This window comes from Fulvivirga lutea (genome assembly GCF_017068455.1).
Taxonomy (GTDB): Bacteria; Bacteroidota; Bacteroidia; order Cytophagales; family Cyclobacteriaceae; genus Fulvivirga; species Fulvivirga lutea.
The window spans coordinates 3,020,041-3,135,383 of sequence record NZ_CP070608.1 but is presented as its reverse complement, the minus strand read 5'-3'; the positions used below and the strand labels follow the sequence as shown (position 1 = coordinate 3,135,383).

General features: G+C 37.4%; 110 protein-coding genes and 1 riboswitch (1 of these 111 running past the window's edge). Of the genes, 55 read left to right on the top strand and 55 right to left on the bottom strand.

The window, feature by feature from the left end:
• The 7 genes from JR347_RS14070 to metF all read left to right on the top strand — a co-directional run.
• Positions 1-582, top strand: partial view of a MotA/TolQ/ExbB proton channel family protein gene (locus tag JR347_RS14070; protein ID WP_205721227.1) — the 3' portion only. It extends 102 nt beyond the left edge of the window; only the last 582 of its 684 coding nucleotides appear in the window; its start codon lies off the left edge, out of view; it ends in the stop codon at positions 580-582.
• Positions 583-585: 3 nt separating this feature from the next.
• The gene (locus JR347_RS14065; RefSeq protein WP_205721226.1) at positions 586-975 is read left to right on the top strand and encodes an ExbD/TolR family protein; all 390 of its coding nucleotides are present in this window, start codon (positions 586-588) and stop codon (positions 973-975) included.
• The gene (locus JR347_RS14060; protein WP_205721225.1) at positions 975-1,853 is read left to right on the top strand and encodes a hypothetical protein; all 879 of its coding nucleotides are present in this window, start codon (positions 975-977) and stop codon (positions 1,851-1,853) included. The genes JR347_RS14065 and JR347_RS14060 overlap by 1 nt, the downstream gene beginning before the upstream one ends.
• Before the next feature lie 9 nt (positions 1,854-1,862).
• Positions 1,863-3,140 carry a bifunctional folylpolyglutamate synthase/dihydrofolate synthase gene (locus JR347_RS14055; protein ID WP_235689682.1) on the top strand — a complete coding sequence of 426 codons (1,278 nt, stop codon included), beginning with the start codon at positions 1,863-1,865 and terminating at the stop codon, positions 3,138-3,140.
• A gap of 22 nt (positions 3,141-3,162) precedes the next feature.
• A complete protein-coding gene (trmB, locus tag JR347_RS14050) occupies positions 3,163-3,825 on the top strand; it encodes a tRNA (guanosine(46)-N7)-methyltransferase TrmB (RefSeq protein ID WP_205721224.1) in 663 nt (220 codons plus the stop codon).
• Between the two features lie 326 nt (positions 3,826-4,151).
• Positions 4,152-4,268, top strand: a riboswitch (SAM riboswitch).
• 75 nt (positions 4,269-4,343) lie between these two features.
• Positions 4,344-7,013, top strand: a complete 2,670-nt coding sequence (metH, locus tag JR347_RS14045) for a methionine synthase (protein WP_205721223.1) — start codon at positions 4,344-4,346, stop codon at positions 7,011-7,013.
• 15 nt (positions 7,014-7,028) lie between these two features.
• The gene (metF, locus tag JR347_RS14040) at positions 7,029-7,982 is read left to right on the top strand and encodes a methylenetetrahydrofolate reductase [NAD(P)H] (RefSeq protein WP_205721222.1); all 954 of its coding nucleotides are present in this window, start codon (positions 7,029-7,031) and stop codon (positions 7,980-7,982) included.
• On the opposite strand, the gene JR347_RS14035 is transcribed toward metF, so the two are convergent.
• The 4 genes from JR347_RS14035 to JR347_RS14020 are packed head-to-tail and all read right to left on the bottom strand — an operon-like array spanning position 7,979 to position 13,575.
• Positions 7,979-9,172: a hypothetical protein gene (locus JR347_RS14035; RefSeq protein WP_205721221.1), complete on the bottom strand. Its 1,194-nt coding sequence runs from the start codon at positions 9,170-9,172 to the stop codon at positions 7,979-7,981. The two genes, metF and JR347_RS14035, sit on opposite strands and share 4 nt — an antisense overlap.
• Position 9,173: 1 nt before the next feature.
• A complete protein-coding gene (locus JR347_RS14030; protein WP_205721220.1) occupies positions 9,174-10,052 on the bottom strand; it encodes an outer membrane beta-barrel protein in 879 nt (292 codons plus the stop codon).
• A gap of 1 nt (position 10,053) precedes the next feature.
• On the bottom strand, positions 10,054-11,781 hold the full coding sequence (locus JR347_RS14025; RefSeq protein ID WP_205721219.1) for a DUF1501 domain-containing protein: 1,728 nt from the start codon (positions 11,779-11,781) through the stop codon (positions 10,054-10,056).
• A gap of 3 nt (positions 11,782-11,784) precedes the next feature.
• Positions 11,785-13,575 carry a DUF1800 family protein gene (locus tag JR347_RS14020; RefSeq protein WP_205721218.1) on the bottom strand — a complete coding sequence of 597 codons (1,791 nt, stop codon included), beginning with the start codon at positions 13,573-13,575 and terminating at the stop codon, positions 11,785-11,787.
• Positions 13,576-13,703: 128 nt separating this feature from the next.
• On the opposite strand from JR347_RS14020, the gene JR347_RS14015 reads away from it, so the two are divergent.
• Entirely contained in the window at positions 13,704-14,558 is an 855-nt protein-coding gene (locus JR347_RS14015; protein WP_205721217.1) for a hydroxymethylglutaryl-CoA lyase, read from the top strand.
• A gap of 63 nt (positions 14,559-14,621) precedes the next feature.
• The gene (locus tag JR347_RS14010) at positions 14,622-15,260 is read left to right on the top strand and encodes a tetratricopeptide repeat protein (protein WP_205721216.1); all 639 of its coding nucleotides are present in this window, start codon (positions 14,622-14,624) and stop codon (positions 15,258-15,260) included.
• Here JR347_RS14010 and JR347_RS18440 read toward each other — a convergent pair.
• From JR347_RS18440 to JR347_RS13980, 6 genes are all read right to left on the bottom strand, one after another.
• Positions 15,254-16,315 carry a tetratricopeptide repeat protein gene (locus tag JR347_RS18440; RefSeq protein WP_205721215.1) on the bottom strand — a complete coding sequence of 354 codons (1,062 nt, stop codon included), beginning with the start codon at positions 16,313-16,315 and terminating at the stop codon, positions 15,254-15,256. The two genes, JR347_RS14010 and JR347_RS18440, sit on opposite strands and share 7 nt — an antisense overlap.
• Entirely contained in the window at positions 16,312-17,421 is a 1,110-nt protein-coding gene (gene dprA, locus JR347_RS14000) for a DNA-processing protein DprA (protein WP_205721214.1), read from the bottom strand. The genes JR347_RS18440 and dprA overlap by 4 nt, the downstream gene beginning before the upstream one ends.
• A gap of 16 nt (positions 17,422-17,437) precedes the next feature.
• Positions 17,438-17,776: a MerR family transcriptional regulator gene (locus tag JR347_RS13995; RefSeq protein WP_205721213.1), complete on the bottom strand. Its 339-nt coding sequence runs from the start codon at positions 17,774-17,776 to the stop codon at positions 17,438-17,440.
• Between the two features lie 2 nt (positions 17,777-17,778).
• Positions 17,779-18,897: a CapA family protein gene (locus JR347_RS13990; RefSeq protein WP_205721212.1), complete on the bottom strand. Its 1,119-nt coding sequence runs from the start codon at positions 18,895-18,897 to the stop codon at positions 17,779-17,781.
• An 81-nt stretch (positions 18,898-18,978) separates the two neighbouring features.
• A complete protein-coding gene (locus JR347_RS13985; RefSeq protein ID WP_205721211.1) occupies positions 18,979-19,953 on the bottom strand; it encodes a M23 family metallopeptidase in 975 nt (324 codons plus the stop codon).
• A gap of 29 nt (positions 19,954-19,982) precedes the next feature.
• On the bottom strand, positions 19,983-20,969 hold the full coding sequence (locus tag JR347_RS13980) for a M23 family metallopeptidase (RefSeq protein ID WP_205721210.1): 987 nt from the start codon (positions 20,967-20,969) through the stop codon (positions 19,983-19,985).
• Between the two features lie 161 nt (positions 20,970-21,130).
• On the opposite strand from JR347_RS13980, the gene alaS reads away from it, so the two are divergent.
• The 4 genes from alaS to JR347_RS13960 all read left to right on the top strand — a co-directional run bounded on the left by alaS (position 21,131) and on the right by JR347_RS13960 (position 27,263).
• The gene (gene alaS / locus JR347_RS13975; protein WP_205721209.1) at positions 21,131-23,737 is read left to right on the top strand and encodes an alanine--tRNA ligase; all 2,607 of its coding nucleotides are present in this window, start codon (positions 21,131-21,133) and stop codon (positions 23,735-23,737) included.
• 4 nt (positions 23,738-23,741) lie between these two features.
• Complete coding sequence (gene gatB / locus JR347_RS13970; protein ID WP_205721208.1) at positions 23,742-25,196, top strand: Asp-tRNA(Asn)/Glu-tRNA(Gln) amidotransferase subunit GatB; 1,455 nt, start codon at positions 23,742-23,744, stop codon at positions 25,194-25,196.
• 6 nt (positions 25,197-25,202) lie between these two features.
• Positions 25,203-26,369 (top strand): TlpA disulfide reductase family protein, encoded by a 1,167-nt coding sequence (locus JR347_RS13965; protein WP_205721207.1) that lies wholly within the window; start codon positions 25,203-25,205, stop codon positions 26,367-26,369.
• Positions 26,370-26,456: 87 nt separating this feature from the next.
• Positions 26,457-27,263 carry an SOS response-associated peptidase gene (locus tag JR347_RS13960; protein WP_205721206.1) on the top strand — a complete coding sequence of 269 codons (807 nt, stop codon included), beginning with the start codon at positions 26,457-26,459 and terminating at the stop codon, positions 27,261-27,263.
• A 23-nt stretch (positions 27,264-27,286) separates the two neighbouring features.
• Here the strand turns inward: JR347_RS13960 and JR347_RS13955 are convergent, their stop codons facing one another.
• From JR347_RS13955 to JR347_RS13935, 5 genes are all read right to left on the bottom strand, one after another.
• On the bottom strand, positions 27,287-27,574 hold the full coding sequence (locus tag JR347_RS13955) for a hypothetical protein (protein ID WP_205721205.1): 288 nt from the start codon (positions 27,572-27,574) through the stop codon (positions 27,287-27,289).
• Between the two features lie 62 nt (positions 27,575-27,636).
• Positions 27,637-28,191, bottom strand: coding sequence for a hypothetical protein (locus tag JR347_RS13950; protein ID WP_205721204.1), 555 nt, complete (start codon positions 28,189-28,191; stop codon positions 27,637-27,639).
• Positions 28,191-28,559, bottom strand: coding sequence for a hypothetical protein (locus tag JR347_RS13945; RefSeq protein ID WP_205721203.1), 369 nt, complete (start codon positions 28,557-28,559; stop codon positions 28,191-28,193). The genes JR347_RS13950 and JR347_RS13945 overlap by 1 nt, the downstream gene beginning before the upstream one ends.
• A 49-nt stretch (positions 28,560-28,608) precedes the next feature.
• The gene (locus JR347_RS13940; RefSeq protein ID WP_205721202.1) at positions 28,609-29,343 is read right to left on the bottom strand and encodes a hypothetical protein; all 735 of its coding nucleotides are present in this window, start codon (positions 29,341-29,343) and stop codon (positions 28,609-28,611) included.
• 11 nt (positions 29,344-29,354) lie between these two features.
• Positions 29,355-29,597 (bottom strand): SEC-C metal-binding domain-containing protein, encoded by a 243-nt coding sequence (locus JR347_RS13935; RefSeq protein WP_205721201.1) that lies wholly within the window; start codon positions 29,595-29,597, stop codon positions 29,355-29,357.
• Positions 29,598-29,722: 125 nt separating this feature from the next.
• Between JR347_RS13935 and JR347_RS13930 the strand changes: the two genes are divergently transcribed.
• Entirely contained in the window at positions 29,723-30,142 is a 420-nt protein-coding gene (locus JR347_RS13930; protein ID WP_205721200.1) for a hypothetical protein, read from the top strand.
• Positions 30,143-30,392: 250 nt separating this feature from the next.
• Positions 30,393-31,463, top strand: coding sequence for a ribosome small subunit-dependent GTPase A (rsgA, locus tag JR347_RS13925; protein ID WP_205721199.1), 1,071 nt, complete (start codon positions 30,393-30,395; stop codon positions 31,461-31,463).
• 22 nt (positions 31,464-31,485) lie between these two features.
• On the opposite strand, the gene JR347_RS13920 is transcribed toward rsgA, so the two are convergent.
• The 6 genes from JR347_RS13920 to JR347_RS13895 all read right to left on the bottom strand — a co-directional run bounded on the left by JR347_RS13920 (position 31,486) and on the right by JR347_RS13895 (position 34,870).
• Entirely contained in the window at positions 31,486-31,794 is a 309-nt protein-coding gene (locus tag JR347_RS13920; protein ID WP_205721198.1) for a DUF3817 domain-containing protein, read from the bottom strand.
• 5 nt (positions 31,795-31,799) lie between these two features.
• Positions 31,800-32,198: a PIN domain-containing protein gene (locus tag JR347_RS13915; RefSeq protein ID WP_205721197.1), complete on the bottom strand. Its 399-nt coding sequence runs from the start codon at positions 32,196-32,198 to the stop codon at positions 31,800-31,802.
• Positions 32,198-32,434: a ribbon-helix-helix domain-containing protein gene (locus JR347_RS13910; protein ID WP_205721196.1), complete on the bottom strand. Its 237-nt coding sequence runs from the start codon at positions 32,432-32,434 to the stop codon at positions 32,198-32,200. Before JR347_RS13910 ends, JR347_RS13915 begins: the two co-directional genes overlap by 1 nt.
• Positions 32,435-32,490: 56 nt before the next feature.
• Positions 32,491-33,519: a nucleoid-associated protein gene (locus JR347_RS13905; protein ID WP_205721195.1), complete on the bottom strand. Its 1,029-nt coding sequence runs from the start codon at positions 33,517-33,519 to the stop codon at positions 32,491-32,493.
• 241 nt (positions 33,520-33,760) lie between these two features.
• The gene (locus tag JR347_RS13900) at positions 33,761-34,048 is read right to left on the bottom strand and encodes a GIY-YIG nuclease family protein (RefSeq protein WP_205721194.1); all 288 of its coding nucleotides are present in this window, start codon (positions 34,046-34,048) and stop codon (positions 33,761-33,763) included.
• A 339-nt stretch (positions 34,049-34,387) separates the two neighbouring features.
• Positions 34,388-34,870, bottom strand: coding sequence for a hypothetical protein (locus JR347_RS13895; protein ID WP_205721193.1), 483 nt, complete (start codon positions 34,868-34,870; stop codon positions 34,388-34,390).
• Positions 34,871-35,257: 387 nt separating this feature from the next.
• Here JR347_RS13895 and JR347_RS13890 point away from each other — a divergent pair, with 387 nt between their 5' ends.
• A complete protein-coding gene (locus JR347_RS13890; protein WP_205721192.1) occupies positions 35,258-35,965 on the top strand; it encodes a hypothetical protein in 708 nt (235 codons plus the stop codon).
• Between the two features lie 216 nt (positions 35,966-36,181).
• Here JR347_RS13890 and mnmE read toward each other — a convergent pair whose 3' ends face one another.
• Positions 36,182-37,552, bottom strand: coding sequence for a tRNA uridine-5-carboxymethylaminomethyl(34) synthesis GTPase MnmE (gene mnmE, locus JR347_RS13885; RefSeq protein WP_205721191.1), 1,371 nt, complete (start codon positions 37,550-37,552; stop codon positions 36,182-36,184).
• A gap of 79 nt (positions 37,553-37,631) precedes the next feature.
• On the opposite strand from mnmE, the gene JR347_RS13880 reads away from it, so the two are divergent.
• Both JR347_RS13880 and JR347_RS13875 read left to right on the top strand, forming a co-directional pair.
• Positions 37,632-38,507 carry a LytR/AlgR family response regulator transcription factor gene (locus tag JR347_RS13880; protein ID WP_205721190.1) on the top strand — a complete coding sequence of 292 codons (876 nt, stop codon included), beginning with the start codon at positions 37,632-37,634 and terminating at the stop codon, positions 38,505-38,507.
• Positions 38,508-38,605: 98 nt separating this feature from the next.
• Positions 38,606-39,268, top strand: coding sequence for a DUF2306 domain-containing protein (locus JR347_RS13875; RefSeq protein WP_205721189.1), 663 nt, complete (start codon positions 38,606-38,608; stop codon positions 39,266-39,268).
• Here JR347_RS13875 and JR347_RS13870 read toward each other — a convergent pair.
• On the bottom strand, positions 39,258-40,721 hold the full coding sequence (locus JR347_RS13870; protein WP_205721188.1) for a GAF domain-containing protein: 1,464 nt from the start codon (positions 40,719-40,721) through the stop codon (positions 39,258-39,260). The two genes, JR347_RS13875 and JR347_RS13870, sit on opposite strands and share 11 nt — an antisense overlap.
• Positions 40,722-40,856: 135 nt before the next feature.
• Here JR347_RS13870 and JR347_RS13865 point away from each other — a divergent pair, with 135 nt between their 5' ends.
• Positions 40,857-42,647 carry an OmpA family protein gene (locus JR347_RS13865; protein WP_205721187.1) on the top strand — a complete coding sequence of 597 codons (1,791 nt, stop codon included), beginning with the start codon at positions 40,857-40,859 and terminating at the stop codon, positions 42,645-42,647.
• Here the strand turns inward: JR347_RS13865 and JR347_RS13860 are convergent.
• The 7 genes from JR347_RS13860 to JR347_RS13830 form a co-directional block, all read right to left on the bottom strand.
• Positions 42,644-43,534 carry a metal ABC transporter permease gene (locus JR347_RS13860; RefSeq protein WP_205721186.1) on the bottom strand — a complete coding sequence of 297 codons (891 nt, stop codon included), beginning with the start codon at positions 43,532-43,534 and terminating at the stop codon, positions 42,644-42,646. The two genes, JR347_RS13865 and JR347_RS13860, sit on opposite strands and share 4 nt — an antisense overlap.
• 25 nt (positions 43,535-43,559) lie before the next feature.
• Positions 43,560-43,928: a four helix bundle protein gene (locus JR347_RS13855; protein ID WP_235689681.1), complete on the bottom strand. Its 369-nt coding sequence runs from the start codon at positions 43,926-43,928 to the stop codon at positions 43,560-43,562.
• A 70-nt stretch (positions 43,929-43,998) separates the two neighbouring features.
• Positions 43,999-45,288, bottom strand: a complete 1,290-nt coding sequence (locus JR347_RS13850; RefSeq protein ID WP_205721185.1) for a metal ABC transporter permease — start codon at positions 45,286-45,288, stop codon at positions 43,999-44,001.
• A 5-nt stretch (positions 45,289-45,293) separates the two neighbouring features.
• Positions 45,294-46,085, bottom strand: a complete 792-nt coding sequence (locus JR347_RS13845) for a metal ABC transporter ATP-binding protein (protein ID WP_205721184.1) — start codon at positions 46,083-46,085, stop codon at positions 45,294-45,296.
• Entirely contained in the window at positions 46,085-46,990 is a 906-nt protein-coding gene (locus tag JR347_RS13840; protein ID WP_205721183.1) for a metal ABC transporter solute-binding protein, Zn/Mn family, read from the bottom strand. The genes JR347_RS13845 and JR347_RS13840 overlap by 1 nt, the downstream gene beginning before the upstream one ends.
• A complete protein-coding gene (locus JR347_RS13835; RefSeq protein WP_205721182.1) occupies positions 46,975-47,631 on the bottom strand; it encodes a metal-dependent transcriptional regulator in 657 nt (218 codons plus the stop codon). Before JR347_RS13835 ends, JR347_RS13840 begins: the two co-directional genes overlap by 16 nt.
• A 270-nt stretch (positions 47,632-47,901) precedes the next feature.
• Positions 47,902-49,011 carry a glycosyltransferase family protein gene (locus JR347_RS13830; RefSeq protein ID WP_205721181.1) on the bottom strand — a complete coding sequence of 370 codons (1,110 nt, stop codon included), beginning with the start codon at positions 49,009-49,011 and terminating at the stop codon, positions 47,902-47,904.
• Between the two features lie 27 nt (positions 49,012-49,038).
• Between JR347_RS13830 and JR347_RS13825 the strand changes: the two genes are divergently transcribed.
• The 4 genes from JR347_RS13825 (at position 49,039) to JR347_RS13810 (ending at position 52,198) form a co-directional block, all read left to right on the top strand.
• On the top strand, positions 49,039-49,851 hold the full coding sequence (locus JR347_RS13825) for a 2,3,4,5-tetrahydropyridine-2,6-dicarboxylate N-succinyltransferase (RefSeq protein WP_205721180.1): 813 nt from the start codon (positions 49,039-49,041) through the stop codon (positions 49,849-49,851).
• A 54-nt stretch (positions 49,852-49,905) separates the two neighbouring features.
• On the top strand, positions 49,906-50,724 hold the full coding sequence (locus tag JR347_RS13820) for a DUF3108 domain-containing protein (protein WP_205721179.1): 819 nt from the start codon (positions 49,906-49,908) through the stop codon (positions 50,722-50,724).
• A gap of 61 nt (positions 50,725-50,785) precedes the next feature.
• Positions 50,786-51,529, top strand: coding sequence for an alpha/beta hydrolase (locus JR347_RS13815; RefSeq protein ID WP_205721178.1), 744 nt, complete (start codon positions 50,786-50,788; stop codon positions 51,527-51,529).
• A gap of 75 nt (positions 51,530-51,604) precedes the next feature.
• Complete coding sequence (locus JR347_RS13810) at positions 51,605-52,198, top strand: tetratricopeptide repeat protein (protein WP_205721177.1); 594 nt, start codon at positions 51,605-51,607, stop codon at positions 52,196-52,198.
• Between the two features lie 71 nt (positions 52,199-52,269).
• Here the strand turns inward: JR347_RS13810 and JR347_RS13805 are convergent, their stop codons facing one another.
• Complete coding sequence (locus JR347_RS13805) at positions 52,270-53,160, bottom strand: 3-hydroxybutyryl-CoA dehydrogenase (RefSeq protein WP_205721176.1); 891 nt, start codon at positions 53,158-53,160, stop codon at positions 52,270-52,272.
• An 88-nt stretch (positions 53,161-53,248) separates the two neighbouring features.
• On the opposite strand from JR347_RS13805, the gene JR347_RS13800 reads away from it, so the two are divergent.
• Entirely contained in the window at positions 53,249-54,076 is an 828-nt protein-coding gene (locus JR347_RS13800) for a CvfB family protein (RefSeq protein ID WP_205721175.1), read from the top strand.
• Here the strand turns inward: JR347_RS13800 and JR347_RS13795 are convergent.
• Genes JR347_RS13795 through JR347_RS13785 form a run of 3 tightly spaced genes read right to left on the bottom strand, consistent with a single transcriptional unit; the run spans position 54,073 to position 56,133 of the window.
• The gene (locus JR347_RS13795; RefSeq protein ID WP_205721174.1) at positions 54,073-54,492 is read right to left on the bottom strand and encodes an arsenate reductase family protein; all 420 of its coding nucleotides are present in this window, start codon (positions 54,490-54,492) and stop codon (positions 54,073-54,075) included. The genes JR347_RS13800 and JR347_RS13795 overlap by 4 nt on opposite strands.
• Before the next feature lie 58 nt (positions 54,493-54,550).
• Complete coding sequence (locus JR347_RS13790; RefSeq protein WP_205721173.1) at positions 54,551-54,916, bottom strand: hypothetical protein; 366 nt, start codon at positions 54,914-54,916, stop codon at positions 54,551-54,553.
• Positions 54,913-56,133 (bottom strand): sterol desaturase family protein, encoded by a 1,221-nt coding sequence (locus JR347_RS13785; protein WP_205721172.1) that lies wholly within the window; start codon positions 56,131-56,133, stop codon positions 54,913-54,915. Before JR347_RS13785 ends, JR347_RS13790 begins: the two co-directional genes overlap by 4 nt.
• 116 nt (positions 56,134-56,249) lie before the next feature.
• Here JR347_RS13785 and JR347_RS13780 point away from each other — a divergent pair, with 116 nt between their 5' ends.
• The 11 genes from JR347_RS13780 to JR347_RS13730 all read left to right on the top strand — a co-directional run bounded on the left by JR347_RS13780 (position 56,250) and on the right by JR347_RS13730 (position 69,898).
• Positions 56,250-56,687, top strand: coding sequence for a hypothetical protein (locus JR347_RS13780; protein ID WP_205721171.1), 438 nt, complete (start codon positions 56,250-56,252; stop codon positions 56,685-56,687).
• A gap of 170 nt (positions 56,688-56,857) precedes the next feature.
• Entirely contained in the window at positions 56,858-58,720 is a 1,863-nt protein-coding gene (locus tag JR347_RS13775) for a DNA topoisomerase IV subunit B (protein ID WP_205721170.1), read from the top strand.
• A 10-nt stretch (positions 58,721-58,730) separates the two neighbouring features.
• Positions 58,731-61,418 (top strand): DNA gyrase/topoisomerase IV subunit A, encoded by a 2,688-nt coding sequence (locus JR347_RS13770; RefSeq protein ID WP_205721169.1) that lies wholly within the window; start codon positions 58,731-58,733, stop codon positions 61,416-61,418.
• A gap of 96 nt (positions 61,419-61,514) precedes the next feature.
• On the top strand, positions 61,515-64,013 hold the full coding sequence (locus JR347_RS13765; RefSeq protein ID WP_205721168.1) for a DUF5686 and carboxypeptidase-like regulatory domain-containing protein: 2,499 nt from the start codon (positions 61,515-61,517) through the stop codon (positions 64,011-64,013).
• Between the two features lies 1 nt (position 64,014).
• Entirely contained in the window at positions 64,015-65,112 is a 1,098-nt protein-coding gene (locus JR347_RS13760) for a tetratricopeptide repeat protein (RefSeq protein ID WP_205721167.1), read from the top strand.
• A gap of 10 nt (positions 65,113-65,122) precedes the next feature.
• Entirely contained in the window at positions 65,123-67,048 is a 1,926-nt protein-coding gene (gene thrS / locus JR347_RS13755) for a threonine--tRNA ligase (RefSeq protein ID WP_394369425.1), read from the top strand.
• Positions 67,049-67,161: 113 nt separating this feature from the next.
• The gene (gene infC, locus JR347_RS13750) at positions 67,162-67,722 is read left to right on the top strand and encodes a translation initiation factor IF-3 (RefSeq protein ID WP_205723918.1); all 561 of its coding nucleotides are present in this window, start codon (positions 67,162-67,164) and stop codon (positions 67,720-67,722) included.
• Between the two features lie 28 nt (positions 67,723-67,750).
• Positions 67,751-67,945 (top strand): 50S ribosomal protein L35, encoded by a 195-nt coding sequence (rpmI, locus tag JR347_RS13745; protein WP_205721165.1) that lies wholly within the window; start codon positions 67,751-67,753, stop codon positions 67,943-67,945.
• A 102-nt stretch (positions 67,946-68,047) separates the two neighbouring features.
• Positions 68,048-68,395, top strand: coding sequence for a 50S ribosomal protein L20 (rplT, locus tag JR347_RS13740; protein ID WP_205721164.1), 348 nt, complete (start codon positions 68,048-68,050; stop codon positions 68,393-68,395).
• Between the two features lie 177 nt (positions 68,396-68,572).
• The gene (locus JR347_RS13735; protein WP_205721163.1) at positions 68,573-69,208 is read left to right on the top strand and encodes a peroxiredoxin; all 636 of its coding nucleotides are present in this window, start codon (positions 68,573-68,575) and stop codon (positions 69,206-69,208) included.
• Positions 69,209-69,319: 111 nt separating this feature from the next.
• The gene (locus JR347_RS13730; protein ID WP_205721162.1) at positions 69,320-69,898 is read left to right on the top strand and encodes a peroxiredoxin-like family protein; all 579 of its coding nucleotides are present in this window, start codon (positions 69,320-69,322) and stop codon (positions 69,896-69,898) included.
• Positions 69,899-69,908: 10 nt separating this feature from the next.
• On the opposite strand, the gene JR347_RS13725 is transcribed toward JR347_RS13730, so the two are convergent.
• From JR347_RS13725 to JR347_RS13710, 4 genes are read right to left on the bottom strand one after another with little or no spacing between them, the layout of a single operon-like run.
• Positions 69,909-70,721 carry a transglutaminase family protein gene (locus tag JR347_RS13725; RefSeq protein ID WP_205721161.1) on the bottom strand — a complete coding sequence of 271 codons (813 nt, stop codon included), beginning with the start codon at positions 70,719-70,721 and terminating at the stop codon, positions 69,909-69,911.
• A complete protein-coding gene (locus JR347_RS13720; protein WP_205721160.1) occupies positions 70,711-71,466 on the bottom strand; it encodes a peptidase in 756 nt (251 codons plus the stop codon). Before JR347_RS13720 ends, JR347_RS13725 begins: the two co-directional genes overlap by 11 nt.
• Positions 71,463-72,443: an alpha-E domain-containing protein gene (locus JR347_RS13715; RefSeq protein WP_205721159.1), complete on the bottom strand. Its 981-nt coding sequence runs from the start codon at positions 72,441-72,443 to the stop codon at positions 71,463-71,465. Before JR347_RS13715 ends, JR347_RS13720 begins: the two co-directional genes overlap by 4 nt.
• An 18-nt stretch (positions 72,444-72,461) precedes the next feature.
• Complete coding sequence (locus JR347_RS13710) at positions 72,462-73,847, bottom strand: circularly permuted type 2 ATP-grasp protein (RefSeq protein WP_205723917.1); 1,386 nt, start codon at positions 73,845-73,847, stop codon at positions 72,462-72,464.
• 243 nt (positions 73,848-74,090) lie between these two features.
• Here JR347_RS13710 and JR347_RS13705 point away from each other — a divergent pair, with 243 nt between their 5' ends.
• A complete protein-coding gene (locus tag JR347_RS13705; RefSeq protein ID WP_205721158.1) occupies positions 74,091-74,780 on the top strand; it encodes an alpha/beta fold hydrolase in 690 nt (229 codons plus the stop codon).
• Position 74,781: 1 nt separating this feature from the next.
• Here JR347_RS13705 and JR347_RS13700 read toward each other — a convergent pair whose 3' ends face one another.
• From JR347_RS13700 to JR347_RS13685, 4 genes are all read right to left on the bottom strand, one after another.
• Positions 74,782-76,044: a TolC family protein gene (locus JR347_RS13700; RefSeq protein ID WP_205721157.1), complete on the bottom strand. Its 1,263-nt coding sequence runs from the start codon at positions 76,042-76,044 to the stop codon at positions 74,782-74,784.
• A gap of 26 nt (positions 76,045-76,070) precedes the next feature.
• Positions 76,071-79,130: an efflux RND transporter permease subunit gene (locus tag JR347_RS13695; RefSeq protein WP_205721156.1), complete on the bottom strand. Its 3,060-nt coding sequence runs from the start codon at positions 79,128-79,130 to the stop codon at positions 76,071-76,073.
• Entirely contained in the window at positions 79,123-80,202 is a 1,080-nt protein-coding gene (locus tag JR347_RS13690) for an efflux RND transporter periplasmic adaptor subunit (RefSeq protein ID WP_205721155.1), read from the bottom strand. Before JR347_RS13690 ends, JR347_RS13695 begins: the two co-directional genes overlap by 8 nt.
• A gap of 140 nt (positions 80,203-80,342) precedes the next feature.
• Positions 80,343-80,774 (bottom strand): peptidylprolyl isomerase, encoded by a 432-nt coding sequence (locus tag JR347_RS13685; RefSeq protein WP_205721154.1) that lies wholly within the window; start codon positions 80,772-80,774, stop codon positions 80,343-80,345.
• A gap of 75 nt (positions 80,775-80,849) precedes the next feature.
• Between JR347_RS13685 and JR347_RS13680 the strand changes: the two genes are divergently transcribed.
• The 6 genes from JR347_RS13680 to JR347_RS13655 all read left to right on the top strand — a co-directional run bounded on the left by JR347_RS13680 (position 80,850) and on the right by JR347_RS13655 (position 88,031).
• Positions 80,850-81,314 (top strand): YiiD C-terminal domain-containing protein, encoded by a 465-nt coding sequence (locus tag JR347_RS13680; RefSeq protein WP_235689680.1) that lies wholly within the window; start codon positions 80,850-80,852, stop codon positions 81,312-81,314.
• 151 nt (positions 81,315-81,465) lie between these two features.
• The gene (locus tag JR347_RS13675) at positions 81,466-83,847 is read left to right on the top strand and encodes an FG-GAP-like repeat-containing protein (protein WP_205721153.1); all 2,382 of its coding nucleotides are present in this window, start codon (positions 81,466-81,468) and stop codon (positions 83,845-83,847) included.
• A gap of 1 nt (position 83,848) precedes the next feature.
• Entirely contained in the window at positions 83,849-84,580 is a 732-nt protein-coding gene (locus tag JR347_RS13670) for a class I SAM-dependent methyltransferase (protein WP_205721152.1), read from the top strand.
• Between the two features lie 99 nt (positions 84,581-84,679).
• Entirely contained in the window at positions 84,680-85,969 is a 1,290-nt protein-coding gene (locus JR347_RS13665) for an oxygenase MpaB family protein (protein ID WP_205721151.1), read from the top strand.
• The gene (locus JR347_RS13660) at positions 85,970-86,647 is read left to right on the top strand and encodes a DUF6989 domain-containing protein (RefSeq protein ID WP_205721150.1); all 678 of its coding nucleotides are present in this window, start codon (positions 85,970-85,972) and stop codon (positions 86,645-86,647) included.
• A 49-nt stretch (positions 86,648-86,696) separates the two neighbouring features.
• Positions 86,697-88,031, top strand: a complete 1,335-nt coding sequence (locus JR347_RS13655) for a sensor histidine kinase (RefSeq protein WP_205721149.1) — start codon at positions 86,697-86,699, stop codon at positions 88,029-88,031.
• 1 nt (position 88,032) lies between these two features.
• Here the strand turns inward: JR347_RS13655 and dinB are convergent, their stop codons facing one another.
• The gene (gene dinB / locus JR347_RS13650; RefSeq protein WP_205721148.1) at positions 88,033-89,109 is read right to left on the bottom strand and encodes a DNA polymerase IV; all 1,077 of its coding nucleotides are present in this window, start codon (positions 89,107-89,109) and stop codon (positions 88,033-88,035) included.
• 133 nt (positions 89,110-89,242) lie between these two features.
• Between dinB and JR347_RS13645 the strand changes: the two genes are divergently transcribed.
• Together JR347_RS13645 and JR347_RS13640 are read left to right on the top strand one after the other, a co-directional pair.
• Positions 89,243-90,886: a TldD/PmbA family protein gene (locus JR347_RS13645; protein ID WP_205721147.1), complete on the top strand. Its 1,644-nt coding sequence runs from the start codon at positions 89,243-89,245 to the stop codon at positions 90,884-90,886.
• Between the two features lie 29 nt (positions 90,887-90,915).
• A complete protein-coding gene (locus JR347_RS13640; RefSeq protein WP_205721146.1) occupies positions 90,916-92,232 on the top strand; it encodes a TldD/PmbA family protein in 1,317 nt (438 codons plus the stop codon).
• 173 nt (positions 92,233-92,405) lie between these two features.
• Here the strand turns inward: JR347_RS13640 and JR347_RS13635 are convergent, their stop codons facing one another.
• Genes JR347_RS13635 through JR347_RS13625 form a run of 3 tightly spaced genes read right to left on the bottom strand, consistent with a single transcriptional unit; the run spans position 92,406 to position 94,318 of the window.
• Positions 92,406-93,002: a hypothetical protein gene (locus tag JR347_RS13635; protein ID WP_205721145.1), complete on the bottom strand. Its 597-nt coding sequence runs from the start codon at positions 93,000-93,002 to the stop codon at positions 92,406-92,408.
• Positions 92,995-93,486, bottom strand: coding sequence for an RNA polymerase sigma factor (locus JR347_RS13630; protein ID WP_205721144.1), 492 nt, complete (start codon positions 93,484-93,486; stop codon positions 92,995-92,997). Before JR347_RS13630 ends, JR347_RS13635 begins: the two co-directional genes overlap by 8 nt.
• Positions 93,476-94,318, bottom strand: a complete 843-nt coding sequence (locus tag JR347_RS13625) for an alpha/beta fold hydrolase (protein WP_205721143.1) — start codon at positions 94,316-94,318, stop codon at positions 93,476-93,478. Before JR347_RS13625 ends, JR347_RS13630 begins: the two co-directional genes overlap by 11 nt.
• 274 nt (positions 94,319-94,592) lie before the next feature.
• Here JR347_RS13625 and JR347_RS13620 point away from each other — a divergent pair, with 274 nt between their 5' ends.
• The 7 genes from JR347_RS13620 to JR347_RS13590 are packed head-to-tail and all read left to right on the top strand — an operon-like array spanning position 94,593 to position 102,414.
• Positions 94,593-95,243: a DUF4159 domain-containing protein gene (locus JR347_RS13620; RefSeq protein WP_205721142.1), complete on the top strand. Its 651-nt coding sequence runs from the start codon at positions 94,593-94,595 to the stop codon at positions 95,241-95,243.
• A gap of 9 nt (positions 95,244-95,252) precedes the next feature.
• On the top strand, positions 95,253-96,266 hold the full coding sequence (locus tag JR347_RS13615) for an AAA family ATPase (RefSeq protein ID WP_205721141.1): 1,014 nt from the start codon (positions 95,253-95,255) through the stop codon (positions 96,264-96,266).
• A complete protein-coding gene (locus JR347_RS13610) occupies positions 96,266-97,156 on the top strand; it encodes a DUF58 domain-containing protein (protein ID WP_205721140.1) in 891 nt (296 codons plus the stop codon). The genes JR347_RS13615 and JR347_RS13610 overlap by 1 nt, the downstream gene beginning before the upstream one ends.
• Positions 97,156-98,334, top strand: coding sequence for a BatA domain-containing protein (locus JR347_RS13605; RefSeq protein WP_205721139.1), 1,179 nt, complete (start codon positions 97,156-97,158; stop codon positions 98,332-98,334). Before JR347_RS13610 ends, JR347_RS13605 begins: the two co-directional genes overlap by 1 nt.
• The gene (locus JR347_RS13600; RefSeq protein WP_205721138.1) at positions 98,331-100,535 is read left to right on the top strand and encodes a DUF4175 family protein; all 2,205 of its coding nucleotides are present in this window, start codon (positions 98,331-98,333) and stop codon (positions 100,533-100,535) included. Before JR347_RS13605 ends, JR347_RS13600 begins: the two co-directional genes overlap by 4 nt.
• On the top strand, positions 100,535-102,229 hold the full coding sequence (locus JR347_RS13595) for a hypothetical protein (RefSeq protein ID WP_205721137.1): 1,695 nt from the start codon (positions 100,535-100,537) through the stop codon (positions 102,227-102,229). Before JR347_RS13600 ends, JR347_RS13595 begins: the two co-directional genes overlap by 1 nt.
• The gene (locus tag JR347_RS13590; RefSeq protein ID WP_205721136.1) at positions 102,226-102,414 is read left to right on the top strand and encodes a hypothetical protein; all 189 of its coding nucleotides are present in this window, start codon (positions 102,226-102,228) and stop codon (positions 102,412-102,414) included. Before JR347_RS13595 ends, JR347_RS13590 begins: the two co-directional genes overlap by 4 nt.
• Before the next feature lie 172 nt (positions 102,415-102,586).
• On the opposite strand, the gene JR347_RS13585 is transcribed toward JR347_RS13590, so the two are convergent.
• Positions 102,587-103,987, bottom strand: coding sequence for an MBL fold metallo-hydrolase RNA specificity domain-containing protein (locus tag JR347_RS13585; protein WP_205721135.1), 1,401 nt, complete (start codon positions 103,985-103,987; stop codon positions 102,587-102,589).
• Positions 103,988-103,990: 3 nt separating this feature from the next.
• The gene (locus JR347_RS13580; RefSeq protein WP_205721134.1) at positions 103,991-104,752 is read right to left on the bottom strand and encodes a universal stress protein; all 762 of its coding nucleotides are present in this window, start codon (positions 104,750-104,752) and stop codon (positions 103,991-103,993) included.
• A 126-nt stretch (positions 104,753-104,878) separates the two neighbouring features.
• Here JR347_RS13580 and JR347_RS13575 point away from each other — a divergent pair, with 126 nt between their 5' ends.
• The gene (locus JR347_RS13575) at positions 104,879-105,670 is read left to right on the top strand and encodes a hypothetical protein (RefSeq protein WP_205721133.1); all 792 of its coding nucleotides are present in this window, start codon (positions 104,879-104,881) and stop codon (positions 105,668-105,670) included.
• Here the strand turns inward: JR347_RS13575 and JR347_RS13570 are convergent.
• The 3 genes from JR347_RS13570 to JR347_RS13560 all read right to left on the bottom strand — a co-directional run bounded on the left by JR347_RS13570 (position 105,667) and on the right by JR347_RS13560 (position 109,619).
• A complete protein-coding gene (locus JR347_RS13570) occupies positions 105,667-106,284 on the bottom strand; it encodes a deoxynucleoside kinase (RefSeq protein WP_235689805.1) in 618 nt (205 codons plus the stop codon). The genes JR347_RS13575 and JR347_RS13570 overlap by 4 nt on opposite strands.
• A 348-nt stretch (positions 106,285-106,632) precedes the next feature.
• Positions 106,633-109,038 carry a TonB-dependent receptor gene (locus JR347_RS13565; RefSeq protein ID WP_205721131.1) on the bottom strand — a complete coding sequence of 802 codons (2,406 nt, stop codon included), beginning with the start codon at positions 109,036-109,038 and terminating at the stop codon, positions 106,633-106,635.
• A 62-nt stretch (positions 109,039-109,100) separates the two neighbouring features.
• Complete coding sequence (locus JR347_RS13560) at positions 109,101-109,619, bottom strand: hypothetical protein (protein WP_205721130.1); 519 nt, start codon at positions 109,617-109,619, stop codon at positions 109,101-109,103.
• A gap of 101 nt (positions 109,620-109,720) precedes the next feature.
• On the opposite strand from JR347_RS13560, the gene JR347_RS13555 reads away from it, so the two are divergent.
• Positions 109,721-110,680: a YheT family hydrolase gene (locus JR347_RS13555; RefSeq protein WP_205721129.1), complete on the top strand. Its 960-nt coding sequence runs from the start codon at positions 109,721-109,723 to the stop codon at positions 110,678-110,680.
• Here JR347_RS13555 and JR347_RS13550 read toward each other — a convergent pair.
• Positions 110,677-110,874 carry a YwbE family protein gene (locus JR347_RS13550; RefSeq protein WP_205721128.1) on the bottom strand — a complete coding sequence of 66 codons (198 nt, stop codon included), beginning with the start codon at positions 110,872-110,874 and terminating at the stop codon, positions 110,677-110,679. The two genes, JR347_RS13555 and JR347_RS13550, sit on opposite strands and share 4 nt — an antisense overlap.
• Positions 110,875-110,916: 42 nt before the next feature.
• Between JR347_RS13550 and JR347_RS13545 the strand changes: the two genes are divergently transcribed.
• Positions 110,917-111,405, top strand: coding sequence for a hypothetical protein (locus JR347_RS13545; protein ID WP_205721127.1), 489 nt, complete (start codon positions 110,917-110,919; stop codon positions 111,403-111,405).
• Positions 111,402-112,781, top strand: a complete 1,380-nt coding sequence (locus tag JR347_RS13540) for a serine hydrolase domain-containing protein (protein ID WP_205721126.1) — start codon at positions 111,402-111,404, stop codon at positions 112,779-112,781. The genes JR347_RS13545 and JR347_RS13540 overlap by 4 nt, the downstream gene beginning before the upstream one ends.
• Here the strand turns inward: JR347_RS13540 and JR347_RS13535 are convergent.
• Genes JR347_RS13535 through lhgO form a run of 3 tightly spaced genes read right to left on the bottom strand, consistent with a single transcriptional unit; the run spans position 112,778 to position 115,308 of the window.
• Positions 112,778-112,996 carry a hypothetical protein gene (locus JR347_RS13535; protein ID WP_205721125.1) on the bottom strand — a complete coding sequence of 73 codons (219 nt, stop codon included), beginning with the start codon at positions 112,994-112,996 and terminating at the stop codon, positions 112,778-112,780. The genes JR347_RS13540 and JR347_RS13535 overlap by 4 nt on opposite strands.
• Before the next feature lie 9 nt (positions 112,997-113,005).
• A complete protein-coding gene (locus JR347_RS13530; protein ID WP_205721124.1) occupies positions 113,006-114,112 on the bottom strand; it encodes a ThiF family adenylyltransferase in 1,107 nt (368 codons plus the stop codon).
• Positions 114,112-115,308 (bottom strand): L-2-hydroxyglutarate oxidase, encoded by a 1,197-nt coding sequence (lhgO, locus tag JR347_RS13525; protein ID WP_235689679.1) that lies wholly within the window; start codon positions 115,306-115,308, stop codon positions 114,112-114,114. Before lhgO ends, JR347_RS13530 begins: the two co-directional genes overlap by 1 nt.
• Positions 115,309-115,343: the final 35 nt, after the last annotated feature.

Below are 115,343 nucleotides of genomic sequence, written 5' to 3'. Positions count from 1 at the left end.
ATGATGATACCCATTTTACTTTTATGGGTAGCAGCAGTATACATATTCATTGAGCGGGTGCTTTCAATAAAGAAATCTTCAACGGCTCCTGAAGGCTTTATGACTCAAATTCGAGGCCTTGTTGAAAAGGGGGATGTGAAAGGCGCAAAAATGTTATGTACTCAATACGATTCTCCTATTGTTAAAATGATTGAAAAGGGGATAGCACGAATTGGTAGCCCATTAAAGAATATTGAAGTTTCTATTGAGAATGTGGGTAAGATTGAAATTTTCAAACTGGAGAAAAACCTTTCCTTATTAGCTACTATTTCAGGTTCTGCACCTATGCTGGGCTTTTTAGGTACCGTCATTGGTATGATACAAGCCTTTATTGCCATAGCACAGGAAGAAGGTTCAGTAAGCCCTAAATTGCTTTCTGAAGGTATTTATACAGCTATGATAACCACTGCGGCAGGCTTGTTCGTTGGTATTCTGGCGTATTTGGGTTACAATTATCTTGTTACTCGCGTTCAGAAGATAGTGCATCAAATGGAATACTCTTCCGTTGAATTTATCGATCTATTACAGGAACCAAAGAATTAAGTTGTGGCATTAAAGTCTAAACATAATGTAGAACCAATGTTCAGCATGTCGTCTATGACCGACATCATCTTTTTGCTATTGGTCTTTTTTATGCTTACTTCTTCATTTATTACACCATCAGGGTTGCCCGTTAATTTACCTACTAGCAAATCCTCTACGGTAGAATTGCAAAAGGTTTCTGTGACTATTACCAAAGAACTGGATTACTATGTAAATGATAAGAAGGTGTCCAGAGCTTTATTAGAAGGAGAACTGAAAAGCAAGTTAACGGAAAAAGAAGGAGTGGTTGTTTTACATATTGATAGCAGTGTGCCCACAGAGCATTTGGTGTATGTTGCTGATATTGCCACTGCATTAGAAGCGAAGGTGTCAATTGCTACAAAACCTAAGTAATGACAGAATCAGAAGAAAAGAAGAATAAGAGGAATGCAGCACTGATTTCAGCGTTGATACATTCTGTATTGCTTCTTGCCTTCTTATTTATGATCGCCTGGAGGGAGCCCGATCCTCCACTTCCTGAATATGGTATTGAACTAAATTTTGGTTTAGATAATGTTGGTTCAGGTGAAATTCAGCCAGAAACAGCAGCCAATGACAGTGAGTCTGAGGAAGAAGCAGCCCCTGAGAATTTACCCGAGCAAGAAGTGGTATCTGAAGAAGCTGTGGAGGCAGAGTCAGAAGAATCTGCTGAACCAATTGTAGAAGATGCAACTGATAATGTTCAGGAATCTCCTGACGTGGTTCAGAAAGTGATAGAAGATAAGCCTGTTAAACCTGTTGTTAAAGAGGAAGTGGTAAAAGAAAAAGAAGTTGAGAAGAAGCCTGAAGTAAAGAAAGAAGTAGTAAAACCAGAAGAAGGAGCAAGCGGTAAAACAGGTGAATCAACTTCACAGCAGAAAGCAAACCATGGAGATGATGCCAATAAAGTTGGTGATAAGGGTGATGAAAAAGGAACCTTAGATTCCCGGGCATTGTATGGAAATGCAGGTGGCGGAGGAGGCTCAGCTCTGGACATGACAGGCTGGATTTGGGACTTCAAACCAAAACCCAATGATACTTCTAACGAAAATGGGAGAATTGTATTTGAGATTAAAATTGATGATCAGGGGGAGATACTTTCAGTAAGAACGATAGAGAGAAGTGTAAGTCCAACTGTTGAAAAAATATACCGCTCTGAAGTTGAAAAACTCACCTTCAGTAAGACTTCAGATAATTCATTGGTAGCACCTGTTTCTACAGGAAGAATTACCTTTGTAATCAAATCCAAATAAGTTTCTTAGATGTTAACACTTGATGCAACTTTTGAGCAAACTGTTCAATACTTGTATTCTCAGCTTCCAATGTTTCAGCGCGATGGTGCGAGTGCTTTTAAAAAAGACTTAACTCATACCCTCCGTTTATGCGAATTTTTAGGCCATCCAGAGCATCAGTTTAAAAGCATTCATGTAGCAGGTACTAACGGTAAAGGAAGCACGTCACACTATTTGGCTGCAATTCTTCAGCAAGCAGGTTACAAAACTGGCCTATATACATCACCACATCTCAAGTCATTTACAGAACGTATTAAAATTAATGGGGAAGAGATCCATAAACAGGCTGTGGTTGATTTTGTGGACAGGATAAAGCCCGTAATCAATGAGATAAAACCTTCATTCTTTGAAATAACGGTAGCCATGTGTTTTGATTACTTTGCTAAAGAGCAAGTGGATATTGCTGTTATAGAGGTGGGAATGGGAGGCCGTTTAGATTCAACTAACGTTATTTTACCGGAGGTTTCTGTGATTACTAATATCAGTATGGATCATCAGCAATGGTTAGGAGATACTATTGAGGCTATTGCACGAGAAAAAGCCGGTATTATTAAGAAGAATAGACCAGTGGTTATCACAGAAAAACAGCCAGAAACAGTCGCTGTTTTTAGTGAAATTGCCTCAGTGGCCAACTCCGTAATTACATTTGCCGGTGATAACTACGAGTTTAAGAATAATGTAGTATTAAAAGAAGGCAAAGAGTGGTTAACAATAGACACAACCAGCCTTCCCAAATATCAGTTTCGAAATTTGTTAGGCGTATTCAGCGCTATAGACATATTAAATGAAAGAGGCTATAGCATCTCAAATGAAGCCATTACAAGTGGGGTTCACAAAGTATTTGATTTAACGAATTTAAAAGGACGCTGGCAGAAGCTGGCAGAAAAGCCACTAATGTACTGTGACGTTGGCCATAATGAAGCCGGTATAATATATATTCTTGATCAGATCAATTCACTTCAGTTTGAGAAACTCCATATAGTTTTAGGCATGGTTAACGATAAGGATGTGAGTAAAATTCTTTCTCTATTACCTAAAAATGCGACTTATTACTTTTGCCAGGCAAATATTCCAAGAGCTATGGCTGCAGAAGCACTTGCTGAAAAGGGTAATCAATTTGGTTTGGCAGGAATTGTTATAAAGAATGTGAATGAGGCGGTAGATGCCGCTAGAAGTAATGCTAATTTGAATGATTTGATATTTATTGGAGGAAGCAATTTTGTGGTGGCTGAATTAGATAATCTTTAAGTTTGCAGCTTTATACGTAAGCATGGGTAGAAGAAAATTAAGAAAGTTTGCTGAAATAGCTGAAAGGCCTAATGTAGTTGAGCCAAGTAAAGAGATTTATGAGAAAGTGAAAGGAAAATGGAACGAGTTGATTTTTAGAAATGATCAACCGATTACATTGGAACTGGCATGTGGCAGAGGAGAATATTCCATTGGCTTGGCAAGAATCTTTCCGGAACGAAACCACATAGGTATAGATATTAAAGGAGATCGAATTTGGAAAGGAAGTGGCATTGCTTTAGATGAAGGCCTTTCGAATGTTGCTTTCCTAAGAACACACATGTTAGAACTTTCTAATTTTTTCGAGAAAAATGAAGTAAGTGAAATTTGGATTACTTTCCCCGACCCAAGACCTAGGGATCGAGATGAGAAGCGAAGAGTTACTCATGATCGTTATTTAGATATCTATAAATCGTTAGTGAAGAGCGATGCTGTTATTCGATTAAAAACTGATAATACGGGTTTATTTGAATATTCATTAGAAGTATTGAAAAACAGAACCGACATTAAAGACCTCACATATACCTTCGATTTATACCACTCCGAGCTGAAACCTGAATGTCATGATATTCGCACTAGATATGAAAAGAAGTTTAGTGAAGAGGGGCATGATATTAAATATCTGCGGTTTTCGTTTGTGAATTAAACCAGAATCATTTTTTAGATCGTTTAATACGGGTAGCTTTGCAGTACCCGTAAGGCTTGACCGTGTTTTTTAAACCTAACAATAAAACAATACCGAGTGAGCCTTTTTCCAAAACAAGGCCTCATCCGTTCGTCAGTTGATGGACGGACCTCGTCCGCCAGTTGGCGGGCAGGATAACAGTGGACTGTTGCGGTAAGTCTGGCAGCTCAAATCCTGTCAAATCAGGGGTTTAAAATAACCTTTTGACGCCTTACGGGTTATTTTTACTATCAAATGTATTTTGTATTAATTTATACTATATATTTGATTCAAAGTTCTTTAAGATACTCTTATCAAGAAAGGCAGAGGGACATGGCCCTGTGAAGCCTTGGCAACCACCACTCATTTATTTGAGGGAAAGGTGCTAAATCCATCCTGACGAATACTGTCAGGAGAGATAAGTCAGAATAGATGCATTTTATTAAAGCTCTCCTGACATATCGGGAGAGCTTTTTTTTTGAATTAACTAAACTGTTTATATGCCATTAGCGCATCAATCATTTTTAAAACTGAGTGGACTAGAACCGCTTATCATTACGCCTGAATCTAATTTTGTAAATGTAGGCGAGCGTACCAATGTTACTGGCTCAAAGAAATTTCTGAACCTAATTAAAGCCGATGATTTTGACGCAGCCTTAGAAGTAGCCCGTGAACAGGTAGAAGGTGGGGCGCAAATCATCGATGTGAACATGGATGAAGGTATGTTGGATGGCGAGGAAGCAATGGTTAGGTTCTTAAACCTCATCGCGTCTGAGCCTGATATTGCCAGAGTTCCTATTATGATTGATTCCTCCAAATGGCACATTATTGAGGCGGGTCTTAGGTGCATACAGGGCAAAGGAGTGGTTAACTCCATCAGTTTGAAGGCAGGTGAAGAAGAATTTATACATCAGGCCAAAGTGATTAAAAGATATGGCGCTGCCGTAATTGTTATGGCTTTTGATGAGGATGGTCAGGCAGATACTTATCAAAGGCGCATTGATATTTGTAAAAGATCCTATGACATACTGGTGAATGAAGTAAAATTCAATCCAAACGACATTATTTTCGATCCGAACATCTTTCCTGTCGCTACTGGTATGGAAGAACATCGAAAGAATGCTTTAGACTTTTTTAATGCTACAAAATGGATCAGAGAGAACTTGCCGGGTGCACATGTGAGTGGCGGAGTGAGCAATGTTTCTTTTTCATTTAGAGGTAATAATAGGGTGCGTGAAGCTATGCATGCAGCATTTCTTTATCATGGCATTAAAAACGGGATGGACATGGGCATTGTCAACCCCACCATGTTAGAGGTGTATGATGAGATACCTAAAGACCTATTAGAGCATGTTGAAGACGTATTACTCGATAGGAGAGATGATGCAACTGAGAGGCTTTTAACTTTTGCTGAACAGGTGAAAGGAGGCTCAAAGAAGAGAGAAGTAGATGATGCCTGGAGAAAAGAACCAGTAGAAAAACGCTTAGAACATGCGCTTGTAAAAGGTATAATTGAGTTTATTGATGAGGATACTGAGGAAGCTAGAGCAAAGTTAGAAAGTCCACTGAAGGTTATTGAAGGCCCGTTAATGGACGGAATGAATGTAGTGGGTGATTTGTTTGGTTCGGGTAAAATGTTCCTGCCACAGGTGGTAAAAAGTGCCAGAGTGATGAAAAAGGCCGTGGCTTACCTTGAACCATTCATGGAAGAAGAAAAGAGAAAGAACAATTCGCCAAAAGCAGGTAAGAAAATACTTCTTGCTACAGTTAAGGGAGATGTGCACGATATTGGTAAGAATATAGTAGGAGTTGTACTTGCCTGTAACAACTATGAAATAATTGATATGGGTGTAATGGTACCTGCTGATAAAATTATTTCCAAGGCAATTGAAGAAGAGGTAATAGCTATTGGTCTCAGCGGGTTGATTACGCCTTCACTGGACGAAATGGTAGATGTTGCTAAAGAAATGCAGCGTCAGAACCTTAAAATTCCCTTGTTGATTGGTGGTGCCACCACCTCTAGAATTCACACTGCGGTTAAAATTGATCCTAATTATGAAGGGGCGGTTGTTCATGTGTTAGATGCAAGTAGAAGTGTTCCTGTTGTTGGTGATCTTGTTGGCGAAAAAAGTAGGGAGAAATTCCATACCAATGTAAAAGAGGAATATAAAGTGCTGCGAGAGGGGCATGCCAGCAAACAAAGTGATAAAAATTATATTAACTATTCTGAGGCATTAGCAAATAAATTAAATATTGATTGGGCCAATGAATCAATCAATAAACCTGTATTAGAGGGTGTAAAAGTTTTTAAAAATTACCCTTTAGCTGAAATCAGAAACTATATAGACTGGACGCCTTTCTTTCAAACCTGGATGTTGAAGGGTAAGTACCCGCAAATATTTGAAAATCAGACAATTGGCAATGAAGCCAAGAAGCTATTTAATGATGCCAATGCAATGCTAGATGATATTATTGCCAATAATTCATTGGAGGCTGAGGGCGTCATTGGTATATGGGAAGTTCAAAGGCAAGCAGATGACATTCAAATAGTTGATTCAGATATAAAATTTCACTTTTTAAGACAACAGGGAAAGAAAGGTGCAGGACTTCCTAATTTAAGTTTAGCTGACTTTGTCAGGCCAAAGGAATTTGGTTCTGATTATATCGGAGGCTTTGCAGTAACTGCGGGCATTGGGTTGGAAAAGCTCGTTGGTGAGTATGAAAAAGAGCATGATGACTATAAATCAATTATGGCTAAAGCGCTGGCCGATCGATTAGCAGAAGCTTTTGCTGAGTTGATGCATGAAAAAGTGAGGAAGGAATATTGGGGCTATTCAAAAAGTGAGAAATTATCTAATGAAGATCTGATTAAAGAAAATTATGCAGGCATTCGACCGGCTCCAGGTTACCCTGCTTGTCCTGATCATACGGAGAAGCGCACCCTGTTTGATCTATTAGAAGTTGAAAAGAACATCAATTTAAAATTAACAGAATCGTATGCTATGTACCCGGGTGCAGCAGTGAGCGGTCTCTATTTTTCACATGCAGATAGCAAATATTTTGGGTTAGGTAAAATAGGTAAAGATCAGTTAGAGGATTATGCGAAGAGAAAAGGCTATTCAGTAGAGGAAATGGAGAAGTGGTTGGCACCTAACTTAAATTACAAATAAGACATACTACTAAAAATGAAAATAACAGAACAAATAGCAAATTCAGATAAGACACTTTTTAGTTTTGAGATTTTACCTCCACTTAAAGGTGATAATATTAAAAACCTATTTAGTCATATTGACCCTTTAATGGAGTTTAAACCGCCTTTTATAGACGTTACCTATCATAGAGAGGAATATGTGTATAAAAAGAGAGAGAATGGCTTATTGGAACGTAAATCAACACGTAAACGACCTGGCACTGTTGGTATTTGTGCGGCTATCAAAAATAGGTATGAAGTTGAAGCTGTCCCACATATAATTTGTGGAGGATTTAACAAAGAAGAAACTGAGAATGCCCTGATAGATCTTGACTTCTTAGGCATTCATAATGTGCTGGTTCTACAAGGAGATGCAATTAAAACAGAACCTATGTTTGTGGCTGAGGAAGGAGGGCATAAATACGCCAGTGAGTTACTTGGGCAGGTAAAAGATATGAACAATGGTATTTATTTGGATGAAGAACTTCAAAATGCTAGCCCTACCAATTTTTGTATTGGGGTAGCAGGTTATCCCGAAAAGCACTACACAGCGCCTAACCTGAAAAGTGACTTAAAATACCTGAAAATGAAGGTTGAAATGGGTGCTGATTATATCGTGACTCAAATGTTTTTTGACAATGGGAAGTTTTTTGAGTTTGTAGATAAATGTAGGGCTGAGGGTATAAACGTGCCTATTATTCCCGGTCTGAAGCCAATAACTACTAAGAGACAGATATCTGTGCTGCCGAGGTTTTTTCATATTGATATACCTGAAGATCTAGCTGATGCTATTGAAGGTGCAAAAGACAATGCGCAGGCTAAAGAAATAGGGGTGGAGTGGTCTATCCAACAATCAAAAGAGCTTATGGATTATGGCGTACCAGTGTTACACTACTACTCCATGGGTAAATCTGATCCGGTATACAATATAGCGAAGGAGCTTTTCTAGTTGGCTAAACCAGATAATTCGCTGGCTGATAATTTGAACATACAAATTCGGTCAAACCGGCCAGCCACTGATGTATTACCCACAACAACCAGCCCACCGTCTGAAGTTGAGGTGAAACCTGAAATCTCATAGGGATATGTACTGCCCAGGTATTTGGTACCATTTAAAACGCCACTAGCGGCATCAAAAGCCATTAGAATAATTTGGCCACTTTTAGTACTACTACCATACAGAATCACCTGTTGTCCAGAAACATCTACAAGCTTCAGAACTACGGGTGCGTCCGGCACCAATTCAGGGAAAGGATTGCCATCAATATCAGTGGTAGAAGAAATGCCTGTTGTGTTTAAATCCACAGAAGGAATAATGTAATTCTCACCGAAATTAAATCTTGATGCTGCAAAATTGGCTCCTGCTACAGAAACGCCAGAGCTAAAACCACCATCATCTTGCTGACCCTGAACAACACCTAAAGGTTCATCACCAAAGTTGGTAAACACCAATGATAGCGTATAATTAAAGAAGCCGTTAAAAAAGTAGCTCCCACCAGAAACCTTTCCAGCAAAGAAAGGAAGTTGTTTGCCAGTTCTTGTAAAGTGGGATATGATTGGTGCCTCAGTATCGGGGCCTGCTCCAATGGTATATCCCTGACTTTCAAAGATAGCTCCTTCAGTAGTTAAAACTGACAAGACGCTTACTTTTTCCTGATTGTTATAGCTTAGTGCCAATAGGTTTTCACCATCTTGGTTAAGATACATTGGGTATGTTAAGCCACCAATAGGAGTAGTGCTAACTATTCGCGCACTATCTGTTATTTGGAATAGCGTGGCTTGTAAATTCACAGCGTTCATAGCCATGAAGAAGTATTGATCATTAATTTTTATCAATTGATTTACCGGATTAACATATTCCTCCGATAGCACTTCTTCTCGAATGAATTCTCCTTCCTTATCAACCATTATTAAGTTAACTCCGGTAAAGTTTGTGCTTGAAAGCCTACTGCTGGATAGTATTAAGTAACCTTCACTAGCTGTTTGCTGTACATCGATAGGTATAAATGATGCATCAAAAGTGCTGTTATCATATACCTTAAAGAATGACTCTGAAAGAGTCGCTTCATTTTCTGAAGTATCACATGCAGTACAAAAAGCTGCACATATAAATAGTATGTATAGAACTAACTTTTTCATTTTATCTAACTGCATTATGGCCATCACTACTAATAAATCTTAATGGGAACAACAGCCCGAAATTAACGGTGATGTTATCCATTTTAATATCGTCCATAGCATCACCAAGTCCCGAAAGTTGATTTTCTGAATACCTGTTTTTAGCATTGGTAATATTAGTTGAACCAATCCTATACGAAGCATCTAAAACTAGACGTACATTCCAAAAGTCATAGGCCAATCCGCCACCCAATAAATAACCCCAGGATGGTTTAATAAAAAGATCTTCTGCGCCAATAATTACAGTCTGGTTTTCAAATGGGCCTGCACTGCCTGAAGCTAAATCTTCACCACTAATTTCAACCTCTTTCAAGGCACTTACCATGGTGGAATAGAAAAAACCAGCTTGAACAAATGGCCTCAATTTAGTTGATTTTAGAATATCGTATTTAATGATGAGTGGCAGATCAATATAATCTAGTTTATGATTTTGGTCGTAATTAAGGCTTATTGTATTACTTGCATCCTCTGAGCTTGTCCATTCATAAGAGTTAGAATACCCAAAGGTTTGTCTTCTGTAATTCGGTTGAAAACTAAAGCTAAAACCTTGGTGGTAAAAAGTGATTTCTAAACCTGCCTGGCCATTTATCCCATCAAAGCTATCGTACTTTTTCTCCAGCAAAGAGGCATCGTAATTAGTAGGGCTGTAGCCCGAATACGTGGCATCAGGCGTTGCTTCAGTAAGGTTTATTCCAGCTTTAAAGCCTAGCCACCACTGCGTTTTCAGAAAACGATCACCTTGACTTGGCTTTTTTGAATTGTATTTATTTAAATAAGCCGGTTGTGAATAAGATATACCAGCTACGAATAAAAAAATAAATAGACCGTAAATTTTCTTCATCCTATTCTCTTATAATTAGTTTCATAGACTCTTTTAACAATCCTGATTCAAGCTTCAAAATATAAGTTCCGCTTTCTATTCCTCGTAAATCCAGCTGCTGATTATGTTCTCCGGCAGTTTTTCGCTCGTTAATCAAAACTTTTATTAATCTTCCTCTTAAATCGAAAAGCTGAATATTTACTTGATTCTCAGTATTGATAAAGTAGCTTATATTTGTTTTGCCAGCTGCCGGATTTGGATATATTTTGTTGATCTTGAATCGATCTTTGAAGAATCCTTCTGTGCTGGTAATTTGTTCCACGGCCACAGGTAGTGGTTCATAAAATCCGCCATCTTCTTTCGGGCCGTCAATAAAGTTTCCGAAAAATATGTCATTAGCTATAACTTCTTCGTCTACCTGCATCCAGTCTTTTAAAATGTTGGCATATACCTGGCGGTAGTCATATTGCATTTGAACATTACGTTCACGGTTACTTAAATCTTGATTAGTTCCGGTAATTCCAGGGTTTACACCTTTGCCAAATATCATCATTGGGCCTCCTGTACCATGGTCAGTACCAAAGCTACCGTTGGAATCTATTCTTCTACCAAATTCAGAGGTCGTAACAGTAAGCACTCTATCTTCAAGGCCTCTGGCCTTTAAATCATTTTGGAATGCTTTCATAGCAGCACTTATATGGTATAATTTAGTCGCATGTGCACCCATTGTAGGGTCATAACCTTCCACTTGACCTGCATGAGTATCAAAACCACCAATTCTTAACATGAATACTTTGGTGCCTACTCCCTGGCCAGCTCCACCACCGGCTAATAAACGAGCTACAATTTGTAATTGAGAGCTTAAAGGGTTTCTCAAACTACCTGTTGGTGCATTAAATGGATAAACCTCCGGGTAAGTAACAGAGCTAGCACTTGATGCATCATATACTGCCTTTAACCTGGCTGCATAATCTTCAGATTTATCCTCAAGGCCTAGAATCCAATTCATTTCTTTACCATAAGGAGTGTTATCCAAGTTAGTAGGTGGTTTACCTCTAGGATCTATCAGCTGATCGTCAAAACCTTCTAAGTTTTCTACCAAATTGGCAAACGAATCAGGAGTTCCTGCCAGTGAAATAGATGTTGGAATATTACCTGGTTGATGAAATACTAGTGAAACATCACTACCCATTTCTATAGCTAAAGGGTCAGGGCAATTGGAGTTTGGAAAATCATCAGGGTATATCTGCGGTGATATTTCTTGCTGTAGATATCTGCCTACCCATCCTGAAGAATAGTAATCATCCGGTCCACCACCCATGTGCCAAATATCTCTTCCTCTAAAGTGTGAGCCGTTGTTGTTGGGGTAAGATACACCTTGTACTATTCCCATTCGGCCTCTATCATACAAGTCTTTAGCATCTATCATATCAGGGTGGAGGCCAACCTGATCTTCAAGAGGCAAAGTGCTATCTAATGGTATATATTTTCTTACGCTATTTCGCGCAGGAATGGCAATGTTTGCTCTTCTACTGTAATACAAATCGTACTGATCAACAGGAATAAGTGTATTTAAGCCATCATTACCACCATGAAGTTGTAAAATAATCAACACCCGATCATTGGTACTTGATTCGGCTAACCGCAGGAAATGGCCTTTTTCTGCCATCACCCGAACGGGTATAGAGTTTAGCGTTAATGATGCGCCAGCTGCTATAGGTATCTTTTTTAGAAAATCTCTTCTTCTCATCGCTTAAAACAGTTGATATTCCGGTGATTGCATCATAGCATTAAATAGTCGCTTTAAAAACTCACCAATTTCCAGATAATTGTCAGGGTCGGCATACAAAGATTGCCACTCGGTTAAAGCCATATCAGACTCCGCCTCATAATCAGTAAATCCTAAGAATGCCTGTAAAAAGAACCTAATTCTTTCTTTAGTCAAATCACCTCCATCTACATCAAAATCGAGGTTGTTGGCCATAGGGTAGAGGTAAGGAGCTAAGTTTATGATTAAGCTTTTAGCATCGTTGGCTTCAGCGTTAAATGTATTGCTCACAAAAGTGTAGACATCAACAGATAATGTTTCATCCTGTATCTCAAGCAATTGTCTAATAAAGTTATAACGCTGTGTGAGGTAATTGGTAGAAATCCAGTTTCTATTATAAACAGGAAACTGATGATAGGCAGAATAGCCGGCCACTTCAAAAGGCTCGTATAAGTTCATGCCCATGTCGCTAATAGAATTCAATATTTCACCTGTCCTTTGATAAAACAACTCTGTATCCGTTTGATAATCGGGTAACTGTACTTCAAAAAAGTTCAGCGTTGTTAGAGCAAGGTCTAGTGGTGATTTAATTATTCCACCGAACTTGTCATCTTCCACTCCAGAAACGGCTTCAAAGAAATGCTCGCTTTGAAATAACTCTTCAAGCACATATTGAATCTTATAATCATTGTTAATAAGAGTCTGTGCCATTTCAGCGATAATAGTATCGTCTATTTCCTGCGTTATTTCATAATACACATAGAATCTATATATCCTCCTACATAAATGCCTGGCAGTTTCTTCTTTTGTATAGATAAGTTCAACAAGTTGACTGATTTCATCCAAAACACTTTCCTCTGTTGGCTGACCATTGAGTAAAAGGTCCTGGTTTGCAGTTACTTGAGCATTATCTAATCTGGAGCTGAATACTTTCAAAGAATCATTTGTTTCATGCGCAGTAGCCGTTGCTCCACCTTTTATAACTCCATAGGGTAGTTCTGTTAAAGGATCTATATTTTGGAATGTGTCATCAACGTCAAACCCTGTTAAAACGTTGGCTGCTGCTCTTACATCCTGTTCCGTAAAGTTTATATAATCACCTTCTTCCAGGGCATCTGGTAATGTTCCTTCCAGACCTCTACCAATAGTGTATAGTTCGAGCATTTCCCTGGCATAATTTTCATTGGGACTGCCCTGAACATTTAAATTTCCATCTAGGAAAATAAGCATGGCATTATCCACGCAGATTCTCTTTGTAAGCTCTTTTATGTTGAGCACTAAAGTAGCTGGTTCTAGCTCGTTAGTATCTTCGTTTAGAATTTCTTTGTCAACATCTTCTTTATCAAAAGCAAATAACCTAAAAAGTGCGTTTTGAAAGTAGAGTGCACGGCTATCATTTACCTTTGATTGAATGGTGGTAAAATAAGTATGGTAAAAAAGTGTGATTTTTTCTCTGGTTGTAGAGGCAAGCCTTAGGTTCTCATCAACACTCTGACCCAAATACTGACCAATAAACCACCTTTTCAAATATTCTTGTAGCGTATCATCGCCACTATTAGCGTCAGTAACGCCAGATATCCACTCAGTTCCTGTTGCAGTGTCAATAGGTAAAGTTGGTTCTGGAACTGTCAAATCAAACAGTCTTGAGATTGCCTCCTGTGGAGTAAATGCAGCAAACTCATCAATTTGTGCTTTTGAGGCGCCAAACGTTGCTCTTCTCAATAAGTGAGCAGCCCGCTGACGGCCTAAAGTTTCAGTTAATGATGGTAGTGGCATAGTGTAATATCTTTCAAACCTTGAAAATATCGAATTACATTCAAATAAAAGAATCAACTATCGACAGACTTTGCATTTCATCGATAAATGGAAGATATTCGACTTGACTTAATTCTAATCAAACTTATATGAAAATAATTGAGTGTCCACGGGATGCAATGCAGGGTATTGGAGAGTTTATTCCAACAGAGAAAAAAATAAAATATTTGAATCAGCTTTTAAAAATTGGTTTCGATACCATTGATTTCGGAAGCTTTGTTTCACCAAAGGTCATTCCGCAGTTGCGCGATACCGCAGATGTACTGAAAGGCCTGAATCTTGATGAAACGAATTCTAAATTATTAGCAATTATTGCAAATAAAAGGGGAGCTGAGGATGCGCTTAAGTTTCAAGAGATTGATTATTTGGGTTTTCCTTTCTCGATTTCTGAAACATTCCAACAACGAAATACCAATAAAAGCATTTTAGAAGCCCTCAATAGTTTGAATGAAATTCAGGAACTGTGTGTTAAAAATAATAGAGTGTTAGTTAGTTACATATCCATGGGCTTTGGAAACCCTTACGGAGATCCTTTTGATGAAGAAATTGTTGCTAAATTCACAGGTATCTTGAAGTCGATGGGCATTACGATTATATCTCTGGCAGATACTATTGGTGTTTCCGATAGGGATAACATTACCTATTTGTTTGAAAACTTAATTAATGATCATCCTGATGTTGAATTTGGAGCTCATTTACATTCAAATCCAAATACGGCTAGGGATAAAATAAAGTATGCGTATCAGGCAGGTTGCAGAAGGTTTGATGGCGCAATTAGAGGTTTTGGTGGTTGTCCTATGGCTAAGGATGATCTGGTGGGAAACATTGCAACCGAACAAATTGTTTCTTATTTAGAGGCTGAAGGTCTCGATTTGGGAATAAACAAATTAGAATTTGATAACAGTGTAGTGGCATCATCTGCCGTATTCGATCATTACCATTGATAATCCAAAAACGAATGAATTCGGCATAATTTTAGCTGCTATTTAAATAGAGAAAACAAAATTATGAAGAATCAAATCACACTTATAGCAATGCTCATTTTTAGCTCAATGGCCTACAGTCAGACAGCTAAAGAATTTACCGAACAAGGAAAAGCCATGTACGAGAAGAGAGAGTACATGCAGGCTATCATTAATTATAATCAGGCGATTGAAAAGGATCAAAATTATTTTCTCGCCTACTATATGCGTGGTAAGGTAAAGGAAGAATTTGATGATATTCATGGAGCAATGAAAGACTTTAGCAATGCTGTTGAGAAGAATGAGAAGTTTGCTGAAGGATATTATGCCAGAGGGAATATTAAATTCCGTTTACAAGACTATTTTGGTGCTATTTCTGATTTTAGCAAGGCTATAGAATTAAATCCAAATCACCTGGATGCATATTATAAACGAGGACAGGCTAAGCATCAATTAGATGCGTATCAGGATGCCATTACTGATTGCACTCAAATCATCGAATTAAACCCTAAAAGTATTGATGCTTATTACTTAAGAGGTGTTCTTAGGTTAGAGTTTGGTCAGCATGAGGCTGGATGTTTGGACTTGAGTAAAGCTGGTGAGTTAGGAGATTTAAAAGCTTATGACCTCATTAGAGAAAAATGTAATGAGAGAGTTTATAATGCTGATGGCGGATCTTACTGATAGTTTCCGCACTGCCTGGAGTAGTAAATAAAGGCAGGTTGATAACCTAATTGATAAGCCTTTTTAAAATCTCGACAGGCATTTAAAGTATCTCCAAGAACTATTTGATTATGCCCTCGATAAAAATTGCCCAGAACATGTTCTGGGTTTATTTTTAATAAGTCATTATACATTTCAAGAGATTGGAGAGGTCTGTTTAAACGCTGAGTACACCAAGCTTTGCCGAAAAGAGCCTCTTCATTATTCATATTCTGAGCCAGAATCTTATCAAATTCAGATATACCTTCTTCAAACTCATCCTGATAGAAAGCTCTGATAATACCCATATTTAAAGCAATGCTATCCTGTAAATAGCCTAAGTTTTCTGCAATTTGATATTCTTCCAGAGCTTTGTCTACCTCGTTTTGCAAACTGTAGATTCTGCCTTTTAAAAAGTGTAGTTCTCCTAAAAAATAAGGGTTTGAAGCATATTCCAGACCTTTAGTAATAAAGAAAGTAGCCTGATCAGCATTATTTAAGTTGTATAATCCAATTCTGGCTGCAGCAACGGATGCTTCTTCAGTTTTTTCGCCAAACCAAGTAATGGCTTGTTTGTAATTTAGCAACGCATTCCCAAACTGTCCTTTAAGTCTGTATTCTTCAGCTTGATTAAAATGATAACTGCTTGCTTTATACATCAGGCCAATTGGAATTAAGATGATGGCCATCACAAATGCGATGATAAACACTGAACCATACATCTTTACCTTAGGTGAGAAATGTGTACGTTCAGTTGTGTAGTATCTCGTTCTTTTTCTATAAGTAGGCTTTTGCTGATATCGATTATAAACCTGCTGGTTTACAGCGGTCGGGTTTCTTAACCATTCATCTTGTAGTGACCTAAATGCAGGGTCTGATAGTTTTTTATATGCTTCAGTTATTCGTTTAAACTGTTCTTCGGTGTTTTGATTTTTATCTGGGTGATATTTTTTTGCAAGCTGTCGATAAGCTCTTTTTATTTCAACATCACTAGCGAAGTTATCTAGGCCTAAAATCCGATAGTAATTCTCATTCATTTTCTAGTTGCAAGTCTAAATCTCTTTCCTGGTAAAGAGTTTACGTATCCTTTGAATTCTAGATTCAAAAGGATAGAAGCGAGCTTACTCGGCTCTAGTTGTGTAGTCCAGCTCAAGTTATCAATGAGTATCGCCTCTTTTTGTTTTTGAAGTTCCTCAACCACGAGCTTTTCATTGCTCTCAAGGATTGTTGTGTCAAAAAGCTTAGGTGCCATAGGTTTTGCTGAAGCTTCCCAGTTCATAATATACTCTATATCCTTAGCCGACTGTATTAAGTGCGCCTGATTGCTTTTAATCAAGGCATTGCAACCTTCTGAAAACTCATTTTTTAAATCACCAGGCACAGCAAAGACATCTTTGTTGTAGCTATTAGCAATGTTTGCAGTAATTAATGCGCCACCTTTTTTGGCTGCTTCAATAACTACAACGGCATCGCACATACCAGCAATTATTCTGTTTCTTGCTGGAAACCGATGGGCATCTGGTTTACTACCGATGGGATTCTCTGTAATAAGCGCACCGTTTTCTAACATTTTTAGGGAGGTTTCTCTGTGTATTGCAGGATAAATGATGTCAATACCGCTGGCCATTACGCCAACAGTAGATAAGTTATGTTTTAGCGATGCTTTGTGTGCTGCTATATCAATTCCGTAGGCCAAGCCACTTATAATCAGTGGGTTGTGTGGAGTAAGCTGCTCAATGAGTTCTTCGGTTAGTCTTTTGCCGTATTCTGTTGCTTTTCGAGTACCGACAATTGAAACAACTTTTTCATTATTTAGGTCAGCCTTACCCTTTACGTAAATGAGAGATGGAGCATCATTTATTTGTTTTAGCCTTTTTGGAAAGGTTTTATCTGTGTAAAGGAGAATTTCAGTCCCATGTTTTTCACAGTTATTTAATTCGTCTTCTGCCCTCTTAAGAACTGCGTCACTACTTATCAGGCTTGCTGTATGCTCTCCAATACCGGGTATTTTGAGTAGTTTTCCCTTAGTAGTTTTAAATACTTGCTCAGCTGAGCCACAATAGCTTACTAATTGTTTTACCAACATGTGTCCTATGCCCGGAATAAAATTCAAGGCGACTTGGTAAACACGCTGCTGATCCATGAAATTAAATTGTGATTTATGAAATGTTCTTACGAAGCTCCACTAAGAACTCTTTAACCTTAGTCAATGAATCAATCATGTCCATTTTGTCTTTAAGGTCGTTAGAACTACTCTTGAGCATATCTTTAGCGCCTTGCAAGGTAAATCCACGTTCTTTTACTAGGTGGTAAATGAGCTTTACATTTTCGATATCCTCTTTTGTGAACTGCCTGTTGCCCTTTCTGTTTTTCTTCGGCTTAATTAAGTCAAACTCACTTTCCCAAAAGCGAATAAGTGATGTAGCTACATTAAATTGCGCTGCCACTTCACCAATGGAATAGTACTTCTTCTCTATTGACTTTTCTTTGTAAGGCATAATCAGTTTTGAAGATAATTAATTCTGCCAGATTCGTCAATCATTATTGGAGTCTCTGGGAAATCTTTTTTCGTTAAGTCCCTAATTTTCTCGATAACACGACCCTGAGAGTCCAATTGAGGGCCTCCGGAACCCAGTTGTATTATAGGATATATTTTTCCGTGCAAAAATTTTCCTTCACTATCGGTGTAAACTTTAAGAATTGGAGCAAGGCCATTGTCTCCTCTTAAGTTAAACCGTGCATAGGTGCAGAAGTTACCAAGACTATAAGCTATTAGCCTATTCTTATATAATTCCAAGGCTCGCGTTACATGGGGTCCGTGTCCGAAAATAATATCAGCACCGGCATCAATCAACGCATGAGAAAATTGATATACATTCCCTCGGTTTTCACCATAGAAATACTCGTTTTCTCTCGTTACATGCTGATATTTACTGCCCTCAGCACCACCATGAAAAGATGCAATAACAATATCACTAATAGAATCCAGGTGGGTTATGATAGCTTTAGCCCTAGCCATATCATGAATACTTACCGTTCCAGTATTGGGAGCAAAAGCAGCAAATCCATATTTCATTCCATCAATCATAAACGTTGTATACGGTCTACTCTCTAACCCTGCATGGTTAATTTGCATAGAATCAAGCACCCTCATTGTGTTTTTTCTTCCGGGGTTACCAAAATCGCCTGCATGATTATTGGCGGTACTCATTACATCAAACCCAGCTTCTACTAAGTTTTGAGCAATTATTTCGGGGGATCTGAAAATATAACAGACTTTAGGGTCTCTACAATATTTTGCATCGCCACCCTCGTTTAATATCACTCCTTCGAGATTGCCAAAGGTAACGTCTGCATCAGTTAGGATAGGGTGTAGACTGTTTAATAGATATCTGCCATTAGAAGGAGGTAAATAACCGGCATCTGGGTAATTTGTACCCATCATTATATCACCAACACCAATAATGGAGACAGTATCTTTTAAAAGCCGATGAATGTTTATTTCAATTGAGTCTTGTACTAACACTACAGTCTTAACTGTATCTGTTTGAGCTTCAGTAAAGACAGAGTCTATTGTATACAATGTTGAGTCTTTTTCTACAGTGCTTTTCGATACCATAGAAGATTTACAACCTATAGCTAGGTTGATGAAAAGAGTGCTATAAATTAAGTTCTTTAAGCAGCTAGACCAATGCATACATTAATCCAACGGAATAGTCTCTTGTTGAGAAATTTCAATTAATTTCTCGTACTCTTCATTGTCGAGGTCTCTTTGGAAGAAATTAATCGGATTGATTGGTTTAAAGTTATAAAGCACTTCATAGTGAAGGTGCGGTGCTTCTGATCTTCCAGTACTGCCTACATAACCTATAACTTGCCCTCGTTTAACATTTTCTCCACGAGAAACAATGTATTCAGTTAGGTGAGCATATCTTGTTTGATATCCATACCCATGATTCACAAATAGTACATTACCATAACTGCTTGATCTGTAAGCTGCTGTAATTATACCATCGCCAGTAGCATAAACCGGAGTTCCAGTAGGAGCGGTGAAGTCAAGTCCTTCATGTTCTTTCCATTTTTTTAGAATAGGGTGGAACCTTCTACCAAATGTGGTATGTAACCTTGTTAATTCCTTATTATTAATTGGCTGAATAGCTGGCCTAGAAGCCCACATACGTTCTTTTTCACTAAGCAAATCTGAAATTTGATCGTATGACTTACTTTGAATGTAAAGTTTCTTTTTAAGGTTGTCTACATCTTGATAGGCATTAATAATCAACTTAGGTTCTTCAAGCTCTTGTTCAACCAGTTTTTCATATTTGTTATGACCACCAACACCACCTTCTCTAATGGTTGCAGGAATAGGCTCTGTGTCTAAAATTACACGGTAAATATTGTCATCTTTAAATTGAAGTTCATCAACAAGGGTGTAGGCGTTAGCTAATTTTTCATTTAATACTTCCCAGTCCAGTTTTAATGAAGTATTTTTTTCAATAAGGATTGATTCTTTAACAGGAGTAAAGTTGACTCTATATGCATAAATAATACCCAGAGCCATTATTAATGATACCGTAAAGAATCCTAGTATATTCAGAAACATTGCACCTTTCGTTACCTTGATAGGCTCGTATTTGCACGTTTCTGTATTATAATAGTACCTGATTTTGGCCATGATTTGTTGTTGATTCTTAGTTTAAAAAATTAATCGAAAGATTGGTTTTCACGAGCAGCAAGCTCGGTTAGTTTTACATAGTCTCGATTATTTAAGCCATTTATAACAAAATTGATTGGGTCTATTTTCTTTCCATTTTTGATTACTTCATAATGCAGGTGAGGGGCACTTGATCCTCCCGTGCTTCCAACTTTACCTATTACCTGTCCTCTTTTAACAACGTCACCTTCTTTTACACTTACAGCATTCAAGTGTGCATACCTTGTTACATAACCAAAACCATGATCTATTTCAATGTAATTACCAAAGCCTGTTTGTAAGTAACTATTTACTTTAATGAATTTCACTTTACCATTTCCAGTAGCATATACTTCTGTGCCTCTTGGCGCGGCATAGTCTATACCTTCATGTTTTACTCTCGCCTTATGAAATGGATTAATTCTATTACCGAAACCTGATGCTAGTTTGGTGTAATCTGGATTATGAATAGGCTGAATGGCAGGTATTGCCGCAAGTAACTCTTCATTCTCTTTGGCTAAAGACATAATCTCGTCAAACGATTGATTGACAATATTCGCTTTTCTTTTCAACTTGTCTATTTGGTTGCTCATTCCAGCCACAAGCTTAGAATCACGTAACCCTTTCTCAATAATATGTTTGTATTCTACCGCACCACCATGTCCAGCCTCTAGTACTGTGGAAGGAAGAGGTTCCGCTTCATATATTTTTCTGTAAATATTGTTATCGCGCTCGTTTAAGGCGGCAATTACATCCTCAACTTCATTTAATTCTCCCTGTAAAACCTGATAGTGCTTTTGAAGCTCTCTGTTTTCCTTTTTCAGCTTTGCTTCAGTAGGGCTTTCGAAGTAGGTGTTATATATTACTACCATGGTAACAGACATTACCAAAGCCACAGCCAAAAACCCCAAAAAATTCAATATAACATCGGATTTTGTGATTTTCGCTCTCTCGTACCGGCAGGTTTCAGTATCGTAGTAATATTTTATTCGCGCCATGTAAAATCTAAGCTAAAACTCTTATTTTTGTGCCTCTTTAATCAAGAACATTAAAAAATTGCGCTTTCAAACTAAAAATAAGCCGTTTGACTAACGCAATATATTCATTTTTCTTGGAATATTACAGTCGGGTGCAAATTTATCATTTTTTTTTATAATCCATGGATTCTAAGGCGGTTAGGCAAAAATTTCTAAACTTTTTCATTAACAAGGAACATCAAATAGTTGATTCCGCACCATTAGTAAATAAGAATGATCCAACTCTTATGTTCACTAATGCTGGAATGAACCAGTTCAAAGACTTCTTTTTAGGTAACGAAAAGTCAAAATATCCTCGTATAGCTGATACACAAAAGTGTTTGAGGGTTTCCGGTAAACATAATGATCTGGAAGAAGTGGGTCTTGATACCTACCATCATACGATGTTTGAAATGCTTGGCAATTGGTCATTTGGCGATTATTTCAAAAAGGAGGCTATTGAATGGGCATGGGAATTACTCACAGAGGAGTATAAGCTACCCAAAGATAGATTGTACGTAACTGTCTTTGAAGGCGATAAAGATGATAATCTTGGGCTAGACCAGGAAGCTTATGACTATTGGAAAGCTATTATTCCCGAAGACAGAATTCTATATGGCTCTAAGAAAGACAATTTCTGGGAAATGGGTGATCAAGGACCTTGCGGGCCCTGCTCAGAAATTCATATTGATTTGCGTTCTGAGGATGAAATTAAGGCTAAACCTGGCAAGGAGCTTGTAAATAATGATCACCCTCAAGTGGTGGAGATATGGAACCTCGTTTTCATGGAGTTCAATAGAAAAGCTTCCGGAGAACTGGTGAGTTTACCTGCAAAACATGTAGATACAGGAATGGGTTTTGAAAGGCTATGCATGGCTATTCAAAACAAAAAATCGAATTATGATACGGATGTTTTTGTACCATTAATTAATTATTTGGCTGATAAGGCAGGTGTTAAATATGGCTCAAATGAACAGATTGATATTGCTTTAAGGGTGATTTCTGATCACGTTAGGGCAATTACTTTTGCAGTAGCCGATGGCCAACTGCCTTCCAATACCGGAGCTGGTTATGTGATCAGGAGAATTTTAAGGAGAGCAGTTCGTTATGGTTTTACATTCCTAAACTTTAAAGACCCCATTATATTTGAGTTAGTTGATATTTTGGATCAGCAAATGGGTGATGTGTTTAACGAAGTGCGAGCTCAGAAAGATTTTATTAAAAAAGTAATAGAGCAGGAAGAAGCATCATTTCTGAAAACATTAGATAATGGTCTCAAAAGAATTGAATCTATCAAGTCATCAATAAGTGATAAAGTCATCGATGGAAAAACAGCATTTGAGTTATACGATACTTTTGGTTTTCCGCTAGACTTAACATCTCTTATTGCCAGAGAAAATGGGCTTTCTGTTGATGAAAAAGGTTTTCAGGAAGAAATGGCTAAGCAGAAGGAGCGTTCTAAAGCTGATGCGGTAAAGGAAACAGGAGATTGGACTGTGCTTGATAAAGTAGAAAAAGTGGAGTTTCTGGGGTATGATAGCTTAGCAACGCAAGCGAAAGTGATTCAGTACAGAACAGTAAAACAAAAAGGGAACGAAGTATACCAACTTGTATTAGATAAAACTCCATTTTATGCCGAGAGTGGAGGCCAGGTTGGGGATAATGGATATCTGGAGTCTGAAAATGAACGACTTAAAGTTCTGGATACTAAAAAAGAAAATGATCTCATAATCCATATAGTAGAAAAGCTTCCAACTCAGGTTGATGCTGAATACACTGCCATTGTGAATAAAAGCAAGAGGGTCGACACCATGAGCAATCATACTGCTACTCATTTATTGCACCATGCTTTGAGAGAGGTACTTGGCACTCACGTAGAGCAAAAAGGATCGCTGGTTAACGAGAAGGAATTACGTTTTGACTTTTCTCATTTCCAAAAAATGTCGGAAGAAGAGATAACAAAAGTCGAGCAGATGGTGAATCAAATGATTCGTGAAAATCTTGCGCTAGAAGAAGCACGAAACACACCTATTAGTGAAGCTAAAGAGATGGGTGCGATGGCTCTTTTCGGTGAGAAATATGGCGATTTTGTTAGGGTTATTAAGTTTGGTGAGTCAGTTGAGCTTTGTGGTGGTACACATGTAAAGGCTACTGGCAATATTGGGTTTTTCAAAATAATATCTGAAAGTTCTATAGCTGCCGGAGTGCGCAGAATTGAGGCAATAACAGGAAAAAGAGCAGAAGACTATGTAACCGAACAGGTTGAATTAATTAATGAAGTAAAGAATATATTAAAAGCTCCTAAAGATGTTAAAGCGTCAATCAAACAATTGGTGGAAGAGAAAAGCCAATTGGAGAAGGAGATACAGAAGCTACATGCAAGTAAAGCAGGGGATTTGAAGAAGGAGCTGCTTAGCTCAAAAAAAGAAGAGAATGGATTAGTTAAGATTATCAGTAAAGTAGACTTACCTTCCTCGGATGCATTGAAACAAATTTCCTTTGAACTTAAAAATGAGCTTTCAAATTTGTTCCTGGTTTTGGCGGCAAATATTGATGGAAAACCACAAATTTCAGTAGTTATTGGTGATGAGTTGATTAAAGATAAAAACTTGAATGCTGGCACTATAGTTAGAGAACTAGCACAAGAAATTAAAGGTGGAGGCGGAGGCCAACCATTTTATGCAACTGCCGGTGGAAAAGATCTTAGCGGATTAGATCGAGTGGTGGAGAAAGCTTTAAAAATGGTGTAAGAGCTTGATGGAGGAGAGTGTAAAAGATAAATATGATGTTATAATTGGGCTTGAAGTTCATGCTCAGCTACTCACACAATCCAAAATATTTAATTCAGATTCTACAACATTTGGTAATCAACCGAATGTAAACATCAGTGAAATAACATTTGCTCATCCGGGCACTCTACCAGTATTGAATAAAAAGGCTGTAGAGTACGCCATTAAAATGGGTCTGGCCTGTCAATCGGTCATTTCTAGAGAAATGATTTTTGACAGAAAGAATTATTTCTATCCCGATTCACCTAAAGGTTATCAAATCACGCAAGATAGAACGCCAGTTTGTGTTGGTGGTCAAATAGTAATTACAAAACAGTCAGGTGAAAAACGCACCATAAAGCTCAATAGAATACATCTGGAAGAAGATGCAGGTAAATCAATCCATTTAGAAGGGGAAGAGGATTCGTTGATTGATTTTAACAGGTCAGGTGTTCCGTTAATTGAAATTGTTACAGAACCAGTGATTCATTCTTCAGAGGAGGCTCAGGCATTTTTAGCAGAAATCCGTAGGCTGGTGCGATACCTGGAAATTTGTGATGGAAATATGGAAGAGGGTTCTCTGAGGTGCGATGCAAACATTTCTATCATGCCGAAAGGAGCTAGTGAGTATGGAAAGAAAGTGGAGGTGAAAAATATGAACTCCATTAAAAATGTTGGTCGTGCCATTGATTTTGAAATTCAACGGCAGATTGAGCTGGCTGAAAAAGGACTAGCTATAGATTCAGAAACAAGAGACTTTAATGCCGAAACTGGTATAACTACTGGTATGCGCACCAAAGAGGAGTTAAACGATTATCGCTATTTCCCAGACCCTGATTTAAGCCCTGTTCATGTATCAGATAGATGGCTAGCAGAAATACAAACACAAATGCCAGCTTTGCCCTGGGAGTTGTTAGATAAATTTATAGTCGAATACAGCTTACCCGATTATGATGCCAATGTGCTAATTGAAAATAAAAACACGGCAGAATACTTTCAGGAAGTTTGTACTTATACCACCAATTTTAAAGCAGTTTCTAATTGGCTCATGGGGCCAATAAAATCATACCTTAATGAAAATGGCCTTGAAATTACCGACCTGAATCTTTCTGCTAAGAGATTGGCAGATTTAATATCTTTGGTAGACAGCAACAAGGTTAGTTTTTCTATTGCTTCGCAACGGTTGTTGCCAGCGTTGTTGAATACTGAGAAGCCAGTGATTCAAGTAGCAGAAGAATTGAATTTAATTCAGGAAAGCGATGCCGGGGTTTTAGAACAGTTAATTAATGACGTACTAAATGAACATCCTGATAAAGTAAAAGCATACAAGAATGGAAAAAAGGGTCTTTTAGGTATGTTTGTAGGTGAAGTAATGAAAAGGAGTCGGGGCAAGGCCGACCCAAAGGTTACGAACGAACTTTTGATAAACAAGCTGAGTTAGTGCATTATGATAAAAATTGAAAATAGAATTGTGAAACCATTATCATTAATTGTAGCCCTCGTGCTACTCATAACATCTTGTACTTCAGGCAATGGCAACGGTCAGGAGCAAGTGGAGGAAGGTATTGAAATTTCTGGCGTGGTATCGTACCCACAATCAGGTAGTATAACACTAGAAAAGTATGAGAACAATAAACCCGTGCCCTATGATACTTTTCAATTGGATGAAAATTACTCATTCAAAAAGATGGTGAGTATTGAAGAACCTGGTTATTACCGTTTGAATTTTTATAATACACAGTTTGTGAATGTTCTTTTAGATAAAGATGACATTAGTGTGAGAGTTGATGGAAATAATAGAGCCGGTTTTGCAGAAGTTTCAGGATCATCCGACCACGACTTTATTCAAAAGGTGCAAGAGATGGGTTCTGCTTTTCAGTCGTCACAAGAAGTTCAGGAAATCAATCAAAAGTTTACAATTGCTAGAAATACTAATGATTTAGAAGCCATGACAGCGGCTCAAGATGAGTATATGGCATTAGATGATAGCTTTAAAGAAAAAATTGCTGCCATGGTAGATTCTGCCGGTGCCACTTTAGGGGTTTTAGAAATTTTACGCTCAGGCAGAATGCTGGATAAAGACAAGCATTATGATTTATATGTAAAAATTGCTGAGGAGGCTAAAAAAGAGTTACCTAATTCTGAAGTAGCTATTCAGTTTATTGAAGAAGTTGAGGCTAGCAAGCAATTAGCCATTGGAATGGTAGCACCTGAAATTGCTTTACCAAACCCCGAAGGGGAAGTAGTGCCATTATCTTCATTAAGAGGTAAATATGTGTTGGTAGATTTTTGGGCGAAATGGTGCGGTCCGTGCCGTAAAGAAAATCCTAATGTAGTTAGAATGTACAATAAGTATAACGACCAGGGTTTTGAGGTGTATGGTGTGTCACTAGATCGAAAAAAAGAAGATTGGTTGCAGGCCATTGAGCAAGATGGTTTACACTGGACCCAGGTTTCAGATCTTAAATACTGGAATAGCGAAGCAGCGAAAACGTATAATATTAAAGCAATTCCATTTGCGCTATTGTTAGACCCAGAAGGAAGAATTATTGGTAAAAACTTAAGAGGCAGAGCACTAGAGCAAAAGCTTGAAGAGATTTTTGGGGAGGGGTAATTCCGCTAAATTCTTCTGTACTGTTTTGAGTTTTGCCATTTTTAAGGAGTTTATTGATATCTCTGCAAACCATTAATAGTACATATCATGTGTTACGATGTAGCTACCAATTACAAAAGACAGCTTAAAGAAGCTGAACGCTTGGGTGCTGATAAATCAGAAATTGACTTCTTAAGTAAGAAATTGAAGGAATTAGAAAAGCTCAAAAGGTATAATGAGTCCATAGAACATTATTACACTTCTGGCTTTAGTCATCAAAAACTTGGGGTTATCACTGCCGATAAGCCCGATGAACTACAATTCTTTCAATGGGGACTCATTCCATTTTGGGTAAAAGATTCAAAAACTGCTCAAAAACTTTCAAACCAAACGCTAAATGCCAGAGGAGAAACAATTTTTGAGAAGCCGTCATTCAGGGCCGCTGCAAAAAAGCGGAGATGCTTGGTGGTACTAACAGGATATTATGAACACTATTGGGCTGACGCAAAAGGCAAGCGAAAAATTCCATACTACATTGAGTTTAAAAATAAGTTGCCTATGTATATGGGCGGTTTATGGGAAGAATGGGTAGACAAAGAAACTGGAGAAGTAGTTAAAACAGTGACTATCGTTACAACAGAAGCCAATAGTGCATTGGCGAAAGTGCATAACAGGGATGAAAGCAATCCAAGAATGCTCAACATCATACCGAATGAGATGAAATTTGACTGGCTTCATGAGATTCAGAACGATTCCGATAAAAAGTTTATTGAATCGCTCATTAGACCTTACCCGGAAGAAGAACTGACAATTTATCCAGTAGGCCAATTGCGCGGTAAAAATGGGCTAGGAGATGTGCCTGAAGCGCATGAAAAAGTTGAATACGAAGACATAGAAGTTCCTTTATTTGATTAAGTGTTACTAGAATTTAGTGCTAATCAATTATTTCCCTTCAAAATCTCATCAATACACATTAACCTTTTTCTGTAATCTTCATACAACATTGCTACAGTACCAAATACAGATCCGGCAAAGAGGATCATGATCTCGAATTCTAATCCTGAAAAAAGGATTATTCCAAAGGACACTATCCAGGCAATGGCAGGAGCGAGGTATTGTTTTTTTAAGGATTTTCTCCTTTGAATAAGCTGATCAGCACTCAATTGTTTATAGTACTCCTTGTAGCTTGTTTTAAAAGAGCATCTAAGTTTCTCAATTAATTTCATGATCGTTGTTTTACCCGGTAAGTATAGCAACAGCTTCAAAAATTACAGCAAAGCTGAATTTTTTAATAAATAGCTACGATAGCTCCGCCAATGGCCGCTCCAATTAGTCCCGAAATAATATAGTTTCGTACGTTTCTGAATCGAAGTTTTTTGAGCTCTTTTCTTAACTCTTTATTGGTTGACTCAAGGTTGTTGATGGTTGCACTAAAATCCTGATTATTGGAAGCAAGATTGTCATTTACAGTACCCATATCATTTGAAAGAGCATTTAGGTTTTCAACAATTTTGTTCAGTGCAATTAACTCTTGGGATTGTATTTTATTACTTTCAAGAAGCTTTTTCAACTTTACTTGTGTTGATCTAAGCTGACTCACAAGTTTCCTGTTTGAATCTAAATTTTGTTCATATACATCTTTCAGTTCCGTGTAATGTAGCAAATTGAGTCTGATCTTTTCAAAATCTAATGAATCGATTATCACTGCATTTTTATTGATAGCAACCGTGTCTCCATTAGAAACTTTAATCGCTTTTTGACTATCAAATACTGTTTGAGCTAAACAGTTCTTTGTTAAAATGAGTGAGAAAGTTGCAAATAGAATTAGTAATGTATTTCTCATTAGTTAAATAAACTATCGATGTTTATAGGTCTGGATAATCTTGTAGAAAGTGTATCTATATTATTAATAGCACTATTTATTTCCATACTGACTGCTTCAAGTTCAGTGGTGGATTCTGTGTTTTTATTCATTAATATTCTAGCCAATGAATCTAAGTGTTGTTTGTTTAAATCTAACTTTGATTTGATCGCTTGATATTCCTTTAAATTGCTTTCATAGCTAGAATGCAAGTCTTTAAAGTTCTCTGCTAATAGTTTATACTTAGCTTCTACGGTTTTGAGTCTGTTGATTTTACTTTGTTGAAATATCGAAAGAACAATAAGCGCAGCTGCCAGAAAAAGCAGTATGTATCCAAGTTTAGACTTCATGGGTTTCTGTTGATTTTGAGGGCTCAATGCTACGGAATTTAGGTTAGGTTTAGTAGGCTTCTTTCTTTTTTAATTCACTTTCGGTAAGTGACAAAATCCGATCCAATCGCTCCTGTACGGTCTTCATTTCATCCAATACAAGCAAACGATGTTCATATTGCTCTAGAATTACATTCTCGCACTTAAATGAATTTAGTGACTCTAAATTCTCTAATGACCAAGGTGCTACAAAATCCCGCAATGAAATGTTTTCCTGAAAATATCGCACATAGTTATTGTTGTATAAATCTTGCAAGATATATTCGTCTTCATTATAATCTTCCACTACGTCTTTCCAGGTTGTAATTAAATACTTTAATGAATCATTAGAAATCAATTCAAGTGAACCCGAATTGATTATTGCTTCAATGCTCGACATGGAAGGGTCATAAGTATGCCAACCAAATGTTCTTGCTAGATGATACTTTAAACTATCGCTATTGAGATGGCCATATCCTAATGGCATATGTTCTACCAACCACCACGTTGATCCATTTATAAACTTATGCATGACCCTTGCATTTTGCAATTGCTCATTGTTATAGTTAAACTCATCACGGATAAGTTTTAAGTGTTTAATTTCTTTCTCTTCATTCACATAATCTTCCCTTAATTCTTCTAGCTGAAAAGCAATTAGAATACCTATGACTACGAGCACAATTTCACCTAAAGCATAGAGTAGATAGTTGGTCACTTTATTATCATCAAGCATTTTTCTTCTAACTTTTCGGAATAAAAAGAGCATCTATGAAGTATTTAGTGGTAGTGTCCATGTTCTTTAGACCATACTTTGCCATCAGGTGCTGGCCCGCGACCACCATTTTGTGCAGACTTTAGATAGGCCATTAATGCAGCCACAACAATGAATACGATTATTATTCCTCCAATAATCAGCGACTTATTGCTGTTATTTTTTTTTGTGTCTTCTTTGAAGTGACAATGTTTATACTTTTTTCCGCTTCCGCAGTGGCAAGGTTCGTTTCTCCCAGGTTTATTCATAGCTAGCGATATTGATGAGTTGAATATCGAAACTAGTAAATTTTAGTTAATTATAAATTAAAGGAGGATTGTGGAATATTTAACATTAATCAATTATCTTCTAGATTCAATTAATTGAATACGGTATGGAAGAGAATGTGCCAACCCAAGAAGTAGTAGTGCTAGACGAGTCGTTTGTAAAAGTGCTTTATGATCCTGAAAAGCTATTAGGTAAGGTGATTTGGAATGGAACACCTAAAGATGAACAGTATAAATTACCATTTGAAAAACTGCTTGAATATGGCCAAACACATCGAGTTAAGAGATTTTTGTCAGACACAAGAAAACAGGGTGTAGTGGCACCGGATAAGAGAAAATGGTTTGAGAAAGTGATGGTGCCTGCTGCCATTGAAGCTGGAATGGAACGTGCTGCAGTTATTACAGATGGCAATGCATTTAAACGCTATTACTTAAACCTTATCCTTGGCGCAGTTAATAAATTTGGACTTCCTTTCAAAATTCTAGGAGATGAAGAAAGTGCTGTTGAATTTTTGATGGAGGCATAGGTTTAATTAATCAGTTCACATCTATGTTAAATCTTTGATAATTCATCTGTATGTTCGATAAGAAGTGGTAGACACTACTACATGAATCATTCAAAAAGATGTGTTATTATTAAATAGTTGTATATTCGAGTTGTATGACAACCATTTCTTACATAACGACAGAGATTGTGCTGTAAACCCTTTCGGGTAACATTCAGACTTTGTTAATGATGGGTATCACCATCAATTTTTAATCTTAATTTTATAAGAAGTGGATAAATTACATCTATACGGCTGGAGTAGTTTCAGCTCAAATAATACAATCGTACGATCCTACAATGCGAACGAAATTGGTAGGATAATTTCTGTAAAAGGTCATCAATTTCATTTAACTACTAATCATGGCAAAAGAGTGGCTGAGCTAATGGGTAGACTTGTTGTAGCCTATGAAAAGGAAGACCAACCCAAAGTAGGTGATTGGGTTCAGTTTATGAAAGTAGATGAGTCTAACGTGTTTATTACCGATGTATTGCCCAGGACTAATCTGTTGTTTCGAAAATCGGCTGGCAAAGAACAATCAAAACAAGTTTTGGCTACCAATCTTGATTATGCGATAGTTGTTCAAAGTCTTGATCAGGATTTTAACTTAAACCGACTGGAGAGATACCTTGTTCAAATTATTGGGTGCGGTATTACTCCTGCAATAGTGCTCACAAAATGCGATATGATTACTGATAAGCAATTCTATTTGGACAAGATCAAACGACTACAACGTGAAGTGGAAGTGTTTTTCTGTAGTTCGCAAACAGGAGAAGGCATTCCAGAGTTGGAAAATGATCTATTTAAACCTGGAAGTACATCAGTATTGGTTGGCTCTTCAGGCGTAGGGAAGAGCTCTCTGGTAAATGCATTGCTGAGAGATAATATCCGTTCAACCAATATGATCAGTGATTCGACTAACAAAGGAAAGCATACTACAACCACGAGAGATATGTTATTGTTGCCTAATGGAGCAATGATTATTGATACTCCGGGAATGCGTGAATTTGGGCTAGGTCTTGGAGACAATTCAGACATTGGTGAACAATTTCCCGTGATTGAAGCCTATGCAGAAAATTGCCGATTTAGTGACTGTTCACATACCAATGAAGAAGGTTGTGCAGTGCTAAAAGCTTTTAATTCTGGAGAGTTAGATGCTGTTATTTACGATAACTACATCAAGCTAATGAGAGAGCAACAACGCTTTCAGACCAAAGTTTATGAACGAAAGCAGGAACAGCGTCAGTTTGGTAAAATGGTGCGCGATGTGCAGAAGATAAAGAAGCGGTTGAAAGGAAAGTAGAAGGCCTTATAATTAGCCCGCTTTAGTTATGCGGGCTAGTTTTATTATACCACCTCTTCACAAAATAAAATGTACCAAATGGCAGGATAGAAGCAAGCAATCCAATAAAGAGTTTGCGCTTTTGCCACTTTTCATCAATGGCCAATACAAGAATAAAAACCACATAAATGAGGAACAGAATTCCATGAGCCATGCCCACAACTTTGTTCGGTAAGCCCCATTCCATGATATATTTAAGTGGCATGGTAATAAATAAAATGAGCAGTAACGATATTCCTTCTGCGTGCGCAATCAGTTTGAATTGATTTGTTTTTGAATTGACTAAATTCATAATGTTTATATCTGCCTCCAATTTTCAATAATCAACCCATCAATCCTTAAGAATTCTTTTTCATTAGATGTAACTAAAACAAGTTTATTAGAAATTGATGTTGCGGCAATGAGCATATCGTAAGGGCCAATTGGTGTGCCTAAAACCCTAAGTTGATTTCTGATTTGGGCCGCTATTTCGGCCTCTTTAGAACTAAAATCCAAAATCGTTATTTCAGACAAAAGGGCATTTAAAATCTTTTTGGATTTAGTATTAGTAGATTGCTCCATTCCATATCTTAATTCAAATTCCGTAATAGAAGATATGGCAACCTCCACCGGAGATTTTGATTTTATAGAAGAAATGGTGTTTGCATCACCCTTGATAAAATCAATGATGACGCACGTATCTAATAAATAAACCATTAAAAAAGATTCTCTTTAGGTGAGTTTAAGTCCTTTCTAATCTCCTCTATGCTTGGAAAATCTGAATCACCCGAATCTAATTTATTTATCCAATTTCCCCACTTTTTGTTAGATTCTTGTTTTAAAAGTAATTCTACAGCTTTACGTATTGCTCCATTGGTTGTCATCCCCTTTTTTTTGACATAAGAGTCAAAGCGATTTTTTAGTGAATCAGGTAAGTAGACTGAAATATTCATAGCTGTAATTTATAATATATTATAATATATTACGAATTACTGAAAGAATTTGTTCCTTATCTTTCTTCCTCAAAATAAATCTTATAATACTTCTGGCCGTTCTCATCAACGCCTTTCTCTATTTTGTTTCTGTCGCCATGGATGTACACATGAAAGTTTTTATCCAGTTTAAGAACACTTTTATAAGTTCGGGCCATTTTCTTTACGGCCACCTCTGAAATAGCAAAACTCTCAGGTACATTCATCTCCTGCATGTGGTTGCTGGTAAAGCTTCTGAACGATTCTTTGAGACCCTCATCATGCAATACTGAATCTAAATATTCATTCTGGTTGTAGGTTTCTGCATGTTTGAGGTAATCCATAGAGCGGTTGAGTAGATCAATCTGATCGGGGCGGGTTATTTCAAATTCTTCTGGCACAGTTTTCTCAATAAAATCCCGAGTGACTTTCATTAACTCTGTGGTCTGATAGAATTCATTAGAAATGATTTCTAATCCCAGAAAATCATCTATCCAGAATTTGGAATCTCCGCGTAGGCCATTTTTATCGTATACAATGACTTCCATTTCACCATTAGGCAGCTGAGCGATGAGTGCACCTTTATCAAGGCCGTTAAGTTCATAACCCAAATCATGTGTGAGTGCATAGTTGGCATCTGTTTGCTCTACTTTTAAGAAAGGAACATTGGTTTCTGATTTAAAGATGCCAAGAGCCTCACAACGCTGACCGCTGAAGGCAATGTTTTCTAATAAAACGACATTGAGAACTCCCTCATTAATTTTTGGATGCTCAGAGTGGGAGTAGAGCAGCTTGGCAAGGTTGTGTGATACTTCTATAAATGATTCCTGATCTTCAAAAACTGTTTTAGCCGCCTGATAAACGCCATTCAGTTCCAGATCAGTAGGGTGGGTGAAGCGGTATTTCTCTTCTGACTTTAACTGACTCAGAAAGTATTTTAGATAATATTCCTCTGACTCTTCATAGATGCTACTTGCTGAGTCTGATAAAGAATAACCTTCATCTTTTAATTTATTACCAACATAGTGCGTAATGATGTTGGTGATTTTACTGTCTGATATGATCATGGGTAAAGCTTAATTCAAAGCTGCAAAAGTGGTAAATTGTCCTTGAACTTTAGTGGTTTTTCAATTGATTATGAGAGTTTACCAAGCTAATTAATTAGATACCTCCTGCTTTCCGCATTACTATCCTAAATTAACAGTCATACTGAGGATACGAGGGATCTTCTTAAGCCATTGTGTGAATTTGATTTTAGTAAGTCAAACCAATTTGGTAAGATACCCCGTTTGTATGCATTACAATGAATTAAAGAGTCTTATTCAAGAATTTCATTCCTGGATTGGTAGTATGAACCAGCATTAATTTCTTTGCTCGTCTCCAACCTTTTATTTCCTTTTCTCTTGCAATAGCATCTTCAACATTATTATGTCTTTCATAATAAATAAGATTGTAACAGTAATATCTGCCTGCAAATGTCTTCTGGTTGCCTCGGTTGAGATAATGTTCGTTCATTCTAGTATAAAGATCATTCGTCACTCCAGTGTAGAAGGCAGATTTATTTGGGTTTGTGGTTATATAAACAAAGTAATTCATTTGCTTTAAATAAGAAGGGTCTCACTAATTTAGAGTAAAGAATCTAAATAGAAGTGTCGAGCTCATCTTAGTAAGATGCCTCTTCTGTCGGCATGACATACTAAATTAACTGTCATCCTGACGCAGGAAGGATCTACCTTAATTAGGATGAATAATCTAAATGGATTTGTCGAACCTATCTTAGTAAGATGCCTCCTCTGTCGGCATGACGTACTAGTTTAAAAGTCATCCTGACGAAGGAAGGATCTACCTAAGTTAGTTTGGTTTATCTTAAATAGAATTGTCGAACCTAACTCAGTAAGATGTCTCCTTTGGTTGGCATAACCGAACGAATCGCTTTTACTCTAAAAAGTCATTCGGATCAAAAGGCACATCATCGTCAGTATCCTTATCAAAGGGGCCAATACCTGGAGGATTAAACAGTCCCCATCTATCAATTATATAATCCCACTGGTCAAATCCAGCGACCCAATCGATGAACAGCAATCGATATTCTTCGATGAGATCACGTACTATTTGAAAATATGCAACTTCCTTAAACCCGAAAGCCTCAAGAGAATGATTTTGAACTAGTAAATCACGAGCAGCTTTACGGATGATTGTAGCATTTTCCATTTTTAAGTCGTATAAACCACCACCTTCGGCACCAGCCACTTTAACAGTTAACATGGCAGCATCTGCAAGCATATGCTCTTTGGTATGCTGTAATATTTCGTTGTCATCGGGGATCAATTCACAAATTTGATGTACAACCTCAAAGATTTCTTTACCCTTTTTGTAAATGGGAAGGTTTTTCGGGTCTATAAAGTCTTCTTCTTCCATTGGCCTTTGGTAATTAGTTAAGTTATACTATCCTTTTTAATAAATGTTCTTATTTGATATCGCGAGCGTTATTATTCTCTGCTGTTAACCAAACTTAGTAAGATGCCTCATATTGTCAGCATGACATACTAAATTAATAGTCATCCTGACGCAGGAAGGATCCGCCTCAATTAGGATGAAGTACTTATTAGGAATTGTCGAACTCAACTTAGTAAGATGCCTCCTTTTGTCGGCATGACACTTAATATTTAAGAAAGAATGCCTGAAATCGGAATGAGATTTTACATTGTGAAATGTAGGTAATGCCCAATTACATAAATTATTGCAATACCAATGTAAATGTAGGTTTGAACGAGTCAAAACGAAGGTTTTGTTAAGATTGGTAAGTTGGTTATTAAAAATTTATTAATATTAAAAATACCAACACACTATAAACTATATAAGTACAACTTTGATGTGACTCCTCAAGAACTGCGTTCTGATAAAGGTTTGCAGAGACTGTTAAAGAAGAAGTTTCTATTTACAGATGAAGGATGTATTAATATGATTCATAAGGTTTCTTATGAAGATATGACACTTTACAAAATCAATTCTTCTGATAAAAAAAGTTCATATTATATTCTTTCAATATCAACAGACAAATTAATTGCTTTTGCAAGAAGTGATGAATTTGTGAAATTTCTAAAGAATAGCGGAGTTAAATTAAAAGTATATAATTCAATTGAAGAAAAATGGCCGGATGAATATTATAAAGTTGTATTTATAATAGATGAGAATCTATATTTAGAATTGGAACATTTTGGTGGAGGGCAAAGTGGTGTAGGAAGTTCTTTAGAATTGACTGAAATAACTGGAAAGAAAAGAAATAAATTAGCAAAAGGTGATGATTTGATTTATGGAGCAATCATACCTAAGGATATTCTAAAATCTTATTTTAACCTTATTTGGGAGCAAAAATGTAAAGAAGGAGAAGTTCCAGAAAGAGTCAGAAAGTTATTAATTAAGCAAAAAGCCAAAATGGGTGGAAATTTAATCATGGCTTTGATAATTGCGGCAATTCTATTATTCCTTTTTTATGAACTTGCAACCGGTTAGGAGTTTTTACTATTTCCTCATCTAAACTCATCAAAAAACAATCATAAAAGAAATAAAAAGATTGCTTCTACCTCTTTGGGTGATCGCAATTACGAGCAGAACGACCTTATAAAGGAGGAAGACTGAATATCCCTTGGTCTTAAAGATTGCTTCACAGCCTCAGGGGCTTGCTGGCGAGGACGATTTTCGCAGCTCTTAGCCAGTGGCCAAGCCACTTTACTTCCCGATACAAAACTTACTAAAAATATTCGCCAACAAATCATCTGTTGTGATTTCACCGGTAATTTCGCCTAAATAGTGCAAAGATTGGCGGATGTCCATAGCCAGAAAGTCCCCAGTAACATTCATTCCTAAACCGTTTAATACATCTTGTAGCGCATCTCTGGTTTTTAACAAGTTGTCGTAATGGCGGATGTTAGTCACTACCACATCACCAGATTTAAAGTTGTCAAGATTAACTACTTCGAGTAGCCTGTCTTTTAGTGCTTCAAGGTTTTCGTGGCTGTTGGCAGAAATCAATACCGAGCCTTTGATCTTGCTAATCGCAGTTTTAATATCTTCCTGAGCTTTGTCAGACTTATTTCCAACCACCACGAATGGTATGCCCAGATTCTCCAGTTTATTAATCTCCTTGTTCATTTCCACCACACTGTCATTGGCCATATCTACGAGGTAGATAATCAAAGAAGCTTTCTTCATTTGCTCCTGCGTGCGTTGCACACCCATAGCCTCAATGGTGTCGGTGGTTTCGCGCAATCCGGCCGTATCAATAAAGCGGAAGTTTATCCCGCCAAGGTTGATCTCATCTTCAATAAAATCGCGCGTAGTACCTGCTATATCTGAGACAATGGCCTTTTCTTCATTTAGTAACGCATTGAGTAGGGTAGACTTACCCGCATTCGGTTTGCCTGCAATTACAGTAGGTACACCATTCTTTATCACATTACCCAAATCAAAGCTGGAAATAAGCTTGTTTATAACCTCATGTAGGTTGTGGATTAGCTTCTTCAGGTCATCACGGTCGGCAAACTCTACATCTTCTTCGGCAAAATCCAGTTCCAACTCAACCATCGATGCGAAATGGATCAATTCTTCGCGCAAGGCTTTAATCTGATCAGAAAAACCACCACGCATTTGTTTCAAAGCGGCTTCGTGCGATGCTTCAGAGTCTGCATTAATTAAATCAGCCACTGCTTCGGCCTGAGCCAAATCAAACTGACCGTTAATAAACGCTCGTTGGGTAAATTCGCCCGGCCTAGCTAATCGAGCACCGTTGCTCAGTAACACTTTAATTACCTGCTTTAAGATAAAGGGCGAGCCATGGCAGCTAATTTCCACCACGTTTTCTTTGGTAAATGATTTCGGTGCTATAAAAAGAGAAACCAGCACTTCATCAATAATCTTGTCACCATCTCTTACTGTTCCAAAATGAATGGTGTGAGATTCTTGTTTTGTTAAATCCTTGCCCTTAAACACTTTGTTTGTAATGTCAATTGCATCATTACCGGATAGTCTGATAACGCCAATGGCACCTACACCGGGAGGTGTAGAAAGGGCAACTATTGTATCTTGAGTAGCTGGATTCATAGTCAAAATTTTGGCAAAAGTAGGAATAATACCTTCGAGTTAACAACAATAATCAGATCGACCTTATATTTGGGTAATCATGAATCAACTAGCCAATTGGAGTTGCAAAGCTTACCCGAATGACGATACTCTTATGAGTCGTTTAAAAAGAGCACTAATGTTCGGCTTATTCGTCACTCTCTTTCTAGCCTTTTTTAAGCCTTTTGGCTTCGATAGTGTAAATGGCTGGCTGTTATACAGGATATGTTTGGAGTTTGGTTTAATTACGGCTATTTCTATTGCCAGCTTGAGTATCATACTGCCATATTTATTTCCTACATTTTTCGACTCACAAAACTGGGTGGTTTGGAAGGAGGTAGGATTTACTATTCTCCACTTCGTTGTAATTGGGTTGGCTAACGCTTTATTCCTACATTTTCGGGGCTATAAGCAAGGAGATGTTTGGGAAGTAATAATCGACCTTCAAATTAGCACGTTGGCTGTGGGTAGTATTCCCGTACTTTTTTATGTGTATTACGATCAGGCGAAGTATTTCAAGAAATATGTGGCAGAGGCGAAAGAGCTTAATAAGTATATCGATAGTCATAAAAACGACCAGCAACAATCGGCACTCATACTCTTCAAAAACGAAGGAGGTGATGTCGAATATCAGTTTCCAGCCTCTCAATTGTTGTTTATCAAATCGGATGGTAACTACTTAGAGCTTTTCGTGAAAACGGATGAAAAGATAAAGAAACATTTGCTGCGGAATAGGATTAAGAATGTAATTGAGGCAATACCAGCAGTTTTTATCAGGTGCCACAGGAGCTATGTGGTGAATCTTGATATGATAAGAAAAGTAGATGGTAATGCACGAGGCTATGAGCTAACACTTGAATATTCCGATGTGAAAGTTCCTGTTTCCCGTAACATGGCCAGTGATGTTTTATTGGCTATTGAACGATCTGCGAATTAAATTCTTCCCGTTCATACCTAGCCTTTCCATTTTATACCATTGATTTTGAGGGTTCCATTCAGTGTAGTTCATTTGAACTTTAATTAATTAAACACTCGATGGAAGCACTTAGAATTTTAGCCATAACGCATGTTGCTGCAGGTATTATTTCATTAGTAACTGGGCTCATAGCCATGACAACCCAAAAAGGAGGGAAGTTGCACAGAAAGTCAGGTAAAGTGTATTTCTATGCCATGACTTATGTTTTTATCAGTGCTGTTTTTTTATCGTCAATTAAGTTTATTCCTTTTCTATTCATGATCAGCTTTCTCAGTTATTATGGATGTTTTGCAGGTGTGAGAATTCTAAAATTGAAGAAACTTCATAAGGGACAACAGCCTAAAGTATATGATTGGGGAGCAGGCATACTAACCATTCTTGCAGGTATTTCATTTGTAAGTTATGGCGGATATTACATAATTTTTGCTAACCCAAGCTATATCGCAGGGCTATCTATATTTTTTGGTGTTTTTACCATTCAATCGGGTTTTTCTGGTATTTGGAAGTTTATAAAGCGCCCCAAAGATGCAATGTATTGGTGGAATTTTCACATTAGTGCGATGATGGGCAGCTATATTGCCGCAACAACCGCATTTTTAGTTACCATTGGAAGAATCACAGATTTTAATCATTGGATTCTTTGGGTGGCACCCGCTTTAATTGGTGTACCATTTAGCGTTTATTGGCAAAAAACCTATACTAAGAAATTTGCTAAGGCATAAGTTGATTTCGGTCGATAGTGCCGTTTTCTTCAATTGCCCTGTTAATTTCATTCGTAATATTTTCCAACTCAGCTATGGATTCTTCCATATAATCTAAAATGGCAGGATCTTCAATGGTTTGCTCGGTTTGTAGTTTGAATAGGTGGTATAACCCGCTAATACGGGCTACAGGCGCACGAAGAATGTGAGAGTTGATATAGGCATACTCGGTAAGTTGTTTGTTTTTTTCTTTCAACTCTTCAGTACGCTTACTCACTATCGACTCAAGATTCTCATTAACTCGTGTAATTTCAAAGTTCTTTTCTGTGAGCAATTGATTTTGTTTAATTCTATCCTCAACAATAATTGTATAAGACAGAAAGTCACCCAAGGCCTTCAGAAGCAAGCTTTCTGCTGCGCCCCATTGCTTATAATCATGCTGATGCTCACAACATATTACACCTCCAAGTTTGCCTTTACTAAGAAACGGTGCATCCATTAACGAATAAATAGCCAGAGGTTTCAGGTAGGTGTCGGTAAATTCTGAGGTAGCTTTATTAGTGCGAGCATCATGGGCTATAATCAATTGCTGATACTTCAACTCCACGAAATAGGAAGGATAGTCAGCTGCATAAAGTACAGTTTCGGGGCTAGTAATCGTATTATTTTCAAGCAAATACTCACATTTTATAGAATCATTATCATGGTTGAATAACCAGATACTTATTCTAGACACATCAAGACAGGCTTTGGCAGACTGTAGTATTTCTTTCTTTGCTGAATCTACCTTTCCATTGTTCACATTATTAGAATTACTAAGCTTCACCAACTCCTTTAAATAGAGCTTAATTTTACTATTTTCTTTATTTTGCCGATAGTCACTCCTCAATATTTGAGACTTTAAAAACATCATGATTAAAGACAAAAACGTAGCTGTAATAATTGTGAATAGGTTAGCAGAAAAGTAGTAGTCATGGCTGATCATGCCAACCTGATAGTAGCCTACACTAAAATAGTCATGAATTGGGTCAAACAGCAGTAATGAAATATATGCGGGAACAAGCGAAACAATCAACCTCCTGGTTTCTTTTAAAGAGAATAGTACAAAAGGAATAATGAGGCCATTAATCAACACTATCCGAATGTCGAAGTAGTTGACCGGATTAATAATATTATCTTCAATTACATTGGCCTTAGAAGTAATGCTTATGTACATAACCACCACCGGTAGTAGCACAGATAGAATTAACCGACTCGCATTAATGTACCCTTGTTTATTAAGGAAATAAGGAAAAATTAGAAATGGGGAAACTGCCCAAATTTTATAATGTAAAGTGTCAGTTACATCACTAAAACTATAGGCTAAACCCACTAATACGCTTAGACTAAACAGGCTTATAGATATAGAATTTGTAAGCCCGGAAATACGTTGGCGTTCTTCTTTTAAATAAGGTATTGAGTTGATTTTACTCACCCAGTCTCTAGTTTAAATCCTATTGCTACAATATTAATCCAGTTTAATAAGGATTGTGCAATTTGATATACATAAATATAGTAATTATCTTAATGGGTAATTTTTTACCGTAGAGGCTTTATTTTTTAACCTATTGTGAATAGACTAGTATTTTTTCTCACACTATTTGCTACATCTCATCTTACCTTTGGGCAGGATGATCCGGTAGCGCTTGCAAATGTTTATTTAGAACAGGCAGATCAGATTTATAAGCAACAGAAGGAAGCTATAGAAATTGCCAAGGAGCTGTATGTTCAAGCTGCTGATTTAGACCCCACTAATATTAGAGCCAATTGGATGGCAGGTCAACTTTATTTGGAAACCATTAATAAAGACAATGCCCTGCCTTACTTAATGCGTGTTTTAGAACAGAAGCCAGGTTATCGTTTCGATATACTTTATCAGATTGGCAGAGCCTACCATTATGCCCTGGATTTTGATAATGCATTGGAGTATTATGAAAGATATAAGAAAAAAGTGTTAGGAGATCGAAGTTATCGAGGTAGAGACAGGGTGATGCCACAAGAAGTCTCCAGAAGAATTTTGGAGTGTAATAACGGTAAGGATATCATCAACAATCCATCGCAATACTCCATTGAGCCAATTGGTGATGAAATTAATTCTCAATGGCCTGATTATGCACCTGTATTAAACAAAAAAGGCGATTTAATGATTTTTACATCGCGCAGGCAAGAAGGTAATACTAGCCCCGATGTGGATAAAGATAATTTCTATTTTGAGGATGTTTTTTTCTCGAGAAAGGTAAATGGAAAGTGGACACCTGCAGAAAATATTGGCCCACCCATTAATACGCAATACCACGATGCAAATATTTATTTAAATGCAGAAGGAAACAGGCTGTATTTGTATAAAGATACAGGTGCCGGTGACATCTATTACTCGGATTTGGTAAATGGTAAATGGACTGAGCCGGAATTTCTTACTACTAAGATTAATTCCAGTGTATATAGTGAGAACTCCGTTTCAGAAACATCTACAGATGATATGATATTTTATACCAGCAGCAGGCCGGGAGGCGAGGGTGGTATTGATATTTATTATTGTATCAAAGATGATGGCGAATGGTATAAATCTAAGAGTCTTGGGCCGGTAATTAATACCTCCGGCAATGAAGACAGCCCGTTTTTAGCCTATGATGGTAAAACTTTGTATTTCAGTAGCACAGGCCATAAAGGTTATGGTGGTTACGATATCTTCAAATCGGTCTATGATAGCACTTACGGTGAATGGTCTACACCCGAAAATTTGGGTTACCCAGTTAACACCCCAGACGATGAGTTTAGTTTTCAAATCTCTCAAGACCAGCGGACAGGTTATTATGCTTCGGTGCGGGAAGGCGGTTTAGGGTTCACCGATATTTTTATGGTAAAATACCATGGTAATAGTTTGGACCAAACTGAGTTAATAGCTGCGGTTATGAATAGGAGTGAAGGAGGGAAAGAAGTTGTCACTCCAGACTCTAACCCTGTTGCCAATAATGACCCGGAAACACCTGTGTATGACGAGCACGAAATAAAGTTGATGGATCATACACATCCTATATTCTTTAATAATGATCAGAGTGCTATTAAAGAGCAGCATCAGGCGGAATTGGACAGCATTGTTCAATTAATTCATAAGTACAATTTCTTAAATATTGATATTTCGGGCTACGCTTCTGCAGATGGGAACCCACGTTACAACTTAGAACTTTCGAACAAGCGAGCGTTAATAGTGCTTAACTATTTGGTAGATCAGGGTGTGGATGAAAATAGAATTGTGGCCAAGGGATACGGATCTGTTAAGGATCAAACTGGTGACCCTGAAGAACACAGAAGGGCAGATGTTCGAATAGTTTCGAGAGTGAGGAAAAAAGGAGGCTCTTAGTTAACGGTTATTTTTGGTTTCCTTCTATTCCTTATTGCTTTAAATAAATAACCATTTACCGGAGCAAATAAAAATACTAGTAAAAAAATCACCCCAGCCACACTAGCCATCGCACCGGCAATTGATCCATCTGTATTGTAGGCTAAATAATACCCTCCAATAGAAGTGAGTACTCCAATGATGCATGTATAAATGAGCATGTGCTTGAACTTATCTGTGAGCAAATAGGCAGTTGCTGGTGGTGCTATGAGCAAAGCAATCACTAAAATAGCGCCTACAGACTCAAAAGAGGCAACAGTAGTAATAGATACAGCACCCATCAATAAATAATGCCACAAAGCCGTTGATATTCCTATTGCACTGGCATAGGCAGGGTCAAAGGTGGTTAGAAACAATTCTTTGTATCCTAGTTTAATAAACAATAAAATAAGAATAAGCACTGACCCGGAAATATAAATGACTCTAGGTCCCATTACTGTTCCTGCATCAGTGATCCATAAATCCAACGGCACATAGGCAATCTCACCATAGAGTACACAATCCTGATCTAAATCTACTTTTCCGGCAAACACCGAGATTAGAATGACACCAATGGCAAATAGCCATGTAAAAGTAACGCCAATCGAGGCATCGGTTTGTAGCTTCCCTTTTTTATGAAAGTATTCGATCAAAAAAGTGGTTAACAACCCTACCAGTCCGGCTCCAATAAGCATGGTGACAGAATCTCTTGAACCTGTAAACAGAAATGCCAACACAATACCTGGTAAAACGGCATGAGAAATAGCATCACCTACCATAGCCATCTTTCTTAAAATAAGGTAACACCCCAACAATCCACATGAAATGGAGACTAATGAACCGGCTAATATGATTTGGAGTGCTTGCATCTAGTTGCTTGTTACTGGTTTCTAGTTACTGATTGTCAGAATTACTTAGAGCTGATATGAATCGATTTAATTTTTTCCCCAATAAATTGGTTTGATCTACAAGCTGTTTGTAGATATCCTCATTGTTTAATGATTTAGTTTCAAATAATGACTCTAAATGATCTAAAGTTTCATCGTTAGAAGAAATAGCATAAGTTAGAAATCTAATGTACTCATTCTTATATCTTCTTCTGCCATACCCTTCAACAATATTAGATCGTACTGATTTACTTGATCTTCTTATCTGACTTCCTGTTTCGTATAATTCGAATTTGGGTAGTTGCAAACTCATCTCATGTATGAGCGTGGAATTATGACGTGCCAGTTGATATATTTCTAAATTTTTGTAACTCATTATAAAATTAAATATTGTCAATTCTTTTTTTCTACAAATTGGTCACTAGAAGCTAGCTACCAGCAACCAGTCACCTGTAAGGAATCTCCGATTCATGAGGGTCGAACTGAGGGTAATCTAGAAGCTTCTCCAGTCGGGCCTCCAACTCAGGTGTAAGAATATGCTCAATGGTATCTGCATCTTCGTGTACGTGATCAGGTGCGATTCTCAAGTATTTGGTTAAATACAACTCCCATAAACGATGTAGTTTAACAATGCGCTGTCCCTTTTCTTTGCCTTCATTTGTAAAGAACCATTCATTATCATCCAACTTTAAATAACCTTCTCTTTTTAGTCGTTTGAGGCCTTTTAGTAAGTTCGGTTTTTCAAACGCCCTTTTTGATAGTATGTTATCGATAGTTCTTTTATCAAAGAAATTCTTTTCCTGTTCTCCTAATTGATAGAGTACTTTAAGAATATTCTCATCACCAATTTGTTTCTTTATTTTTCCCTGACGAACTACGCGATTGATAATTCCTCTTCCCGGTGCAAAGAAAAAAGACACCATGGCAATGGTGGAGATCACTATAACAATCCACGGACCTGTGGGCATAGATGGTGCTATATATGAAATATAGGCTCCCGAAATACCACTAAAAGCACCAAAAATGGCTGCTAGCAATATCATCGTTTTAATATTCTCAGTCCAGAAACGTGCTGCTGCCGCTGGCGTAATGAGCATGGCGGCCATTAAAACTACGCCTACAGCCTGAATACCTACTACTACAGCCAGAACTGTAAGGGTTGTTAATATTAGCTCTAAAGCCTTTGTAGGTAGTCCTAGTGAATGTGCGAAATCAGAATCGAATGCTAGTAGTGTTAGTTCTTTGAAAAGAAGTAAAACCACTGCCACCAGAATTATAGCCACTATACTAAAAGTGTACACGTCAGAGCCTACCAGAGAAGCTGCTTTTCCGAATAGGAAGCTGTCTAATCCACTTTGTGAGGCATTGCCAGACTTTTGTATGATGGTTAAAAGGAAAATGCCAATTCCAAAAAACACGGAGAGAATCAATCCTATGGCCGTATCTTCTTTAATCTTTGACTTATTAGTAATGAAATCAATAGATACTAACGCCAACCACCCGGTGGCAAATGCTCCCAGAATAAGAACTACAGGATTTTTTTCTCCGTAGAGTATAAATGACAAGCAAACTCCCGGAAGTACAGCATGCGCCACTGCATCACCCACAAGGGCTTTTTTCTTTAAGAAAGTGAAAGAACCTACAATGGCTGAACTTGCTGTGATTAGAATGGAACCCAATACAACATACCTCACATTTGGATCAGAAAAAGAAAAAAAATCGATAAAATCCTTCATCTCACTTATTGCTTTTCTCTACTAGGGAATCGGCTCTTCTGGAGTAGGTTACTCACCTCACTCAGCATAGTGAGTTTTCCGCCATAGGTTTCTTCTAGAAGCTCCTTGGTATATACTTCCTCAATAGGGCCGGAAGCAACCAGCCTCAGATTAAGAAGAATTACCCAATCAAAATACTGGCTCACTGACTGCAAATCGTGATGCACCACTACGATGGTTTTGCCTTGAGCTGTCATCTCTCGAAGAATATTGATGATCGTTTTTTCAGTGGCAGCATCCACCCCTGCGAAAGGTTCATCCATAAAGTATAAATCAGCTTGTTGGGCAAGAGCTCTGGCTAAGAATACACGTTGTTGCTGTCCGCCTGAAAGCTGACTTATTTGCCTATTTTTAAAAGGAAGCATATCAACCTTCTTGAGACATTCTTCTGCTACTTCCTTATCAGATTGTCTAATGCGCTTGAACAGGCCAAGCTTGCCATATCGCCCCATTAAAACAACATCCATGGCTGAGGCAGGGAAGTCCCAATCGACAGATTCTCGCTGAGGAACGTAACTAATTCGATCTCGCACGTCATCTAATGGCTGATCGAATAGCTTCACAAACCCGCTGCTTGCTTCTATCAAGTTCATCATTGATTTTATTAATGTGGATTTGCCGGCTCCGTTAGGTCCAACAATACCTATCAGCTGACCTTGCGGCAGCGTTAGGTCAATATCCCATAAAACGGGTTTCTTATCGTAAGAAACAGTTAAATCATGTATTTCAACACTAGGGTCTTTTGCCTGAATGATCATTATTTTAATGCATTTACTATTGTTGAAACATTTGCTTTTACCATGCCTATGTAAGTGCCTTCGGGAGTACCTGCCGGACCCATAGCGTCAGAATAGAGATTTCCACCTATCTGAACATCAAAGCCACTTTCTTTACAGCCCTGTACTACGGCATTAATGGCTTTTTCAGATACTGAAGTCTCTACAAAAACAGCTTTTATTTTTCTTTCGATTATGAAATCTACCAGGTCAGATACATCTCTCAAGCCGTATTCTGAAATAGTTGAGATACCTTGCAGCCCCTTTACTTCGATATCATAAGCTTTCCCAAAGTACCCAAAAGCATCGTGTGCCGTAATCAAAACACGCTGCATAGGAGGGATACTGGCCATTTCTTCGGTAACCATTTTGTGTAGCGAGTCTAGTTTATTGATGTAAGCTGCTTCGTTGGTTTTATAGAGGTTTTCATTTTGTGGTTGCTGCTCTATCATTGATTTAGTAATGTGTTTAACGGCCGTTGACCATAATGAAACATCAAACCAAATGTGTGGGTCATAATTATTATTGAACTGCGGCACTCTGAAAAGGAGGGTAGTATCAATCTCGGCTGCCACTGCAATTACAGGCCTTTGCCGACTAAGTTTTTCCAATACTTCACCCATTTTGCCTTCCAGGTGCAACCCGTTATAAAAAATGATATCTGCCCGAGTGAGCCTTTGTAAATCACCTTGCGTTGCCTTATACAAATGAGGATCAACACCTGGGCCCATTAGAGCTTCTACATCCGCTGTTTCACCAACTATGTTCTTTACTGCATCGGCAATCATTCCTGTAGTAGTCACAATTTGCAGTTTGCCTTCTTCCTTATCTGTTGGCTTACATGCCGCCATTAGTACGATGAAAAGTATAATTAATCTGTAACCCATATATTGTCAGCTACCTCTTTAGAAATGAACACTATTTTTTTATTATCTATTTGAATTTCGCTGGAACCATCAAACTCCACTTTGTCAAGAACCTTCACTTTAGCTCCGAGATAAATGCCTATCTTATCTAGGTATTGAAGGAAAGAATTATTGGAATCTTTTACCGAAACAATGATGCCGACATCTCCCATATTTAGTTCGGCTAAACCTACTTGTGGCTTGGCCTTAAACTCTCCATTTTCATCTGGTATCGGATCTCCGTGTGGGTCGTATTTTGGGTAGGCTAGAAACTCATCTAAACGCTTAATTAAAAGCGAAGAATTAATGTGTTCTAACTGCTCGGCAACTTCATGAACTTCATCCCAATTGAACTTCAATTTCTCGACTAAAAATGTCTCCCAAAGCCGGTGCTTTCTTATGACTTGCAGGGCAGCTTTTTTACCCTTATCTGAAACGGTTACACCATGATATTTCTGATAGGAGAGAACCCCTTTTTTTGATAGCTTTTTTATCATGTCGGTAACGGAAGCAGCCTTCGTATTCAGGCTGTCAGCGATGGCATTAGTAGAAACCGATTCGCCAGTTTCTTGCGAGATATGATAAATGGCTTTGAGATAATTTTCTTCAGCGTAACTCAGCATAATCTTTAAATATTTACAAAAGTATGATATTTAGGCATATCTAAAAATAATTTTCATTATTAATTAAATTTAACTAAATAATATGCCAGAATAGTATTAGGGCAGTTTTTGTAAATTGAAAAAGTTTGCGTTACTCTTAAAAGCTTCTGCTATTTGACTTAGCAGTACAATTTTTAGTGAAATTAAGCTCTAAATGTTCAAATTCTACTAGAAAACAATATTGCAGTATTTGTTAATATATAATATCATAACTAATTGATAAATAGATGATTAAGTACTTATTATTTCAATTAATTTTGAAGCTTCATGATCCCATAATACCTCGGATTTAGGCAATTTTTGATAAAATTGGGTGTGGTACATTTGCTTAAGTAGGTCTGGCGCATCATAGTTAGAAAAGTCTATATGAATGGCAGCGTTGTACTCATCAGTAATACTTTTGATTACAGGTTTATGGTCTGTTAGTATTGGAAGATTAGCGTGCAAATACTCATAAAGTTTGGTAGGAATGCAGCGGTCATAAGCGACATTCGGTGGGTAGTAAATGACTCCAAAATCACTACTTAAAATGGCATTCAAAATCTCTTTATGCGGTACTAATTTATCGCCTCCAACGAGAGTGATAAATGACTGTTTATTTATCAGATTTTGGATCGAATAAAGTGTAGATTTTTGTGATGCCTTACCTATAATTTTTAGTCGGATTTTGTTATCAATTTGATGCAGATTTTTAGCGAGATTAATGACATCAAATACACCAGTTGATTCAGCAATTGTTCCTGAAAATAGTAAAGTGATTTCGCCTTCGTTGACCATCTTTTTAGTTTGTTCACGTATGCGAAATTTTGTGCTTTTGTTCTCAATAACGGTGTACTTGTTTTTAAGAAATGGTAGCTCTTGAGCGTAGCATTTTTCTGCTAGTATAAAATGATCGATACTTCCTGCGGACACCTTTTCTTTTGATCGTACATAACTGGCAATAACGTTTTTGATTAAAGGTGGGAATGCATTGGTGTGCCTAATATTGAGATAATAATTTTCTCGCAAATCGTAAATTATGCGACACGGTTTAAATGCTTTATAAACCAATGATGCCCATATGAGCTCATGTGTTGTAATGATTATGATCTTAGGTTGTATTTTGAATAGTTGTATAAGGTAACGAAGTGGTGCAACTATTCTGCCCAGGCTTATTCTGTTGAAATCAAATATTGGATGAAACTTAATATTCTTATTATCAGGTCTTTTTTTTGATGAAAACCCTATGATATTAACTTCATATTTGTCAGTTTGGCTGATTGAAACACCAAACTTCTCGTACATACGCGTATCGTCTACTGGTTTTAGAATGGAAGCTATAACGAGTTTTGGCAGCTGCATAAGTAATAATAGTAAATATAGGGTTAAATGGAATTAAAAGAGTTAATTGAAAATGCCTGGGATGATCGTTCCTTATTAAAAGATAAAGAAGTACAGATTGCGATTAAATCAACTGTAGAAGATCTGGATAAGGGCGTTATTCGTGTAGCTGAGCCTGATACTTTAGGGTGGAAAGTTAATGAATGGGTTAAAAAAGCAGTGATACTTTACTTCCCTCTACGTGAAATGGAAACCATTGAGGTTGGTCCGTTTGAATTTCATGATAAAATAAAATTGAAAAGCAATTATGCCAAACTTGGTGTTAGGGTTGTTCCGCATGCCATTGCCAGATATGGCTCATTCGTCAATAAAGGTGTAATTCTTATGCCATCGTACGTAAATATTGGTGCCTATGTAGATGAAGGCACGATGGTAGATACCTGGGCTACCGTTGGTAGTTGTGCTCAAATAGGCAAGAATGTTCATTTAAGTGGAGGTGTTGGTATTGGTGGCGTTTTAGAGCCTGTTCAGGCTTCACCGGTTATTATTGAGGATAATGCTTTTATAGGATCGAGATGTATCATTGTGGAAGGAGTTCGAATTGGTAAAGAGGCCGTATTAGGAGCCAATGTTACACTCACTGCTTCCTCTAAAATTATTGATGTAACTGGCGATACTCCAAAAGAAACAAGAGGGTATGTGCCTGAACGATCTGTGGTTATTCCTGGTTCTTATACAAAGAAATTTAATGCTGGCGAATATCAGGTTCCTTGTGCGCTCATTATTGGCAAAAGAAAAGAAAGCACGGATAAGAAAACCTCTTTAAATAACGCATTAAGAGAAAATGATGTAGCCGTTTAAACTTTGGCACTTACTTTGTAAATGATACCAGTATTAACCAACAGGTTATCAATTATGAAACGATTTATCTACTTCTCAGCTTTATTCTTACTATGTGGTTCATTTATCACAAAAGATGAACCCAGCTATATTCCTATCGATTATGATAATTTTCAGCGCGGGGAAAGATTGGAGTTCAAAGTAAACTTTGGAATCTTCTCGATAGGTGAAGCGGAGATGGTCATTGACCCAAAGTCTTATAAAGTAAATCACAGACCTTGTTATAAAATTGATGTATATGGTCGTACTAGTGGTATGGTGGATTGGGTGGCTAACGTAGACGACCACTGGGGTGCTTATGTAGATTCTGCTGCTTTAATACCACATATTTCATATCGAAAGATTAGAGAAGGCAATTATAAGAAAGATGAAGTTGTTCGCTTTGATCATCGCGTTAATTTGATTGAGGCAAAGGTTGCTGATAAGAAAACAGGCAAGTTTAAAGAACCCAAGGTTTATGTGGCGCCTGATGGAGTGCGAGACATGATGGCAGGGGCGATGTATCTTAGAACTGTTGATTTTTCCAAAATGAAAGTTGGAGACAAGTTCATGATCAACGGGTTCTTTGAAGATAGCTTTTACGATCTGGAGTTAATTTATAGAGGGAGAGATAAAGTAAAAACTAAAGCTGGAAAGTTTAATGCGATCAAATTAGCTCCTGTGATACCTGAAAATGAGTTATTCGATGGTGAGGACTCAATAGTTGCCTGGGTTACTGATGATAAGAATAAATTACCTTTAAAAATTCAGGCTAAGATGTTTATTGGAAACGTGAGTGTAGAACTTTCAGATTATACCCAAACCAAACATCCGGTAACGAGCAAAATAAAATAACTTAATAATAAAGAAACAGGCCACATTTCAGTGGCCTTATTTTTTGGGTTACCTTAGTTGAATGTTAAAGTCTACAATTTTAATAGCTTGTTCATTAGTTTATAGTGCTTCGAATGTAATTGCTGAAGAATTAATTGAATTTCCTTCTGAGGACGGAGTCAAGATTTCAGCTGATTTATATATGGCTCATCCAGACACCGCTCCATTAATCATTTTATTCCATCAGGCGAATTGGAGCAGAGGTGAATATGTCGAAATAGCTCCAGAATTAAATGCATTGGGCTATAATTGTCTGGCTGTTGATTTAAGATCTGGTGGCGCGGTGAACAATGTAACTAACCTTACAAAAATCAATGCATCCAAGGCTATGAAATCTACACAGTATGTAGATGCTTTGCCTGACATGCGTGCAGCCATTAAATATGCAAAGCAAAATTTAACATCCGATAAAGTCATTATTTGGGGAAGTTCCTATTCTTCCGCTCTGGCGTTAAAATTGGCAGGTTCAATGGCAGATGTAAATGCAGTTTTAGCATTTTCACCAGCCGAGTATTTCGTAAATCAGGGTAAGCCAAGGGACTTTGTTACTTCAGATGCTACGAATATAGAAGTGCCTGTTTTCATTACATCAGCCCGGTCTGAAAAAGGTAGTTGGTGGGGTATTTATGTATCGATTAACGAAGATCGTAAATCGTATTATTTACCTGATACGGCCGGTAATCACGGATCAAAGGCGTTATGGTCAAAGTTTTCTGATTCTAAAGACTATTGGAAGGCGGTTAAATCATTTCTGGCGTCCATTTAAATTAATTATTCTTTACCTTTGCACCTCAAAGCTGTATCCGAGTGGTACGGCTTAATTTTTATAGTATTTATCGACATGAAGAGATTATTAGTGGTAGCACTACTGATTAGTGCAATGAGTTGTAAGAATGAAAATTCCAATGAAGGTGATGTTCACTTTAATCAAGGGAACTACGAAAAGGCGATTGAATCTTATACGATTTACTTAAATACAGAGCCTAGGGATATAAAGACGATCTATAACAGAGGTAGAGCATATGAAGAACTTGGAAAATATGCTTTAGCCCTGCAAGATTTCAGACGAGTGATCAAAGAGGATCCCTTAAATGTAAATGCACACTTAAGTATAGCGTCAGATTATTATTATCGATTAAATGATTATGAAAACACCATTTTCTATGCGGAAAAGGTGTTAAAACTTGATGAAACTAACTCTACTGCCTTTACATTAAAAGGGAAGGCGCATCAAAAACTTGGAAACTTGCAAGAGGCTCTTTCCGCGTATAATTCAGCCATTAGTGTAGACAAGGATTATGCCGAGGCATACTTATCAAGGGGTTCTCTTAGGATTTATGGTAAGCAGAATTCCAAAGCTTGTGCCGATTTCAGGATGGCAAAGACATTGGGTGTAGATAAAGCAGATGAGCTAATAAAACGCTATTGTAGGTAGTCAATTGCCTGTAAGTAAAAAGGGTTCTGTATTAAGTAATGCAGAACCCTTTTTTTATAATCAATTAGCAATTATTTCTTAAATTGATCTGCTACTATCAGGTCTTTAGTGCCATGTCCCCAGGAATAAAATCCACTACCAGACTTAACCCCTTTGTGACCAGCCTCGACCATATTTACTAATAATGGGCAAGGTGCATATTTTGGATTTCCAAAGCCCTCGTAAAGAACATTTAGTATTGATAGGCATACATCTAAACCAATAAAATCTGCTAGTTGTAGCGGTCCCATTGGGTGCGCCATCCCCAACTTCATTACTGTATCTATCTCTTCAACGCCAGCCACACTTTCATAAAGCGAATAAATAGCTTCATTAATCATAGGCATTAAAATTCGGTTAGCTACAAATCCCGGGTAATCATTTACTTCTACAGGAACTTTGCCTAGGTCTTTAGACATTGACATGATTTTTTCTGTCACCTCATTGCTCGTATTATAACCTCTGATTACCTCTACCAATTTCATCACAGGTACAGGGTTCATAAAGTGCATACCAATAACTTTATCAGCTCTTTTGGTTACAGCTGCAATTTTGGTTATTGAAATCGATGAGGTATTTGTAGCAAGTATAGTATTAGCATCGCATGCTTCATCAAGATCTTTGAATATCTTTAGTTTCAGGTCAACGTTTTCAGTAGCAGCTTCAACAACCAGATCGCACCCTTTAACACCCTTTTTCATATCCGTGAAGGATGTAATGTTATCCAAAGTGCTTTTCTTATCGGCTTCTGTTATTTTCTCTTTGGCAATTTGGCGGTCAAGGTTTTTAGAAATGGTGGCAATAGCTTTTTCTAAAGCCGGTGCTGATATGTCGATTAACGAAACTTTATAACCGGTTTGGGCGAAGACATGTGCTATACCATTTCCCATTGTTCCCGAACCAATTACTGCTATATTTTTCATAGATATAAGATTTTGATTTACGCTTTGAGGGTGGCAAATATATAAAAAAATGCAGCGTATAGATATCAATTGTTGGTAAATTGCCACCATGACAATAGGCGAATTTTACGAGCTGGAAATACTGCGTGAGGTAGATTTTGGAATGTATTTAAAATCAGATTTAGGCGATGTTTTGTTGCCTATTAAATATGTGCCTGACGGTTATAAAGTAGGTGATTTTATACGTGTTTTTCTACACAGAGACTCTGAAGACAGGTTACTGGCAACTACATTGGAGCCATTTGGCAAGCTAAATGACTTCGTAGCATTACAGGTAAAAGATAAAGCTCCACATGGTGCGTTTATGGATTGGGGCCTTGAGAAGGATTTATTTGTACCAATTAAGGAGCAGCCCAGAAGGTATGAAATAGGAGATATTCAGGTTGTTAGAATTTGTCTCGATCATAAAACGGACCGGCTTTTAGGTGTCGGCAAGCTCAACGTGTTTTTAGATAAAGACACCAGTCAACTGAATGAAGGTGACCCAGTGGATATTCTTGTTTTTGATGAATCTGATTTGGGTTATCAAAGCGTAGTGAATCAGCGCTACTCTGGTTTACTCTATAAGAATGAACTTTTTCAACCAGTAAGAGTGGGCGATGAGTTGAAAGGATATATTTCCAAAGTGAGGGAAGATGGTAAACTTGATCTTAGATTGAATAAAGTGGGAGTGGAGGCTATAGATGAAAATACAAAGCGATTGATTGAAGCTCTGGAAAAGAATGGTGGTGAATTACCGCTTCATGATAAATCTTCGCCTGAAGAGATACAGCGAGAATTAAAAATGAGCAAAAAGGCCTTTAAAAAAGCCCTTGGCGGACTTTACAAAAGCAAGAAGGTTGAATTGCTTGAATCAGGAATTAAACTGATTCATTAGTCTCTTCGTAAGTGTGGCGGAACTTTGAAACTAGTTTTACTATTTACTTCTAACCTTAATATGTCAGTTGGTTTCTGACAGAAAACGGCTCTGTTGTGATAGATGGCTATCGGAGCTTTTAGTAATTCCGGGGTATGCGCCAGGGCGTCTAACAAACCAGTCATCGTGTAATGATTGTCAGCTATTTTCTCTTGGAAAGCTTTGCTGCCTTTATCCATTATTTCCTCTGGATGAAGCTTAAGCATATTCACAATTTCTTTCCAAAGAGTGGTTGTTAACTTTACGTTTCTTAAGTCCACCTCATTCACGTTGTTAGACACAGATTTGGCATACGCACGTGTTTGCTTACCTGTGGTGGAGTTCGGGTCGTTATAAACTAGTAACAGCTCGTTTGGATGAAATTGGATACTACTCATTCTTTTCGGTTTGATTTGAATCAATAAGTTAGAAAAAAAAACCGAAATAAGAAACTGATTATTCCTGGTAAATGATGATTTCTTTAGCCAGCCCGGTAGCATTAAATCGTATGCTTAGGTATTGTCGAGGGGATTCATCCTCCTTATTCGGGCAGTTGGTTGGTGTAATGTTATAGATAAAAAACTTTTGATTTCTTTTATATAACTCATTTTGGTCAGGCTTGCCCAATACAGCAATTATTTCATCCTGATTCAAGCCCTTGATTAAATCTTTATCTGTCTGAATAGACTGTAACTGCTCAAATCTGTTGCCATTGCAGCCGTTTGAATCACTTTGCCATGATGCTTCATCCACATTTGGGAGGTCTAGGCTTTTGTTGCAAGAAAATAGAGTTATTAGAATTAGGAGGGTTATATATTTCATTTAGCTAGTTCTGCAGATTTAGTACGAGCAGGCAAAACTACTATTGAAAGAATCAAATATGCAACACTAATAAAATAAAGCCAGTTAATTGAAAACATAAATGCAATAAAGACTCCAATGGCAAGGAAAATAATCAGCCTCGAAATTTCGATAGGATAACCCCAAGATTTGTTATCCAATAAAGCACCAGCACTAACTACCGTTACCATAATTGATAATACTGCACCAATTTGATAGACTAAATCTAATTTTGAGTAATTAAAAAGGAACAGTGCAGTAATACCTAGAGCAATAACATATTGGAACAATACATAAGCATTCAGTCGTATTGGTGTTTGAGTGTTGTATTTTGCATAGGTTGTTTTATCAACTTCTGGTGGCGCCTGATAGCCGCCCAATTCTTCGGGTAGCCATCCCGGTTTATTGAATAAGAATTTTAGCTTGTTATTCGCACCTTTAATCTGAGGCCATTGTTTAACCATCTGGGCATAGTGATCTAGGTTGACCCATACCGGATTCCAACTATTAATGGGCTTGGTTATTCCATAAGTAGGCTTTTCTTCTTCTTTTTGGAAGGTACCAAACATCTTATCCCAAATAATAAATACACCAGCGTGGTTTTTATCAATGTATTTCGGGTCTCTACCATGGTGTACCCGATGATGGGAGGGAGTATTAAATAGTAATTCAAACCAGCCCATTTTGTTGATTGTTTCTGTATGAATCCAGAATTGGTACACTGTTACAAGTGCAGATACAAACACAAAATCAACCGGCTTGAAACCAATAATGGCCAATGGGAAATAGAAGAAAAATGTCCATATAATTTGGAAAGAACCCTGCCTGAGCGCTACTGAGAAATTGTAATCTTCACTTTGATGATGCACCACATGACCTCCCCAAAACAGATTGATTTCATGACTCATTCTATGCGCCCAATAGTAGAAAAAGTCTGCGCCTATAAATAACACGATAAACCAATACCAAGTAGATGGTATTTCAAATATGTGCAAATAATTGTAAACTAAAACATAAGCCCCAACACCAAGAACTTTTAAAAAGATGCCAGATAACTGTTGAGTAATTCCACAAGATATGTTTGTAACGGCATCATTTAACCTATATAGCTTCTTTTTTGTTACCCATTGGATAATTAATTCTATTCCGATTAATAGAAAGTAAATGGGGATAGAAAGTATAATTGGGTTAATATTCATTTGATATTAGCTGCATGCAGAATAATGTAAATTTAATGAATTTCATTAAACATCTCTTAATTCTATTTTGACTAAACGGTGATAGTTCTAATTTCGCAATCTGATAATAATCAACTATGAACAGACTTATTAAAGCCCTTTGGTTTACAACTTTGGTATCTGCTTCCGCATTCTTACTATTCGTATATGCCGGTTTCAGAGAAGATCAATTAATATTTGTAAACAATGAACTGGAAGGATTAGACCGTGAAACATTCTTTTTTCTGGCCTTAACCATAATTACAGTCTCTAATTTCACTTTCTACATACTTTCGTGGCGGTTACGAAAGCAAGACAATAGAATGGCTGAATTTATTAAGGGGTGGTTAATGGGACTGGCCTCAGCGTTGAATTTTTTCTTAATTGTGGTGCTCTCATTCCTTCAAATTTTCAATGGCGGTGAGAACTTCAATTATCAGAGCATTGGTTATTTAATTTTTGTTTCTTTGGGGGCAGTGATCATTTGCGCTATGACTCTGCCTATTTTTCTGGTGAAAGAAAAAATATCGTCTTAAACCTTTATTTTACTCATGTGCTTTTAACTATCTAACTTTCTGCAAGTTAAGTAGTTCTGAATCTTTTGTGATTCATAAGACCTTGAAAATCAATATAGTTAAGCCGCTTGAAATAGTGTTATTTTTGGTGTTTATTCGCTCGTTGAGCAGGTATTTTAGATAATTTTTTTATGGCAGTTGAGCAAGTAGCATATACCGAGGATAGTATTAAGTCTCTTGATTGGAAAGAGCACATTCGTTTAAGACCCGGAATGTACATTGGTAAGTTGGGCGATGGTTCTGCGCAAGATGATGGTATCTACGTCTTGGTAAAAGAAGTGATAGATAATTGTATCGATGAGCACATGATGGGTTACGGTAAAACCATTGATGTGAAAATTACTGATCATCGGGTTGAAGTTAGGGATTATGGTCGTGGTATTCCGTTAGGTAAAGTGGTGGACTGTGTTTCAAAGATTAACACAGGTGGTAAATACGATTCAGGTGCATTTCAGAAGTCAGTAGGTCTTAATGGTGTTGGTACAAAAGCAGTAAACGCATTATCTAACTATTTCAAAGTTCAATCATTCAGAGATGGAGAGACAAAAGTAGCCGAGTTTGAACGAGGCAATGTAAAGAATGATGCCAAAATAGTTAAATCCAGCGGTAGAAATGGTACACTAATCTGTTTCGAACCAGACGACACTGTGTTTAAAAACTTTAATTTCATTCCTGATTATCTGAACGACCTCATTTGGAACTATGTATTCCTCAATTCAGGACTAACTATCAACTTCAATGGCCAGAAATTCCATTCAGAAAATGGTTTAAGAGACTTATTGGAGCGCAAAACAGATGTTGAGACACTTCGTTATCCCATCGTTCATTTAAAAGGCGAGGATATTGAAGTAGCTCTTTCTCATTGTAACCAATATGGTGAGGAATATTATTCATTTGTTAATGGACAATATACTACGCAAGGAGGAACGCACCTAGCAGCTTTTAGAGAGGCCCTTGTGAGAACCATTAGAGATTTTTATAAGAAGGATTTTGACGCCACTGATGTAAGAGCTTCTATAGTTGGTGCGATAGCAGTGAGAGTACAAGAACCAGTGTTCGAGTCTCAAACTAAAACGAAGCTTGGTTCTCAAAATGTAGGTCCGGATGGTCCAACCATGCGAACATTTATAAACGACTTTTTAAAAACCGAATTGGACAACTTCCTGCATAGAAATAATGAGGTGGCTGATGCGTTGCTAAAGCGTATTCTGCAGTCGGAACGTGAGCGTAAGGAAATAGCTGGTATTAAGAAGTTGGCGAATGAACGAGCTAAAAAGGCCAATCTACATAACAAGAAGCTAAGGGATTGCCGCCTCCACTATGATGACAAAAAAGGGGATAGGGTTGATGAAACTATGATCTTCATCACCGAGGGTGACTCTGCCAGTGGTTCTATCACCAAGTCGCGTGATGTGCAGACACAGGCGGTATTTAGTTTGAGAGGAAAGCCTTTGAACTGTTTTAACCTCACTAAAAAGGTCGTGTATGAAAATGAGGAATTTAACTTACTACAGCATGCATTAAATATTGAAGATGGCATTGAAGGGTTGAGATATAGAAAAATAGTTATCGCCACAGATGCTGATGTGGATGGCATGCACATTCGCCTATTATTGTTAACATTTTTCCTCCAGTTTTTCCCTGAATTAGTAAAACAAGGCCACGTTTATATTTTAGATACGCCTCTGTTTAGGGTAAGAAATAAGAAGGAAACAATTTATTGTTATTCTGATGAAGAACGCAAGGCAGCAATTGCTAAACTTGGCAATAAGCCAGAAATAACAAGGTTTAAGGGGTTAGGGGAAATCTCTCCGGAAGAGTTTGGGAATTTTATTGGTGAAGACATCCGTCTTGATCCTATCATTTTAAATAAAGAAACTTCAATAAAACAATTGCTCGAATTTTATATGGGTAAAAACACACCCGATAGGCAAGAGTTTATCGTTGGTAATTTGAAGATTGAAAAAGACATTGTTGAAGCAGAAGTAGTATAAATCATAATTAATGGCTGAAGATAAAGAGCCTCAAGGCGAGGCACATGAGAATTATGACAAAGAGGATGTAATCCATGATGTTACACCGGTTTCCGGTATGTACCAAAACTGGTTTCTGGAGTATGCATCGTATGTAATTTTAGAAAGAGCAGTACCTGCCATAGAAGATGGGTTTAAGCCTGTTCAGCGTAGAATCATGCATGCGTTGAAGGAAATGGATGATGGTAGGTACAACAAAGTAGCCAATGTTATTGGCCAAACTATGCAGTATCATCCACATGGAGATGCGTCAATAGCCGATGCTATGGTTAATATTGGCCAGAAAGATTTATTGATAGACACCCAAGGTAACTGGGGTGACATTAGAACTGGCGACAGCGCTGCCGCACCTAGATATATTGAAGCCAGACCTTCGAAGTTTGCCCTTGATATTCTCTATAACCCACAAACTACAGAGTGGCAACTGTCCTATGATGGTAGAAAGAGGGAGCCAGTAACACTTCCGGTTAAATTCCCATTATTATTGGCACAAGGTGTAGAAGGAATAGCGGTTGGATTGTCTACTAAAATACTACCTCACAATTTTTGTGAACTTATTAAAGCTTCTATTGATGTCTTAAAAGGCAAAAAGGTTAAAATCTACCCTGATTTTGCCACTGGTGGCATGGCTGATTTTTCTGAGTACAACCAAGGCCTAAGAGGAGGTAAAATAAAGGTTAGAGCCAAAATAGAAGAGCAGGATAAAAAATCCCTCATAATTAAAGATATACCATTTGGTACCACTACAACTGGATTAATTGAATCCATCATTAAGGCTAATGATAAGGGTAAAATCAAGATTAAAAAGGTAGTTGATAACACTGCCAAAGATGTGGAGATAATTGTTGATCTCGCGCCTGGCCAATCACCAGACATTACTATCGATGCATTGTATGCATTTACCGATTGTGAGGTTTCAATTTCACCAAACGCATGTGTCATTATTGATGAGAAGCCACTGTTTATTCCTGTTAATGAAATACTAAAATTAAATACGGATAAAACAGTTAGCCTTCTCACTCAGGAGCTTGAAATAAGGAAAGCCGAGCTGATGGAGAAGATTTTGTTTTCTTCATTAGAACGAATTTTTATAGAAAACAGAATCTACAGAGATATTGAAGAGTGCGAAACCTGGGAAGCTGTTATTGAAACCATTGATAAAGGTTTAGATCCTTATAAAAAGCAATTCTATAGAGAGATAATTGAAGAAGACATTGTCAAATTAACTGAAATTAAGATCAAAAGAATTTCAAAATTTGACTCTTTCAAAGCGGATGAGTTGTTGAAAAGGCTGGAGGAAGAACTGAAAGAAACTGAGTATAATCTGGCTCATATCACAGACTATGCAATTGATTACTATTCTAATCTTTTAGATAAATATGGAAAAGGAAGAGAGCGTAAGACTGAAATAAAATCATTTGATTCGATTGATACAACCATAGTAGCCGCTAATAATCAAAAGCTCTATGTTAATCGACAAGATGGTATGGTTGGTTATGGCCTTAAGAAGGACGAATTTGTATGCGAGTGCTCAGACCTTGATGACATCATTGCTATTAGAAGAGATGGAAAGCTAATGGTTTCCAGAATTTCAGATAAAACCTTCATGGGCAAAGACATTATGCACGTTGGGGTTTGGAATAAGGGAGACGATCGTATGACTTATAATATGGTTTACCTTGATGGTAAAACGGGTAGATCCATGGTTAAAAGGTTTCAAGTAACAGCCATAACCAGAGATAAAGAATACGATTTAACTAAAGGAGCCAAAGGGTCTAAAACACTATACTTAACTGCCAACCCTAATGGTGAGGCTGAAACAGTAACAGTAAAATTAACTTCGGGAGCCAAAGCGAGAATAAAGGTGTTTGATTTCGATTTTTCTACCATTGATATCAAAGGAAGGGGTGCTGGCGGAAATATTCTAACCAAGTACCCTGTACGAAAAATTGAATTGAAATCTGAAGGAGTATCCACTTTAAGTGGTTTGGATATCTGGTATGACGAAAATGTGGGCAGGTTAAATAAGGATGAGCGAGGTAAACACATCGGTAATTTTAATGGCGATGATAACATACTAGTGATATACAATGATGGTTCTTATGAGCTAACATCTTACGAACTCACTAACAGGTATGAGCCAAATAAAGTGGTTCACATTACTAAATTTAATCCTGATCGACCAATATCAGCAGTGCATTATGAAGGCGAGAGTAAGAATTACCTTGTTAAGCGATTTTTAGTAGAAACTACTACTACAGGTAAGAAATTTTTGTTTATCAGTGAATCATCAGGTTCAAAATTAGTTCTTGCCACTACAGCCGCTAATCCGAAAATCGAAGTAGAATACGTTAAGGGAAAATCAAAAGATAAGCTGAAGGAAGAATTAAACTTGAATGATCTTATTGATATAAAAGGGTGGAAGGCTTTAGGTAATAGACTTCATCAGCACGATGTAAAAAAGGTAAAACTATTAGAATCATCTGAACCTGAAAAAGAGCAGGAAAAACCCAAAGAAGCAGCAGCAAAAGAAGAACCGAAAACTGAAGCTAAGGATGAGGTAGTAGAGTCTGACAAAGAGGTTAAAACCGAAGCAAAAAAAGAATCAAAAGGTTCTGCTGGCTACAACGCTGGTGAAACGATTGAGCTAGATTTCTAATTTATTAATTATTCTATGAAAAAATTGCTTTAAGGTGGGTTTATCTAATTGCTATTAATTTACTTTGCCCCTTAGTTCAAAAAATGTAATGGTCCGGTGAGGTTAGACAGGGTTATTTTACTATCAATTTTCTTTCTGATTACATGGTCTGCAAGCGCACAAAGAACAGTCGTTTCAGGTCGTGTTACAGATGCGTCTACAGGTGACCCCATACCTTTTGCCAATGTAATATTTAAAGACCAGTCAACAGGTACTACAACTGATTTTGAAGGATACTATAAGGTTGAAATTGGTTTAAAAGTTGATTCGGTTCTTTGTTCATATATTGGGTATAAAGCGAAGGTGAAGCCAATAAAGTATGGGCAAACACAAGTTGTTAATTTTCAGCTTCAGGAGGAGGTAGCAACGCTTCAGGAAGTTGTTTTTATAGCTGGAGAAAATCCCGCTTACCCTATCTTACGTAATGTTGTTGCCAACAAACCAATTAATGATAAAAAGTCACTTAATGCCTATCAATACGAGACCTATTCTAAGGTGGAAGTGGATGTGGATAATATTACTGACAGATTTAAAAAGAAGAAGTTTGTTAAGAAAATTACTCAGGTAATGGATAGTGTGGAGCAAATAGCTGGTGAGGATGGCAAACCTATCTTACCGGTATTTATCTCAGAAACCATCTCACAATTCTATTTTAGAAATAACCCAGAGCTAAAACACGAGAAAATTCTTAAATCTAAAATTACTGGTGTTGGGGTGGAGGATGGCTCACTGGTTTCACAATTTATAGGTTCTTCTTTTCAAGAGTATAACTTCTATCAAAACTGGCTCAATATCGTAAGTAAAGATTTTGTATCACCCATTGCAGATGGCTGGAAGTTATATTACGATTATGACCTGCTTGATAGTGCCATGGTGGGCAATGACTATTGCTACAGACTAGACTTTTACCCTAAAAGAGAGCAAGACTTAGCCTTTTATGGCACCATGTGGATTACAAAAAATGAATATGCACTAAAGCAGATAGATGCAACAGTCACCAAAACAGCTAATCTTAACTATATAGAAAAGATCAAAATCCAGCAGGAATTGACCAAAACGGAAGCAGGGGCATGGATACCAACTAAAAATAGAATATTGCTAGATATTGGTGAAATCACTGAGAACATGGCAGGGGTTTTGGCTAAATTCTATACTTCAAATCAGGATATTGAGGTGAATAAACCTTTTGAAAACAAGTTCTATGAAAAGCCAATTGTTGTTGCTGAAGACTTTAGTATCGGTAATACAGATGAATTTTGGGAAAGCAAGCGACACGAACCACTAAGCCCAACTGAAATGAGTGTATATCGTATGATTGACACACTCAAAAATATTCCAATTGTTAAAACGTATACAGAAATAATCAACATAGCCGTTAATGGTTATAAGAAATTTGGCAAGTTTGATGTGGGTCCTTATTTATCTATTTACGCTAACAATACAATAGAAGGTCATCGTTTTCAATTAGGATTAAGAACCAATTCTGACTTTAGTAACCGTTGGATTTTCGGAGGCTTTTTAGCTTATGGTACTAGAGATGATGAATTTAAATATAATGGTTTTGTAAAAAGAATCATGTCGAGGGATAGATGGACAACCATTCAAGCACAATATACCCATGACATCGACCAGGTGGGGTTGTCTGCCGAAGATTTAATTGGATATTCAGTCTTTTTAACAGCTACAAAGTTTGGCAATTTGGTGCGCCCATACTATTACAATCAGTTTAAGCTCATTGCTCAGCGCGAATTATTTAAAGGATATAATCAAAAAATAACCTTTAATTACAGAACATTCGATCCACTATACAGCTTTGCTTACAGAACAGAGCCTGAAAGCATGGACTCACCCCTTGAACGTGAGATTCAAACAGCTGAAGTAACTATTGAGTCCAGGTTTGCTAAAGATGAGTTGTTTATTCAAAATGAGAATGATAGAATCAGCTTGGGAGCTAATAAATGGCCAATATTTACTGTTAGGTACACCAGAGGGATTGCAGGTATAGCAGGCAGTGATTTCTCCTATAATCGAATGGGAGTTAATATACAGAAGGATTTGAGACTAGGTCTATTTGGTACCTCAAATTTTGATATTTCCGCTGAACATATTTTTGAAACGCTACCATACCCATTGCTAAAGGCTCATATAGGTAACGAATCAACATTCTTTTCGCAAGCAGCTTTCAACCTTATGAATTTCTCTGAGTTTGCCAGTTCAACCTATGCCTCTTTAAGGTATAACCATTACTTTGAAGGGTTTGTCCTCAATAGAATTCCTGTAATGAAAAAGCTCAAATGGAGGCTGGTGGCAACTGCAAACGTGCTCTACGGTTATCTTGACACCGATAATTTAAACTTATTACCGGAGTTTGATGAGAATGGGGTGGAAGTGCAACAGATCGGCAGACTTACTGATGATCCATATGTAGAATTGGGTTATGGTGTAGAAAATATCTTTAAAGTGTTAAGAGTTGACTTCTTACACCGACTCACTTATCTTGACAATCCAGACGCCTCAAAATTTGCCGTCAAATTTAGTTTCCAATTCATTCTATAGAATGAAACAACTCATCCTAATAGCACTTATTTTATTGTGTGGTTGCAAACGCCACTCCAGGCACAGTATGGTCTCAATAGAAACAGAGGCAAGTGAAAATGATGCTCTGGCATACCTAGATGAGATGATTGAGTCTGGTGAAGCCAACCAGCTCACTTATTTTAAACGAGCGGAAGTCAACCTCAAGTTGAATAATTACTCCCGTGCATTAATAGATGTTCAAAAGTCTCTAGAGCTAGATCCTACCTATCAGGAATCTTACTTACTTCAAAGTCAAATATTATTTAATAAAGGTGACATACAGCAGAGTATCAATTCTGCGCTACAGGCAGAACAACGGGGCCTTAGAAACTATGAGCTTTATAAACTCCTGGCAATAAACTATTTAAAGCTTAATGAGGCCGATAACGCTGAAAAAGCGATACAGCGATTACTCGACTTCAATTACTCTGCAGAGAACCTCTCGCTTAAAGGTGATATTTATTTGAGCCTTAAAGATACTGCTACGGCAATCTCCAGTTATACAAAGGCAATTGATGTCTCTCCCGAATTACCAAGGCCTTATGAATCGCTTTATCAAATTTATAAATATAAAAATCCAACATTAGCTGAAAGATATATTTCAAGCTATCTGAATAAGAATGATGATAATCAAAGCTTCTTGTTATTGCAGGCCGACATTTATGCGAATAGAAAATCATACGACAGTGCCATATCAATTTATAAAAACCTAAAGGAAGTAGTAGATACATCCAGTGTATTGTTAAATAATATGTCGTTGTATTATTATCAACTCAACCAATACGATACAGCCTTGATGCTGGCAAAAAACTCTCTGCTCAGTGATAGTATCACCAACCGAGAGGCACAATTGCTTGTCGCCAGGTCACTTGATAATTTACGGGAATACAATGAATCTAAGTTGTATTATGAAGCTTTAGTTAAATATGATTCAACTGATGCAATTGCATTAGATGAACTGGATAAGTTGAATAGAAAAATTGCATATTTGTGGCGATTACAGCAACAGGAAAGAACTTTTGATAGCATTCGAACAAGTGCTCCACCTGTTGTTGAAAGAAAAGACGTGAATCAGTAATATGAGCGGAATGATTAAAATCACTCTCCCTGACGGGACAATTAAAGAGTTTAATAAAGGGGTTACCAGCCATGATGTGGCCATGAGCATTAGTGAAGGCCTCGCCAGAAATGTATTATCTGCGAAAGTGAATGGAGAAGTGTGGGATTCTTCAAGGCCTATAAATGAAGATGCTACAGTACAACTCTTAACCTGGAATGATCAGGAAGGTAAGTCAACGTTTTGGCATTCTTCTGCTCACGTTTTAGCAGAGGCGTTAGAAGAATTATATCCTGGGGTAAAATTTGGAATTGGCCCACCCATTGAAAACGGATTTTATTATGATGTGGATTTAGGTGATCTTGATTTTGGCGATGAAGAGCTAGCGGCTGTTGAAAAGAAGATGACCGAACTTGCACGCAATAAGAATGAATTTTCCAGAAGTGAAATTTCAAAATCTGATGCACTTAAATACTTCAAAGATAAGGGCGATGAGTACAAAATAGAGCTCATCAATGACTTGGAAGATGGAACAATTACATTTTATCAGCAAGGTAATTTTACAGATTTGTGCCGTGGGCCGCATATACCTCATACAGGGCTGATAAAAGCAATAAAGTTAATGAGTGTTGCAGGTGCCTACTGGCGCGGAGATGAGACCAGAAAGCAGCTAACACGTATCTATGGCATCACATTTCCTAAGCAAAAGGAGCTTTCTGAATACTTGGAAAGGTTAGAAGAAGCTAAAAAAAGAGATCATAGAAAGCTTGGTAAAGAATTAGAACTATTCACTTTCTCTGAGAAGGTGGGCATGGGTCTGCCTCTATGGTTACCTAAAGGAACAATTCTTCGAGAGAGGCTTGAGAACTTTATGCGTAAAGCCCAGGTAAAAGCAGGCTATGATCCGGTAGTTACACCGCATATTGGTTCCAAGCAGCTGTACGTAACTTCAGGGCACTATGAAAAATACGGTGCTGATTCATTTCAGCCAATAAAGACACCGAATGAAGATGAGGAGTTCTTGTTAAAACCAATGAACTGCCCTCACCATTGTGAAATATATAATTCAAAACCAAGGTCGTATAAAGATCTGCCAGTAAGACTTGCAGAGTTTGGAACGGTTTATCGTTATGAGCAAAGTGGTGAGTTGCACGGCCTAACAAGAGTAAGAGGTTTTACTCAAGATGATGCCCACATATTTTGCAGGCCAGATCAGGTTAAGAACGAGTTTGTCAAAGTAATAGACCTTGTGTTGTACACTTTCAAAGCACTAGGGTTTGAAAACTACACCGCTCAGGTTTCATTGCGTGATCAAAATAATAAAGCTAAATATATAGGTAAAGATGAGTTGTGGGATCGTGCTGAGAGAGAGATACAGGAAGCAGCCGATGAGCGCGGCCTAATTACAGTTTCTGTTGAAGGTGAAGCTGCATTTTATGGCCCTAAACTGGATTTTATGGTGAAAGATGCTTTGGGTAGAAGTTGGCAATTGGGAACTATACAGGTGGATTATACTTTACCTGAGCGATTTGAATTAGAATATACAGGCTCTGATAATCAAAAGCACAGGCCGGTAATGATTCACCGTGCACCATTTGGTTCTATGGAACGATTTGTGGCTGTGCTAATTGAACATTGTGCCGGTAATTTTCCACTATGGCTTGCGCCAGATCAAATTGCTATACTACCTATATCTGAAAAGTATCATACCTATGCGGAGGAATTGAAGACTTTGCTCAATGAAAAAGATATTAGAGGATTCTTGGATAGTAGAGATGAAAAGATTGGTAGAAAGATACGTGATGCTGAAGTTAAAAAAGTACCTTTCATGCTGATTGTAGGGGAGAAGGAAGAAGCTAATAGAGAAATTTCTGTTAGACGACATGGAGAGGGGGACTTAGGAAGTATGAGTATTGAAGAGTTCATTGGACATTTTGAAAAAAATGTCTCAATTTAATCGATAAATCAACTGTTGATCAATATTTAAAAAGATTTTATACTTTTTGATTAACGAAAATATATGTTGATATTTGCAAACTGTTTTTTCAAGGTAAACTAAAGGAGGTAACAATTAGTAAACAAAGATTTCAGAGAAGAGGGCCTCGAGGGAGAGTAGAAGAGCCCTATAGAGTTAATGAACTTATAACTGCTCGCAATGTGAGGGTTGTTGGTGAAAATGTTAAGGTAGATGTATATCCCATAAGTAAAGCACTAGAACTGGCTAAGCAACAGAATCTAGACTTAGTGGAAATATCACCAAAGGCAGATCCTCCGGTTTGTAAAATCATTGATTACTCAAAGTTCAAGTACGAACAAAAGAAAAAACAGAAAGAGATAAAGGCGAAAGCTCAAAAAACGGTAATCAAAGAAATCCGTTTTGGGCCTAACACCGAGGAGCATGACTTTAATTTTAAATTAAACCATGCGATTAACTTTCTAAAAGAAGGATCTAAGGTTAAAGCTTATGTTCACTTCGTAGGAAGAACCATTGTTTTTAAAGAGCGTGGAGAAATCTTATTATTAAAATTTGCTCAAGCGCTTGAAGACTATGGTAAGGTAGAACAACTACCTAAGTTGGAAGGTAAACGAATGATTATGTTCGTAGCGCCTAAACCGGCTAAAAAGAAATAAGAATACAGATCGATAATAATTATATAAAATGCCAAAAGTTAAAACTAAGTCAGGAGCGAAGAAGAGATTCAAGCTTACAGGTACTGGCAAGATAAAGCGTAAGCACGCTTTTAAGAGCCATATCTTGACTAAAAAAGAAACAAAGCAGAAAAGAAATCTGACCCATATGACATTAGTTCATAAGTCAGATGAAAAGAGTATCAAAGAACAGTTAAACATCTAGTTTAAAGTTCAATACTCAGGTTTTAAATTTTAACCCGATTATTAGGCACCAGCAAAGATTCTATTCAATTAGGACGCCAATAGTCAAAAACAATTAAAAAAAATGCCAAGATCAGTTAATCACGTAGCTTCAAAAGCTAGAAGAAAAAGAATCCTTAAAGCCGCTAAAGGTTATTGGGGAAGAAGAAGTAATGTATGGACAGTAGCTAAAAACGCTGTCGAAAAAGGTTGGACTTACGCTTACCGCGATAGAAAAGCTAAGAAAAGAGATTTTAGAAAATTATGGATTCAGCGTATTAATGCTGGAGCTAGAATGCACGGAATGTCTTATTCTCAATTAATGGGTAATTTAAAGAAAGCTAATATCGATCTAAACAGAAAGGTACTAGCTGACTTAGCAATGAATCATCCAGAGGCTTTCGAAGCAATTGTAAAGAAAGTAAGCAAATAAACGTTTAACCACGATCTGTATTTAAAAGCCCTGACAGTTTTGTCAGGGCTTTTTGTTTCTAAGCTATTTTGGAGCTACACATATGTATTATTAATTACTTAATACAATTAGTAAACTTCTATAGTCCCTGTAGCGTTCTATAACAGAACATTTATTAACCCACTAAATTCTAATAATATGGCATTAAGATTAGGAGATGACGCTCCGGATTTTCAGGTAGAAACAACAGAGGGAAAAATTGATTTTCATCAGTGGCTAGGTGATAGCTGGGGTATTTTATATTCTCACCCTGCTGATTATACACCAGTTTGTACTACTGAGTTAGGGCGAACAGCGCAACTAAAATCTGAATTTGAAAAACGCAATACAAAGGTATTAGCAGTTAGTGTTGATGATTTAGAGTCACATCAGGGGTGGATAAAAGACATTAATGAAACACAAAACACTGTGGTTAATTTTCCAATTATAGCTGATCCTGATAGAGTTGTAGCAACAGCGTATGATATGATACATCCAAATGCCTCTGCAACAGCCACCGTTAGATCCGTATTTTTCATTGGCCCTGATAAAAAGATTAAAGCTTCTATTACTTACCCGGCAAGTACAGGAAGAAACTTTGCTGAAATACTTAGAGTTATCGATTCTTTGCAATTAACGGCAAACTTCAGTGTAGCTACGCCAGCAGATTGGCAGCAAGGTCAGGACGTGGTAGTGGTTCCTGCCATTAAAACAGAGGATATACCGGCTAAATTTCCAAAAGGACATACCGTTATTAAACCATATTTGAGGATGACGCCTCAACCAGATAAGTAATTTATATTTATTATTTCTTACACAAAAGGCTAAGTAGATTACTTAGCCTTTTGTGTAAGTGCCAACTATTTTAAAACATCTGCAGATACAATTAAATACGTATATATAAACATGAACAATAATAGACTTCAATCAGAAATAACAGCACCCATATTCAATCTAACGGATGTTTTTGGAAGACAAATCAATCTGGAAGATTATAAAGGTAAAAAAACCTTAATAGGTTTTTACAGGCATGCTGGTTGCCCTTTTTGTAATATGCGAGTGCATGCACTCACAAAATTGTATGCAAAAAAGGAGTTGAATAATATGGAAATGATTTTCTTCTTCGAATCAAAAAAGGAAATCATATTAAGAAGTACATTCCATAAAGAGGTGTCACCCGTTCCTATTATCTCAGACCCTGAGAATACCTGGTACAAAGCATATGGAATCGAAAAATCAGGTTATAAATCAGCTGTAAGTCATATCACTACCTTTGTACAGACGGCTATAAGAGCGGGTAAAACTGGAGTTCCTATGCATTTAATGGCTGGTGATGAATCCATTAAAACAATGCCAGCGGAATTCTTATTAGATGAAGATCTGATTATAAGAAAGTTGCACTACTCAGAACGCTTGAATAGTAGAATGTTGGTAGATGAAATTATATCTTTTGCGAATGGAAAAGAATATGATAAAGTCATTTAACCAATAGAAGTCAATCTATAAGATCAATATCTACTTTGGTTTGAAGTTCTGAAGTTCCATTACCTCTAAATGAGCCTTGCACAGGCAGTGTATTAACGGGATGATAACTCGTGGCGAGAGGTATATAAAGTTCAGTAATAAATAAACCTGAAGATGGGTCTATTCCGATCCATCCGGCTCCGGCCACCCAAACCTCTACCCAAGCGTGTAGTTCGTGGCCCGTTATTTCAGGGTTGTAACTATAACCACTTACAAACCTGGCAGGATAACCTTTGTGTCTTAACATTTGGATCATCATCCATGCCAGGTCTCTACATGATGCAGCGTCTGAATTAAAGCAGCTATTAGGGTCTAGTAAATCTGGGGAATAACTTGTAGTATGATCCCACTTTTTATGGATCTTGTGACACAATGCCCCAACAAACTGTACCGGGTTATTATTTTCAACATCTTCCAGCCAACTTACTAACTCTTCATTTAGCAAAAGCTGATGCTCTAAATACAATTTGATAGCACTGGTATGATTCGTTTTTGACTTTTCTTCTACTAAAAAATTGAACTGGTTTAACTCAGAAACTTCGAGGGTCATTAATACATTTACAGTTAATTGATCTGTAAGATTGTTAAACCAACATTGCTCATAACTATTATTCTCTACATCTAGCCTAATTGCCCTGCCATCAGGTTTTGGAGCGATTTCTATAGTATGATCAAGAACAGTTAAGTAACTTCTATTCTGAGGATAGAAGTATAGATGATGAGGTTCAGGAAAGACTTTATCTTGATATAAATAGCTGGTTGTATGTTTGATCTTAAGTTTCATTCACAGGTTTTGGAGTATGTTCTTGAGTAACGTTAATCGCGTTATTCAATTTGTCTGCTGGTAGCTTGTCTATGGCAGCACTTAGCTTATTATTCCAAAAATCAGCAATGTGGCCAAGGTCTTTTTCTTCGAACCGATGCTCAATTAATTGAAATTGATCTTTTTTCAATACAACAGTATCAATAGGGTAGTCCACATCATTGGCAGATATTCTGGTCGCATCAAACGATAAAAAACCACTCTTCAGGCCAAACTCTAAGCTTGAATTAAAGGTTAAGGACCTTTTTAAGATGGGAGTGCCGAAACCTGAATTTCCAATAATCACAAAAGGGGTACCTTCTCCAATTTCAATCCAATTTCCCTGCGGATACAGCAGGTAAAGCTTCGGTTCTTTGTCCTCTTCCAACTGGCCACCTACTATGGCAGATAAATTGAAGTTGAGACCTGCAGCATCGAGGTTTTTTTTATCTTCTTCAGCCACTCGCTTTACCTGATCGCCAAATTTGTTTACTGCCTTATATAGCTTGTTAAACTCTTTGTCTTGATCTTCAATAACTTCACTAAAATAGGTAATGGCCTTATCTCTGACAGAGCGTAACCCTGAAGTCATGATAAAATAGGAGTGCTTATCCCGCTGCACGGTAAAAATCTTTTTAGAGGTTGTGGTATCGCTGCCTGAAGTTATTCGTGTGTCAGCGAGTCCGATTATACCTTCTTTGCTAAATATGCCTAAACAATATGTCATTCTTGAGTTTGAAATTGTTCGGTGAAGTTAGGTTGAATTTTGAAATACTGGTCATAAATACTATCCGATATACTATTTAATCTCAATTGAAGCTGATCTAAGTATTCATGCAGCCCTATATCAAAAATATCGTTGATATCTGCGAATTCTAAGTCTGAACGCAAGCTACCAATAGCCTTCTCTGCTGCATTGGAAAATCCATGTTTAGATTCGGAAATAGCATGCAGACATTCTTCTACTTCAATGAGGCAAAAAAGTACAGAACGGGGGAAATAACGGTTAAGTACCAAATAATTAACTATTAAATCCGGTTTAATATTACCATACAAACGCCTGTAAGAATTAAATGCACTTACTGACTTAAGCAATGCGACCCAGTGCAGAAAGTCTAATGGACTGCCCACATCAGCTACAGAAGGAAGTAAAAAATGATACTTTACATCTAATATTCTGGACGTTTTATCTGCACGCTCCATGTATTTGCCTAGTTGAGAGAAATACCAACCTTGAGTTCTCGGTACATTATCATAGGCTATACCATTTAGCAATTGTATTTGATTTTTTATGTGCTTAAAACAATGTTTAGGGTCTTCTTTCTTCCAGATTTTCTGGCTATAAGCTTCTTGAACGTAGTAATGTAATTCGTTAAGTACCTCCCATGTTTCCCTTGGTATGTTTTCCCGAACAATTCGTGCATTTTCACGTGCGAATGTGACTGATGATATGATTGAATTAGGATTACGCTCATCAAAAGCCAGGAAATAGATGGCATTTGATCTGGTCTTTTTATCACCAAATAACTCGGTGTATTGCTCCATACCTGCCGTAGCTTGGATTAGTGGATCCCACTGCTCTTCTATACCGGGAGGTAAATCGAGGGATAAATTGAAATTGACGTCAATGAAACGAGCATAATTTTCAGCTCTTTCAGTGTATCTTCCTAACCAAAATATTGAATCAGCAACTCTGCTTAACATATAAGTTCTCTTTTTAATTTAATCGAATAATACCCACGTATCTTTACTACCGCCACCTTGCGAGGAGTTAACCACTAAAGAATCTTTCACCATGGCAACTCTTGTAAGTGCTCCGGGAATAATATCAATAGACTTACCATATAAAGCATATGGTCTTAAGTCCACGTGGCGCGGTGCAAATCCCTCTTCACCAAAAGTGGGGACAGTAGAGAGTGAAAGGGTAGGTTGAGCTATGTAATTTCTTGGGGTCGCTTTCACCAATTTCTTAAATTTTTCGTGCTCTTCTGTGGTAGCTTTTGGTCCAATTAACATACCATAACCACCCGCAGCATTGGTTTCCTTCACTACCAGATCTTTAATGTTTTCTAAAACATACTGCAAATCATCTTTTTCGGAGCACATGTAGGTTGGCACATTTTCGATAATTGGATCCTGATCTAAATAGTACTTGATAATTTTGGGTACATAGGTGTAAACAGCCTTATCATCGGCAACACCAGTACCTGGCGCATTAGCTATTGCCACGTTACCGGCTTTATAAGCTTCGAATAAACCTGGTACACCAAGCAGCGATTTAGGATTAAACGCCATTGGGTCTATGAACTTGTCATCAATCCTTCTATAAATGGAATCCACTTGCTCAAGACCTTTAGTGGTTTGCATGTACACTTTATTGTCCTGCACCATTAAATCTTGACCTGTTACCAGTTCTGCCCCCATTTGTTGAGCCAAATAGGAGTGTTCAAAATAGGCTGAATTGTGAATTCCCGGTGTTAGAACAGCAACTGTAGGGTTTTCCTTATCGCTCATGTATTCTAACATGTTCAATAGCTTGCCAGGATACTCTGATACTGGTCTTACGCCCAAACTCGCAAATAATTGAGGAAATGCCTGCTTAATAATTTCTCTATTTTCTAATAAATACGAAACACCTGATGGGCATCGTAAATTATCTTCTAAAACATAAAACTGTCCTTTAGCATCTCTAACTATATCGCTGCCAGTAATGTGGCACCAAATACCTTTAGGAGGTTTTAACCCTACACAGGGGTCAAGATAGTCGCTGCTGGAAAGAATCATTTCCTTGGGCACTACCTTATCCTTTAGAATTTTTTGATCTTTGTAAATATCATCCAAAAACAAATTGATGGCTTCAATACGTTGCTGGAGACCTTCATCGATTACTTTCCATTCACTGCCTTTTATTATCCTGGGTATCAAATCCAGATGCAATATTTTTTCAATGCCTTTGCTATCGTGATAGACATTAAATGTCATACCCATTGATTTTTGGGCTTTGTCTGTGCTGTGCTGTAATTGCTTTAGCTTTTTGTCTGAGTAATTGTCGAGTTTCTCGCGTAGCTCTACATAATTAGAACGACATGAACCGCTCTCTTCAAACATCTCATCATAGTGTTGTTGAATAGGATAATTATCGAATAGCAAAATAGATAGGGTATTTAGTTAAAACCGTTTGATAAAAAATACGAATAAAATAGGGGAATCTTAAACTTTTGACGGGTTATCTGGGATTTGGCTTGTGTTATTTCAATTTAGTTTTAACTGAGTATTCAATTCAACTAGCATAAGTTATTATGGTGAGGATTCTTTTTCCCTAATTTTACTTGTGATTTAAAATAATGATTCTTGCATAGCGACAGAAACAACAATGACCATAGCCCTATTTACACGGAATTAGCAGGTAAGAGTAACTTGCTTGTTTCTTTTGGCGGTATAAGGCAAGGTTTAGGTATTCCTGTATTTGAGTTCTTCAATTCATTGAATAAACTGGATTGTGATAAAGTGTTTATTAGAGACTTTAATCAGGCCTGGTATCACAAAGGAGTAAGTGAAGAACTGAATAGCATTGGAGCTATTAAAGACTATCTTCAAGAGCTCTTGCATGAAGGAAATTATAAGCGTGTTTGTTTTATTGGCAATTCAATGGGAGGGTATGCCGCTATTCTTTTCGGCAATTTGTTAAAAGTAGATGCTGTTATTGCTTTTGCTCCCCAAACGTTTATTGGAAGACTCAAACGGTTTTATTATTGGGATTTTCGCTGGGCAAATGAGATGAAAGCACTACATACTTCAGATCAAGCTGAAACTGATTATTTCGATTTGAAAGATATTTTACGAAAGGGAATAGGTACTCATACCCAAATCCAGATATACTATTCCAAGAAGCATCGACTGGATAAAAATCATGCTGAAAGACTTAAGGACAGCCATGATAATTTAGTTTTGATAGGAATGAGTGAAGGCGACCATGAAGTTGTTAAAGCCTTAAGAGACAATGGCCAGTTAATGCAAATTATTACTGAAGCATTCCAATAGTTTATTTTATCCTTATACCTGCTAAATACTTTAATTGAATTTCCGCTAGTTTAGCTGAATATTCTGCATTTTGTTTTCTGGTTTCTGCTGCAATTAAATTAGTCTGAGATTCTCTATACTCAACAGGATTAGATAGCCCTATATCATATCTTTCTTTGGCTATTTCATTATTCTCTTTTGCTACAGCCACGTTTTTCTCTTCAATATTTATTAACTCAATACTGTTTAAATAACTAAGAAACTGCTGCCTTATAGAAGTTTCAAGATCAAACATTCGCTGCTCGTAGTTTAACTCAGCTATTTCTTTATTGATTTTAGTGTTCTGAATTACTCGATTGATATTGAACCCATTAAATAATGTGACACTGGCATTAAAACCGTAAGAAAGATCAGTTGTGGAGCTTTCAAATGTAAAACCTACAGCTCTTTGAGTTTCAGAATAATTATATCCCGCAAATACTGAAAGGTTGGGCAATCTATCGGCTTTCGATGCTTTTTCCTGAAGCTCAGCTATTTCTTTAGCTCTTTCCAAGACATTGAGCTCTTTATTAGTTTGTATTGAATTTAATAGATCGTCCAGTGTTATATTTCTATCGAACAATAAGGTGTTGTCCAGGTCAAATTCTGATTCACTTTTGGCATTCATTTGCCTTACCAACTCTAGTTTTTGATTTTCTAAAACCTGCTTTTGACTAAGGATATTTGATTGATCAGTATTGTAATCTACCTGTGCTTGTAAATATTCCAATTTTGATCCTTTCCCCAGTTCATATTTATCCTTTGCAATTTTGAGTCTATCTTCAGAAAGTTCTAGATTACTTTGTAAAAGTTTTAAACGCTCTTTTTCTAAGGCAGCCAAGTAATAATTTGTAGCTACATTGTATATCGTTGTCTGAATGGCAAAATCTAAAGCTTCCTGCGATTGAATATTCTGAGACTTTAAAATATCGTAGTTGACAAACATTCGGGTTCCATCAAAAATGGTCCAATTGATATTGCCTCCTATGGTAGTTGATTTGTTCTCTTGGTTATCAATATCTCGGACATCACCACCTACAATTTGCTCGCCATTTACCAAAGAATTATTCTGATTGGCCGATAATGTGACAGTAGGGAGGAAACCTGCATTTCCTAATGTGTAGTTATTTTCTGCAATTTGTTGGGTGCCTTTTGCAATCTTAATTCCATAGTTATTTTCCATTGCCAACTCAATAGCATTCTCAAGGGTGAGTTTTTCCTGAGCCCAACTGCTTGCTGAAAACATTAATAGAATAATTAGAAATGTGTTCCTCATATTCTTGCCATTCTTTTTTGTTTACCTGAAATGTATGAGTATATGGCTGGAATGACATATAGTGTAAGAACAGTAGCGAATATCATCCCTCCAATAACTGCCACACCCATAGACACTCTACTTTCAGAGCCAGCCCCCAATGCCAATGCTATTGGTAAAATGCCCAGAATGGTGGAAAGGCTAGTCATTAATATTGGTCGGAATCTGGATTTGGCAGCACCTATTATAGCTTCATCAATGCTCATATCTTGAGCCTTTCGCTGATTTGCGAATTCTACTATTAGAATTCCATTTTTAGTCACCAAACCTATGAGCATGATTATACCTATCTGACTGAATATATTCATCGTCTCGCCAAACAGGTAAAGCGATAGTAGGGTACCTGCCAATGCCAATGGTACTGTAAACATAATGATCAGGGGATCTCTAAAGCTTTCAAACTGAGCAGCCAATACGAGATAAATAAGTATTAAAGCAAAGCCAAATGCAAAATACAAATTGCCAGAACTCTGTTTAAATTCAAGCGATGTACCTGCAAGAGCTGTTGACACTGATCCATCCAGCACCTTTTGAGAGATTTCATCCATTTTATTTAAACCATCACCTAAACTATAGCCTTCTTTCAGTGAGGCAGATATCGTTGCTGAAGCAAAGCGATTGTAGCGATAGAGTTGGGGGGGTGTAGTTCGTTCGGTTAGTGTTACTAAATTATCCATCTGTATCAACGTTCCATTATCGTTTTGAACATAGATAGATTTCAAGTCAAGCGGATCATTTCTATCCTGTCTTTCTACCTGACCAATGATTTGGTATTGCTTACCATTCTTAATAAAATACCCGAAGCGCTGCCCACTTAATGATAGTTGAAGGGTTTGAGCAATGTTTCTTACTGACACGCCCAAATCGCGAGCTTTTTCTCTGTCAATTTCAATACTTATTTCTGGTTTGTTAAATTTTAAATCAACTTGCACAAAATCGAAGACACCAGAATTCTGTGCTTCATCTAAAAAGGCTGGAATTACTTCATTTAACTTATCCAGCGTTCCGGCCTGTAGAACGTATTGTACTGGCAGGCCACCTCTCCGGTCACCAATAGTTTGTGGCTGAGTTACAAAGGCTCTCGCTCTAGTATTTTGTGCAACTTTGGGCTTGAGTGCATTAACTATTTCTTCCTGACTACGTTCTCTGTTTTCTGTATCTACTAAATTCACGACTGCAAAACCTGAGTTTACACTGGAAGAAGCTCCAAAACCTGGAGATGTAATGGTAAGTATGGTTTCATTTTCAGGAACATTCTCTTCAATTAGCTCTGTGAGCTGATCCATATAGAAATCCATATACTCGAAAGTAGCACCCTCTGGTCCGGTGGCGTAAATTCTGAAATTACCACGGTCTTCCATGGGAGCCATTTCTTCCTGAATGTTTGAATTGAGAAGGTAGATGCCACCAGCTGATAATAATATAATGACAAATGCCAGCCAGCGGTATTTCATAAAAGTATTTAATGAATTACCATAAGTTGTGTTTAGCCAAACAAAAAATGGCTCTGTAACGCTATATATCCACTGTTGTTTCTCTCTCTTCTTAAGCATTTTAGCACTTAGCATTGGGGTAAGGGTAAGCGCTACAAAACTTGATATCACTACTGCACCAGCAACGGTAACTCCAAATTCCCTGAATAATCGGCCTGTTAAACCTTCCAGAAATACGATTGGGAAGAATACTGATGTAAGTGCAACAGTAGTACTGATTACGGCAAAGAAAATTTCCTTCGCACCATTTTTACCGGCTTCATCAGGGTTTTGTCCTCCTTCTATCTTACTATATATGTTTTCCAATACTACGATGGCATCATCTACTACAAGACCAATGGCCAGTACAATGCCTAAAAGAGTTAATACGTTAATCGAGAAATCAAAAGCGTACATTAAGAAAAATGAGCCAATTAGACTAATAGGCACAGTAATGATAGGGATGAACGTAGTTCTCCAATCCCTTAAAAAGGCAAAAATAATTAGCGCAACAAGTCCAAAAGCAATGTATATAGTTTGTTCAACCTCATCTATGGAGTCGGATATATATTGTGTATTATCAAATGATATTTGCGTTTCGATATCCGAAGGAAGGTTCTTTCTAATGCCTTCTAATCTTGTATAGAATTCTTTGGCAATATCTAGGTTGTTGGAACCTGGTTGCGGTCTTAATACCACAATAACCATTGGCACGCCATTGTTTTTTAGGACAGTGCGTTCATTTTCCGGAAAGAACTCGGCACGACCAACATCTCTAAATCTTACAACCCCATTATCATCTTCCCTGATAATCAATTCATTAAATTCTTCTGGGCTATTTAATCGGCCTTGAGTTCTAACAGAAAGTTCAGTAGAAGCACCTTCAATTCTACCAGAAGGTAATTCAAGATTTTGTGTATTTACAGCGTTTAGAATATCAAGCGGTGTAATCCGATAGGCCGCCAACTTATCAGGATCCATCCATAGTCGAATAGAGTATCTTTTGTCGCCCCAGATATCAACTTGAGAAACTCCTGAGATCGTTTGAAAATTTTCTTTGAACAAGTTTTCAGCTAATTCGGATATCTCTAAGAGATTTCGGTTTTCACTAAAAACACGCACGCCCATAATAGGGGAGTTGTCGGCATCTGATTTTGAAACTACCGGAGGTTCAGCATCAGGAGGAAGGCTCCTCACTGCTTGTGAGGTCTTATCTCTCACATCATTGGCAGCAGCTTCTAAATCGCTATCGATACCAAACTCAACTCGAATTGTAGAACGACCGTCCCTGGAAGTTGAAGTAAGTGATTTGATACCCGAAATTCCGTTGATCGATTCTTCCAGTGGTTCGGTAATTTGAGTCTCAATAATTTCTGCATTCGCACCAGGGTAGGTAGTAGAGACAGTAATTACCGGTGGGTCAACGCTCGGGTATTCTCTCACCCCCAAAAAGTTGAAACCTACAACACCTAATATCATTATCAGTAATGACATTACGATGGCCAAAACGGGCCTATTAATACTTATACTTGATAAACTACTCATTAAGTGGTATCAGATTTAAGTTAACTGGCATCCCAGTTCTTAGTTGTAAAATACCAGTGGTAATAACTGTATCGCCATTATTTAAACCACTTGTGACCTGAATGTTATTACTCATTCTAATTCCTGTTTCAATTTCACGAGTTTCGACTTTTCCATTTTTACTTACAAACACCTTTTTGCTATTGAGTTCAGGAATTACAGCCTCTGTAGGAATGAGTATAGCCTCTTGAAAGGTGGAAATGGTTAACCGTATTTTTGCGAACTGACCAGGCAATAATTTGTTTTCTTTATTAGCACTTGTGGCACGAATACTTATTGATCGTGTTGAAGGATCAATTTGAGGTTCTATTGCATAAATACTTCCCTTGAAAAGTTCATTTTCATAGCCGTCTACCTGAAATTGTAGTTTATCCCCTTCATTTACCTGCGCAGCATATTTCCCAGGAACCGAGAAATCTATTTTAATTGGATTGATGCTATAAACTGTTACTAACTCATCGGATGAACTTATGTAACTGCCGGGGCTCACTTTTCTTAATCCCGCAATTCCATCAAACGGTGCTCTAATAAGGTGCTTTTGTAATTGCACTTCTCTTACTCTAATTTCAGCAAGCGTTGTATTTAAGGTGGTTAAAGCCGTTTCATATTCTTCCTGACTGATGGCCTCTTTTTTTAATAGTTGCTTTTGCCGATACTCATTATCCTCATTTAGCTTTTTGGTAAAGTTGAGTTTATCTATTTCAGCACGAACCTCACTTGCATCCAATGCGATTAGAAGTTGACCTTTTTTAACCCTTTGGCCTTCTTCGAAATTGATTTGAATTACCCTGCCCGATACTTCTGGTTTCAGAACAACCGATTCATTGGAAGTTAATGAACCTGTTACTCTGAGGTCGTTATCTAATTTTTGACTTTGAGCGACAACAGCATTCACTTCTAAAGCTTGTGATGATTGCGGGACCGGTGAGTTTTCTTCTTCAGTAACTTCCTTTTTTACTTTTGGGTAAACGATGAATGCAATCAGGCCCAAAATAATGACGGAAATAAGTATTGTTTTTGCGGTTTTATTCATGTCGTTAAATTCGCTACAAAGTTAATGTTTAAACGATGATTAATGTTTAACCACTCATCAAAAAGAGACTAATAACCAATAGCAATAAATGAAAAGGTCATTAGCATCGACTAATGACCTTTATTACGTTTAAAGTAGTTTTAAGATATTGTTATTTTCTCAATTTTATCGCCAGCCTGAATCTTATCAATAACCTCTAAACCGTCTATCACTTTACCGAAGCAGGTGTGGTTTCTATCGAGGTGAGCGGTATTATCTCTGCTGTGGCAAATGAAAAATTGGCTACCTCCTGTATTGCGTCCTGCATGCGCCATGGAAAGAACTCCACGATCGTGAAATTGGTTATCTCCATCCAATTCGCAGTCAATAGAATAGCCTGGGCCACCTGCACCTGTGCCATCGGGGCAACCACCTTGAATGACAAAGTTTGGTATCACCCTATGAAATGTAAGTCCATCATAAAACCCATCTTCTGATAATTTTACAAAGTTTGCGACAGTATTAGGAGCATCTTTTTCATAAAACTCCACTTTCATAGTTCCTTTTTCTGTTTTTATTTCTGCTGTCTTCATTTGACGTTCATTTATTTAACAAGGCAAACCTATAGAAATTCTAGCTTATATTTCCTGATCTTCTAATTTTGATGAATGCTGAGTAAAAGAACAAAAATGAAGTTGATTAACTGGTGGCCGCCAATGCTGGGGACTGGCATCAGTTTAAAATATATCAGTAAAGATTTTTCACGGTTTGATGTCATCATGAAACTAAGATGGTACAATAAGAACCTTGTTGGTATTCATTATGGTGGGTCATTATATAGTATGTGCGATCCATGGTACATGTTTATTCTCACAGCTAATCTTGGTAAAAAATATATTGTAATGGATAAATCTGCAGCTATTCGCTACAAAAAACCTGGTAAAGGGACGGTGAAATGTACTTTTCAGTTATCACAGGAAAGAATATCAGAAATAAGAAAAGAGATTAATGAAATAGGTAAAAATGAATACACCTTCTTATGTGAAATTCTTAATTCAGACGGAGAAGTGATATGTGAAGTTGATAAAACCGTGTATGTACGCAAGAAGGATTTTGATTGGGATGTGAACTAGGATAAAATGCCTCATTATTATTTTTGGGTTAAAAGTTATTATACCATATGATGTTTTGGAAAACATATTAATTACAGTAGAATAAATAACTAAAAAGTACTTATACCAATTCAAATATTTAGCTAGCTTTGAATGATCAGAACTAGTTTTTATGTTACGTTTCATAATAATTTTATTAAGTCTCGTGATATCCACTTTTGTAAGTGCCCAGTTTATTGATGTTTCACAAGACTTGGGTATCACAACTCAATATGGTACAAGTACATTAGGTGGTGGAGTGTCATTTTATGATTTTAACGCAGATGGTCTGGACGACCTTACACTAGCTACTTCATCAGGTCAGAGCATTAAATTCTTTATCAATAAAGGAAATGGACAATTTGAGCAGATTGATCTTCTGCCAGAAGAAAAATCAGAATCGAAACATGTTTTGTGGATCGATTATGATAATGACGGTAATACAGATTTTTTTGTTTCCAATTTTGACGATATTAATAAACTTTATAAAAATACTGGTAGTTTGAAACTGATTGATGTGACAGAGTCAGTGAATCTGCCGCTAAGCACACTTACTTCATTAGGTGTTGACTGGGGAGATTTTGATAGAGATGGATTTTTAGATTTATACGTTACTGATAAAAGATATGATGGAAAACCGGAGTTTGCTTCTAATAAACTTTATAAAAATATAAATGGCAATTCATTTCTAGATGTTACACTTGAATTAGGTGTTGCAGACTCTGCTAAACTTCCTTTTTGCGCTTCTTTTTTTGATTATGATCGGGACAGATGGCAAGATATTTATATAGTTCAAGATTTAACACCACTATCTACATTGCTGAATAATCGGTCAGCATTAAAATTTAAAAACACAAGTATAAGATCTGGATCTAGTTTGCCAAGAACTTCAGGCATGGGTATAGCGCTAGGTGATTATGATAATAATGGGTTTGAAGACATTTATGTTACAAATATCCAAAATGGAAATAGGCTGCTCATGAATGATTCTTCAATGTTTACAGAAGTTGCTGAGAATGCTAATGTTACCTTCAATGGGTTTTGTTGGGGAGCTAATTTTTTTGATATGGACAATGATGGTGATTTAGATCTATATGTGAGTGGATCATTAGTTGGTAGCCATGTTCCTTCAAGTGCATTATTTGAGAATAAGTCAAGTGGAAATTTTGAGAGATTTGAGCAAGGGTTTGTAGGTGATACAGTGGCTAGTTATGCAAATGCAATCGGTGATTTGGATTCAGACGGTTTACTTGATATAGCAGTGAACAATATTAATGATTATCAAAGCCAAATATGGCATAACTTGGGGGCCGACAATAATTGGATAAAATTTGATTTAGAAGGTACTCTTAGTCCGAAAGATGCTTATGGATCACTTATTAGAATATTTGTTAACGGTAAAGAAGCGATACAAAGAAAATATTGTGGCATTGGCTTTTTAGGACAAAATTCAAAGTATGTCCATTTTGGATTAAATAATAATCAAAGTGTTGATTCTGTTATAGTTGAATGGACAAGTGGGCATAATGATACTGTCAGAAGTGTGTCGATAAATCAAATTAATAAGCTTAAAGAAGGTAGGTACTCTGTAGTGAAACCCAAACTGGTAATTGAGGGAAAAGACTACTTATGTCCAGGAGAGGGAATAGTTTTAGGTTCATCTATTTATAGTTCTAAATTTGATTATTCATGGTCTAACGGATCTAGTTCTCCTATGATAATTGTCGAGGAATCAGGTATTTATAGATTGGAAGTAGATATAGGTGGGAGAGCCCTGGTTGACTCAATTAATTTACAAATAGAATTTGCAGAATCTCCAAATCCTGATGTTATAATTAATGATGTCAACTGTTTTGGCAATGAAGATGGAGAAATATTTTTATCAGGTGAGTCACTTTCATTTGTCGAATGGGAAGATGGGATAAATTCATTTACAAAAAAAATGTTACCTCCCGCTAAATATAATGTTGTTATAGGTAACAATTTCGGTTGTGAATTGGATACATCTTTACTAGTATCAGAACCAGAAGAGTTAGTAATTAACATTACTTATACGACACTTGAACCAAATGAATTTAATGTTTATGCTAGTGTCTCTGGAGGAGTAGAACCTTATAATTATTTATGGAATGATGCTCTAAAACAGACTAATGACACTATCACTATAAATTTACCTGGAATTTATGAGCTTACTATTCGAGATAAAAATGATTGTTTTGAAAAAAAAGTCATAAGGATAGAAGATCCAATATTAGATTCTGATGAAAGTTTAAATTCAGAGATATTGAAAGTGTTTCCAAATCCAGTTCAAGATTACATATTTATTGATAATTCCAATGGTATATTCAAATCTTATGAAATTGTTGATGTTATCGGTAAGCTTATTAATTATGGAACACTGGAAAATGATTTAAACCAGATAAAATTATCTCAACACAATAACTCAAGGCTAATTATACTTACATTATCAGGGGACAAAGAAAAAAGAAGAATGAAAATCCTATTTCAAGATTAATTTGAAAGACAAATTCTCCAAAGACTCAGATAACTATGGTAAGTACCGGCCAACCTATCCGGAAGGGTTGTACGATTACATAAAATCAAAACTTAACGGCAGGAGTCAGGCTTGGGATTGTGCAACAGGTAACGGACAAGTAGCAGGTAGACTCGCAGAAATATTTGAAAAAGTTGAGGCTACTGATCTGAGCGCTAATCAAATTAAACATGCTATAATCAAATCGAACATACATTATTCCGTTCAAGTGGCAGAAAAAACCAATTTTAGTGATCATCAGTTTAATTTAATTACTGTAGGGCAGGCATTACATTGGTTTAACTTCGATCAATTTTTCAAAGAAGTGAAAAGGGTTTTGAAACCTGATGGTGTACTCATTGCCTTCGGATATGGGTTAAATTATGTTAATGCTGAAGTTGATGAGATTATAAAGCATTTTTACTTTAATATCATTGGCCCATATTGGGATGACGAGCGAAAACATATTGATGACAAATATCAATCTATCTCATTTCCTTTTGATGAAGTTCAACGTCAAAATTTCCATTTAAAAGTAGCTTGGGATATAAATCACTATTTAGGTTATTTAAATACGTGGTCTGCCGTAAAGCATTATCAAAAAAAGAACGGTAAAAATCCCGTTGATCAAATCAAAGCTGATCTTAACGAAACTTGGGGCAGCATGAATTTGGAAGTTACATTTCCAATATTCACGACCTGCGCTTATGGGTAAAAATGTAATTATCAGATCCTCAACTGGTTATATAATTACCTCTTTTTCGATTCATTTCTTTTCCTATATTTATCGATTGACTTTATTAAGCGATTCTACATGAGCCAGACTTTTGATATCTCAAAAATTACCACTGTTAAACTTGATGAACTTCGCTATGTGACGGATCCATTAGCAGATAACACTGTGAAAAACATCATAGAATCAGGTTTTGAGAAGCAAGTAAATGAAGTTTTTAAAACACTGGTGAGCGAATCAAGTATCACAAAATCAAGCTTTAACAAGTTTGATCAACAACTTCAGGACATACTCAATGACTACATCGATGAATCAGCCAAGTTGCCGGATTGGGCAGATCAAGAACTGATAGAAAAAGGAGAAGAAGTATTTAGTCTTTATGGGCCAGAGATATTTATGTTGCTGAATGTGAGCTCATTACCAATGTGTTATACTTGTGGCAAAGGAGCTTTAGTGCTTTATGATACTGGAAGGCTGCTAACCCACAATGGCAACGTTCATCCATTAGCGAGGAGACTGATGGAAACTGCCCAAATGATCGTGAATGTAATGTCGGAAGGTGGCCTTAAACAAAGCGGGCAAGGTATTATTACAATTCAGAAAATAAGGCTAATTCATGCGTCTATTAGGTACTTCTTGAAAACCAAAGGCTACAATGGAGCACCATGGGATGTTCAAGAAAATGGAGAGCCAATAAACCAGGAAGATCTTGCCGGAACGCTCATGTCTTTTGCACCGGTGATTTTAAACGGACTTGAGCATTTGGGAATCAGCTTGTCGGACGAACAAAAAAATGCTTATATGCATTCCTGGAAAGTTGTCGGTTATTTAATGGGAATCAAAGAAGAGCTATTACCATCAACATTTGACGAGGGATTTTCTTTGGCATCCAGAATACTACAACATCAAGCCATACCCTCTGAAGCTGGTAAAGCACTGACACAAGCTTGTATCGATTTTATAAATCACACTATTCCAGGTAACGCTTTCCATGAATTACCATCGTACTTGATGGCTACTTTCTTAGATGATTTCTCAAAGGCTTCAAATAAAGATTTGGCAGAGTATATTGGTGTTTCTAAGAGTGACGAAAAACAAGGAAGAATTGCCATGGCTATTTCAAAATTTATATCTAAAGGGATAGGACAATTAGAGCATCACCTGTTTATACAAAAGGTGTCTAAATCATTCAATAAATTATTAATGCAAGGTATCATTCACCACTTTAATGGTGGGAAGGAGGTTAATTTTTACATACCACCGTCATTGAGAAAGAATTGGAATTTAGAAAATGAATGGGAAGACAGTAGAAGCCTGTTAACCATCGGTGAAAATAGAATTGCATTGCAACGAAAAAAACAAAACATCTAAATGAATACAAGCGAAATTCCGGGTCTGGATAAAAAGACTACCATCGTTATACTAACCACTTCAGGAATCCTATTAAGCTGGTCTTTTGGTAGCTCGCTTTTAGCATCAGGCCCAACTTCTGCAAGCATTATAACCTATACACTCTACTTGTTTTATTGGTTTTATGCTTTTAAATACGATAACCCATTAATATTACGACTAGCCATTTTTGGAACCATAGCGGGTATCTTGGAATTGGCTACGGACCATTATTTAGTTAGTACCATTAACAGCCTTGTATATCCTGGCAATGAATTGATGATTTGGAGTTCACCGGCATACATGCCATTTGCATGGTCGAATGTTATTCTTCAGCTAAGCTTTGTTGGTGTGCTTCTAACCAAAAGGTTTGGCCTGTTGAAAGCGTCAATATTTTTGTGCATTGCTGGTGGAATGTATATTCCTATGTATGAGCATTTGGCCAAAAATGCCGGTTGGTGGTGGTATCATAACAACACCACTATGGTGCTAAATGCACCTCTCTATGTAATTGTTTGTGAGGCACTTATCTCACTTTCATTACCCTTGCTAGTGTACTATTCAGAACATAATAAAGTGGGTAAAACAATAGGTTTGGGTGTCGCAGAAGGAGTCTGGATTTTAATCAGTGCCATCATAGCTTTTCATGTAGCACATTAAATTTTGATACAGATCATTGTTATATTGCATTTAGATATATCTTAAATTAATGAACATAGCTTCATTTATAGACTATTTTATTCACCCTAGTCGTTTTGGCGATTTGGAAGAATTAAGGCGTGCCAGACTATTAGTCAGAGCATGCTGGCTTACCAGTTTATTCTCAAATTCTTACATTCTTTTTAGTTATTTGTTTGGGTACGATAAGGGCGTTTACCTTATGATATTTAATGTCGTTGGGTTTATTGTGCTCGCCTTTTTTGTGAAAACTAAATTACCCATCGTTTTATTGGGTAATATTTATGTATTCATTGGCTCGTTTGCAGTCATATTCCTTACTCATTTTTCTGGCGGAATGTGGTCGGCAATTTATCCATGGATAATATCCATTCCGGTTCTTGCACTATTGGTTGTTAATAGGTCTGCTGCTATTTTTTGGGGAGTTATTTCATTCAGTGCCATGGTAATTTATGGCGTTTTGGCGGTTGAAGGCTATGAATTACCCGTAGAGTATAATCCTGAATTTAAAACACTATGGTTTCTTTCAGTAGTGCCTGGCCTACTTTTAATTATCTTATTTATTTCATTTGTTTTTGAGCATACCCAAACAAAAGCACTCAATAGTTTAGCGGAAAATAATGCTCAGTTACAGGAACAGAAGGAGATGATTGAAATGCAATCGGAGCATCTGTCTAAACTTGTTGAAGAAAAAGATTACATTATTAGGGTTTTATCACACGACTTAAGAAGTCCACTTAAAAATATCTCCAGTCTTGTTTCACTTATGGAGGTAGAAAAAGATGAGACTATGAGTCATGAATATTCTAAAATGATTTTAGATGCTTCTAGCAGTGCCCAGCACTTAGTAAATAGGGTATTGGAAATGGATGCATCTAGTCAAAACCACGTGGAATTGCAGCATGAAGAGTTTGATGTAAATGAATTTTTGGAAGAACTGATCTTGGGTGTGGAAGAATCGGCCAATTCAAAAAATATTAAAATTGTTTATGAAAATAAGGCTCCAAAAGCTCGTGTAAATGCTGATGAAACCTATTTTGCCTTAATTTTTGAAAACCTTCTCTCAAACGCTATAAAATTTTCTGAGAAAGGGAAAGAAGTTAAAGTTCAAACTACAGTAGATAATGAGAATTTGCAGGTAAGAGTGATTGATCAGGGGCCTGGTGTAGCAAAAGAAGAGCAGGATAAGCTGTTTCAAAAATTTTCAAAATTATCTGCAAGACCAACCGGAGGTGAAAGCTCTACAGGACTAGGTTTGTCGTTAGTAAAACGCTATGCTGAGTTAATTGAAGCAAAGGTTTGGTATGAGGATAGATCAGGCTATGGTGCAGTTTTCGTGGTGGAGTTTAAACCGATAAGCAATTAAGCTAGAATTCAAGCGTCAATTGAGTTTCTTTAGGTTCTTCACTTTCATCCTGTTCTTCATGGTTCAAATTGTTCAAAGCGAGGCCTAATAATCGGAAACCATTTTCAATTTCAATTTGAGAGGCTAATTCATCATAAATCTGCTCGATCTGTTCCTTGGTCTCAATCCAATAATCAACCGTTTTACTACGAGTGATAATTCTGAAGTCCGAGTACTTCGCCTTCAATGTTAAGGTTCTGCCTACAGTCTTTGAGGAATTCATTCGTCTAACCAACACATCAGTGATTGTATCTAATTCTTTTCGAATAGCCTCCATGGTCATCAAATCATTATTAAAGGTATTTTCTGCACCTAATGATTTTCTTATTCTATTTGGGTTCACTTCCCGTTCATCAATGGCTCGGGCTATTTTGTAATAATAGTATCCAGACTTCCCAAATCGATCCACCAATGAGTATTCTTCCCATTTCTTTAAATCAGATCCGGTGAAAATCCCCATCTTATGCATTTTTTCAGCTGTTACCTTACCTATACCAAAGAACTTTTCAATGGGCATTCGCTCAACATAAGCCACTGCCTGGTCGGGTGGAATCAGAAATAAACCATCAGGTTTTTTAACATCAGAGGCGGTTTTAGCCAGAAACTTGTTCATGGATATACCTGCTGAAGCTGTTAATTCGGTTGATTCTTTAATTCGTTTTTTTATTTCCAGCGCAATGCGTGTTGCGGATTTCATGCCTTTCTTGTTGGAAGTAACATCAAGGTAGGCCTCATCAAGTGACAAAGGCTCCACCAAATCCGTGTAATCATAGAATATCTCCCTGATTTGCTGCGAAACAGCTTTGTAAGCATCAAATCGTGGATGGACAAAAATCAATTCCGGGCACCTGTTAGCAGCTATTTTCGAAGGCATGGCTGACTTTACACCGTACTTTCGGGCTTCATAACTGGCAGCAGCCACCACACCACGCTCTGAAGAACCACCCACAGCCACAGGTTTGCCCTTTAGCTCAGGGTTATCTCGCTGCTCCACAGAAGCATAGAATGCATCCATATCTATGTGTATGATCTTTCGCATGTTGAGCGGTAGCCTGATACCTTTTTATATGACCGTTTAAATAAATGCAATTTGAAATGCAACTCTATCTCATCAACTTAAAGATTGAGTCTTACTCAAATTAAAAGAAGTATAACCAAAAAAAGGAGGAAACTTGAAAAGAAGAGATTTTGTCCAGCTAGCCGGATTAGGAGCTGCAGGTGCGATGATGATTCCCAGTGCATTAATGGGAAAGTCGATATCTGCTGAAGCACTATTGGAGCCTGGAATGGATATAGCTACCAAAAAAATGATGTCTGATGTTGCTCTCAACACGGCCAAGTCATTAGGAGCTACGTATGCCGATGCCCGTATCGGTCGATACTTAAATCAATATGTGTTTACCCGTGAAGATAAAGTTCAGAATGTGGTAAATACAGAATCATTTGGAATTGGTATTCGGGTAATTGCGAATGGTACCTGGGGATTTGCATCTACAAATGATGTATCTCCTGATGGCATTAAAAAAGCTACCAATCAGGCAATAGCAATAGCGAAGGCAAACTCTAAAATTCAGACTGAGCCCGTAGAATTGGCTCCTGTAAAAGGGCATGGTGAGGTTTCATGGAAAACTCCAATTAAAAAAGACTTTAAAGATGTGCCAGTTTCTGAGAAAGTTGATTTGCTTTTAAAAGCGAATGCTGCTGCCATGGAAAATGGCGCCAGCTACGTAACAACCGCCTTATTTTTGGTAAATGAGCAAAAGTATTTTGCTTCTACTGACGGGTCGTACATCGATCAGGATGTGCATAGAATTTGGCCATATATGAACGTAACTGCTATTGGTGACGGCAAGTTTAAATCTCGTCAGGGACTAAGCGCTCCAATGGGAATGGGTTATGAGTACATGGATGGCTTGGACTCAGAGAAAATTCCCGGCCCGCAAGGCACAGGTTTAAATCTCTATAGAAATAGCTACGATATAGTGGAAGATGCTATCGCTTCAGCCGTTCAGGCAAAAGAAATGCTAACAGCTAAGTCAGTTGATCCTGGTAAATATGATCTTGTATTAGAGCCTAACCATTTAGGTTTAACAATACATGAATCTGTTGGCCACCCACTAGAGCTGGATAGGGTACTTGGTTATGAAGCCAATTATGCAGGAACCAGTTTCGCCACATTGGACAAGTGGAAGTCTGGAGACTTTAACTACGGAAGTAAGCTAGTAAACCTTGTAGCAGACAAAACACAAGTAGGTTCATTAGGTGCAGTTGGGTATGATGACGAAGGAGTGGAGTGTAAGAAATGGGATTTGGTAAGAGATGGTATTTTGGTAAATTATCAGGCTATTAGAGATCAGGTTCACATGATTGACCAGAATGAGTCTCATGGTTGCTGCTACTCACAAAGCTGGAATGATGTACAGTTCCAGAGAATGCCAAATGTTTCTTTAGAATCAGGTAAAGAGAAGTATTCTGTTGATGATATGGTGAGTGATGTGGAGAAAGGTATTTACATTGCCGGTAGAGGTTCTTATTCAATCGATCAGCAGCGTTATAACTTCCAGTTTGGTGGTACAGCCTTCTTTGAAATAAAAGATGGTAAAATCACGAATCAGTTAAATGATGTAGCCTATCAGTCAAATACACAGGAATTCTGGAATTCATGTTCTAAAATTTGTGATAAAGATGATTACCGATTAATGGGTTCTTTCTTTGATGGTAAAGGGCAGCCTTCTCAGGTAAGTGCTGTATCTCATGGTAGTTCAACTACCCGATTTGATGGTGTGAATGTGATTAACACAGGACGTACTATCTAATAATGTTTAATTTAAATTGAGATAAAACTATGGCAATATATTCAAAAGAAGAAGCACGTCAGATACTAGAGAAAGCATTATCATTCTCAAAGGCAGAAACGTGCGAAATAAACCTCTCAGGAAATGAGAGTGGCAATATTAGATACGCTAGAAATACAGTTTCAACTGCAGGTCATCGATCTAATCAGAGCTTAGTAGTTACATCGAGTTTTGGAAATAAAACGGGTACTGCTACAATAGATGAGTTTGATGATAAGTCTTTGGAAAAAGTAGTAAGGAGAGCAGAAGAGTTAGCGAAACTTTCTCCTGAAAACCCTGAGTTTATGCCTCCATTAGGCCCTCAAGAGTATGATGAGTCCAAAACATATAGTGAAGCTACTGCTAAAATTAAACCTGAATTTAGAACGCAGGTAGCAGCTAATAGCATCAATCCGGCAAAAGCTCAGGATGTTACGGCTGCAGGGTTCCTTGATGATTCTTACAATTTCAATGCGATGATCAACAGCAATGGATTGTTTGCTTATAATCAGGATACTAATGCCAATTTTACCGTTACGATGCGTACTAATGACGGTACTGGCTCAGGTTGGGCAACCAGAGATGTAACTGATGTAAGCAAGTTAGAAGCTGCAGAAGCATCCAAAAGAGCAATAGATAAAGCGCTAATGTCAAGAAAAGCCAGAGCAATTGAGCCGGGTAAATACACTGTAATTCTCGAGCCCTCTGCTTCTGAAACGTTACTGGGCAATATGATCAGTTCATTCGATGCCAGAAGTGCTGATGAAGGCAGAAGCTTTATGTCTAAAGAAGGTGGTGGCACCAAGCTAGGAGAGAAAATTGTAGATGAGCGGGTTCATATTTATACGGATCCTTTAAATGAAGAAGTACCTTCAGCTCCCTGGAATGGAAGTGGACAGCCATTAAAGAAAATGGACTTAGTGAAAGATGGTGTAGCAAAGAATTTATTCTACAGCCGCTATTGGGCTAAGGAAAAAGGAGTGGAAGCTGTACCGTTTCCAAGTAATGGAATAATGGCTGGAGGCGATGCTTCATTAGAAGATATGATCAAAGATACCAAGCGAGGTATTTTAGTCACTCGTTTATGGTATATCAGAACAGTCGATCCTCAGACATTGCTTTACACTGGTTTAACCAGAGATGGTACTTTCTTTATTGAGAATGGTAAGATTGCTTATCCTATTAAAAATTTCAGATTTAATGAGAGTCCAATAATTATGCTCAATAATCTGGAGACTTTAGGCCAGCAAGAACGGGTAAATGGTAACTTAATTCCGTATATGAAAATTCGTGACTTCACGTTCACGAGTCTCTCAGATGCCGTTTAAGTTTACTTGAGTTAAGTTTTTTTTAAAAAAGCCTTTTGGTATGAACCAGAAGGCTTTTTTGTGTTCTTACATCAACCTAACAACCTAACAACCTAACAACCTAACAACTTAACAACCTTACCAAGCTTTAAAAGCTTAGTAAGGTTAAATGGTATGGAATAGTATGGTTAATTTTACTCTATAGTTAGTGAGTCTCTTGTATCCATCAATTCAGTTAAAATTCCCATCTCTTTCTTAATTCCATTCTTAATTGAATAACCAACAATAAAGGCAGCAGGTATTAGCGAAACGGTAATGAAAATCATCATGGTATCACTCAAATAAACATTAAACTCTGGTAACAGCAGGAAATAGCCAATAACATATAAAACTAGAATGGTTATCGTTACAGGACCATGAATCCGCTTTCTATAATTGTAAAAACCAAGATACTGTTCATTTACCTCCTGAACTGATTTGCTCAAATCGATGGCTGAAGATAAATAAATACTATAGCCTTCAATGACTATTCTAATTGCCAAACCACCTAACATGAGTGCCACGCCTATATGACTCAATGTCTCTTGAAAACGAGCCAAATAAACTATGAAGGCTACAATACCGATAAATGTAATGATCAATATGCCCATATTGGCTAAGTGCATATTTACCACACTTTTCATTTTTTTCTTGGACAGCTCAATTAGTTCAACAGCACTTACCTTGCTAGTTGACTGTTCTTTCTTTGCACTCTGCCATTTATTTTTAATATCATCAAAATCTTTACTCATGATTTAATAATTTCTTTAGTTGTTTTTTAATTCTGTGTATTCGAACACGGAGATTTCCCTCGTTAATACCTACTACCTCAGCTATTTCTTCGTACTTCAGCTCGTCTAGAACCATCATTATAATCAGTCGATCCATTTTGCCAAGCTTCCCTATCGCTGCGTAGAGCCCCTGATTGTCTTGCTGAGTGGCGTTTTCAGTTGGTAGCTCTCCTAAACCTGATCTTTCTTCTTCTAAGGAAACATGCAGCTTCGACTTATTGTCTCTAATATATTTCAAGCAAGTGTTCACTGTAATTCTATAAATCCATGTTTTGTAGCTGGAGCCACCCTGAAACTTGTCCAGGGCTCTCCATGTGTTTATAAATGTTTCCTGCGAAAGATCAGCCGCCAGGTCTTCATCACCTTTCATAAAACCCAGGCACATCTGGTGTACCATGGAATAATATTCTGAATGAAGTTGTTCAAAGAGCTGATTACTGGGCATACTCGGTTAAGTAGTTGTTTACTTGCTCGAAAAACCACTCAGGCTGATCGAACATAATAAAATGCTTGCTATCATCAGCCATTACAATCGACTTACTAGATAAGTTGGCATATTGTTGTTCAAAAGTCTTTTGAGCCATTTCTTTTGTTGGAAAAGTAGCGCCAAGAATCAATGTCTTTACTTTAATATTCTGCAATTCTGGTCGTAAATCTAATTTAAGCAAATCCGTATAGCCATACACATAAGTTTCACGATCTGCTATTTTAGACCAACCCGCTATTTCTTCAATCTTCTCTTTGGTAATGGTCATGTTAGAAGCCATTCCATAAGCCATTTGAGCAAATGCATCCTCATCCATATCTATAATTCTTTTATTATATGGACTTTCATATTGTAAAGAACTGGCAGGAACGCCCGGCATCATTAATTCACGCATGCATGGTAGTGCATCTACCAAAATTAAGCCAGTAACATTCTCAGCTAGATCTGCCGCTATTTCAGTCGCCAGGTTGCCGCCCATGCTGTGTCCTATTACTGTCAGGTTTTTTAAGTTCTGTTCATTAATATATTTGATGAGTTCATCTTTAATTGGTGCATACCAAGGTGTACCGATTGGCTCTAAGCCATCAAACCCGGCATAGGTTACTACATGAGTTTCATAAGTTCCGTTGAGATTCTCAATAGTCTCATTCCAGACCGATCCAGGAGTGGTGAATCCGGGCAAAAATAGGATAGGATTGCCTGTTCCATCTTTATCTACTTTAATGGGTGATTGACCATATGATAAGTTTATCAAAATCAATGCAGCGAGTGTGAATAGTAATTTTTTCATTTGTCTAGTTGTTTAAAATTTCCCATTTGATCCATAGATTGAATGATTGTTACAAATGGTTGAAAATATTTTTAATCACACTGAATAAGATGTACTCTCGGTTATGCTCTTAATGCTGCTGTTTCCATAAGCGGTAAGTATTCATGCTTTTAAATAGCCGTTTAAATAAATAATTTTTGATGTGGTATTATTGGCTTGCAACTTAGAGTCAAATCAGTAGATTGTTTCTTTGAATATTGGAATAGAGAGGCAGCCAGCAGATTGAACTGAATAAATGAAAAATAAATTAGTAGCCATACGAAATAATAGCAATGCTTTTTTCTTTACAAGGCTTCAGTATGAGTCTGGCGACTGGGACGTGGATCAGCGTATGCCATCCAATGTCCTTAACTCATTAATTGAATACACAACTCTTAAAGTAGATACAACAGAAAATATTGTTCCGTTGAGTAGTGATGAAGTTTTTGAATGCCCTTTCTGCTATCTATCAGGTCATAAACTTGTTCAGTTTTCTGATAAGGAGAACGAAAATTTTAAAAAGTATGTGGAGAATGGTGGGTTTGTATTCGTAGATGACTGTAACCATGATATTGATGGGCTTTTTGCCAAATCATTTGAGGAACAGATGATCCGAACCTTTGGTGCAAATAAGTTGAAAAAAATTCCAAATGATCATTCGATCTATTCATCGTTTTTCACTTTTGAAGATGGCCCACCAACAACCTCGCAAGAGTTAAATGGGTGGGGTGACGATTTGGTACATGATTATTTGAAGGCTGTAGAAGTGGATGGCAGAATAGGGGTATTATATAGCAATAAAGATTATGGCTGTGAGTGGGATTACGATTTCAGAAATAAAAGATGGTATAAAATAGATAACACGAGGTTTGCAGTCAACATTGTCATGTATGCGCTAACCTCTTAATATGAAAATATGGAGCAGGATATTGAAAAAGCAGAAGGGGAAGTGGTTCAATTAGTTGAAAAGCTGTCCGATTTAAAAAAGGAAATTGCCAAAGTAATTGTTGGTCAGAATGAGATCGTTGATCAATTGATTATTACATTTTTAGCGGGAGGCCATGCCTTATTAGAAGGTGTACCAGGACTAGCTAAAACATTAATGATCAGGACATTATCAGAAGCAATGCATTTAAAATTTAGGAGAATTCAGTTTACTCCAGACTTAATGCCTTCTGACATTGTAGGAACTGAAATTCTGGAGGAAGACCATAGCACCGGTAAGAAGTTTTTCAAGTTCAATGAAGGGCCAATTTTCTCCAACATTGTACTAGCCGATGAAATCAATAGAACGCCTCCTAAAACTCAATCTGCGTTACTAGAAGCCATGCAGGAGTTTGAAGTGACTTATGCAGGTAAGACTTATTCATTAGATAAACCATTCTTAATCCTTGCTACCCAAAACCCTATAGAGCAAGCAGGTACGTTTCCTTTACCTGAAGCGCAACTAGACAGGTTCTTGCTTTATATTCAACTGGACTATCCGGGAGAGGCAGAAGAAACGGAAATATTAAAATCTACTACCGGAAAGAAGAAAGAAAAGGTGAACGGGGTTATATCTGGTGAAGATATCGTGAAGCTTCAAAGTATGGTAAGAGATGTGCCCATCAGTGATGATCTTGTAAGCTTAGTGAGTAGACTAGTGCGTGCTACAAGACCAGCAACTACAATTTCTGACTATGTAAAAGAATGGGTAGCCTGGGGTGCGGGCCCAAGAGCAGGACAAGCAATCATACTTACAGCCAAAGCTAATGCATTGCAAGAAGGTAGGCTGTGCGTAACCAAGGCTGATATTGAGAAAGTAGCACTACCAGTATTACGCCATAGAGTAATCGTCAATTTTAAAGCTGAGGCTGAAGGCGTTACTTCTGATGATGTGACTAAACAATTATTGAAATCTACAGAAATTACAAGCAACGGGGTAGTGTAATGAATTATCAGGAATTTCTTACACCTGAAAACCTTAACAGTGTTAAGGGTCTTGAGTTTGTTGCTAAAACAATACTCGAAGGCCATACTGCGGGCTTAAACAGGAGTCGCAAAGTAGGGCAGGGTATGGAGTTTAGTCAATATAGAAGTTATGAGCCTGGTGATGATATACGGTTGCTGGATTGGAAGATGTTGGCGAGATCATCGCGATACTATATCAAACAGGCCGAGATTGATACTAACATCTCTGTAAAGTTCATCATTGATGCCAGTGCTTCCATGCTTCATGAGGATAGTGGTCTTACCAAGATGGACTATGCTCGTTTTTTATGCGCAACGCTTGGTTATCTCACAAGCCATCAGGGAGATGCAGTTGGGCTTTTTGCGCTGAATGAAGTGGAACTAAAAACACTTTATCCAAGAGCTCATATCAGGCACTTCAATAGATTTTTACATTACCTAGTAGAGATTGAAAATAAGGGTAAATGGCCAGCAAATAGTGCAGACATTAGAGAGTTGCACGATAGAAACCATAAGGAATTGATTGTGTTTATCTCCGATCTGTATGAGGAAAATGATGAACTATTGAAATTTATTAAATCACTGAAAACCAACAGGAATGAAGTTGTGGTGATCCACCTGATGGGTGAAAATGAGTTGAATTTTAATTACACAGGGAGTGTCACATTAGAGGATTTGGAAACGTATTCAAGGGTTAAAATATCCGCGGCTGATGCGAAAGAAATCTATGAGCAGAATGTCTCTGAATTTCTTTTCAATGTGAATGAGGCGCTGCTGAGAGAAGGCATTGACTATAACCTATTTACAACTGGCACCTCAATTGGCGAAATGCTAAGTAGCTTTTTAAAACGTAGAAATGCATTAATCTAATGGAGTTTGCCAACGCATCATATCTCTATGGATTATTTGGGTTATTGATACCTATAGCTATACACCTCTGGAGCAAGAAGGAAGGTAAAGTTATTCACGTAGGTAGTTTAAAATACATTCCTGAATTTGAGACAAAGCAATCGAAAAGTATCAAGCTGAATGAATTGTTATTGTTGATGGTAAGATGTTTGGTGCTCAGTTTATTCTGTTTCTTAATGGCGGAATTACTTACCACTAAAAAAGTGCAAAATACTAATGCTATCGTGCTGGTAGAGCCAACGTTATTTAACGATTCGAGGGTTCAGAAAGCATTAGATACTCTTAAAATTGAGAAGCGTTACCTGAATAGTGGATTAGAACTTATCGATGATCAAAAAGCAAATCAGGAAGCAGTTGATATTTGGGATGCATTTGATGCCATAAACAAATTACCAGCTGATACGATTTTTATTCTGGCAAGCGTAACAGAGAATCAGTTGAAGGGTAGAAGACCAGCCACCAGCAAGGTGATAAAATGGCTACCTATTGAACCGTTAGAAAATCAAGAATATACTCACAGAAGCTTCACTAACGGTTTGGATCTGATTGCTACTAGTAATACAATATCTACAGAATATAAATGGGTAGAAGGAGTTCAGGAGGCTATGAGTCAGGCCGAAAATTGGGATACACTGAAATTTGATATTGTTTATGATCAGGAATTTGAAAAGGAGCTGTTTTACTTTCAATCTGCACTGGCTACTATTTCTGAAGTAGCTAAAAGGCCAATTCTAATAAATTCTTTTTCAACGAAGAACTTCGAAAATAAAGGATCTGATTGGCTGATTTGGCTATCAGAAGATGAGTTAAATTTTGAGCATAATGCAAGCAGTTTGATTTATCGTGAGAACGTGACAAAGCCCATCTTAACAGGCCAGAGTGGAAGATACTTTTTAAACAATCGTATAACACAGGATAATTTTATTTCTGAGGATTTCATTGGTCATCTTTTTGCAATTATTATTCCTGAAAAAGCGGACTTGAAAGAAAGTAGACAAGTGCCTTTAGAAATGGTAAAACTCAATCAATCTACCATAGATACTGATAAAACAAACAAGGCAAGAGCGGATTGGTTTTGGTTGGTTTTTTTAGGATTTTTCCTTTTTGAGCGAGTTTATTCAATGAAAAGAAAGCAATGAAAAGCGGCATCGACATATTGAATAAAGTAACTCTCAAATGGCGGTTGGTCTATATTGCCAATGCATTTCTTTTGGCAATTGGTTTAACATTACTTATCAGTTTTGTTATTGAGTTAAAAAGTTTAGGGTGGCTAGCTCTTATATTCATTCTAAGCCTGGCGTTATTTATTCTGGTTTACAGACCATGGAAGATCAATGCAAAGAGAAGCTCCAGGTGGCTTGATTTATCGTTTGGGTTGGCTCAAAACAGCTCATTTTTACTGGTTTCAGAAGTTGCAGACAGTTCATTAATAGCACAGGTACAGCGAAAAAGGATTTCAGAGATTCTGCTCGCCAATGAGGACAAAATAGGATGGCCCGCTTCGTTAAAAAATGGCTTCATTGGACTGGCTTTATTTGTCATTTCTGGATTGTTATTGAGTCTAATTGATATCAATTCACCCTCTGAGATTAATGAAAGAGAAAAAGGCATTGAGTTTATTTCAACTGATTCAGTAATCACAGATCAGGCACTTAGCATTATCAATCAAGAAGTGCGCATTAATTACCCTAAGTATACGAAACTGGCAACTACAACCAGCGAAAATTTTAGTGTTACTGCCCTTGAAGGCTCTTACATTACCTGGACGGTTACGTTCTCCGAGAAACCAAAAAGCTTAATCCTTGAAATGAACAACGGTAAGCAGCTGCCATTTAAAGCTGAAGGCGGAAGCTACAAACTGACAAGTCAATTGATAGCCAGTGGTTTTTACAAACTCATTTATACTGATATCAATCAAAAACAGTACGAAACAGAGCTTTATCAACTTATAGCTACGCCTGACAAAGAACCTGAAGTGTCAATCGAAGGTATTGATCGATTTACTGTTCTAGAAATTGATGAGCCTTGGAAGGTACAGTTTACTTCCAAAATGTCAGATGACTACGGGCTTGATTCAACCGCTATTGTAGCTACTGTTAGTAAGGGATCTGGCGAAGCCGTCAAATTCAGAGAGGAAAGAATGGCATTCGACAAATCCCTGAAAGTAGGCGGTAAAAGACAATCGCTTTCAAAATCAATTGACATAGCTAAGCTTGATATGACCCCGGGTGATGAACTGTACTTTTATGTAGAGGTTTTTGATTATAAACGACCCAAACCCAACAGAAACAGAACGGAGACCTATTTTGTGAGTATAAGAGATACCACCAAAATTGAGTTTTCTTTAGAGGGTGCATTAGGGGTAGATCTGATGCCGGAATACTTTAGAAGTCAGAGGCAGATCATTATCGATACCGAAAAGCTGGTAAAGCAGCGAGGAAAAATCCCCAAAAATGATTTTAATTTCACCAGCAATGAGTTGGGTTTTGATCAAAAGTCACTACGCTTAAAATACGGGCAGTTTATGGGAGAGGAGTTTGAAAGTGGAATGACAGAGTCTGAAAGTGAGTCAGCAGAAGCCGACCACGATCATGATGAAGAAGACCCTTTGGCCGAGTATTCCCATGCTCACGATAGTGACAATGAACATAATTTAGTGCCTGAAAGTGAAAAGAAAGAAGACCCTTTGGATGAGTTTAAGCATGACCATGAAGATCCTGAAGAAGCAACATTATTTACCTCATCCATCAAAGGCAAGTTACGGGCTGCCATGAATGAAATGTGGGATGCAGAGTTGTACCTGCGGCTCTATCAGCCTGAAAAATCGTTGCCTTATCAATACAAGGCACTTGAGCTTATTAAAGAAATTAAAAACCACGCTCGTATTTATGTTCATCGTATTGGTTTCGATCCGCCACCAATAAAAGAAGATAAACGGCTATCAGGTGATGTGAAGGAAGTCCAAACAGGTACCAGTACCATTGAGTCTGTCACCGAAAAAAGCTACCCGGCAATTGAAAAGGCTATCTTTTATATTGATGAGTTGATTAAAAAAGAATTAAAAGCATATGAGTCAGATATATTCAAAAACGCAGGCAATGAGTTAGCAGCAATCGCCATTGATCAACCCGGGAAGCATTTTATGACGCTTCAGCTATTACAAAAATTAAACTTAAAGCAGGTTGATGAGACTATTTTGTTTTCAACATTGAGAAAGGTTCAATCTGAATTAAGCAAGGCGTTGCCTTCAGAAGATGAGTTAAGTCCTCAAAATCATTCATCGGAGGATCGTCTTACACGTGCATACCTTAATCAACTTACCAATTCAATGAATAAATAATGGGTGTTTTGAATGCTGATTTGTGGTGGTATGTCGTTCCAACTCTGTTGGCTCTTTTAGCAGTGCTTGTTTTCCTTGAGTCGAAAAATGGACGGTTGTACCTTTCAAGATTGGTAGCAACAGTTGTGGCACTCATAAGCATTGTCTTGCTTTACCTGGAGCCATATTACTTTTCAGAAGTAGATGCTGATACTATCATTATCACAACCAAAGAGGCAAACAAAGTAGATAGTTTAAGGGTCAAGTATCCCAATAATAAGTTTATTGAATGGTCAGATACAATCAGAACATCGGACTTAACCAATCATGTCATTGTCAACGGTTATGGCATTCCTGAGTACGATTTGTACAAATTAAAAGGTAAAAAAGTAGATTTTATCGCAGCAGAGATTCCCAATGGTATAATCGATGTTTGCCATCAAAGCGAGGTTATTTTGGGTGAAAATCAGGTTGTTCAGTTAAGAGTAAATCAGCTAGAAAATACTTGGCTCAAGCTTTCGATGTTAGGAGGTGTGGTAGATTCGGTAATGGTTCAGAAAGACTCGATCAAAGCAGTAACTCTCAATTACAAACCTTTAGTGTCAGGCAAAACTTTGCTGAATATAACTGCGGAAGCCGAGAATACAGTAATACAGTTGGAGCAACTTCCTGTTATAGTTTATCAGCCAGATAAATCAGATGTTTTAATACTCAATGATCATCCAACTTTTGAGACCAAATTTTTGAAAAATCATTTGATAGCGCAAGGACATCGGGTATTTGTTCGATCAAAAATTACCACAGACCGATATCGCCATGAAAATTCAGGATTCGAGTTTGATAAGCTTCCATACTTGTCAGAGTCCTTGTTAGGTGAATTTGATGTATTAATAATTCCAGCTAATGACTTTTTCAGTCTAAGCAGAAATGAGCGATTAAATATTGAAAAGCAAGTAAAGGAGCGAGGCCTTGGTTTACTTTTATTGGCTTCTAACGCCTCAGACAAAATCCCAGACTGGATAAATGCCTCTTTTAACAAGTTAGAGGATGATAAACAGACCATGCAGCTGGGTAAAGAAAGTGTAGAAATTGAATCTATTGTCGGAATTAATTCAAATCAACCGTTGAGTGAATGCCACCTTTCGATTAATGATGTTTGTTTCAACCTATCTCAACCGCTAGGACTTGGTAAAGTGGGAATACTATCAATCATTAATACCTTCAAATTATCTTTAAATGGAAATGAAACCCAATATCAACTTCTCTGGGATAAAATTTTGAGTAAATTCATTTACAAGCAAATGAGTCCACTAACTATTGAGAGTCAGTTGGTTTATTTGGATGAACCAAATAAACTATGGGTTATAAACAATGGCGCTCCTAAGGTTGCATTCGACAGTGTGAGATTAACTTTCAGACAGCATGAGTTTATTGATGACCGCTGGCAAACAACGATATGGCCTCGGAAAGCTGGGTGGAATAACATCGTGTTAAGTGATAAACCTGAGAGTAAGTGGCAGTATGTTTTTCAACAAGATGAATGGAGTTCAGTAAAGAACTATCAAACACTAATATTGAATGCATCTTATTTCAATTCTATAAATGATTACGCAGCCAAAGAACGCGAAGTGAAAAAACTGATATCCAAATGGTGGTTTTTATTGTTGTTTCTAGTAAGTATGGGATATTTGTGGCTTGAGCCTAAATTAAGATGAACCGCAATAAAAAAATCTTTCTGGTATTTGCTTTAATCTTTTTCGGAATCATGATCTATATAGGTTACGATATTTCCTCCAAAACCACATTTCCAGGCTCAAAATCCCAGCTAAAGGAGCGTATTCAGGATGAGATACTTGAAAAGGATAGTTCAAAAAGCATTAAATCCGATACAATTAAATAGACCAATTATCCATTCGTCAGAGAATGCTGCAACTTATCGGTAAAAAAGTAGGTTGGTCGGTTTGGGTTTAGCAGTTAAGGTATTTGCTATTACATTTGAATCATAAGCCAACTATAGACAACGATTTGCCCCCTGAAGCTAGGTTCTTCACGGGGCATTTTGTTTTTAGCAGCTATATACCGCGAAAAACCTCAAATGATTCTAAATAATTAGGCACATACACATTGTCCCATTGTTTATCTATTCTTAGATAATGAGCTAATGCTAATGAGCTCTCTGCCTCACCATGCACTATAAAAGTCATTTTAGGAGGCGATTCTAAAGTTTCGAGCCATTGGTGTAATTCATTCTTATCGGCATGAGCGGAAAGGCCGGTTACAATATCTATATGGCATTTTACTTCTACATCGATTCCAAAGATTCTGCTCGTTGGCTCACCTTCTAAGATTCTTCTACCTCTCGTACCTTCTGCTTGATACCCTACAAATAGGAGCGTATCATTTTTTCTTCCTAGTCGGTGAAATAAATGATGCAGTATTCTTCCTCCGGTACACATACCACTGGCAGATATAATTATTGCATTAGAAGAAATATCATTTAATATCACAGATGACTCCTGAGATCGGTAATAATGAACAGTTGGATAATCAAACAAACCATTTCCTTTGAAATCTGAAGGAGAAAGCGTGTGGTAATCAGGGTATTTGCTATACAGGTTTGTGGCACTAATAGCCATTGGGCTATCAATATAAACAGGTACGTTAGGTATGCTGCCCTCACTCTGAAGCCTTTGCAGATAATACAGTATTAGCTGCGTTCGTCCAACAGCAAAAGACGGTATGAGTATACATCCACCTTCATCCAGTCCTTTTGTAATCTTCTCTTTCAATTGCTCTTCAATGTCAACGATATCATTGGAACGATCTCCGTAAGTTGATTCAATAAATAGGATGTCAGCATTATGTACCTGCTCTGGAGAGGATAGAAGTGGCTGATTGAAACGCCCTAAATCGCCCGAGAGTACAATTTTCTTGGTCATCTGAATTCCATTCAAAAGCAACTCTACAAAAGCACTTCCCAAAATATGGCCGGCATTTCTAAAGGTAACTTGCACATTATCGTGAATTTTAAAGTCTTGCTCATAACCAACGGTGGTCACCAATGATAGTGCTTGTTCGGCATTTTCTGTGGTGAAGAGTGGCTCTGGGACTGTGTGTTTCGAATAACCTTTTTTTCTGGCAAATTCAGCTTCTTCTTCCTGAAGTTTGGCTGCATCTAAAAGCAGAATTTCCAGCAGGCCAGCGGTAGCTTCGGTACAATAAATAGGGCCATTGAAACCTTGTTTTACTAATCTGGGTAGGTATCCTGAATGATCTATATGGGCATGAGTTAATACAACTGCATCAATAGATGAAACATCATGCGGAAACTCATCCCAGTTCCTTAATCGATATGGTTTAAGACCCTGAAAAAGCCCACAATCGACTAAAAAAGTAAAGTTATCTACTTCAAATAAATATTTGGAGCCGGTTACTGTTTGAGCTGCGCCTAAAAACTTAACTCTAACATTCATGTGCTAAGCGTGAAATGAGAAGATAGGAATACTTTCAGTTTCATTGATTATTGCCTGACTCAATGTATGTGCTAATTTTGTTGTTTTTCTTGGCATAATGGCCAATAGGTCAATTTTATTATCCTTTATATGCTTTTGAATTCCTTTAACGATGTCCTGCTCTTCAACCACAAAAAAAGCATGGTTAATATCTTTAAAGATAGCGTGTAATTCAATAGCCTCGTCACCTTCTTCTGTATCTAACACTGTATTTCCAGAAACATGAAGCAGATGTAATTCGGCTTTTTGATGATCTGCTAAATCGCGTAAAGCCTCTAAGTTTTCATCTCTCACTATATCTTTAAAGTCTGAAGCAAAGACAATCTTTTTAAAATGAAAATCTGTTTCAGCATCAGGTATTAAGAATACAGGGCATGAAGCTGTTTGAATAACCTGGGCTGCATTACTGCCATAATAGCGCGAAGAATGATTAGAACCTCTGAGTCCCATCACTAATAAATCATTCGACTTGCTTAATTTTTGAAGTTCCTCTGAAATAATGCCATCAAGATGAATGATTGGAGATTTCAACAAACCATTCAGCCAGGTATTAATCTCTTCAATCACATGCTCCTTGAATTCATTTTTCATGCGTAATTCGGCAGGAAAAATATGTACCACTGAAAGTTGGGCGCTAAACTTGGTTGCAAGTTTATTGGCAAATGCTAACGCTTGTTTTGAGCTGTTAGAGGCATCTACTGCGCATATTATCTTTTCAATTTTCATAACATAAAAATACAAAATGTGTTATTTTCAAATAATGAGTTTTGTCAGTCAGAGAAATGATTTGTTATACTTTTAAGTAATAAGCTGCCAATAATTAATTAACTTAATGTTTAAACATTTATTAGAATGAAAGCTGCTCAATTTATATGTTTGGCCTTAATAATTTACTCATGCTCTGATAGTTCAGATGATCCTGCTCCTGCCGTTGACTGTACGCAGGAAGGCCCAACCTTGAGTTTAGTAAGCACAACAGATGCAACAAGCTGCAATGCCAGCGATGGTACTATTGAAGTGGCTATTACGGGTGGTAAGGAACCTTTTGAAATACAGCTTAGAAGGAATGTTATTCAAAATACATTTATAGATGGCTTGAGTCCAGGTTTCTATGATATTCAAGTTATTGATGCCAGTGGTTGTACAGATGATTTGAATATTTTAATCAGTGCAGCAGGATCTGATTTAACCATTGATGAAATAAGTGCGACTAGTTCAGGGTGCAACACATCCAATGGTTCTGTTGAAATAACGGCTAGTGGAAGTGGTATTACCTATTTTCTGGATGGAGTAGAAAGCGCGGATAATACTTTCAATGGTTTGGCACAAGGGAGTTACACAGTTTCAGTAACAGACGATTCAGGATGTGAAGTAACATCAGAGATAACGGTACCATCAGGTACGTCATGGGCGGGCCAGGTAAAAGAAATTATTCAAGCCAATTGTGTTCTGAGTCAGTGCCACGATGGAAGCAGGGCATCTTTACCAGATTATAGTGAATTGTCAAATGTTCAAAGTAGGGCAGACGCCATTAAAAGCCGGACTCAGAGTGGTAATATGCCGCCAGCTAGTAGGCCTGATTTATCACAAGCAGAAATTGATCTAATTGCCTGTTGGGTAGATGATGGGGCTTTGGATAATTAACTAAATAACCCGTTTACTTCCACATCTATTCTATTCACGATTACTGAGAAATCTTCGGGCTTATTGACGAAATCTGTTTTGTTCATGTCAATGATCAAGAGCTTGCTATCCTGATAACCGTCAATCCAGCTTTCGTAACGCTTATTCAAGTTTTTTAAGTAATCAATTCGAATAGCTTCCTCATAGGTTCTACCTCGTTTTTCAATCTGGGCAACAAGTTTTGGAATATCGGCCTTTAAGTAAATGAGTAGGTCAGGTGCTTGCACATGCTGAATCATCGACTCAAAAAGGGTCAGGTAGCAACGATAATCTCGCTCATTCATGAGCTTGGATTCATACAAATTGGACGCAAAAATGAAGGCATCTTCATATATAGTTCTATCCTGGATGGTAGAAGTTTCGCTTTCACGAATTCGTTTAATCTGATTGAATCTGCTATTGAGAAAATACACCTGCAAGTGAAACGACCAGCGTTTCATATCCTCATAAAAGTCTTCTAAATACGGATTATCCTCCACGGATTCCATCTCAGCTTTCCAACCAAATTGTTTGGCCAGCATGGCTGCCAAAGTGGTTTTTCCACATCCAATGTTACCGCAAATAGCTACATGCAAACTGTTGTTCATAGCAAACAAAACTAATACAATTTGATTTTGGGAAAAGTGTTGTCAGCTTATATTTTATTAAACTTTTCACAAATTTATGATCAGGATGACTCTCAATAATATTTAAATGAAAAGGATTAAAATCATTGTAACTATAGGAGTTCATTAATGGCATAAGTAGAATTCATTCCAAAAAAAAAAGGACCACCCCTGATCCTTTTTAATTTTTAACCTAACCTCCTGTGGAGCGCTTACTTCCAAAAGGAGAACAAACTATATGAAGTAGTTTTTACCTACGCCTGCAAAGCTAGGTGCTTATTACTAGCAGGCGTAGGTTCTTTCATTATCTGTTTATTACTAATTAAGTCGGGCTCTTAATGCTAGGATAAAGTTCCTCCCTGGCGCAGAAACACCTGAGCTATAGGGCCTATATCGTTGATCTGTAATATTCTCCAATCCAGCAGTTACCGTTAGTTTATCAGATACCGGGAACATCGCCTTCAAGTTTAAAGTATACCAAGAAGGTGCATAGGTATTTCCTTCAGAATCTTTGGCGTATATTTCATCCTTGCCTTGTTCTTCCACAGTAAGGTCGTCATGACTAATTTCTCCCTGGTAAGAAGCATAAAACTCTAGTTTTAGTTTGTCATGATTAAATTTAAGTCGTGAGGTTCCAAATAGTGGTGCTGCATGTCGGGAACTGCTTGTAGAGCCATCATCCAGCTCTTCTTCACCCTGTTGATAGTTGATGTCAGATGTAAATTGAAAATGATCAGCCAAATTCAATTCAATACCTGCTTGCACACCATAAACTCGAGCTTGAGCCGCGTTTTGTATCGCTTGTACCTGGCTCAATTCCCCCTGATAAATGATGGAATCATTACCATTTAAAGTAAAGTTTCTGCGAACCAAAGCATTATCCAGTAATGTATAATAGGCAGTTAAATCAATCTTGGCTACTTCTCCAATTTTGGCAGCAACTCCAATATCAAAGTTATAGGCATATTCTGCTTTTAAATCTGGATTAGGAACTGTAATGGCTCCCGGCTCAGAATCAAATATTTTGCCTATATCGTCCACATTAGGTGCTCGAAAGGCTGTTCCAAAATTAGAACTGATTACCCAATTATCATTTGGTCTGTAAACAGCTCCTAAACTTCCTGTGAGTGATCCCTCTTCCAACTTAGCATTGTTGAAAGGAAAGTTGAAAAATTGCTGATCGAACGTAGCATCTATCATAAACTGATTGTAACGCAAACCTGCCTGCAATGACAGCTCATCAAATACCTTAAACTGCTCATTAATGTATACACCCAATGATTCCCAGGTAGCCGCAGGGTAACGCGAGGTACTTGCAATGGAGCTATTGGTACTAATATTCGTTTCAAATCCGCTAGATTCGACCTCATTAGAAACATACTCAATTCCATAGTTAATGGTATGTTGCTCACCCAGGTTTTTCAAGAGATCTATGTTCACCGAATAGGCATCTACCATTTCTGTCTGCGTGGTTCGGGTATCGCTATTTAAAGAACGATCAATCCTGCTTTCTTCAAACTTTTGATAGGCCAGGCGTACATTCATTTTATCGTACATGGTCGTCAGCCCCTGATGTGTGAGTGTTAAATTATTCATCATCCATTTCTGTGGACCGTAATCCCATTCTGCATATCTGGCCGTTCCGTTTCTTACTCTGTTGTGCCTGTCATATCTGCCATATGAAGATGTTTCAGATAAATGAAAGCCATATTGAATATCCCATTGTGCATTTGGCTTGAATCGCACTTTCTGCATCATGTTTATTTGCGAATAGGCCGTTGGTATTTGCAATAAAGGATCATCCTGGGTTATCACTACATCCGAAGAATCTTGCCTTTGTACATAATACGGCTTTAAGTAATCATCAGGCCCATCACTGCCTTGCTTCAAGTGGTCATAATCCCAAGAACTGAAGCTCGAAACAAATGCCCATTTATTCCAGCCTACATTCACATCTAAATGCCCGGTTCTTTCATTGTTAGCACTGGAAGTTCTAACTACGGCATTGCCGGTCACCTCTACTTCGTTACTTTCAGATAGCTGGGGTGTAAGCGTTTGAAAACTCATGACACCTCCAATGGCATCACTACCGTAAATCACAGAACCCGGCCCAAAGAACACCTCAGTGCTTTCCAATGCAAACGGATCAAGGCTTATTACATTTTGAATATTTCCACCTCTGAAGATGGCGGTATTCATTCGCACGCCATCTAACGTGTACAGTAAACGATTGGTGGCAAACCCTCGTATCATGGGACTGCCACCACCTTGTTGACTTTTTTGAATAAAGACTTTGCCCGATACATTTAGCAAATCAGCGGCTGTTTGTGGGTTTTGAAGCACTATTTCCTCTGTAGGAATCGAAACAATTTTAGTAGGTGTTTCACTACTTGAGAGTTCCCATTTAGTCGCAGAAATAACTATTTCATCCATAGAAAGGGTAGATGCTTTCATAGTTACATCAAAGCCCATTAATTGTAATTCCTCATAATTGGTATACACTGTTTTATAGCCTATCGATCGGATTTCTATTTTTTTAGAACCTTTTAATTTACTAATATCAGCTCGGCCGTTTTCATCTGTTGTTATAAACTCATTGGGCGATTTACTGGCAACAGTAGCTAATTCAACAGGGTTGCCGGAATTGTCTTTTACTGTGAGCACCTGTGCGCTTACAGCAATTTGCACGGCCATAAATAGCCATGTGCATACTATGTATTTCATGTATAAGATTAATTTTCGAGTTAAACTCGATGGTTTAAAATGATTTTAATGGATAGTGAAAATCAAGAATTGGGTGGGGGAGTAATGGGACACTGATCAATAGATTGATAGTGTATATCCAATTCTGTTTCGTTCACCAGTTCATACGCTACAAGTGAAATCAATTCAGTACTAGTTGGAATAGTGTAAGTAAGTATCTTTTGAAGTTTAATCCCTTCATCATCAGTGCTTTGATGTTTTTGTTTAGTTAGTGATTTCAACAGTTGGTTGAGCGATGATTCTTCCGTATCCGGCCAACACCAATAACTGATTTTATTGTCATGTTCTTCAGTATAAACAACATCAAACATAGCTCCATCAAACTCGAATTCTTTTGAATGTTCCCAACGAAGCTTAGTTCTTGCTTCTTCTTGGGATAGTGTGATTAATGTAAGTTCATTTTTCGGAATAGAACGCATCAACTCATGCTTAATCTCCCGCTTGACCTGCGTTTTTTTCAATAAAATGATCGACTCCATAATGGTGAATGGAGTAATCAGTAATATTGAAACGAAAAGAATAAGCAGATTTCTGACTGTCATAGTTCAACGTGAAGGTAGAGTAATTGAAAACCACAGTCAAAAATTTTTATTTATTTGGTGAAAATCCATGTTGTTAGGACTAACTACATTTTATTTGTGCTATGCCTTTAGTAAAATCCAGTTACAAACCTCCGTTTTGGATGCGAAATGGACATATAGCCACCATCGTACCCAGCACTTTTCGAAAGGTAGAAGGAGTAACATATTCAAGAGAACGTATTGACACTCCCGATGATGATTTTTTAGATCTTGATTGGATTAAGAGAGGCAACGATCAACTAGTCATTATTTCTCATGGTTTAGAAGGCAGTAGTAATAGGCCGTATATGTTAGGAATGGCCAAATATATGTCTGAAAATGGCGTTGATGTGCTTGCTTGGAACTGCAGAAGCTGTAGTGGTGAAATAAATCGCCAGGCAAGGTTTTATCATCATGGAGCGACTGATGATTTAGAAACTGTTGTAAATCACGTATTGTGTCAATTAAATTATAAGTCCATTGTTTTGATTGGATTTAGTATGGGAGGAAGTTTAACTATCAAATATTTAGGCGAAAATGATTCTCGACCAAAAGAAGTAAAGGGCGGAATTGCGTTTTCAATACCTGTAAGTCTTAAATCGAGTGTTGATCAGCTAACCCACTCTAAAACAGGGTTTTATAAGAAACGATTTCTAAGAAAGCTGGAAGAGAAAGTAAAACTAAAAGCAGAAACTTACCCAGGTTTAATTGAGTATGATGGATTTAAAGACATAAAAGAATTTGAAGACTTTGATAACAAATACACGGCACCCATTCATGGCTTTAAAGATGCTCAGGATTTCTACAAGCGAGCGAGTGCCGGTAACTACTTACCACAAGTTTCGGTACCACTCCTCATTTGCAATGCTGTAAACGATCCGTTTTTGGGTGAACCTTGCTATCCTTATGGCTTATGTGAACTTAGCGAAAACCTCTATTTGGAAACTCCGAAATATGGTGGACACGTGGGTTTTCAATTACCAAATGCAGATTATAATTATATGGAAAAAAGAGCCTTAGAATTTATAAAAGAACAGTTTTAATCTTCCAGTATTTCTTTGACCCGCCCAATTTGACCATCCTCTAAACGCACTTTAATTCCATGGTGGTGAGTGGGAGATTTAGTAAGCAAATCCTTAACTATTCCTTCAGTTAGTTTGCCTGTTCGCTGATCCTTTTTTAATACAATGGCTACTTTTAATCCGGGTTTGATATTTTCTCTTCGGGTTCCGTTCACAGTTGTTTTATATTATTAATTTAGTTGTAAATATATCCAGTTATGAATCGAATAATATCAATAATTCTAATCACTATTCTTTTTGCGTGTGAAAGTAAAAAATCATCTGAAAATGAAGAGAAAGCACCGGAGCAGACGCTAAGCCAACAAATGGTAGGCACATGGAGGAACTTGGAATTAAAAGTAACCATTAAAAATAATTCAAAGGACTCCGTATTGAATGTACCAGAAGGTAAGTGGCCAGAAATTTTAAATATTAATCCTATTGAAACAAGCTTTAACGAGGATGGCACTTTTGTTTCTGTATATAAAGATATTGGTGGTAATGTAATTATGTCAACTAATGGTACTTGGGGTGCTATAGGAGATACATTAAAAATGACTAAATCCAACTTAACCAATAGTTATCACGCACAAATTAATGAAGACATAGTTACGTTTAAAAGTTATCTTGATTGGGATAATGATGGTGAAAGAGATGATTATTACGAAGGCACTCAAGAAAAAATTAGTACTGAAGAAAGTTTATGAAAAAGACATTACGCAACATTATTTTCCTTGCATTAGCAGGCATATTACTATTTGGTCTCAACTATGGTTACAGGGCTATTCCCATTATTAGTGGCTACGGTGCCAAGAATTTATGTTCATGTGTGTTTGTCTCTGGCAGATCAGTGGATGATGTAAAAGCCAATGAGTTGAAGGTGAATCCGCTTTTATCAGCGGGTACTTTTGAAATTAATTGGGCTGATAGTTCCGCTACTGGAGATGTGTTTGGTTTAGTTAAAAAAAAGGCCATTTACAGAAAAGGACTAGGATGCACATTAGTTTCTGAGTTGTCTGAAGAAGAGGTTAGAAGCCAAAAATATTCACTAAGTAGTCTGAGCCAACCTTCCGATACATTGTATTGGCCGTATGGTACCCAAATGAGAGACACTAGTTATGCCAATGTTGATTATGACAAGTTAAATCAAGCTTTAGAAAATGCATTCAAGGAGGAGAATCCAGAAGTAAAAGTGAATACCAGAGGAGTAGTGGTTGTTTACAAAGGCACTATCATTGGAGAGAAATATGCCGAGAATTTCAATGAGCAAACTCCTCAAATGGGCTGGTCGATGACCAAAAGTGTTACAGCTACTTTAATTGGAATGTTGGTAAAAGATGGTAAGCTGGACATCAATCAACCTGCACCAGTTACATCTTGGGAAGATGACAGAAGTGAAATTACAGTTGATCACCTATTGCGTATGAGCAGCGGTTTGGAATGGGAAGAGGTTTACAGCGGCCCAAGTGCAGCAGTAAGCATGCTGTATGAAAAGGCCGATATGGGAGGATATGCAGCCTCAAAACCGTTGCAATATCAGCCAGATGAAGTTTGGTATTACTCAAGTGGCACCTCAAACATTTTGGCTAAAATAGTACGCGAGAAAGTGGGAGAGGAGGATTATTACAATTACATCAGAGAAAGATTATTTGAACCACTAGGCATGACAACTGCCGTAATTGAGCCAGATGCCTCTGGCACCTACGTAGGTTCTTCCTACATGTATGCTTCGCCCAGGGATTGGGCTAAGTTCGGGTTGCTATATTTGAATGGAGGTGAATGGGATGGTAATCAATTATTACCTGATGACTGGACAGACTATGTTTCTACACCTACACCTGGTGCGCCTACTATGGAATATGGAGCCCATTTTTGGCTAAATGGCAATGCTCCAGTAGAAGGCCAGCATGTCTATTATCCAGATGCTCCTAAAGACCTGTTTAGCGCCAATGGTTTTGAAGGGCAAAGAGTGTTTATCATTCCTTCAAAAGACATGGTTATTGTACGTTTAGGACAAACCAAAAAGCGCGGTTCTTTTGATTTTAATCAGTTTTTAAAGGAGGTGTTGGGGGCGGTAAATTAAATCTCCCCCAAATCCACCTCATCACTATAAAACTTTACTACAAATTCGATTGATCGTGATTCAATATAGTCTATCACATTTTCATTGGCCACATAACTGATTTCGTAAAACTTACCATTGAGAGAATACAAGAGTTTTTTCACTCCTAATTCGTGTCTGTCACCAATAAACTCTCCGTGTTTAAATAGATAATCGGCCTTCTCCCGAATGTTCATTATTCGATATTAATACTTTTCCATACTCGGGTCAATCTCATCGGCCCAAGCCAGTATTCCACCCTTAAGGTTATACAGATTCTCTAACCCTAGTTTACCTTGTAAGTATTGGATTGCCTGCCCGCTACGAGCCCCACTGCGACAATGCACCACCACTTTTTTGTTTTTTGCAATTTTATCTTCGTTTTGAGGAATATCACCAAGTGGTATTAACTCACCATCCAGTGTAGCAATTTCAACCTCATGTGGTTCGCGCACATCTATCAATTGAAAATCTTCCTTGTTCTCAATCATTTCGTGAAGTTCTTTCACTGTAATTTCCTTAACCATTTTATTCTTGTTTGGATGACAAAATTCTTCGTAATCTATTAATCCAGTGATAGTATCCCGGGCATTCGTATTTTTAATTTTAATTACCCGTGTTTCCATCGACTGACTATCAAATATAAAAAGCTTTTCAATTAAGGGTTGGCCAATTCCACAAATAACTTTAATTGCTTCATTCGCTTGAATGCTGCCAATAATACCCGGCAAAGTACCTAACACACCACCTATTTCACAATCAGGCACACTCTCAGGATTTGGCGGAGTAGGATAGAGGTCTCTGTAATTGGCACTCTTATTTACGTTAAAGACTGCTACTTGCCCTTCATATTGATAGATAGAGCCGTAAATGAAAGGTTTATTCTGTAAAATGCAAGCGTCATTAATCAGATAGCGTGTCGGAAAATTATCAGTACAGTCAATAACCAAATCAAACTTGTCTATAATTGAAAGTGCATTTTTTGAGTTTAAATTGAGATTGTATTCTTCAATTTCAACATGATGGTTCAGCTCCTTTAGCTTTTGTGCTGTTAGCCTTACTTTTGATATGCCAATTTCCTGTTCTTTATATAGAATTTGTCTTTGTAGGTTAGAAATTGAAACCACATCTGAATCAATTAGGCCAATACAACTTACACCTGAGGCAGCCAAATAAGAAGATACCGGGTTTCCAAGACCACCGCAGCCTACTATTAGCACTTTAGATTTTTTTAATTTCTCTTGCGCTTCAACTCCAAAGTCTGGCAGAGGAAAATGTCTTTGATACCGTTGTATTTCCTCTTTACTGAGCATTAGAATCGCTTTAAAACCAGGTCAGAAACAGTATCACCAATAGATAATGAAGACGTGGCCGCAGGAGATGGCGCATTACAGACATTAATAGCGTGCTCATTTTCGATAATTAAAAAATCATCAATTAAACCACCATTTCTATCACAGGCCTGAGCTCGTACACCCGCACCACCTTCTACTAGGTCATTTTCAGTAATTTCTGGCAGCAATTTTTGTAAGGCTTTAGTAAATGCTGCTTTCGAAAATGAACGATACATTTCTCCAAAACCTGTTTTCCAATATTTCATAGCTACTTTTTGAAATCCAGGCCATGCTAATGACTCCGCCAATTCACTAAGATTTATATCAGATTTTTTATAACCTTCCCTCTGAAAGGCTAACACTGCATTTGGTCCTGCTTCTACACCACCTTTAGCCATTCTGGTAAAATGTACTCCAAGAAACGGAAAATTTGGGTCAGGCACAGGGTATATTAAATTTTTAACCAGGTATTCCTTCTCTTTTGATAGCTTGTAATATTCACCTCTAAATGGAATGATTTTAACATCCAATTTTTGATTGGTAAACTTCGCCACTTTGTCTGAGTATAAACCAGCACAGTTAACAACCAAAGTAGACTGGTAGCCGGATTTGCTTGTTTCAACATGGCATCCATCGCTGCCTGTGGTTATGTTTATTACCTTCTCATCAAAGTGTATAGAACCACCAGACGTTTGTATTAGCTCAGCATATTTTTGTGAAACCAATTTGTAATCAACAATACCGGTTTGCGGCACAAAGATTCCTTTTACACCATTCACATGAGGTTCATACTCCTTTAATTCCTCTCTGTTTAATGGTTTTATATTCTGCAAGCCGTTTTCAGCACCTCTTTTTTCAAGATTATCCAATAATGGTATTTCTTCTTCTGAGGTAGCTACCACCACTTTACCACATAGCTCAAATGGGATATCCTGCTTTTGGCAGAAATCAACCAACATGTGATATCCATTAATGCAATTAGTAGCCTTTAAACTGCCCGGTTTATAGTACAATCCTGAGTGAATAACTCCGCTATTATTTCCGGTCTGATGTTTAGCTATTTCACCTTCTTTTTCGAGTATAAGTAACCTTAAATTGGGACTCTTTTCCAGGAGCTTTAAAGCCGTTCCTAATCCAACAATTCCCGCTCCTATAACTATAATGTCGTATTTCACATTTATGGTCATTTATGAAGTTGCAAATATACCCA

What these genes read in the sequence shown, in the direction of transcription:
- JR347_RS14060 (WP_205721225.1), top strand. Translation starts at nt 975, where the DNA reads ATGACAGAATCAGAAGAAAAGAAGAATAAGAGGAATGCAGCACTGATT.
- JR347_RS14055 (WP_235689682.1), top strand. Translation starts at nt 1,863, where the DNA reads ATGTTAACACTTGATGCAACTTTTGAGCAAACTGTTCAATACTTGTAT.
- trmB (WP_205721224.1), top strand. Translation starts at nt 3,163, where the DNA reads ATGGGTAGAAGAAAATTAAGAAAGTTTGCTGAAATAGCTGAAAGGCCT.
- metH (WP_205721223.1), top strand. Translation starts at nt 4,344, where the DNA reads ATGCCATTAGCGCATCAATCATTTTTAAAACTGAGTGGACTAGAACCG.
- metF (WP_205721222.1), top strand. Translation starts at nt 7,029, where the DNA reads ATGAAAATAACAGAACAAATAGCAAATTCAGATAAGACACTTTTTAGT.
- JR347_RS14035 (WP_205721221.1), bottom strand. Translation starts at nt 9,172, where the DNA reads ATGAAAAAGTTAGTTCTATACATACTATTTATATGTGCAGCTTTTTGT.
- JR347_RS14030 (WP_205721220.1), bottom strand. Translation starts at nt 10,052, where the DNA reads ATGAAGAAAATTTACGGTCTATTTATTTTTTTATTCGTAGCTGGTATA.
- JR347_RS14025 (WP_205721219.1), bottom strand. Translation starts at nt 11,781, where the DNA reads ATGAGAAGAAGAGATTTTCTAAAAAAGATACCTATAGCAGCTGGCGCA.
- JR347_RS14020 (WP_205721218.1), bottom strand. Translation starts at nt 13,575, where the DNA reads ATGCCACTACCATCATTAACTGAAACTTTAGGCCGTCAGCGGGCTGCT.
- JR347_RS14015 (WP_205721217.1), top strand. Translation starts at nt 13,704, where the DNA reads ATGAAAATAATTGAGTGTCCACGGGATGCAATGCAGGGTATTGGAGAG.
- JR347_RS14010 (WP_205721216.1), top strand. Translation starts at nt 14,622, where the DNA reads ATGAAGAATCAAATCACACTTATAGCAATGCTCATTTTTAGCTCAATG.
- JR347_RS18440 (WP_205721215.1), bottom strand. Translation starts at nt 16,315, where the DNA reads ATGAATGAGAATTACTATCGGATTTTAGGCCTAGATAACTTCGCTAGT.
- dprA (WP_205721214.1), bottom strand. Translation starts at nt 17,421, where the DNA reads ATGGATCAGCAGCGTGTTTACCAAGTCGCCTTGAATTTTATTCCGGGC.
- JR347_RS13995 (WP_205721213.1), bottom strand. Translation starts at nt 17,776, where the DNA reads ATGCCTTACAAAGAAAAGTCAATAGAGAAGAAGTACTATTCCATTGGT.
- JR347_RS13990 (WP_205721212.1), bottom strand. Translation starts at nt 18,897, where the DNA reads ATGGTATCGAAAAGCACTGTAGAAAAAGACTCAACATTGTATACAATA.
- JR347_RS13985 (WP_205721211.1), bottom strand. Translation starts at nt 19,953, where the DNA reads ATGGCCAAAATCAGGTACTATTATAATACAGAAACGTGCAAATACGAG.
- JR347_RS13980 (WP_205721210.1), bottom strand. Translation starts at nt 20,969, where the DNA reads ATGGCGCGAATAAAATATTACTACGATACTGAAACCTGCCGGTACGAG.
- alaS (WP_205721209.1), top strand. Translation starts at nt 21,131, where the DNA reads ATGGATTCTAAGGCGGTTAGGCAAAAATTTCTAAACTTTTTCATTAAC.
- JR347_RS13965 (WP_205721207.1), top strand. Translation starts at nt 25,203, where the DNA reads ATGATAAAAATTGAAAATAGAATTGTGAAACCATTATCATTAATTGTA.
- JR347_RS13960 (WP_205721206.1), top strand. Translation starts at nt 26,457, where the DNA reads ATGTGTTACGATGTAGCTACCAATTACAAAAGACAGCTTAAAGAAGCT.
- JR347_RS13955 (WP_205721205.1), bottom strand. Translation starts at nt 27,574, where the DNA reads ATGAAATTAATTGAGAAACTTAGATGCTCTTTTAAAACAAGCTACAAG.
- JR347_RS13950 (WP_205721204.1), bottom strand. Translation starts at nt 28,191, where the DNA reads ATGAGAAATACATTACTAATTCTATTTGCAACTTTCTCACTCATTTTA.
- JR347_RS13945 (WP_205721203.1), bottom strand. Translation starts at nt 28,559, where the DNA reads ATGAAGTCTAAACTTGGATACATACTGCTTTTTCTGGCAGCTGCGCTT.
- JR347_RS13940 (WP_205721202.1), bottom strand. Translation starts at nt 29,343, where the DNA reads ATGCTCTTTTTATTCCGAAAAGTTAGAAGAAAAATGCTTGATGATAAT.
- JR347_RS13935 (WP_205721201.1), bottom strand. Translation starts at nt 29,597, where the DNA reads ATGAATAAACCTGGGAGAAACGAACCTTGCCACTGCGGAAGCGGAAAA.
- JR347_RS13930 (WP_205721200.1), top strand. Translation starts at nt 29,723, where the DNA reads ATGGAAGAGAATGTGCCAACCCAAGAAGTAGTAGTGCTAGACGAGTCG.
- JR347_RS13920 (WP_205721198.1), bottom strand. Translation starts at nt 31,794, where the DNA reads ATGAATTTAGTCAATTCAAAAACAAATCAATTCAAACTGATTGCGCAC.
- JR347_RS13915 (WP_205721197.1), bottom strand. Translation starts at nt 32,198, where the DNA reads ATGGTTTATTTATTAGATACGTGCGTCATCATTGATTTTATCAAGGGT.
- JR347_RS13910 (WP_205721196.1), bottom strand. Translation starts at nt 32,434, where the DNA reads ATGAATATTTCAGTCTACTTACCTGATTCACTAAAAAATCGCTTTGAC.
- JR347_RS13905 (WP_205721195.1), bottom strand. Translation starts at nt 33,519, where the DNA reads ATGATCATATCAGACAGTAAAATCACCAACATCATTACGCACTATGTT.
- JR347_RS13900 (WP_205721194.1), bottom strand. Translation starts at nt 34,048, where the DNA reads ATGAATTACTTTGTTTATATAACCACAAACCCAAATAAATCTGCCTTC.
- JR347_RS13895 (WP_205721193.1), bottom strand. Translation starts at nt 34,870, where the DNA reads ATGGAAGAAGAAGACTTTATAGACCCGAAAAACCTTCCCATTTACAAA.
- mnmE (WP_205721191.1), bottom strand. Translation starts at nt 37,552, where the DNA reads ATGAATCCAGCTACTCAAGATACAATAGTTGCCCTTTCTACACCTCCC.
- JR347_RS13880 (WP_205721190.1), top strand. Translation starts at nt 37,632, where the DNA reads ATGAATCAACTAGCCAATTGGAGTTGCAAAGCTTACCCGAATGACGAT.
- JR347_RS13875 (WP_205721189.1), top strand. Translation starts at nt 38,606, where the DNA reads ATGGAAGCACTTAGAATTTTAGCCATAACGCATGTTGCTGCAGGTATT.
- JR347_RS13860 (WP_205721186.1), bottom strand. Translation starts at nt 43,534, where the DNA reads ATGCAAGCACTCCAAATCATATTAGCCGGTTCATTAGTCTCCATTTCA.
- JR347_RS13855 (WP_235689681.1), bottom strand. Translation starts at nt 43,928, where the DNA reads ATGAGTTACAAAAATTTAGAAATATATCAACTGGCACGTCATAATTCC.
- JR347_RS13850 (WP_205721185.1), bottom strand. Translation starts at nt 45,288, where the DNA reads ATGAAGGATTTTATCGATTTTTTTTCTTTTTCTGATCCAAATGTGAGG.
- JR347_RS13845 (WP_205721184.1), bottom strand. Translation starts at nt 46,085, where the DNA reads ATGATCATTCAGGCAAAAGACCCTAGTGTTGAAATACATGATTTAACT.
- JR347_RS13840 (WP_205721183.1), bottom strand. Translation starts at nt 46,990, where the DNA reads ATGGGTTACAGATTAATTATACTTTTCATCGTACTAATGGCGGCATGT.
- JR347_RS13835 (WP_205721182.1), bottom strand. Translation starts at nt 47,631, where the DNA reads ATGCTGAGTTACGCTGAAGAAAATTATCTCAAAGCCATTTATCATATC.
- JR347_RS13830 (WP_205721181.1), bottom strand. Translation starts at nt 49,011, where the DNA reads ATGCAGCTGCCAAAACTCGTTATAGCTTCCATTCTAAAACCAGTAGAC.
- JR347_RS13825 (WP_205721180.1), top strand. Translation starts at nt 49,039, where the DNA reads ATGGAATTAAAAGAGTTAATTGAAAATGCCTGGGATGATCGTTCCTTA.
- JR347_RS13820 (WP_205721179.1), top strand. Translation starts at nt 49,906, where the DNA reads ATGAAACGATTTATCTACTTCTCAGCTTTATTCTTACTATGTGGTTCA.
- JR347_RS13815 (WP_205721178.1), top strand. Translation starts at nt 50,786, where the DNA reads ATGTTAAAGTCTACAATTTTAATAGCTTGTTCATTAGTTTATAGTGCT.
- JR347_RS13810 (WP_205721177.1), top strand. Translation starts at nt 51,605, where the DNA reads ATGAAGAGATTATTAGTGGTAGCACTACTGATTAGTGCAATGAGTTGT.
- JR347_RS13805 (WP_205721176.1), bottom strand. Translation starts at nt 53,160, where the DNA reads ATGAAAAATATAGCAGTAATTGGTTCGGGAACAATGGGAAATGGTATA.
- JR347_RS13800 (WP_205721175.1), top strand. Translation starts at nt 53,249, where the DNA reads ATGACAATAGGCGAATTTTACGAGCTGGAAATACTGCGTGAGGTAGAT.
- JR347_RS13795 (WP_205721174.1), bottom strand. Translation starts at nt 54,492, where the DNA reads ATGAGTAGTATCCAATTTCATCCAAACGAGCTGTTACTAGTTTATAAC.
- JR347_RS13790 (WP_205721173.1), bottom strand. Translation starts at nt 54,916, where the DNA reads ATGAAATATATAACCCTCCTAATTCTAATAACTCTATTTTCTTGCAAC.
- JR347_RS13785 (WP_205721172.1), bottom strand. Translation starts at nt 56,133, where the DNA reads ATGAATATTAACCCAATTATACTTTCTATCCCCATTTACTTTCTATTA.
- JR347_RS13780 (WP_205721171.1), top strand. Translation starts at nt 56,250, where the DNA reads ATGAACAGACTTATTAAAGCCCTTTGGTTTACAACTTTGGTATCTGCT.
- JR347_RS13775 (WP_205721170.1), top strand. Translation starts at nt 56,858, where the DNA reads ATGGCAGTTGAGCAAGTAGCATATACCGAGGATAGTATTAAGTCTCTT.
- JR347_RS13770 (WP_205721169.1), top strand. Translation starts at nt 58,731, where the DNA reads ATGGCTGAAGATAAAGAGCCTCAAGGCGAGGCACATGAGAATTATGAC.
- JR347_RS13760 (WP_205721167.1), top strand. Translation starts at nt 64,015, where the DNA reads ATGAAACAACTCATCCTAATAGCACTTATTTTATTGTGTGGTTGCAAA.
- thrS (WP_394369425.1), top strand. Translation starts at nt 65,123, where the DNA reads ATGATTAAAATCACTCTCCCTGACGGGACAATTAAAGAGTTTAATAAA.
- rpmI (WP_205721165.1), top strand. Translation starts at nt 67,751, where the DNA reads ATGCCAAAAGTTAAAACTAAGTCAGGAGCGAAGAAGAGATTCAAGCTT.
- rplT (WP_205721164.1), top strand. Translation starts at nt 68,048, where the DNA reads ATGCCAAGATCAGTTAATCACGTAGCTTCAAAAGCTAGAAGAAAAAGA.
- JR347_RS13735 (WP_205721163.1), top strand. Translation starts at nt 68,573, where the DNA reads ATGGCATTAAGATTAGGAGATGACGCTCCGGATTTTCAGGTAGAAACA.
- JR347_RS13730 (WP_205721162.1), top strand. Translation starts at nt 69,320, where the DNA reads ATGAACAATAATAGACTTCAATCAGAAATAACAGCACCCATATTCAAT.
- JR347_RS13725 (WP_205721161.1), bottom strand. Translation starts at nt 70,721, where the DNA reads ATGAAACTTAAGATCAAACATACAACCAGCTATTTATATCAAGATAAA.
- JR347_RS13720 (WP_205721160.1), bottom strand. Translation starts at nt 71,466, where the DNA reads ATGACATATTGTTTAGGCATATTTAGCAAAGAAGGTATAATCGGACTC.
- JR347_RS13715 (WP_205721159.1), bottom strand. Translation starts at nt 72,443, where the DNA reads ATGTTAAGCAGAGTTGCTGATTCAATATTTTGGTTAGGAAGATACACT.
- JR347_RS13710 (WP_205723917.1), bottom strand. Translation starts at nt 73,847, where the DNA reads ATGTTTGAAGAGAGCGGTTCATGTCGTTCTAATTATGTAGAGCTACGC.
- JR347_RS13700 (WP_205721157.1), bottom strand. Translation starts at nt 76,044, where the DNA reads ATGTTTTCAGCAAGCAGTTGGGCTCAGGAAAAACTCACCCTTGAGAAT.
- JR347_RS13695 (WP_205721156.1), bottom strand. Translation starts at nt 79,130, where the DNA reads ATGAGTAGTTTATCAAGTATAAGTATTAATAGGCCCGTTTTGGCCATC.
- JR347_RS13690 (WP_205721155.1), bottom strand. Translation starts at nt 80,202, where the DNA reads ATGAATAAAACCGCAAAAACAATACTTATTTCCGTCATTATTTTGGGC.
- JR347_RS13685 (WP_205721154.1), bottom strand. Translation starts at nt 80,774, where the DNA reads ATGAAGACAGCAGAAATAAAAACAGAAAAAGGAACTATGAAAGTGGAG.
- JR347_RS13680 (WP_235689680.1), top strand. Translation starts at nt 80,850, where the DNA reads ATGCTGAGTAAAAGAACAAAAATGAAGTTGATTAACTGGTGGCCGCCA.
- JR347_RS13675 (WP_205721153.1), top strand. Translation starts at nt 81,466, where the DNA reads ATGTTACGTTTCATAATAATTTTATTAAGTCTCGTGATATCCACTTTT.
- JR347_RS13665 (WP_205721151.1), top strand. Translation starts at nt 84,680, where the DNA reads ATGAGCCAGACTTTTGATATCTCAAAAATTACCACTGTTAAACTTGAT.
- JR347_RS13660 (WP_205721150.1), top strand. Translation starts at nt 85,970, where the DNA reads ATGAATACAAGCGAAATTCCGGGTCTGGATAAAAAGACTACCATCGTT.
- JR347_RS13655 (WP_205721149.1), top strand. Translation starts at nt 86,697, where the DNA reads ATGAACATAGCTTCATTTATAGACTATTTTATTCACCCTAGTCGTTTT.
- dinB (WP_205721148.1), bottom strand. Translation starts at nt 89,109, where the DNA reads ATGCGAAAGATCATACACATAGATATGGATGCATTCTATGCTTCTGTG.
- JR347_RS13640 (WP_205721146.1), top strand. Translation starts at nt 90,916, where the DNA reads ATGGCAATATATTCAAAAGAAGAAGCACGTCAGATACTAGAGAAAGCA.
- JR347_RS13635 (WP_205721145.1), bottom strand. Translation starts at nt 93,002, where the DNA reads ATGAGTAAAGATTTTGATGATATTAAAAATAAATGGCAGAGTGCAAAG.
- JR347_RS13630 (WP_205721144.1), bottom strand. Translation starts at nt 93,486, where the DNA reads ATGCCCAGTAATCAGCTCTTTGAACAACTTCATTCAGAATATTATTCC.
- JR347_RS13625 (WP_205721143.1), bottom strand. Translation starts at nt 94,318, where the DNA reads ATGAAAAAATTACTATTCACACTCGCTGCATTGATTTTGATAAACTTA.
- JR347_RS13620 (WP_205721142.1), top strand. Translation starts at nt 94,593, where the DNA reads ATGAAAAATAAATTAGTAGCCATACGAAATAATAGCAATGCTTTTTTC.
- JR347_RS13615 (WP_205721141.1), top strand. Translation starts at nt 95,253, where the DNA reads ATGGAGCAGGATATTGAAAAAGCAGAAGGGGAAGTGGTTCAATTAGTT.
- JR347_RS13610 (WP_205721140.1), top strand. Translation starts at nt 96,266, where the DNA reads ATGAATTATCAGGAATTTCTTACACCTGAAAACCTTAACAGTGTTAAG.
- JR347_RS13605 (WP_205721139.1), top strand. Translation starts at nt 97,156, where the DNA reads ATGGAGTTTGCCAACGCATCATATCTCTATGGATTATTTGGGTTATTG.
- JR347_RS13600 (WP_205721138.1), top strand. Translation starts at nt 98,331, where the DNA reads ATGAAAAGCGGCATCGACATATTGAATAAAGTAACTCTCAAATGGCGG.
- JR347_RS13595 (WP_205721137.1), top strand. Translation starts at nt 100,535, where the DNA reads ATGGGTGTTTTGAATGCTGATTTGTGGTGGTATGTCGTTCCAACTCTG.
- JR347_RS13590 (WP_205721136.1), top strand. Translation starts at nt 102,226, where the DNA reads ATGAACCGCAATAAAAAAATCTTTCTGGTATTTGCTTTAATCTTTTTC.
- JR347_RS13585 (WP_205721135.1), bottom strand. Translation starts at nt 103,987, where the DNA reads ATGAATGTTAGAGTTAAGTTTTTAGGCGCAGCTCAAACAGTAACCGGC.
- JR347_RS13580 (WP_205721134.1), bottom strand. Translation starts at nt 104,752, where the DNA reads ATGAAAATTGAAAAGATAATATGCGCAGTAGATGCCTCTAACAGCTCA.
- JR347_RS13575 (WP_205721133.1), top strand. Translation starts at nt 104,879, where the DNA reads ATGAAAGCTGCTCAATTTATATGTTTGGCCTTAATAATTTACTCATGC.
- JR347_RS13565 (WP_205721131.1), bottom strand. Translation starts at nt 109,038, where the DNA reads ATGAAATACATAGTATGCACATGGCTATTTATGGCCGTGCAAATTGCT.
- JR347_RS13560 (WP_205721130.1), bottom strand. Translation starts at nt 109,619, where the DNA reads ATGACAGTCAGAAATCTGCTTATTCTTTTCGTTTCAATATTACTGATT.
- JR347_RS13555 (WP_205721129.1), top strand. Translation starts at nt 109,721, where the DNA reads ATGCCTTTAGTAAAATCCAGTTACAAACCTCCGTTTTGGATGCGAAAT.
- JR347_RS13545 (WP_205721127.1), top strand. Translation starts at nt 110,917, where the DNA reads ATGAATCGAATAATATCAATAATTCTAATCACTATTCTTTTTGCGTGT.
- JR347_RS13540 (WP_205721126.1), top strand. Translation starts at nt 111,402, where the DNA reads ATGAAAAAGACATTACGCAACATTATTTTCCTTGCATTAGCAGGCATA.
- JR347_RS13535 (WP_205721125.1), bottom strand. Translation starts at nt 112,996, where the DNA reads ATGAACATTCGGGAGAAGGCCGATTATCTATTTAAACACGGAGAGTTT.
- JR347_RS13530 (WP_205721124.1), bottom strand. Translation starts at nt 114,112, where the DNA reads ATGCTCAGTAAAGAGGAAATACAACGGTATCAAAGACATTTTCCTCTG.